Here is a 112,653-nt window from a genome sequence, read left to right as displayed (position 1 = left end):
CGGCGCGATCGCCGCCGGCGGGTTCGTCGCGGATGCCTCGCTGGCGCGGCACATTCCGCTCGGGCGTCTCGGCGAGGCCGATGATCTCGCGCCGATGGCGCTCACCGTCTTGTCGAACAAGCTCTCCGCTTATGTCACTGGCGCAGCCTTCGTCGTCGACGGCGGATTGTCGCTGACGAACTGGTTCGAACCGCCGGTGCTAGATTAGCCTAGCGTTGCCAGGCCGGCACGGGATCGAGCGGCGTGCGATAGACCTCGTTGTGATCGCGATCGGTGACGCGCACCGAGCAACCCTTCTGCTGGAGCTCCGGCTTCACCTGCGACAGCTCGCATGCCAATTGATCGGCGCGATCGGAGGCGACCTCGATGTCTTCGAGGATGATTCCGCCCTGGTTCCTGAACTCTTCACCAACCACAAGATCGAAGGAGTAGTATGGCATCCGACTTCCCCGGTGTGATGACCCAAGTTTGAAAAACAAGTCTTCAATGGAAATCTCGACACATCCGGGATGGTATCACGAGTCGATATTTATCGAATGATCCGGCCGCGCAATCTCTGTGCTTATGGCGCAGAAATGATGTGCAGCATGCGAGCTCATTAAGATTTTATTAAATATGCGGCGCGACCATGAAGCATGGAATCGCAACAGAACCGGGCTCCGGGAACCGGCAGTTGCAAGAGAAGGTCGCCGGCATAAATCCCGACGGCCTTTTCTCTTGAGCGGAAGACGATCGAAGCATCGCTTCCCGTAATCGCCCGGACTCAACGCATCACATCGACTCGGACAGCGTAGGCGACGTTGCGGCGCTGTGGTGCCGCATGGCGCTGCGTTAGCGCAGCGGCATTGGCGGACGCACGACAGGTCCATCGTCATCGGCAACGGCTTGCGTCGTCGCAGCCGGCGCAGCTGACGGCGGGACTGCGACAGCCTGCGATGGCGGCGGAGGTGGTGCAAGCGGCGCTGGGGTATAGGCCGGCATGTAGGTCTGCGTGACGGCCGGCTTGGGCTTGCGAACCGGCGGCGCAGGCCGCGGCGGAAGCGCAGAGGCGCGTGGGCGCGGATCGACCGGCTTGGTCTCGACAGCCACTGGCCTCGGCGCAGGCGGCTTCGCCATCTCGCGCGCCATCTGCTCCTGTCCGGCCTTCAGCTCGGCGATGTTGGCCTTGAGCTGCTCGATCTGCTGCGCCATCGCGGCGAGATCGTTCGTCATCGACTGCACCGTTTGCGCGGTGTCCGGCTGCGCCGTTGCGGGCGCGGCGGCAAGCTGGGGCGGAGGCGGCGTCGCGGGTTGATCGGCCGTTGGTTCGGTTGCCGCTGGTGCTGCGGGCGGGGCGGCTTCCGCTGCCGCGACGGGCGTCGTCTGCGACGTCGAAGACATCAGCGAGATCGAAGGCATCAACGACGTCACTACCGGCGTCCATTCGGCGAGCATTTGCTTCGCGGTATCGCCGTGCTTCTCCCAGGCAATCGCGGCAGCCGCGCTGCCGCCCGCGAACAGGAACGTGACGAACGCACCGCGCAGCCACTTGCCGACCGCGGATCGCTTGCGATGGCCCGGACCATCGCTGGCCGTCACACGGACCGCCCTGTCGACCGAAGGTGCCGCAGCGGGCTTGCCGTAAACGACGTTGATCGTGGGCTCCGGCGCACGCGCGGGATTCGGAGCGAACCTAGGCTCCGGACGGGGTGCGACCTCCGGCGCCAGCGCTGGCGCCGTGCTCCCCGGGCGCGAGACCAGCACGATCTCGGGAGAAATCTGAACCGCGTCGTGCGGGTCGTTGTCCTTGACCGTGTCCTTCACGATCTCATCGACGATTTGCTTGCTGTTCAGCGTCGCGAGCATCGCAGCTCCTTTTGAAGCCCAGATGTTTAAGTTTTGGTCCTCCGCATTGGCGCGGAGCCGATCTGTTGAGGAGGGCCCATCCCAAATCCCTGGGACACACGAGTCCAGCCGGGTTTGACCAAAGCAAGGCAAGGAGATGGAGATGATGCGACGCTCCTCTGCCGTTTGTGGTGATGGAACCCGTTTTGTCGAACACGCGCACGTGTTCCGGTTTGCCTTGTTTTCAGCACGATTTGGGCAGCATCTGGCGGGGCTGGGGGCGCTATCGGGGGGCCGGTGGTGCCAAGATCTCTTCTCTGTTTGTTCGTCGTCGCCTTGTTGCCGCTCGGCGGCTGCATGCAGACGACGCTTTCGCCATCGACGGATGCGAGCATGACGGCTCGCGACCGACAGTTGCTCGCGCACACGCCTTACGCAAAGGCCAACGTACCTGAGCAGTATCTACGCCACATCGTCGATTACCATCGCAAGGAGCAGCCCGGTACCATCCTGGTCGATACCGACGCGCGCTACCTGTATTTCGTGCTGCCCGAGGGCAAGGCGATCCGCTACGGCGTCGCGGTCGGCGAGGAAGCCATGGCGTTCTCAGGCGTCGCGCGGGTCGGCCGCTTGGCGGAATGGCCGGACTGGATTCCGACAGCGGACATCCAGGCGCGGCTCGGGCCGTATCCGGCACGCGTTCCCGGCGGCCCCGCCAATCCGCTGGGCGCGCGGGGGATTTATCTCTATGCCGGCAACAAGGACACGCTTTATCGCATCCACGGCACCAACCAGCCCGAATATATCGGGCAGGCGATCTCGTCGGGCTGCATCCGGATGCGCAACGAGGACGTCATCGATCTCTATGACCGGGTGAAGCTGGGCTCGACCGTGGTGGTGCTGCCGCCTGGGCAGAACGCGCAGGCCGTGACCGGCGCGTTCTGGCGCGGGTGAGGAAAGCTCACTCGGGCGTGATGTGTCCGGCATCTGCGGCACCGGAAGCACATCTGGTTCTCGCGCACGCGGGGGCGTTCTCGCCCTACTCGCCCGGCCTGGCGATCCGCCATTGCAGAGTCGTGGCATTGCCGTTGGCATCACCCGGCGCCTTGTCGGCGGGCGAGGTGTAGAGCGGGCGATAGCGGTATGCCCACATCTTGCTGCCGTCGTTGCGGTTGATCACGGTGAAATCGCCGACGGCTTTGGCGTCGGTCGTCGCGGCGAGCGGAACCCAGCTCTCGGTGCACTTGCCGTTGCAGTTCGACGTCCTGCCGGTGGTGTCGCGCTCGTAATAGTAGAGCGTCATGCCCTTGAGGTCGACGAGCTTGGGACCCTGCTTGGTCAGGACCACCTTCGCCGGTGCGGTCGTCGCCTCGGGTTTCGGCGGGGGCGGGGAGTCGCCGCCGCCATGGCCATTCGCGAGCGCATGACCGGTCGAGAGCGCGATCGCCGCGGCCACAACAATGCACCTGAACATCCGAAACTCCCGACCCGCAAAGTTAATCGCGCGTTAAGCGCCGAACGGGCCGACCGTAACAGCCGAACGTTAGTTCCAGGTTTCGCGGCGCTGCGACAATTACGTACAAAACGACGGGCCTACTATGCCTGCACATCGCGCAGCGGCGCGCGGCTGAGCTCGTTGCCGGCGGCAATCGCCTTGCGCAATAACCGCATCAATTCCTCGCCTTCCTTCGCGCTAAGGCCGCGCAGCATGACGCGCTGCGCAGATTCGACGGCGGGCGTGATCTTGCGCAGCGTGCGCCTGCCTTCATCGGTGATCTCGAGCTCCCGCGCGCGGCGGTCGCGGCTGGAGGCGCGGCGCTCGACGAGGCCCTTTTGCACCAGTCGATCGATCACGCCGGTGATGGTGGTGCGGTCGTAGGCGATCAATCCTGCGAGCGTCACCTGGTCGAGCCCCGGATTGGCCTTGATGGTCGCCAGCGCGGCATATTGTACCGGCGTAAGATCGAAGCCGGCATCTCCGACTTCAGCCAGGAATACCGCGACCGCGATCTGCTGGAACCGGCGCGCCAGATGCCCCGGCATGTCGTTGTTGTCTTTCACCGAGGTCTCCGTTTGGCAGGGACGATGCGGATCATTGACAAGTATACTGATAGTCAGCATACTGAGCAATATCCAAACAGAAATTTGGCGGGAGAGGTGCTCATGCAATTCCATCTGAATGGATTTCAGCCGGGCGATCCCGAGATTGCGGATCCCGCCGAGCGCGTTCAGGCCTCGGGTGCAGCGGGCGCCGTGCCCGAAGAGGTCGATGTCCTCATCGTCGGCTGCGGGCCCGCCGGCCTGACGCTGGCCGCCCAGCTCGCGCAATTCCCTGATATCAAGACCTGCATCGTCGAGCAGAAGCCGGGCCGCCTGCTGGTCGGCCAGGCCGACGGCATCGCCTGCCGCACCATGGAGATGTTTCATGCCTTTGGCTTTAGCGAGCGTGTGCTGAAGGAGGCCTATTGGGTCAACGAGACGACGTTCTGGAAGCCGGACGAGCGGCAGCCGGAGACCATCGTCCGCAGCGGCCGGGTGCAGGACGTCGAGGACGGACTGTCGGAATTCCCGCATGTCATCCTCAACCAGGCCCGCATCCATGACGGCTTTCTCGACGTGATGCGGAAATCGCCGGCCAAGCTGGAGCCGTATTACAGCCGGCGCGTGCTCGATCTCGATGTCGATCCGGCCACTGGTGCCGCCGATCATGCCGTGATGGTGCGCCTCGAGCGCGTCGATGCCGGAAACGAGGGTAAGGTCGAAACGATCAAGGCGCGCTATGGCGTTGGCTGCGACGGTGCGCGCAGCACGGTGCGGAAGGCGATCGGACGTGAGCTGCACGGTGATTCCGCCAATCACGCCTGGGGCGTGATGGACGTGCTGGCAGTGACAGACTTCCCGGACATCCGCTTCAAGTCGCTGATCCAATCGGCGAAGGACGGCAGCCTGCTGATCATTCCGCGCGAGGGCGGTTACATGGTCCGCCTCTATGTCGAACTCGCAAAGCTCGACATCGGCGAGCGCGTCGCCAATCGCAACATCACCGCCGATGACGTGATCGCCAAGGCGCAGCGGATTTTGAAGCCGCATACGCTCGAGGTGAAAGAGATCGCCTGGTGGTCGGTCTACGAGATCGGTCAGCGCCTCACCGACAAGTTCGACGACGTGCCGGAAGCCGACGTCGCCGCCCGCCTGCCACGCATCTTCATCGCCGGCGATGCCTGCCATACCCACAGCCCGAAGGCGGGGCAGGGCATGAACGTCTCGATGCAGGATGCCTTCAATCTCGGTTGGAAGCTTGCCGCCGTCCTGCGCGGGCAGTGCGCCCCAAGCCTGCTGCATTCCTATTCGGCCGAACGCCAGGCGGTTGCCAAGGAGCTGATCGATTTCGATCGTGAATGGGCGGGGATACTCGCCTCCGCCGCGAAGGCCGGCGGTGCCGATGCGGCGAAGACGCAGGACTATTTCGTCCGGCACGGCCGTTACACGGCAGGGACCGCGACGCATTACCGCCCGTCGCTTCTCACCGGCACGGCGGCGCATCAGCATCTTGCGCAAGGTCTCGTCATCGGCAAGCGCTTCCACTCCGCGCCGGTGATTCGGCTGGCGGACGCCAAGCCGGTGCATCTCGGACATGTGGCGCAGGCCGACGGCCGCTTCCGCATCTACGCGTTTTCGCCGGCGGAAAATCCCGCCGCCGGCGGCTCAGCCATTCGCGCGCTGTGCAATTTCCTCACCGATGCCAGGGAGTCGCCGATCAGGCGATACACGCCCGCGGGCGCCGATATCGACAGCGTGATCGACCTGCGCGCGGTCTTCCAGCAGGATCATCGCGAGCTTGCCGTCGAGGCGATGCCGTCGCAGCTGCTGCCGCGCAAAGGCCGCTACGGCTTGATCGATTACGAGAAGATGTTTTGTCCCGACCTCAAGAGCGGGCACGACGTCTTCGCTATGCGCGGCATCGACCGGAATGCGGGTTGCATGGTCGTGGTGCGGCCGGACCAGTATGTCGCGAACGTGCTGCCGCTCGACGGCTTTGCTGCGCTTGCGTCGTACTTTGACGCCGTCATGTTGCCAGCGAATTGACGGCCTGGCAGCGCGACCGGGCGCTGTGCCGATGAACGGGGAATGAATATTGAACCGCGCGCGGTGTGCATCTCGATCTTTCGACGGATGCGACCACCATACGCGGAACGCCCGTTCTGCTTGCGCGTTCCGACTGGCAGAGGAGGAACACGCCATGAGACTCAAAAGCGTTTTGCTTGCCGCATTGCTGCTCGCCCCGACGGCCGCGCTGGCCGCGCCGGGCATCGTCACCGTCTCGACCGGTCTGCGCGCCGGGCCGGGCACGGGCTTTCCCCTGGTCGACCGGATCCCCGGCGGCGCCCGCGTCAACATCCATGGTTGCCTGCGCGGCAATGCCTGGTGCGATGTGAGCTTCTCCGACGATCGCGGCTGGGTGTCGTCGCAATATCTCGAATATCTCTATCGCAACCACTACGTCTATCTCCCTGACTATGTCGACGAGATCGACGTGCCCGTCGTTCCGTTCGTGCTGACCTCGTACTGGTCGAGCTACTATGCGGGACGTCCCTGGTACCGTCGCCATGCCTATTGGAATAGTTACTGGACTTCGCATCAGCGCTTCGCGACGCGGATGACGCTTGATCCTCGTGCGGCCCGCATCGGTCGCGCGGCAACGCGCGATGCGGCGGTCGCACTCGAGCGCAGCGGCGTGCGTGCCAGGGGCAATGTCGCGGTCACCGGACGGGATGCTGCGGTCGCGCGGCCCAACGCCGCCATCGCCAAGCGCAACGCCGCGGTTACGATCGACCGCACCCGCGCCGCGCGGAGCGAGCGCATCGCGAATGAGCGAACCGCCGTGCAGAGCCGCAGTGCGCGCGAGGCGCAGGCGCGCATGATGCACGACCGTGCTGCGAGCCGTGCCGCCGTTCGCGCGCAGCCGATGACGCGCGCCCATGAAGCGCCGCGTGCGGCCGCGCCTGCAGCCCGGCCCGCAACGCCGCATGTCGCCCAGCCGAACGTCAGCCACGGTTCGCCGATGAATGCCCGTGCGCAGACGCCGGCGCCGCGAGCGGCTGCGCCCGCAATGTCGCACCCTGGCGGCGGCGGCGCTCCGCACATCAATGCGGCGCCGCGCGGCGGCAATGCGCCGGCCGGCGGTCCCGGCGGCGGCCATCAAAAGCACTAGGGTTGCCAAAAAAGCCCGGCCGCAGCGCCGGGCTTTTTCTTTGGCCATCGCAAGGCCCTTACAATTTAAGTCAGTTCTTCACCGGCAGATTTCATCGATCGTAATATCTCTACCGAAAGCTGTAAGCATCCACTCGGGGCAGCGGGGCACGGGAGGATGACGATGAGACAGAGCCAGGCGGAGGCGCGCCGCCAAAATGTCGCGAAGCGGTCGATGACCAAGGAGGCCAAGCAGCTGTCCGGCCTGATTGCCGGATTGCGCAAATCGCTCGAAGCGATCCACAAGGAACGGGCGAACGCAAAGCTTACCGGCGCCGAGATAGGCATGCTCGACGAGCGCCGCAACAATCTGCAGCTCACCATCGCAGCCCTCGACGATCGCCTCTCGGCGGTGCAGGGACTGATCAATCTCGGCCGGCCGCACGTGATCCGCGTCCACTAGCGGGGCTCGGACAGGCGCGATCGGTTTCCGTGACAGTCGTGACGGGGCCGGCGGCTGATTCAGCACGATATGTCGACGCGCCTGCGGCGCTCCGCGCCTGGCGGCAAGCAAGCCCGCGACAAGCAGGATCGCGTCCCGGACGCGGCGCGCGCTCATCCGGTTACCCGGCTGGAAGCGTGCCCGGCACAGTGCTGCCTGCGGATGGCACCAAATTGCCACGCTCCTGGCGAATTGCCGCCAAAGCCCGCTGCCACGAGAGGAGCGGGTGCAGGCAACGCCAGGGGATTTGCATTGGCCTACAAAATGGTCGCAGAACGCGACAACGAGAAGTACAGTTTCGCCCGCGAGAGCCGGTTGCTCATCGTGGCCAAGGCAAGGGTGTGGGCCAGTGAGGGATGGCAGGTCGTCATCACTGATCAGGATGGCAAGGCCTACGCGCCGCCCGAATTCGATCAGCTATTGGCGGCGTAACCGCAAGACGGGCTAGGGGACAACATTGATTTCGCTGTTTCGACCGGGGCGCGGCTTGATCGCGCCCTTGACGACTCTTGCTGCCGTCCTGACGGCGACGGTTGCCGCCGCGCAGAATCTCGACGCCGGCAAGTCGCCCGCAAAGCTCTTTGCCGACGGTTGCGCGACCTGTCACCGCACCCCTCGGGGCCTTGCCAAGGGACGCTTCAGCCTGACGCTGACCTGGTTCCTGAAGGACCACTACGCGACCAGTTCCGATTCCGCCAAGGCGCTTGCCGCCTATCTGGAGTCGGTCGATGAGCCGCCGCGTGCTGCGGCCAAGCCCGGCGCAAAACCGCCGCGATCATCGCCACGTCCGCCCAAAGCGGTGCAGGGCCAATAGCTGTCGCCCCGAATCCCGGCTAAGCGCGTCGATAGGTCTGAGCGATCAGGCGGTCGTGCACGGCGCGCAGGTCGGCGCTCATGCGTGTCTGTCCTGTCGTGACATAGGACAGCCAGGCGCCGTCGGCGGCGAGGCGGACGACGTGAAGATCGGGCGCGCTATCGGTGGCGCGATGGCGCTTCAGCCGGGCCTTGATCCAGTCATTCCAGAGCCGGCGCAGCGATGGATCTGTGACGACGACCATGCTCAGCGCCGCCCAGGGCGTTGCGAAGCCGAAGGCCTTGCCGGTGAACACCGCATTCACATAGGCGCGCGTGAAGCTGCCGCGCGGCTTGGGATCCGACTCGATGGCGCTGTCGATCTCGGCATCGACGCGGGCGAGGAGATCGGCGAACAGGCCCTCGATCAGCGCCTGCTTGCTGCCGAAATGATGAAACAGCCCGCCCTTGGTGACGCCGGCCGCGGCAGCGACCGCCTGCACCGTGACGCCGGAGACGCCATGGTCCATGGCAATGGCAGCAGCGTGGTCGAGCAGGGCGCGCCGCACCTGCTCGGGTTGCTTGGCGCGGGTGTAGCGGCTTTCCGGCATCAATGCACCATGGTCTCCGAGAACAGGTTGATGATCACGACCCCGGACACGATCAGCGTAATGCCGACGAAGCCGGCGGCGTCCAGCATCTGACGGAACAGCACGAAGGAGACCGTGGCGGTCAGGATAATGCCGACCCCGCCCCAGATCGCATAGGCGATGCTGAGGGGAATGACGCGGATCGCGACCGACAGCGCATAGAATGAGGCGACGTAGAACAGCACCATCGCCAGCGTTGGCCATGGCCGGGTGAACTGCGCCGATTGCTGCAGGAAGGCGGAGGCGGTGACCTCGAAGACGATGGCGAGGGCAAGCGCGGCGTAGGCATTGAAGGCGGATGTCATGAGAGCTCGAACGTAAGCGCGAAAGATACCGCGCGGTAGGTATGTTTAGCGCGCGGAACATGGCTTTTGCCAGGAGCAGGTATCACGTGTGGGTGACGGGGCTGCGACAGATGCGGAACGCACCAGGACCGGAGTTTCCAAGACAGGTCGCTGACAACACGAAGCCGCCGCGCGATGGATCGCGCGGCGGCCCGGGGCTGATGGTTCGATGCGGGCCTTAGTCGATCCGCATCGAGAGCTCGACGTCTTCGGCAAAGGCCGTCGACATATAGCCGCTTCCGGGCGCACGTACGCGCGCCAGATAGTCGGGGCTGTCGTCGGCGTTGTCGGCGACGATGATCGCGCCCGGCCTGAGATGGCCTTCGAGCAGATCCAGGATATCGGAGTAGAGCGCCTTGGCACCGTCGAGCAGCACGAGGTCGATCGTATCAGGCAGATCGGTACTGAGCGTCTTCAGCGCATCGCCCTCGCGGATTTCGACGAGATCGATCACTCCGCCGGCCGAGAGGTTGTCCCGCGCCCGTGCCGCCTTGGACGGCTCGAACTCGCTGGTGATGAGGCGGCCGCCGCCATTGTCGCGCAGAGCTGCGGCAAGGTGCAGGGTCGAGATGCCGAACGAGGTGCCGAACTCGACGATGGTCCTGGCGCGGGAGCTGCGCGCCAGCATGTAGAGCAACGTACCAGTCTCGCGCGAGACCGCGAGCGGGGCGTCCTTCAGGCGTCCATAGAGATCGCGGTAGGCGGTCTTGCTCCGCAACATCCGCGCCCGGTCGGCATCGGACAAATCGGCGACGGCGTCCAGCGTTGCGCCGCTTGCTGCTTCGGCCTCGTTGAACAGTCGATCCAGCAGCGGCGCAAGCAATGTGATGGTTGGGGTAGTCATTTGGTGTCTCCAGAGTTCGCGGCGAAGCGCGTGCTTGCGCGGAGATCGAAATACGACTAATTCGTCACATTTCCTATTCGCATTGCTCGCAGGCGCCATGGCCGACCGTCGAAGCCGTTCAATTTCCTCGCGAAAACAGCCTCAACAGGCCCGCTCCACCGGGCTGGTGGCGGCCATCCTGGATGCCGCTGTTCAGGTTCTGGCGAAGGAGGGGGCGCAGCGTTTCACGACGGCGCGGGTGGCGGAGCGGGCCGGGGTGAGCGTCGGATCGCTCTATCAATATTTTCCGAACAAGGCGGCGATCCTGTTCCGCCTCCAGAGCGACGAGTGGCGACGCACCAGCGAGATGCTCGCCGGCATCCTCGCGGACCGGGCGAGGCCGCCGCCGGCGCGGCTACGCGCGTTGGTCCATGCCTTCATTCGCTCCGAGTGCGAGGAGGCTGCGATCCGCATCGCGCTCAGTGATGCCGCACCGCTCTATCGCGACGCGCCCGAGGCGCATGAGGCACGGGCAGCCGGCGAGGGCATCGTCGCTTCCTTCATGCGGGAGGCGCTGCCCAAGGCCTCGGATGCGACGCGCAGCCTCGCCGGCGAGCTGATCACGACGACGCTCAGCGCGGTCGGCAAGAGTTTTTCGGAAGAGACGCGGAGCGAGGCGGAGATCGCAGGCTATGCCGATGCCATGGCCGACATGTTCTGCTCTTATCTTAGAAGGCTGGCGCGGCGCTGAGGCATTGCTGACATCGGCGTTTGCGCGCCGATTGTTCTTCGGAATTCGCCGCATCATGGGTTAGCCTCGTATCGTCCTTCATCCAATCACCGAGCGCCGCGCCATGCATGTCCTCCGTCCCCAGTTCCGCATCGAGGAGCAGCGCGCGCTGGAATTTGCCGGGCGACGCGGCTTCGGCGTGATCGTGGCGGCGGACGAGCGCGGGCCGCGGGCCTCGCACGTGCCGTTCGTGCTGGGCGAGCGCGGCGGGCGCGCCATCGTGCAGATCCATTTCACCGCCAAAAATCCGCTTGTGCCGCTCGCCGACGGCATCAGGCGATTCTTGCTGATCGTTGCTGGCGACGATGCCTACGTCTCCAACGACTGGTATGCCTCCCGCGACAACGTCTCGACCTGGCTCTACGAGGCGGTGCACCTATCGGGCGTGGCGCATCTGCGCGGGCTGGACGAAAATCGCCGACATGGCGATGCGCTGCTTGCCGTCTCCGAGGCGCGGTTGCCTAAGCAGCCTTGGGATCTCGCGCAGATGGAGCCAGGCAAGCGCGAGAGCATGCTGGCTGCGATCCGCGTCATCGATCTCGTGGTGGATCAGGTCGAGGGCCAAGCCAAGCTCAATCAGCACAAGAGCGATGCGGACCATGTCGCAGTCGCGGATCGATTGGCGCGGTCGGAGGAGACAGGGCACCGGCGGCTGGCGCGCAGGATGCAAGCGCTGCGACCGGAGCTCAAGTACGAGATCCCGTCAAACCTTGCCTCGTCTGACGTTTGACCTTACGGATCTCCTCCATGCTCGTCATCTCCATTCAAAGCCAGGTGGTCCACGGCCATGTCGGCAACAGCGCGGCTGCCTATGCCGTGCAGGCGGAGGGTGTGAATGTCGCGGCGGTGCCGACGACGCTGCTGTCGAACCATCCGCGCTATCCGAGTCTGCGCGGGCGGGTGCTGGAGACCGAGCTGGTCGCCGATCTCCTCAGGGGTGTTGAAGAGCGCGATCTCGTCGACGAGGCGGCCGTGCTCGTCACCGGCTATCTCGGCTCGCCCGGCAATGCCGCCGTCGTTGCCGACTTCGTCGAGCGGGCCTTGGTCCGCAATCCGAAGCTCGTCTATCTCTGCGATCCCGTGATCGGGGACGATGGCCGCGTCTATGTCGCCGAGGGAATCCTGGACGTGCTCCGGCATCGGCTGCTGCCGGCCGCGAAGCTGACCACGCCAAACCGGTTCGAGCTCGAGCTGCTTGCGGGCCTCACGATTGCCGATGCGCAGGGCCTGCGTGCGGCGTGCGGGGCGCTCGTGGGACAGGGCCGCATCGACGTCGTCGCCACCGGCTGCACGCTCGCGGACACACCCGAAGGACAGTTGGAGACGATCCTCTGCGCCGACGGCCGGTTGTCGCGCTTTGCGACGCCGCTTCTGCCGATCCGTCCCTTTGGCACCGGCGACCTCCTCACCGGTCTGATCGCGGCGCATCTGGCTAAGGGCGAGGCGACCGAGGTGGCGGTGCGGCGCGCGGTGGAGACCACCTTCGCGGTGCTGGTGCGCACGCAGGAGGCGGGCACAGCCGAGATGCGTCTCGTGCCGCTACCGCTGCCGGGCCGCGAGCCGTAACGGCTTCAGGTCGCGCGCTTGCCGGCCGATTGCGCCGCCTTATGCGGCTTTGCCGGGCCCCTCTGCTCGCGAGCGGCCTGTGCTTTGGGCGGCTTTGCATGGGCCGCAGCGCGCACCTTCCTGGGCTTCGCGTTGGCAGCTTCCTTGCGGTCCGCCGTGCCCCGGCGCGAGATGTATTCCTGGCCGTCGATCGGGCCGACATGCGGCGGATCGCGGTCGAGATAGGGGCGGCCGATGCCGAACGCCTTGCCGTTGGCGTCGACCCACTTCCACAGGATCTCGGTCGAGACCCAGCGCTGCGCGCGGTTGTTGCCCTGGGTGCTGACGATGTCGGCCGCCATGCCGTGGCCGTAGCCGCCGCGGGTGCTGCCGCCGTGATAGGAGCGGTCGGAGGCGGCCTTCAGGCCGCTTGCGATCGACTGGCGATAGTCGTCGCGGAATGCGCTGGTGATGCCCGGCGAGAGGCCGGCGGCCTCGGCTGCGAGCAGCGTGCGAAACAGTTTTCGCTTGAAGCTCTTGTCCATGCCGCCGATGACGTAATCCATCATCGACATGCCGGCGTGGTCGGCCGCTTTCGGATCCTTCCAGCCGAAATCCTCGTCGACCAGCTTGGTGAAGCTGCGCATCACAGTCACGGTCTTGCCCTTGCGCTTGACGGTGACGGGGCGGCGTTCCTCGACCTTGATCGAATCCTCCTTGGGCGTGCGCTGGTAGAGCGCCCAGAGATAGCGGTCGATGCAGGCGTCCACGACGAAGCATTCGTCGAGCACGGCGATGGTGTCCGCGGGCGGCGCCTTGCTTGCGGCCGGGGCGGGTCCGCTCGCGATCGCCGCCGGGGACAATGCGTCCGTGGCCACGATCTCGGTGGGATCGGCGGATGCGAGTTTGACGGGCTCTGGCGTTGGCGCAGGCGGATCCTCGCTGACGCTAGCAGCCTCGCTGACGCTAGCAGCCTCACTGACGCCGGGGGCCGGTTCAGGTGAAATCTGAGGCGCGGGCTGCTCCGCTGGCAATATTAGCGCGGGATCTGCCAACGCGAGCTGGACGACGGGGACGGGCACCTCCGGCGCGGCTGCCGTTTCAACGGTTGGCAGGCTCGCCGCCGCAGCAGCGATCTCGGCGGTCAAGGCGACGCCGTCCTCGATGGTCGCAGCGCGTGGGACGTCGGCGAGGTCGAGGCGATCGAGATCCTTCGCACGCGAGACAGCAGCCGCATTGGCGCCGCTGTTCTCGATGAGGGCCGGCGCGTAGGCAGACAGGGAGAGCACGAGCCAGCTGGCGAGAACGGCCGAGGGACATGAGACCGCCACCAGAAGAGACCGCCGATCATTCATGATCCCTGCCTCCAAACGGTTCTGTTCGAACCCGTTTTGTTCGAACAGTCAGTGATGCAAACAGTCTTGATGCGAACAGACTTGCACGGAAAGGCACGCAGCGCGTCGATTGTTCGGAAGACGGTGTGGCGGCGCAATGGCGTAATTGAACGAAAACAGGCTTTTCGAAGGGGTGTTGCGAAGTTGCAACGCGGGTTCCGTGGCGTTCCATGTGCGACTGCGCGGGCAAGCCCATTTTGTCGTCAAATTGAGCGATTCGAATTTACTCAATCGTAGATTGCTACGATGACACTACTCGCCCGCCGGCAACGTCCGGTAGAAATGGAAAGGACGCATCCGTGAAGTTGAAATGCAAATGGGCCGAATTCGTCGCCGATGAATCCGGCGCCACTGCGATCGAATACGGTCTGATCGCAGCCGGCATCGCACTCGCGATCATCGAGATCATCTACGCGCTCGGCACCAATCTCGTCGCAAAACTGCAGTCGCTCGCGACCGCGCTGAAATAGGCGATAACAAGGCTTTCGCGATGGGCTGTTGACAAGGTGCCTTGTGACAAGGTGTCTTGCCTGACGCCTCGCGGCAACTTTGCGCAGCGCCGTGCGTTGATCGGCCCATGAGCACGCATTCCTCGCTTCGTCCCATGGACGCCTTCGATCCGACCGAGCCCGCCATCCTGCATGATCGTCTGTCCGACACGATCATCACCTGGACCGCCGATCAGGCCGATGACTACCGGCAGTCCAGCCGGCCGCGCGAGGATGGAACCGTGGCCTGGAAGGGCTACCTCTTCGACGGCTGGGGCAACGTGCTCGGTGGCTGACCACCGCCCATAAAAGCGCTATGTCGCGGCCGGCATGATTCGGCCAAGGCTTTGTACGCGTTAAACATATCGCCATGCGCGACATGCGATGTTGCAATGCAACAGCGCATGTCGCAATGCAGCAAATCGCGCTTAAATGTGCTCCGAATCTTCCATCAGGAGCACCACCAATGAACAAGAAGACTTTGACGATCGCCGCCGCCGTCCTGACGATCGCGGGCGCTACTTCGGCTTTCGCCGCTGAGCTGCCGACCTATGAGGCCAATGGATTTCCGGTCTCCCCCGTCCAGGTTGGCGTGCTCGGGGCCGGCCATGTCGAGCAGCAGGTCGCGGCGCCCACGACGGTTGCTTCGGCGCACCAGGTGAAGGTGCTCAGCTCGCGCAAGGTCAAGACCGCGGACGTCACGACGGGCGCAGCCCGCTGAGCTGACATCGCATGAAGGGTAGGCGGGTCTCGCCGCGTGCGCGACCCGCCGCCTCATGCGATCATGAGCGATCGCCCGCATGCGCTGCGCGCGTGGGGACGCTACGATCTCTTCTCGTGCGCGATCATCGCGCGAACGAGAAAATTGCGCCACGACGCGCTGATCGAGAATCCGGCCGCGAACAAGTTCGCGTGAAGGCGCCGGTTATGTGTGCTCGTTCATAACGAGCCCAATCCTTTTAACAGTTGCTTGCCCTGCAACCATATGGGTTGAGCGGATTGGCCCGCTGACATAAGGCTTCTCCCATGGATCAGCGGACGAGCGGCGCTGACGCTCTCATTCAGAAGAACGACGCGGCGCCGGCGCTGCTCGGCGTCGTCTGCGGGCTGGCCGCAGCGCTATTCTGGGCGCTCGGCTTCGTCGGCACGCGGCACGGCCTCAAACTTGGCTTCACGCCGGTCGATCTGCTCGTGCATCGCTATGTTTGGTCAGGGATCGCGTTCCTGCCTTTGGTCTTCCGCGCCGGCATCTCCGATCTTTGCGGCATCGGCTGGGGCAGGGGCCTTGCGCTGATGGTGCTGGGTGGGCCGGTGATGGCGCTGATCTCCTACACCGGTTTCCTGTTCGTGCCGCTCGGACATGGCAGCGTGATCCAACCCTCCAGCGCGACGCTTGGCGGCCTGCTGCTCGCCGCATTGTTCCTGAAAGAGAAGATTTCCGCCTCGCGGCTTGCCGGCGCTCTCGTCATCGTCGGCGGCCTCGGTGTGATCGGCGCGGAATCGATCGGGCATATCGGCGCCGACGGCGTGCAGGGCGATCTGATCTTCGTGCTTACCGGATTCATGTTCGCGGGCTTCGGCGCGCTGCTGCGGCACTGGCGCGTCTCCGCCGTGTCGGCCGCGCTCGTCATCAACGTGCTGTCGCTGCTGCTCTTGCCGATCTATCTCGCGACCGGCGGGCTTGCCCGCATCGCCGCAATCGGCATTACCGAGAACGCGATTCAGGCGCTGGCGCAGGGCGTGCTCGCCGGTCCCGCCGCGCTCTATCTCTACGCGGTCTCCGTCCAGCGTCTCGGCGTCGCCCGGGCCGCGGTATTCCCCGCGATTGTGCCGGCGCTGACGCTCCTGGTCGGCTGGCTCTTGCTCGGGGAGCCGCCGACGGCACTCCAGGCCGCGGGCCTGGTGACGGTGCTGTGCGGGTTTTACCTGGCGCAGCGGCAAAGTTAGGCGCGAACTTACGCCTTCCGCACGAACTCCGATTTCAAATTCATCGCGCCGATGCCATCGATCTTGCAGGCGATGTTGTGGCCGTCGCTGGCGTCCTGGAGGCGGATGTTGCGGACCTTGGTACCGCCTTTGACGACCGACGAGGAGCCCTTGATCTTGAGGTCCTTGATCACGATGACGCTGTCGCCGTCAGCCAGCACATTGCCGTTGGCATCGCGCACGCCTGCCTCGGGCGCGGCTTCCGCGGCCGCATCGGCCGTGCCGCTCCATTCATGGCCGCATTCCGGGCAGACCCAGAGACCGCGGTCCTGATAGGCGTGCTCGGAGTTGCAGCTCGGACATTTCACGGCATCGTCCATCGTCGATTCATCCCCTGTTCGGCCCCCCGTGGGCGGGCGCACCGTAGGGGCGGGGACGCGGAAATCAAGGAAAATCCGGCCTCTGCTGCGGCCCGGCAAGCTCCCATCATCGTGACGCAGCAATTGACGGCTATGGCTTGTGCTTTGCCTCACCAGGCATAGCTGATCGGAAAGCGGATGTCCGCGTCACCCCCTTCCATGTAGCGTCACGGCATGAGCGAGATCGAAACCCTGTTCGGTGTCCTGCGCCAGTCGGCCGATGCGCCCGTCGTCGACATGCTCGAGCGCATGGTGCGGGAGGGGCCGGACCATGCCCTGTGCAAGATCAACGCGCTGCATCTGGCGAGGACGGCGGGTCTCGGCGAGGAGCAGGTGATCGCGGGGCTGCTGCATGCGGTCGGGCTCGGCATCCTCGAGATGACCTGGAACGTGATGTGCCCGAGCTGCGCCGGCGTGCTCTCGGCCAACAAGAGCCTGAAGACGGTCAACAGCCCGCAATATCATTGCGCCTTCTGCGCCGCCGGCTACGAGACGACGCTCGACAATCTGGTCGAGGTGACCTTCGCGGTCAGCCCGCGCGTGCGCAGGATCGCCGCGCATAATGCCGACGAGCTGCCGCTCGCAGAATATTACCGTCAGGTGTTCTGGAGCTCGGCGATCGAGCTTCCGCCCGACCTCGACGGCTTGCTTCGCGAGCTGACTCTGGAATCCGTCGACCTGCCGCCGGGCGAGCGCGCCATTCTCTCCCTGCAGGTGCAGCCGGGCATGCTGATCGTGTTCGATCCCGTGACGCATACGGCACAATACATCGAGGTGAAGGGCGAGGAGACGGCCGAGCGCCAAACGCTGTCGCTGATCTTCAACAAGTCCGAGGTTCCAGTCGACGCCGTAAGCCTGCGCCCGGGACCGCTGCGGCTGACGCTCGAGAACCGCACCGACGGCCGCGTGCTGCCCGCGGTGTGGGTGATGAACCAGCGGCTCGATGACCTCCTGACCCGGCGCAAGCCGAGCCTCACCGCAAAGCGCCTTCTCACCAACCAGACCTTTCGCGATCTCTACCGCACCGATACGCTCGCGATCGGCCAGCGCCTCAAGATCCTCAGCCTGACCTTCCTGTTCTCGGACCTGAAAGACTCCACCGGGCTCTACGAGCATGTCGGCGACCTCGTCGCCTTCGATCTCGTCAACGAGCATTTCCGCCTGCTGCAGGAGATCATCGCCTCCGAGCAGGGCGCGGTGGTCAAGACCATCGGCGATGCCGTGATGGCGACCTTCGAGACGCCCGACCGCGCCATTGCGGCCGCGATCCGCATGCGCGAGGCCATGAGCGAGCTCGGCGCCCAGCGCCAGCACCAGGGCCTCTTGCTCAAGATGGGCATCCACGAGGGCTCGTGCCTCGCCGTCACCCTCAACGGCCAGCAGGACTATTTCGGCCAGACCGTGAACATCGCCTCCCGCGTCCAGGGCTTGGCGGCCTCGCGCGCGATCGTGGTGACGGAGGCGGTGGTCGACAACGCGGAGACGCGGACGCTGCTGGACGCCAGCGGCCTCAACCCGACCCGCCGCAGCGTCGCGCTGAGCGGGATCGCGGACAAGGTGTCGGTGTACGAGATCCCGTGAGGCTTGCGTAGATCCCGTGAGGTTTTGGTAGCCCGGATGGAGCGTCAGCGAAATCCGAGGCGGGAGGTGCGGTGCCATCCCGGATTACGCTGACGCTCCATCCGGGCTACATTTCGCGCCATGACCTTCCTCCTCAACATCGACGTTCCCGACGTCGCGCGAGCGACGACCTTCTACACCGCCGCGTTCGGCCTGACGGTCGGCCGCCGTTTCGGCGCCGATTTTGTCGAGCTCTTGGGTTGGCCGGCGCCGGTGTATCTGCTCACCAAGCAGGCCGGCACGATGGGCGCCGGCGGCGATCGCCGCCGCTACGCGCGGCACTGGACGCCGGTGCATATCGACGTCGTCGTCGATGATGTCGATGCCGCCGTCGAACGCGCGCTGCGGGCCGGCGCGATCCTGGAGGTTGCCGCAAGCGATGCGCCGTATGGGCGGATCGCCATGCTGGCCGATCCGTTCGGGCACGGGTTCTGTCTGCTGGCGTTTAGCGCGCAGGGCTATGACGCGTTGCTCGGTGCGTAGCGACACCGTCATTGCGAGGAGCCCGCGACAAAATTGCGTAGCAATTTTGCGCTGGTGCGACGAAGCAATCCAGACCGCCTCCGCAGAACGACCCTGGATTGCTTCGCTACGCTCGCACTGACGGTGGAAGGACGGGAGTGCCCGTCAAAACAAAAGTGCGAAAACAACCCCATGCACAGTAGGCAACACCTTGAGATTTCACACTTCTGCGCGCCCGAAATGATGTGACCCGTCGGGCAAGGCGGGGACACGCAGGCGCGGGCCGATTTCGGTGATCCCGAAATAGAGTTTGACTCGTCGGGCAAAACAGGGGCACTATGCCAGGATGGCGCCGGTGCGATGGGGAGCTGATGCGTCGCCGGGCCGCGGGGCGACATGCCAAGAGAACCGAAAATCAAAGCGAAAAGAAAGCTGAAGACCTACCAGACCTCGCTCGGATTCTACGACCAGGCGGTCGCCGCGCCCTCGATGAAGGCGGCGCTGGAGGCCTGGGGCGCCAGCTCCAATCTGTTCCATCAGGGCGTCGCCAAGGAGACCGACGATCCCGATATCGTTGCGGCGACCATGGCAAGCCCCGGCGTCGTGCTCAGGCGTCCGGTCGGCTCGAACGGCCCGTTCACTGAAAGCGCCGAGCTGCCGACCGACCTTGCCGACGAAGGCAAGGCCAAGCCCAAACGTAAGCCCAAGCCGAGCAAGCGCGCGGAGAAGACCGCAAAGAAACCGTCCCGCAAGATCGACGATCGACAAGCCCGCCAGGCCGCCGCGGCTTTCGAGAGAGAAGAGCGGCGGCGCGAAGCCGAGCGCCGCAAGGAAGAGGCCACCCGCGCCAAGGAGCGCGCGCAGCGGGAGAAGGCGGTCGCGATTGCGCAGGCGACACTCGACAAGGCGAAGCGCGAGCACGAGGCGCGGGCGGAGGAGATCGAGGCAGAACGAACTGCGATCGATGAACGCGCCGAGGCGGAGCAGGGCCGGTGGGACAAGCAGAGGAGGAAGCTGGAGGAGGCGGTGCGTCGGGCGCGGGAGTAGGCGGTTTGGTGCGGGCAGCGGGCTATGCTCTACGCTCGCTGCGTTCTCCGTCATTGCGTTCTTCGTCATTGCGAGCGCAGCGAAGCAATCCTGAGCCTCCCCTAAATCGGTGGACACCTATAGCTTAGGCAGCGAGAGGTGTCAGATGGCGAAACGGCAGCGACGCTCGTATTCGGACGAGTACAAGCGGCAGGCAGTTGATCTGGTTTTGTCGAGCGGCCGTTCGGCGAAGTCGGTATCGAAGGAGCTCGGGCTGGACGGCTCCGTGCTCAGCCGATGGGTGAAGGAGCGGAGCACGGTAGCAGCCGGCGGCAGCGCCGCGGCGCCCACGTCGCAAGCGGCGGTGCCGTCGGCGGCCCAAGCTGACGTGATCGCCCGGTTGCAGCGGGAAAACGAACAGTTGCGCATGGAGCGCGACATTTTAAAAAAGTCGATCGCGATCTTTGCTGGACCCCGGACATGAAGTTCCGCTTCATCGAAGATCGCCGCGCCGACTATCCGGTTAAGATCATGTGCCGTGTCCTCGGCGTCTCGCCTGCGGGCTACTATGCTTGGCGGTCGCGCCCGGAAAGCCCCCGGGCCGCTGCCAATCGAGAGTTGCTGCAGGACATCAAGCGGGTTCATCGCGACAGTCATGGTCGCTATGGCAGCCCGCGCATTCATGTCGAACTCAAGGCCCAGGGACACCATGCAAGCCGTGGCCGAATCGAGCGGCAGATGCGCTGCCATGGCGTTCGAGCCATCTCGGCCGGGCCGCGACGATGCCGCACCACCGATAGCGGGCATGGCTTCCCGATCGCGCCCAACTTGCTCGGCCGGAACTTCTCGGCCGCCATGCGCAATCAGGTCTGGCTCGCCGACATCACCTATGTCTGGACCGGCCAAGGATGGTTGTACCTGGCCGCCATCATGGATCTGTACAGTCGCCGTATCGTGGGCTGGGCGATGGACGACCATCTGCGCGCCGAATTGCCGCTCGCCGCATTAAGGATGGCGATCAAGGGGCAAAAGCCCGGCGCCGGCCTGATCCATCACTCCGATCGCGGCATCCAATATGCTTCAACCGAGTACCGCCAAGCGCTGCAAGCCGCCGGCGTCCGGCCTTCGATGAGCCGCAGAGCCGACTGCTACGACAACGCCCCGATGGAAAGCTTCTTCCACACGCTCAAGTCCGAACTGATCCATCACCGTCAATATCCGACCCGCGATGAAGCTGAGCGCGACATCTTCGCCTACGTCGAGGGCTTCTACAATCAACACCGCAGACACTCGGCCATCGGCTATATCAGCCCAGTCGAGATGGAGCTAAAATCGGCTTGAACGCTGTCCACTTTTTTGGGGGAAGATCAATCCAGAGCTCCTCCGCCGAGACGGTCTGGATTGCTTCGTCGCAAGGGCTCCTCGCAATGACGGTGGAGAGTTGCGAGCCACCATCGGTCATTCCAGCAAAGTCGCGCGCGAATTGGCTTGCCTTGCTTTGCGTCCTTGAGCACTCTTATGGGAAGGAGGCCAACGCATGAAGAAAATGACCATCGCGTGTGCGCTCGGAACGGCCCTGGTGCTGAGCAGCCTTGGGATGTCAGGGGCTGAAGCCCGGGCGCGCAAGGCGCAAGTCGTTCGCGAACCCCAGCAGAGACTTATCGTCACGGCGCCCGTGCTCAGGCCAACGCCGTGGGATTATTATATCGTTCCACGATATCGTTATCGTCCTGAAGACGACCGGGTCGATCCCTACGGTCCGCCGCTGGTCTCGTCGTGGGTTCGCTATGAGGGGTGGCGGTGGCCATACTGGTGGTGAACAACCATCACGTTCTGCGGCATGTGGAGTTCGGCCAGCGACGGACGCAGAATTGACTGGCGCCTGTAGCCCGGATGAGGCGAAGCGCAATCCGGGACTGGCGCAGCATGAGGCAAGACCCCGGATTTCGCTTCGCTCCATCCGGGCCACGCTCGCTCAATCGAGCTCATTTTCGCTCGACAGCTCAAGCCCTTGCGCACCTCCCATTCTGGCCATCCGGAGAGGTTGAACGCTTCCAAGTCCAATATCGCTGCGTGCGACGTCAGCGGCTAGGAAAAAATGGCAAACCTGAGACTGTCAAGGACACATCGGGGTAGAATGGCATTTATCCCCGTAATACACCCAATACTGTTAAGGGGTACGGGCGCGTATTGAGAGGATCAATCATGGCAAGTGTTGAACAATTGCGCAGACGGGACGGCGTTAACCTGGTCCAACTCGAGGCGGACATATCGTCGGTACGCTCGGGAAGCTCTATTACTTCCATTGCTCTGCCTGATTACGTCGAGCACACCGCGGGCGTGACGCGCGTCGGCGCGCTGAGCGCAGAGGCGGTCATTCGCGACTATGAGTCCGCTGCGAAAGAAATCGAGGCCATGGGCACCGAGTTGATCGACGCTGCGCAAAAATGCGAGGCGCTGACAGCCCAGGTCCATGATGCGATCGCCTTCATGCGAGAAACGGCGGCGGGGTATCGTGAAGAGGGTCGGAAGATCTTCAAGCGCATCGAAGAATGCGCGCTGTTCACCGAAGACGTCCGCAAGACATGCGAACAGGTCAAGCGCAGAATGGTCGAAGTCTCGGTCGGTCCATCTTCCGATGAGGAGCTTGAGCCGCAAGAGCCCGAGCTGAGCGGGATCGCCGCCCAGGTGACGATGAGCGAGATACGGTGAGGCGGGCATAGAGCGTAGTTCGTAGGATGGGTTGAGCTCTTGCGAAACCCGTCGTCGCGCGCCAGCGTCGTTGGTATCGCTTCCGCTCGTCGAGCTACGGCGGACAAGTCGCTCCGCCCATCCTACGGTCTTGCGAAACGCATCATCTAATCGCCGTCACTCACGGCAAGCGCCCGTAGCCCGGATGGAGCGGAGCGCAATCCGGGCTACGCGCGCCGCTAATCGCCGTCATCCGCCGCAAGGCGCTGAAACTGCCGTTTCATCGCGTTGACCCTGGCAACGTAGGCCGCAACCAGATGATCGCCGCAGCGCTCGCCGGCGAGCATCTGAAACTTGCGGCGTGCGTAGGCTGTGGCAGGACCTGCGCCGCAGAGATGGATGAAGGCGGCCAGATCCTGCCTCTGCTGCGGGCTTGCCTTCACATCGCCGTTGCGGGCGAGAACGTCGGCCACCTGGCGGTCCAGATAGACCGATGCCAGCTCGACGGCATGGCTCGGGATCGTGCGGATATAGAGACTGGTGAACCCGCAACCGGTCTCCGTGACCGCGTTGCCACGAACACAGGACCGCGCGGCCTCGGCGTAAGCGGGATCGGTCATCTGGAAAAGACCCACGGCGCTGGAAGAAGGCCGGTAGATCGAAAGCGGATTGAAGCTCCATCGCCAGCGCCAATAGGTGCGTGCCACCGGGTTGCCTGAACTCTCGACCTGCGCCAGCGCGGCCAGCAATTCCGGCGTGATCGCAGCGGTGGAATGCCTGCGGAACAGCGGCCCGTATCTCGCCCAAGTCTCCGCTGGCTCCTTGTCGAGGGAATGGCCAACAAGGACAAACAGCTCGGTCGGCTTGCGGACCATTTGAGCGACGATGTTCAGAAGCGCGATGGCTGCAAGCAGCATCGCCACGCCGCCTGCGATCCGAACCATCCGCGGTGCGCGCGCGAAATTCTTCCGCGCCCACCGGGCGGCCCGCCGGACGCTGCGAAGGCGAGGGAGGAGGCTGTTGCTTTTCCTTGGCATGTGCGCTGTGGGCGTAAATTGCGGAGCCTGTGGACTTAGTTAACGCTGTCCGCCCGCCCTAAAATCTCGCTTCATTTCACGCGACCGTGCCTTTTCAAGTCCCGGCTCCGTGCTGCTACGGCCGCTCCAATCCTTGCGAGAAATAACCCCCGGTTGTACGTTGCGCCGCAGAACAGTTAATTTTGTGTAAATGGATCGGCTGAAATGACCGTCATTGAAGGCGTGGTGCCTGAGGCAGCTGCGGACCCGAAAATGCCACCGGGGGTGGTTGTCGAAGGCCCGTTGGTCGACGCCAAGTTTCTCGATTCCTACATCGCGTTCGGCTTCATGATCGGTGGTTCGATCGCGGCGCTGGTCTGGGCATTTTGGCAAGGCATCGGCTGGGTCGAGGTTTCGGTCTTCGTCGGCATGTTCTTGCTGACCACGGTCGGGATCGGCTTCATGCATCGCTACTTCGTGCACCGGAGCTTTCGCTGCGGTCCGGTGATGCGGACGATCCTCGCCGCGATCGCCACGCTGGCGGTGCAGGGCTCGATCCTGAAGTGGGTGAGCAACCACCGCCGGCACCATCTTCACTCCGACAAGCCCGGCGACGTCCACAGCCCTTACTATGACGGCTTCGGCAACCGCTATGCGAGCTTCCTCAAGGGGATGTCGCATGCGCAAGGCGGCTGGGTGTGGGACCAGGCCACCACCGATGGCGCATATTACGCCAGGGATATCCTGGCCGACCCGATCGCCATGTTCTTCACGAGGACTCGCTGGTACTGGTACGCGCTGTCGGCGGTGATCATTCCCGGCGCGATCGGCTACGCGTTCGGCGGCGTGCACAGCATGATCGGCTGCGTGTTGTTCTCCGGCCTGTTCCGCAGCTACATCATGACCATGGCCACCTCGCTGGTGAACTCGGTCTGCCACAGCGACGGCCGCTACGGCTACCGCCGTTTCGAAACCAATGATGGCACGACCAACGAATTCGTGACCACGATCCTCACCTTTGGTGAAGGGCTGCACAACAACCATCACCGCTTTCCGCGCGACGCCTACCTTTCGCACGCCTGGTACGAGATCGACATCAACGGCCTGATCATCCTGGGGCTGGGGAAGCTTGGGCTGGTGCACGACATTTTCGGGGTCGGCGCGCGCCGGCGGTCTGCAGTGCCAGATGCGCAGCAGGGTGGGGCCGTCGCGAGTCAGAGCGCATTCGACGGCGTCGCAGAAGACCTTCGCTCGGCTGGAAGGTAGACTTGCGCGCTATTCCCGGAAACCGAAGCGGAGCTCGTTTGCGACTTGCCGTAAACGTTGTCGCTCTGGTGCTGCTCGGGGTCCCGACGGTGGTCCTTGCGCAGTCGATGGACTGCAGCAAGATCAAGTCTACGACAGTCCCGGTTGAGCTCGTCGTCAGGTTCGACAGATTTGAGCAGGCCTATCAGGTCTACAGGGAAGCCGGGAAAACGGCGGTGCTCTGGACACGGCAGACCACACCGCATGGCATCAACATCAGCAAGGCGGAAACCATCAACGGATTCGGAATCGCATCCTCCCTGACATCCACGGTGGACAAGGTACCGGATCAGGAAGCGCAGCACAGGTACTCCGGCATCGTGATCGAGGACAACGATCACCGGCACAGCGTATCATACAAGGTCTCCTGGACCTTCAAGTATCGGAACGGCACGGCGCGGCAGGTCGAGCAGGGCGTCGACTACACGTTCGTTTCGGCCGGGGAAACGACGATCGGATCGTGTGCGCTTGCCGTGTACCGCGGCGAGGTCAAGTTCACGGATGTCACGAGTGGCCAGACCGATCGCATGTTTCACATTTACTTTCCCGAACTCAGAATTGGTGTCACCAGTTTGACTCCCGAGCCTGTGTTCGTCAGCCTGAGTACGTCGTTCGAGCCGCTTCGAATGCTTCGGTAGCTCGTAAGATGAGGTGTGCTCTAGCGAAACCCATCAACGCCGATCAGCGAATGATGGGTTTCGCAAGGCATCTACCCGCTTGCGGGCTTCAAATCCAATCGCGCCTTCGGGAAACAAGCCCGCGCCTTGCGGGCTCACCAATCCGGATAGCCGTAAGGGTCGGCCATATAGGGCGGAGGCATCCAGGGGCCTCGCGGCGGTCTGGGCCGCCGGGGTTCGGCCGCTGGTACGTGCGGCCGGGCATGCGCATCGTTGTTCATCACGCTCCGCGCGACGGGCTTCGCGGCTGCAGACGCGGATGAAGCGGTCAGTTGCGTTTGCAGCGCCTGGACCTGCGCGGCGAGGCGCGCATTGTCCGCCGCATCCTTCTCCTGCGCCGCCTTGAGCTGTTGAATGGTGTCGGCCTGCTCACGCAGGGTCTGGTCGTTGCGGCTTTTCAGTTGCTCGAGCTTCCCGTTGATGCTCGCAAGCTCGCTCGTGATGGCCTTGAGCGATTGCGCGAGATCAGACGATGACGGGTCAGGCGCTGGCGCTGCGGCGGCAGGCTTTGCGGCGCTTTCCGTGTCCTTGGCGACCGGCGGCGCGGGCACCGGGCTCGGCCCATCCGCAGCAGCCAGTTGCACGGCTGGCGGCTGCGCCGCACTTTCCGCCGCGGATGCTTGCGGGGGCGGGCTTACAGCCGGCGGAGCCCATCGCGCCATGATCGACGTGCCGATTGACTTGGCCTCATCGCGATATTGCGAAGCGAAGGCGGCACCGAGCAGGCCGATCGCCAGCACGAGGCCGACCAAAGCGCGCACCATGGTCCGATCTCCCTTCAAGCCTTGATCGCGAACTCCGGCATTCGGAACTTTGGCATCCGGCGTTGGCGCCTTGTTTCCGGAAGTTGCGGCTGCCGTCCTACCGGCGGTTGCGTGCGAGGTGCGCTGGCCTTCGCTGTCGCGTTCCATTCCGGAAACCAGCCGGTCCAGTCGCGCCAGGTCTTCCTCTGCGCTCTTGATCCGGTCGTAGGCCCGCGTCAGCCCGCCATCGGCGCGCGCCTCATCCGGCTTGGCAGCGTCAGGCTTGGGCGCATCCGGCTTGGCGGTATCAGGCTTGTCGCTATCAGGCTTGGGGTCGTTCGTTTCAGGCACCGATGCGCTCTCCATCCGGTCGGCCGTCAATGGGAGGCAGTCCGATCACTGGAAGGATAGGTCTCGCCGCTGTCCAACACAACGCGTGTGCAAAGGAAAAGTTATGGCGGGCGCGGGAGCGGGGCGGGCGTGAGCGCGTAGGGGCTAGTACTGCGACTGCGCAAAGCGCAGTTCGCAGTATGAGTCGAGCGGAGCGAAGCCGATCAACGTACCCATCGTACGGGCATCCTGTCCCCGCACCGTCGAAATACGCAGCTGTCGTTAGTGACGCGTCGCGCGGATTTCGAGCGTCGTCTGGGTGAGCTTGGCCACGAACCCCTCAAAATGCATGACCCTTTGTCTGGTCATTTGTTCATGCAACCCGGCGATCTTCTGGGACTCGGCGACGAACGATTCACACGCCTGTTTCGCGTACTCCATCTGAAGCTCGAAGGCCTCGACGGGTGAGCGCGCTGTCGCGAGCTTTCCCAGGAAGGCCCAGGCGTGCTCAACGGAGGTCCTGATATAGCCGCTATAGGCATCGGCAATCGCCTGCGGGCTGGCCTGGGAGGGTTCCACCGGTGCGACGGGCGCGCTGGCAACGATCTCCATCCCGGACGGCAAGGCGGCAGCCGAGGGTACCTCCGCACTGCTCTGTCGGCTCGCCTCTACCTCTTGCTTGGTCTCTTGCCTGTTCTCTTGGCTGATCCCCGCCGAGGCATCCGGCAATTGATGCGCTGCAGTTGCGTGTTGCTCGTCGGCCCCGGACCGTTGCCTGGCCTTCTTCTTCCCGCCGCGCCGGCCGGATTTGCCCGTTGGCTTGTTTTCTACCGCACTCAACATTGCAAATGGCTCCTGAATATCGCTGAAGCCGCGAGCCTCCGTCGCGTTTGCGCTGAAATCGCGATTGTGGGCTGTCGCTTACGTGGCGGCCATGTGGTGAGATTTTGCCGGGATACCGGCAGGTCCGTAGGATGGGTTGAGCCCTTGCGAAACCCATCACTTCTTGTTGATTAGTCGGTAATGGGTGTTGCTTCGCTCAACCATGCTACGAGCTTTATTCCAAAGCCGTACCGTTCCATTGCGGTGACGGTGCACTTAAATGACGGCGCCCATGAACGTGAACTGATGCGGCAGAGCGGCGACAGGTTTGATGCGCTGTCACCGTAATCCTGTGACCGTATTAGATTGTACGATGAGGCCTGTAGCGAGATACAGGTGATGAAAGAAAGCTCTTCGCGAGTTGGTCCCCATTCTGGTCAACGGCCGCTCGCGCTGCGGGAACAAGTTCCTCCAAGGACCGACGATAGTCATCAAGAGCGATTGGCTCGGCATTCGGCGGTGGATCGATGCGCCGTATGGCAGTTGGACTGAGCAGCAGGCGTGCTTGGTTGATAGCAGATAGTGATTGCAGCCGCATGGCTGCGAAAATCACATCTCTCCAAGCTAGTTTGCCGCCTGAATTCATTTGATCTTGCGACACGATGTATGGGTCTTCACCGCAACCTATGCTGAGAACATCGATCTGATCGCGTTTGATATCGAAGCAAACCATGGCTTCAACGACCGCCAGCATAATGGGATTATTAGCCCAGACGCCTCCATCCACGAGCGTATAGTCGTTGTGTTCGAGAGGACGGAAATAGGTGGGGGCGGCGGAGGTTGCCAAAGCCACCTTCACCATAGGCTCCAACCGATCTAGTTTATAGTCGGAGTGGTGTGGTGTTTTGAACATAAAGACTTCGCTGTGTTTGCCCTCGAAAGCCGGAATACACAGACGGACAATAGAGTCTCCAAGGAGCTTCGCGCCCAAAGCATCGAATAAAATGCTCTCTAAGACCTTTCTTTCATAGTTGTAGTGGAGGAGGTTCCGCGCAGCTTGCCAATTCTTGCGGAGGCGACCTCGCTCAGGAAAAATGTCTCCGCCACGACAGGCATAGAGTTCGGCGAGATCTCGCGCCTTTAGGCCGGCGCCAAGTCCGAGCGCAATGATCCCTCCAGTTGAGGTGCCCGTGACCAGATCGAAATATTCAGCGATCGATCCGCCACCGAGGTATCGCCGTTCGAACTCGGCCAGAACGGTCGCAGGGAATAGTCCCTTAATGCCGCCCCCATCCAGAGATAGGATCCGAAAACGCCGGTCCTTCGGCCAAGCCTGTGGAATTCGTCGTTGCGGAATCGCTCCCTTCGAACGTGGATCGCCGGGTCTGAAGTCTCGGGCGGGTTCGAACATGCGTTGCGCCTCCTCGGCGGGTGCCGGCCTGGCCCTAGGAATTCGCCGGATATCTGCCAGTATTCGAAGAACAGCAGCCACTCCGACGTCCACGGAATGATCGTCGTCGCGATCGACATCTCCGGGGTCCAGAGCATCTCTTTCGGATCCCAGAGGCACAGCGCCGGCCAGGCCGGGTTGCGGTCGTTCCAGTAGATGTGCGGCAGAAGCGTCTCGTTCGCCAGCATCTCCGCGCCGACGAGCGGGTCGACGACGTGGACGGTCACGTAGTCGTTCGCGAGCGTCCATCCCTCGAAGATAGTTCGCCGGAAGTGGACGATGCGGACGCGGTAGGTCTTCGACGCCGGCCTGAGGGGGCCTTCCCACACCGCGATCCAGTCGGCGTGAGCCGTTAGGCGAAAGTCAGGAAAGAGGCGCCGGATCTCGGCGTCCTGTTCATCGACGCTTCGGTAGGTCATCGGGATGATCGCCGAAGAACTTGTGCGACGGCGCCGACCTGACGCTGCTCGGCGCGGCCGCGGTACCGGCGATCGCCGCGGGGATTGCCGCCTTACCTGGCATGAAGCGGCTGCCCATGGAGCCCACGTCCTGCCCGACCCGCTGGACGTGGTCCTTCACCGCCGACCGCGCCGGCTTCTCGCCGAACAGATCTTCGAGGATCTGCTGCATCTCGGGCAGTGCGATCTCGCCGCTCAGCCGCCGGAGCTTGACGGCGAAGTCGGTGAGTTCGCGGATAAAGACCGCCTGGTCGCTGAAGTCCCCGGGCCAGCGATCCGTGAGGATATCGTCGTTGCACATCGGATTTCTGGCGAAGACCTTCTGCCCTCGGTCGTGGGCCTCTCCAATGATCGCCAGCATGCTGTCGACCTGGAAGCTGAGCTCCTCCGCTAGCGATTTCGTCTGGTTCGCATGCGTGGCCACGTAGAAGGCCAGCAGCACCGACGGCGGCAAGCGCCGGCTACCGTGCCTCTTGTCGTAGGCCAAGTTGCGCCAGCGCTTGATCAACTGCAGCGCGATGACTGCACGCGACTTTTGATAAGCCGGGCAATGCTCAGGCACCGGCGCGGCGTCCGCCTGCTTAGACAGGATCGCGCGTTGGCGGTCGTAGTCCAGCGACCGCCGCTCGAAGAAGGTGCCGAAGTCCTGGTCCGGCGGAGTCCGGGAGATGAACCACTGCGCGAAGCCGTGCGGGTTCGCGAATAGCGACTTCTTCGCCCACGGTTCCTCTGGCTTCGAGTGGAAGATCAAGCCCGTCTTCTCGATCGGGCCGGCGAGGCGGACGGTGGGCGTTACATCGAGGTGCATGCCGTCGTAATTGACGGTGCTGCAGCGGGTCTTCCGGTCGGTCTTGAGGTAGTAGCGCGAGCCGCGCTCGCCGCGGATGGCCTCGTGCAGAATCGCCAACGCATCTTCAGGATCCACGTCGACGCGATAGGCGATGTCGGCCATCACATCGATGTCGAACTCCTCGTCGCTCGAGTGGCGCGCGACGGTCGCGCCGATGGCGAAACCGCCCTGCGGATAGAAATCGCGGACGGCTCCCGCTAGCGGGCTGTCCTGCCGCTCCAGCCATTCGCTGATGGCGTGATAGTGCTCGACGGCGACCTGGTAGTCCGTCGGGCTGAGCTGAATCCGGATCGCTACGTCGGCCAGTAGCACGTCGACGATGGAGTAGCTCGCGATCTGACGCAGGTAGCGATCCGAATAGTTCATATCGACGCTCCTCTACAACTCTGGCTTCAATTCCCGTTTCGTTCCTTCCACCATTTCCCGGCGGTCGTTGGCGACCGCCGGGATTCGCTCTTACTATCTACTATCGAAGCGGGCGGCTTCAGTTTCTCTTAGACGTACTGGCCGAGACTCGGCCTATCGACGTCGAGTCTCATTCTGAGCTATCAGCTGCACCCCGTCGTGCTGCCGCAAGTATCGCACTTCATACACGTCCCATTCCGCACCAGCGTGAAGTTGCCGCACTCTGAGCACATCTCGCCCTCGTAGCCCTTGGCCTTGGCTTCGGCGCGGCGCTCGGCCTTGCTGGGGGCGGCGGTTGCGGCGGTGCCGGCCTTGCTCCACTGCAACTGCTCGAGCTTCTCCGTCGGGGAGAGGTCGTGGCTGGCTTCCTGCTTCAGGGCGACGGCGCCTTCGAGGGCGTCGCCGACGCGGGCTGAGGTGCCGTGCGAGGCCAGGGCGGTGACCTTGTTGCCGCCGGCAGGCGCGCTGTCGTTGCCTTGCGAGACCGCGGTCGAGCCGCCGCGCATCACGAACAGGTTGTCCGTGCGCGAGCGGGTGAGGCCGCGCGAGACCAGTTTTGTCGCGTGGTGGCCGCCGTCCTCGTCCGGCTCCTTGCCTTCCTCGACGCCCTTGCCGAGCGCGTCAAAGCCCGTCTCGTTGGGATCGACGTGGGCGAGGTCGAAGCGGGAGAGGTAGCTCACCGCCAGCTCGCGGAAGACGTAATCGAGGATCGAGGTCGCATACTTGATGCTGTCGTTGCCCTGCACGGGGCCCGCCGGCTCGAAGCGGGTGAAGGTGAAGGCGTCGACATATTCGTCCAGCGGCACGCCGTATTGCAGACCGAGCGACACCGCGATGGCGAAGTTGTTGATGAAGGAGCGGAGCGCCGCGCCTTCCTTGTGCATGTCGATGAAGATCTCGCCGAGACGGCCGTCGTCATACTCGCCGGTGCGAAGATAGACCTTGTGGCCGCCGACCACCGCCTTCTGGGTGTAGCCCTTGCGGCGATCCGGCATCTTCTCGCGCTCGCGCATCACGATGATGCGCTCGACCAGCTTCTCGACGATCTTCTCCGAGACCTGGGTCGCGCGTGCGGCCATCGGCTTCTCGTAGAGCTGCTCGACCGCCTCGTCCTCGTCCTCATCGTCGCTGATGAGCTGCGAGTTGAGCGGCTGGCTGAGCTTGGAGCCGTCGCGGTAGAGCGCGTTGGCCTTCAGCGCGAGCTTCCATGACAGCATGTAGGCGGACTTGCAGTCCTCCACCGTGGCGTCGTTCGGCATGTTGATGGTCTTGGAGATCGCGCCCGAGATGAAGGGCTGGCTAGCTGCCATCATGCGGATGTGGCTCTCGACCGACAAATAGCGCTTGCCGACCTTGCCGCAGGGGTTGGCGCAGTCGAACACCGGATAGTGCTCGGCCTTGAGGTGCGGGGCACCTTCCACCGTCATCGCGCCGCAGATGTGGACGTTGGCCGCCTCGATCTCGCGCTTGGTGAAGCCGACGGCCTGGAGCAGGTCGAAGCCCGGCGCGGCAATGGCTTCAGCGCCGATGCCGAGCTGGTCGCGGATGAAGTCTTCGCCAAAGGTCCACTTGTTGAAGGCGAACTTGATGTCGAAGGCGGTCGGCAGCGCTTTTTCGACCTTGGCGATGGCTTCATCGGTGAAGCCTTTGGCCTTGAGGGTCGAGGCGTTGATGCCCGGCGCATTGGAGAGCGAGCCGTGGCCGACGGCATAGGCCTCGATCTCCGCGATCTCGCTCTCGCGATAGCCGAGCGCGCGCAGCGCTGCGGGGACCGCGCGGTTGATGATCTTGAAGTAGCCGCCGCCGGCGAGCTTCTTGAACTTCACCAGGGCGAAGTCGGGCTCGATGCCGGTGGTGTCGCAATCCATGACTAGGCCGATCGTGCCGGTGGGCGCGATGACAGTGGTCTGAGCATTGCGATAGCCGTGCTGCTCGCCGAGCGCGAGCGCCGCATCCCAGGCCGCCCTGGCATGCGCGACCAGGTCAGCTTGCGGGCAGGAGGCGTGGTCGAGCGGCACCGGGTTGACGGAGAGGGCCTCGTAGCCGGAGGCCTCGCCATGCGCGGCGCGGCGGTGGTTGCGGATCACGCGCAGCATGTGCGCGGCGTTCTTCTTGTAGCCGGGGAAGGTGCCGAGCTCGGCCGCGATCTCGGCCGAGGTCTTGTAGGTGATGCCGGTCATCACGGCGGTCAGCGCGCCGCAGAGCGCGCGGCCTTCCTTGGAGTCGTAGGGCAGGCCCATGGTCATCAGGAGGCCGCCGATATTGGCGTAGCCGAGGCCGAGCGTGCGGAACTCGTAGGAGAGCTCGGCGATCGCCTTCGAAGGGAACTGGGCCATCATCACCGAGATTTCGAGCACGAGGGTCCAGAGCCGGCAGAGATGCTCATAGCCCGCGACGTCGAACAGCTTGGTTGTGGTGTTGTAGAACGTCAGCAGATTGGCGGAGGCGAGGTTGCACGCCGTGTCGTCCAGGAACATGTATTCCGAGCACGGATTGGACGCGCGGATGTCGCCGGACGCCTTGCAGGTGTGCCAGTCGTTCATCGTGGTATTGAAGTGCAGGCCCGGGTCGGCCGAGGCCCAGGCGGCGTAGCCGATCTTCTCCCAGAGGTCGCGCGCCTTCAGCGTCTTCGTCACCTTCTTGGAGGTGCGGGCGTTGAGATTCCAGTCACCGTCGGTCTCGACGGCGCGCAGGAAGTCGTCCTTCAGCGAGACCGAGTTGTTGGAGTTCTGGCCGGAGACGGTGAGATAGGCTTCGCTATCCCAGTCGGTGTCGTAGGTCTCGAACTGGATGTCCTTGTAGCCCTGCTTGGCGAACTGGATGACGCGCTTGATGTAATTGTCGGGCACGAGGCTGCGGCGCGCCAGCTTGATCTCGCGGCGGAGCGCCGGGTTCTTCTCGGGGTCGAAGCAATCGTCGCCCGAGCCTTCGCAGTTGACGCAGGCCTTCAGCACCGCCTTGAGGTGCTTCTGGTTGATCTTGGATCCGGTGACGAGGGCGGCGACCTTCTGCTCCTCCTTCACCTTCCAGTCGATATAGGTCTCGATGTCGGGGTGATCGACGTCGACGACGACCATCTTGGCGGCGCGGCGCGTGGTGCCGCCGCTCTTGATGGCGCCGGCCGCGCGGTCACCGATCTTGAGGAAGCTCATCAGGCCGGACGAGCGGCCGCCGCCGGAGAGCTTTTCGCCTTCGCCGCGCAGACGTGAGAAGTTGGAGCCGGTGCCGGAGCCGTATTTGAACAGGCGGGCTTCGCGGACCCAGAGGTCCATGATGCCGCCCTCGTTGACGAGGTCGTCACCGACGCCCTGGATGAAGCAGGCGTGCGGCTGCGGATGCTCATAGGCCGACTTGGACTTGGTCAGCTTGCCGGTGAAGGGGTCGACGTAATAGTGGCCCTGGCCGGGGCCGTCGATGCCATAGGCCCAGTGCAGGCCGGTGTTGAACCACTGCGGCGAGTTCGGCGCGACCATCTGCATGGCGAGCATGTAGCGGAGCTCGTCGTAGAAGGCCTGCGCGTCTCCATCCGTGGAGAAATAGCCGCCCTTCCAGCCCCAATAGGTCCAGCAGCCGGCGAGGCGGTCGAACACCTGTTTTGCGCTGAGCTCGCTGACATAGCGCTCTTTCTCGGGCAGGGCGGAAAGCGCCTCGGTGTCGGGCACGGAGCGCCACAGGAAGGAGGGGACGGATTCCTCTTCGACCTTCTTCAGGCGCGCGGCGACGCCGGCCTTGCGGAAGTATTTCTGGGCCAGCACGTCGGAGGCGACCTGCGACCATTCGGTCGGCACCTCGACATTGTCGAGCTTGAACACGACCGAGCCGTCGGGATTGCGAATCTCCGACGTGGTCAGCCGGAAATCGATTCCCGCATAAGGTGACTGTCCTACCGTGGTGTGGCGCCGCTCAATCCGCATGGTCTTGCCCCGTCCTTATCCTTGACCGAACCGCCTCCGTTCAGGCGTCCCGGTCGACATTTCGCTTCGCGAGTCCTTTTGGCCGCTCGGCCTCTGGGCATCGCAGTTCAGCCGGTGGACCCGGCCCTTGTTCTCCCGGCGCGATTGTTCGGTGCACGCACCTCACATCCGCCGGCATGACCAGACCCATCCGCCCCCAAGGGGATACGCCCGACATGCGTTCAACGCCCACACCGCCTCTACTTCTCTCACTTCACGCAGGTGCTACTTCGCACCACCGTGAAGTCTGCCTGCCTTGCGAGCCTGTTGCCGGCCCGTTCTGGCACCCGAAAAGTCCGCTATCCGAGGGCAGACAAGCCCTCATCCCGCTGCCTTTGGCTGGCCGGCGGAGCTGAGATTTGCGAGACCCTTTGGGGGAGTGCCGGCGGGACGCAAACTCACTCGCGCCGAACGGTCCGAAAGCTAGGACTCTCCGTTGCGCCCGTCAAGAACTAGTGCGAGTTCCTGAATCAAATACTAAATATGGTGGATTGTGGGGGATAACAGGGGTCTCGGCCGCGCCTGTCGTGGAGCCAAGTATCAGTGAGTCCTCAGGGATTCCCAACCGAAAAAATTTGCAGGCCGTAATGCAGCAGGCGCTTCATCCCGCTGTTCACAGGGCAGCTATATTTTTGGGCGATGGGATTGCGTCAACGGGACTCACGTAGCCCTACGGAAGGTGAGGGCAGGCATGCCCGCTGAGGCGGTGGTTTGCGCGGCGAATCCGCGCCAAGCTGAGCCCGATTTTGCCGGACTGCCCCCATGCATGATTCGACGAGGCCGGTGCAGCGACCGCGCGTCGCCCCCGCCGGCCTGATGTTCCTCGCGATCACCTCGATCGGTTGGGGCTTCAACTGGCCGGTGACGAAATTCCTGCTCGCCGAGCTGCCGCCGCTGACGCTACGCGGGGTGACCGGCGTGCTCGGCGCGGTGCTGCTGGCGCTGCTGGCGGTGATCCGCCAGCAGAGCCTGCGGGTGGAGGGCGCGATCTGGCCGCGCCTGCTGACCGCCGCCGTGCTCAACGTCACCGGCTGGATGGTGCTGATGGGCCTGGCGCTGCTCTGGCTGCCGGCGAGCGAGGCGGCGCTGATCGCCTACACCATGCCGGTCTGGGCCTCGATCATCGCCTGGCCGCTGCTGGGTGAGCGGCCCACGGTCTTGCGCACGCTGGGGCTGGTGATGGCCTTTGCCGGCCTTGCCTCGATCATGGGCGGTAACGGCATTGCTGCCAGCGCAGAAAAGCTGCCGGGCATCATCATGGCGCTGTGCGGCGCGCTCGGCTTTGCCGTCGGCACGGTGTTCTCGAAGAAGTACCCGATCCACCTGCCGCCGATCACTGCCGCGGCCTGGCAGATCGGGATCGGCTGCCTGCCGATCTCGATCATCGGCCTCCTGATCGAGACCACGCATCTTTCGCTGGTGACGCCCGTCGGCTGGTGGCTCTTGGTCTATTCGGTCGTCGGGCAGTTCTGTATCGCCTATGTCAGCTGGTTCGCCGCGCTGGCGCGCCTGCCGGCCTCGGTCGCCGCGATCGGCACCATGGCGGTGCCTGTCATCGGCGTCGTCACCTCGGCGATCGCGCTCGGCGAGCCGCTCGGGCCAGGGCAGATCGCGGCGCTGATCTTCACGCTTGGAGCCGTCGTGCTGGCGACGCGCTAGCTCGCCGCCACCCCGCCATTCAATGCCTTCCGGATCATCTCGGCGAGCTGGTTGCGGCGGTAGGGTTTGGTCAGCAGCATCACGCCGTCGTCGAGCTTGCCGTGGTGGACGATCGCATTGTCGGTGTAGCCAGAGGTATAGAGCACCTTCAGGCCCGGCCGGCGCTTGGCCACCTCCTCGGCGAGCTCGCGGCCGCTCATGCCGCCGGGAATAACGATGTCGGTGAAGAGCAGATCGAACGGCTGGCCGGCCTCGATCAATTGCAGCGCGGCCCGGCTGTCGGGCGCGGCCACCGTCTTGTAGCCGAGGCTCTGGAGCTGCGCGGTGACGAAGTTGCGCACCAGCGTGTCGTCCTCGACCACGAAAATGGTCTCGGCGCCGCCTTCGGCCTGCGGCGCGACGGGAGCGGCCATGTCCGCCGTGCCTTCGCCCGGCGGCAGATAGAGCTTGATCGTGGTGCCGTGGCCTTCCTCGCTGTAGATCTTGATGTGGCCGCCGGACTGCTTGACGAAGCCATAGACCATGGACAGGCCGAGGCCCGAGCCCTTGCCGACCTCCTTGGTGGTGAAGAACGGCTCGAACGCCTTCTGCTGGACTTCGGCCGGCATGCCCGTGCCGGTATCGCTAACGGCGAGCATCACGTAAGGGCCGGGTCGCACGTCCGGATTGTTCTGCGCGTAGGCCTCGTCGAGCACGACCCGATGGGCCTCGAACAGTAGCTTGCCGCCGTTCGGCATGGCGTCGCGGGCGTTGATCGCCATGTTGAGCACGGCATTGGTGAGCCGGGACGGATCGATGTGCGTCGTCATCGGCCCCTGTTCCAGCACGGTCTCGATCTGGATCTGCTCGCCGAGGGTAGGGCGAAGCAGTTTTGCGATGTCCGCGATCGCGGCGCTGATCTCGACGTTGCGCGGCTGGAGCGGCTGCCTGCGCGCGAACGCCAGCAAATGCTGGATCAGCTCGGCGCAGCGCTCGGCTGCATCGTCGATCAGCCGTGCCGTGCGCTGGAGCTCGGGCTGGCCGTTCAGGCTCTCCACCAGCGTCTCGGTATTGCCGGAGATCACGGTCAGCATGTTGTTGAAGTCGTGCGCGACGCCTCCGGTCAGCTTGCCGATCGCATCCAGCTTCTGCGACTGGTACAGCTGCCGCTCGGTCTCGCGCGAGGTGGTGGCATCATGATAGACCAGCACCGCGCCCGAGATTTCGCCTTGCCCGTCCAGCATCGGCCGGCCGCTGATCATGAGATGGCGGGGAGGATTGCCGCTGTGCGGCCGGACGATCATCTCCAGCTCTTCGAAGTGCTCGCCGCGCAGCACGCGCGTCGACGGCAGTTCGTCGGCCTTCAGCGGCGTGACGCCGTCGCCATGATAGACGTCGGACAGCGCGCGCAGATTGCGCAAATTCATGCCGGCGCGATGTAACAAGATGCGCTCGGCGGCCGGATTGGATAGCAGGACGGCGCCCTCGGTGTCGATGACCAGCACCGCTTCCGCCATGCTGCGAAAGGTGCTCTGGAGCACGTTGACCGACAGGCGCAGCTCGTCATGGGCTGCGACAAGATGCTCGGTGCGCTCGGCCACCGCCGCCTCGAGTGCCTCCTTGGCGGCCGTGGTCTCTGTCAGCGTGCTCTGGAGCTGTACCGTGGCGCGCTGGCTCTCGCGCATCACCAGCGCGACCAGGAGCAGGATCAGCACGGCGCCTGCAACGTCGATGCCGAGCAGCACGGTCCCCGTGCGGCGCGAATCCTGAGAGCGCGCTGTGAGCAGGCGCTCTTCCTCGGCGCTCAAATGGTCGAGATTGCCCATCACCGTGTCCATGAGGCCGCGACCCTCGGCCTTGCTGTTGAGCGCGGCAATGCCGGCCTGATCGTTCTCGGCACGCAGGCGCATCGCTGCGGCGGCGATCTCGACCCGGCGCAGCGCCAGCGGCTCGGTGCCCTCCAATAGCGCCACCTGATCCTGACTATCGCGCACGTCGCGCTTGAGGTCGGCGAGGGCCGGCGCGATCTGGGCACGTACCGCCTGAAACTCATCGTTGAAGCCCGGGCTGCGATAGAGCTCGTAGCCGCGCGCTGCGCTCTCGGCGCGGCGCATCAGCACGCGCAGATCGGAGATCTTCTTCTGCACCTGGACGGTGTGATTGACCCATGCCGCATCGGACCGCGACTTGACGTCGAGGGCGATCGAGGCTGCCGTAATGATCAGGAGGATGGCAAGTCCAGCACCGAGAATGACGCGCTGCGTTGGGATCAAGGGGCTTCTTTCTTGTCCTTCGGCTGTGCGCTCCCGCCCGCGCCGGTGAGGCATTCCCGGATCGTGGTCAGCAGCGCGTCCGGCGTGAACGGCTTGCGCAGGCAGCGGGTCGCGCCGAGCTCCAGCGCCATGCGGAGAAAGTCGGGGGAAGGCGAGGCGGACGAGGCGAAGGCGTAGCCGGACATCGCGATCAGCGGCGTGGCGGGCGCCCGCTCGTGAAAGATGCGGATGGACTCGAAGCCGCGCATGTGCGGCATGAAGATGTCGACCAGCATCACGTCGAAAGTCTGTGTTTCGAGCGCAGCCAATCCCGCTTCTCCGCCGTCGGTCAACGTGACGTCGAAGCCCTGACGTTGGAGGAGGACCTCGATGGTCGCGCCGACCATCGGATCGTCATCAACCACGAGAATACGCGGCATGACACTTCCCAGTAATCGAAGTCCCCACTGCGGTTTGTGATATCCGCGAATCGTGGGTCGGGTCAATTTTGGATTGGGTCAACGTAGATATGCACGGCGCAGTGCATAAAGGTCCGCCTGCGTCGTCGCATAGGGGCGTCACAGTCGGCGAGTAACGTTTCCGCAAAGCCCGTGAGGGTCGATCGACACGCGAAAGGCGCCGCATCGCTGCGACGCCTTTGCTTCAAATGTCATCGATCGGCTTAGGGGCAGGGATGACGCAGGCCGTCATAGCCGAGGTAGGTGCCCGAAGCCGGGTCGTACGATCTGTAGCGCTGCGCGCAATAGGCCGCGGAGTCGCCGCCGCTGTCCGGCACAACCGCCACTGACGGCTCATCATAATAGTAGCTGTCGCCGTAGTAGTAGGGGTCGTCGTAATAGCCATAGCCGCCGCCGTAATAGGCGTACGAGCCGAGGCCGCCGATCGCGGCGCCTGCCGCGAAGCCGGGCCAGAAGCCACCGCGATGATGATGGCGCCAGCCGCCGCTCCAAGTGCCGCCGCTCCAGGTGCCGGACGGGGCGGTTGCGACGCTGCGGGTGCCGCTGAAGGTCGGCGAGACCGCGGGTCGGCTCACCGTGCCGGCCGCGAAACTCCCGCTGCTTGGACGTACCGCGGTGCCGGCCGCGAAACTGCCACTGCTTGGACGCGCCGCGGGGCCAGCTGCGAAACTGCCACCGCTTGGACGCGCCACGGGGCCAGCCGCAAAACTGCCGCCGCCACCGCCACCCATGCGTGCGCCGCCTCCGCCGCCTCCACCGCCGCCGACATGGCCGCCACCGCCCACGGTAGGACGATTCTGAGCAAAGCTCGGGCTCGCCAGCGGAAGAACCAGCGCCATGGCCGCGGCGGCACTCAAAACTTTCAGACTTTTCATGATCGAGCTCCTTTCCCGGAAGCCAACCCTGCGAAATGGCAGTGGTTCCTGGATCACGCCGGTTTGCATGCGTGCAGGAAGCGTCTCACCTGAGCGCTGTACCCGGGATGAACAGATCGCGTCCGATTTGCGGCAGCGCCCGTGCCGGGGGCCCCGCATTTGCGGAGAGCGCGGCTGCTCCTGCCGAACTGGACATTTCTGCGCCCGGATGGCATCAGGACCCGACGAAGCAGGGCCCTTGCCGCATGAAACAATTCTTCCTCAAGTTCTTCACCTGGTGGAATGGCCAGACGTTTGGCACGCAACTTTGGACCAAGCGATACGGGGAGCTGGTCGGCCAGGACGAGCAGGGCAATCTCTATTATCGGACCCGCGGCGGGGCCATCGATCCGACGCTCGGCTTCGAGCGGCGCTGGGTGGTCTATAACGGCTATGCCGAGGCGAGTCGCATCCCGCCGTCCTGGCACGGCTGGATTCATCACGTCGTCGATGTGCCGCCGACCGAGGCCAACTACCAGCCGCGCGAGTGGGAAAAGCCGCACCAGCCGAATCTCACCGGCACGGCGAAGGCCTACCGTCCCTCGGGCTCGACGCTCGCCAGCGGCCGGCGGCCGAAGGCGACCGGCGACTATCAGCCCTGGACCCCTGCTAACTGAGGTCTGTCCACTCGCCACTGGATGCACACGCATCCGCCTCGCAACCGCTGTGGACAACGGGAACAGCGGGGATGCCGCATGCGCCGGCGTTGTGCTCACGCCAGCGATGCGGCTCAATGGTCCCATCTTACGGAGATGGGAGACCATCGCGTTCGGTTCGGGCAACAGTTCGCGACTGTCCCGAGATGCAGCGGCCGCCGAGTAAGGACTCGATCGGGAGATAGGCCCCCGGTCTGGAAGTTCCGAAATCGCCCGATGGAATGTGCAGCCGCCGTAAGACAGGAAAGGCCGCTTGGGAAACCGAGCGGCCTTTTTCTTTGAGGCACTTCGTCAGCCGGTTTGTGCGCCTCAGTCGTAGCGCACCTTCGGGAAGAAGTCGCCGCGGCCTTCAGGCGTCATGTCGAGCAGGCCCCAGAGCGGATCGACCAGATCACCGGCGCGATGATGCTGCTTCGGCGCGGGCGGCGCGAAACTCATCTCCGAGCCCCAGAAGTGCCTGATCTTGCCATTCGCCTTCCTGAAGACGTTGAAGATCGTCTCGTCCCAATTCTGCCCGTCGGGAACGTGGTGCTGCGCGCGCATACCCTTAGAGAACTTCGAGGTGTCGCCGAAGTAGTCCGCATCAAAGGTGTTGCCGGCCGTGGACAGCAGCGACAGATGTTCCCAACCTCGTTCGTGGGCCCAGGCTGCGAGACGCGCGATCGGCGATTTCGCAACGATGTGAAGCGCCGCACGCTCGCCGACATGCCGTGCGGCGCCGTCGAGCCCGTCAAGCAAATGGGTGCAGCCGGGGCAGGGCAGCTCGCGCTCCGGCCCATACATGAAGCTGTACAGAACCAGCGTTTCATGAGGGCCGAACAGCTCCGACATCCTGACCTGTTCTGGCATGCTCGTTTTGCCGATGCGTTCGAAGACGTAATCTTGGAGCACCTCGCCGCCGAGCGGTAGCGCGCGACGCCTGGCGGCAACGGCCTCAATCTGAGCTCGGAGGGCAATCTCCTCATCCAGCAGCGCATTTCGCGCGGCACGATACTCAGTGCTTTCATTGGGGTAGTGGAGATGCTCCATGATTACGCTCCGGATGCCGTGAGTTTCGTGCGGGTCTAACTCCTCCCCTAAAAACTCAGTTCCACCACCGAAGGCGGAACGTCTACATCACCCGCGCCGCCGCGCGTTCGACGGCCTCGATACGGCGGACCTGGTTCGGCGCGATGCGCTCGTTGACGCGAGCAAGGACCTCGGCGGGCGCGGTGTCGGGCGAGCCCGCATTGAACGGCGGCGCCGGGTTGTATTCGAGCCCGAGCTGGATCGCCTCCGCCGTGGTGCGGTCGATCAGGATCGACACCAGCGTCAGCGCGAAATCGATTCCTGCAGTGACACCGCCGCCCGTCACGCGATTGCGATCGACGCAGACGCGCGTCTTGATGGGCGTGGCGCCGAACCGGCCGAGCAGCTCCATCGCGCTCCAATGGGTGGCGGCGCGGTAGCCCTTCAACAGGCCGGCGGCGCCGAGCGCCAGCGATCCCGTGCAGACCGAGGTGACGTATTTGGCGCCTTCTGCCTGCCGGCGCAGGAATTCGAGCACCTCCTCGTCATTGAGCAGATCGTCGGTGCCGCGGCCGCCGGGTACGCAGATCACGTCGAGTTGCGGGCAATCGGCGAATGTCGTGGTCGGCGTCACGATGAGTGCGGAATCGCTCGGCACCGGCTCGATCCGTTTCCAGATCAAATGCAGCTTGGCGCCGGGGACGGCGGCGAACACCTGCAGCGGGCCGGTGAAGTCGAGCTGGGTGACACGCGGAAACACCAGCAGTCCGATCTGAAGCGGTAACGACATGGGAGCCTCCGAAAAATGAGCTTGACGCCGGCAGGATGGCATGATGCCCTTCTGTCCGGAATGGCATAATTCCCTCACTTTCGGACATGACCATGATCGGCATCCTGATCTTCCCGGATTTCCAGCTGCTCGATGCGGCGGGCCCGATCTCGGCATTCGAGGTCGCCGCGCGCTGCACCGGCAAGGCGCCTGGCATTCGCGTGCTGGCGGCGACGGCGGGACTCGTGCGCAGCTCGTCGGGCGTCGAGATGATGGCGCGGGATTTCAAGTCGGCGAACGCGATCACGACGCTGGTCGTGGCCGGCGGCGCGGGCGTTGCGGATGCCGCGCGCTGCGAGATCACGCGCGCCTTCGTGCAGCGCCTGGCAAAGCGTGGCGTGCGGGTCGCGAGTGTCTGCTCGGGCGCCTATGTGCTCGCCGAAGCGGGACTGCTCGACGGCCGCCGCGCCACCACCCATTGGGGGCGGACGCGCGATTTCGTCGCGCGCTATCCCAAGGTGAAGTTCGAGCCGGACCAGATTTTCACACGCGACGGCAATGTCTGGACCTCGGCGGGAATCTCCGCGGGCATCGATCTCGCGCTCGCGATGGTCACCGAGGACCATGGCGAGGAGATCGCGCAACAGACCGCGCGGCACCTCGTGCTCTATCACCGCCGCAGCGGCGGCCAGTCGCAATTCTCCTCGCTGCTGGAGCTGAAGACGCCGAACGGGCGCTTCGGCGCGCTGTTGTCCTGGGCGCGCGAAAATCTCGATGCGCCGCTGACGGTGGAGGACCTCGCTGATCGCGCCGGCATGAGCGCGCGGCACTTCGCCCGCGCCTTTGCCGCCGAGACCGGCACGACGCCGTCGAAGGCGATCGAGCGGCTCAGGCTCGAAGCGGCGCGGGAGCGCGTGCAGTCCTCGCGCGAGGCGATCGAGCTCGTTGCAGAAACGACCGGATTCGGCGACCCCGAGCGAATGCGGCGTGCCTTCATCCGCGCCTTCGGCCAGCCGCCTCAGGCCCTGCGGCGCGCAGCGCGGGCAGGCTAGGGCGTGCGCTCGTTTGTGCGGGATGGCTAGGTCCGCTTTGCCACAAAAGCGGATGTCAACGAGGCAAAGGCGAATGTCCGCCTTGGGTCCGGAAGCTGACGATCAGATCAGCTCGAATATGAGCGATCGCGATGACTGCGCAACTAGCGAGTCCGCCGCCGTCTTACCAGCCAGTACACGCCGTATCCGATCGCGAGCATAGGCAGGCCGGCACCTGCAATCGGTCCGGGGGCTCCACTGACATGGGCCGGCTTATTCTGGCCGGGCGCACTGGGACAATTCCCATTGCCGTTGCAAGCTGAGGCAGATGGCACGATCGTCATCGCCAGAGTGAACGCAAATGCTGCTGCGGAAAGAACGCCCCAAGGGATCTTCATGGGATACTCTCCTCTCCTAAGGTTGCGCTTAGGTTGCGCCCCGCCAAGCAGCCTGCGAATTAAAGATATAATATTTTATCTTCCATTTAAAATTAAAAAGGGTAACCGAAGTTAAGCGGCATTGTGTCTGAATGCCGCATGACTCTTCGGGTTCCATCGGCGACATTCCGAGTTGGAACCGCCCGTTCGATGACGCTCGGAAGCAGACATCCTGGACTATGAGTACTGCTTAGGTCGTGCTGTTTGCTGCCGCCCCGCTCGACGTCTCTGCGCGCGCGGTCAAGCGTCGGGCGATCGGCATCAGCAGGTACGGCGCAAGGTGAATCGGAAATTGCGTCAGCGCAAAATAGAGCCAAGTCGTCGCCGGCAGCGCACCGGCGGTTGCCGCCAGCATCAGGCCCAGATTGCGCTGTGACACCATCAGGCCGATCGCGAAGGCGCGCTCGACGCCGACGCGGCGGAAGATCAGCGTCGTCACGGCGAGCAGGGTGAAATAGACCGCAAAGGCCAGCAGCGCGACGGCGATCGTGAACAGGGGATCGGTGATGAGGTCGCTGGCGACGTCGCCCATCACCGCGGAGGCGAACACCAGGAGGATGACGATGTTGATGCCGTCGATCGGCCGCTTGTGACGCTGGATAGCTGCGGTGCCGAACAGGCGGCGGATGATCGTCGCGGCCAGCAGCGATGCGGCGAGGATGCCGAGCAGCTTCAGGCCGAGCGTCAGCGGCGCGATGCTGAGCATGCCGCCGAGAAAGAGGCTCGCGAACAGCGAGGCGGTGAAAGGCACGAGCGCGGTCGAGGTCACCAGCGTGACCAGCACCAAGGTGGCATCGAGGCCCATCAGCGCGGCAAGGGCCGGCGCGGCCATCATCGGCGAGGCCATGCCCTGGAGCATCAGCGCGAGAGCCAAGCCGGGTGAGCTCGTGGTGAGCCCGGTCGCGTAGGCGGCGAGGGCGACGGTCAGCGGCACGCCGATCGTGGTCCAGGCCGTGGCGGCCGCGACCAGCGCCGGCCGGCGCAGATGTCCGTACAGCGCGACGAGATCGACCCGCATGAAGGAGATGCAGAGCAGAAGGAAGATCGCCTCGGTGACATAGGGACGCAGCAGCGCACCAAGGGGCGGCACCGCGACCGCGATGAAGGCGATGGCCGCCACCGCGCGCGTGCCCTGACCGCCGAGCCATGTCAGCCCGCGCAGGGGGAGAGCGAAGACGGTTTGAGGAACGGAGGGCATGCGGAACGGCGTCAGCCCAGCGCCTTCAGCCACGCGCCGATCTCGCGCACGGCGACGTTGGCCTCTCGCAACAATTTTCCCATCGTGAAGAAGCCGTGGAACTGACCGGGATAGTGCTTGGTAGTCACGGGCACACCGGCCTGCTTCAGACGCTCGGCATATTCGTCGCCTTCGTCGCGGAGAGGATCGGCGCCGGCGGTCAGCACATAGGCCGGCGGCAGGCCAATGAGGCTCGCAGCGCGCGCGGGCGAGGCGCGCCAGTCGTGGATGTCGGCCGCGCCATTGAGATAGTGGTCGCGGAACCAGCGGATCACCGAATGGGTCAGCAGCACGCTGGTCTCGGGCTCGCTGTGGGAGCCGTGCGTCATCGCGAAATCGGTGGCCGGATAGATCAGGACTTGGCCCGCGAGCGCGAGACCGTTGCCGTCGCGCGCGGCGAGTGCCACGACCGCGGTGAGATTGCCGCCGGCGCTGTCGCCGCCGATCGAGAGGCGCGAAGCGTCGATGCCGAGCTGGTGCGCATTCGCGGCGACCCATTTGGTCGCGGCGATGGCGTCCTCGACGGCGGCGGGAAACTTGTGCTCGGGCGCAAGGCGATAGTCGACCGAGATCACGATCAGCGCGCCTTCGACCGCGAGCTGGCGGCAGACGACGTCGTGGGAGTCGAGATCGCCGATCACCCAGCCGCCGCCGTGGAAGAACACCAGCGCCGGCGACAGGCCGTCGTGCCGGCGCGGTTCCTTCGGAACGTAGAGGCGGGCAGGGATCACGCCGTGCGGCGCCGGGATCGCGAGCTGCGTGACGCGGGCGAGCTCCGGCGGCTCGGGGTTGGTGGCAAAGCGCGCCTGCGAGTAGTAGGCGCGCGCCTCCGGTGCGGTCAGGGTCTCGTAGGCGGGCCGGCCGGCCTCCTGGAACGCCTTGTAGACGGCAGCTGCATCGGGATCGAGCACGACGGGCATGGGGGGCGGCCTCAGGGTTTCCAGTTATGGTTGGACCGTCGTTTCGGGGGCGAAGCCCGCCGCGGCCCCGGGGAAGGGTCTTTGCGACTATCCCATCCGGGAGCCGGTCTGGCCAGTCGGCGCCGGGCGGGGCAGGGATGCCGCCCTTCCCCCGCCGTATTCGCCGTGTTAACCGGAGGGCCTGCGAGCGGCGGTATCCCCTGTAAAATGTCCAACAAGCCCGATTCGCTGTTGAAGCCGCGCGAGATGTTCAAAACCCTTTCCCTGACAGGCCTTGCGGCGCTGCTGGCCGCCACCGCGCTCACGGTTGTGACGCCGGCCCAGGCGCAGATCGGCACGATCTTCTCCGATCCGCCGCCGCTGCGGCCGCCCGGCAACATTCCGCGCGGCCAGCCGCAGCCGCAGCAGATTCCCGACGACGACGAAGAGGTGCCGGAGCTGCCGCCGCAGGGCCGGGTGCTGCCGTCGCGCCCGATGCCGCCGCCTCCGGGCCGGCAGGGCAATGTGATGCCCGGGCCGGTCGAGACCCAGCCCCTGGCGCCGCCGCCGGGCTCCAGCGTCGCGCCGCCAAACCAGCCGCCCTCCGCGGCGATCGCTCCGCCCAGTCCGCAAGGCGCGCCCGGTCAGCGCCAGCCCCAGCAGAAGGGCGCGCCTAGCACGGTCCCGCAGACGCCGGCGAGCCTCCAGCCGGGCGACGAGGTCGTGACCGAACCGCCGGCCCAGAAGATCGTGAACAAGAAGGCGACCTTCTCCGGCCTCGACAAGATCACCGGACGCATCATCAATTTCGACGAGGAGATCGGCGAGACCGTTCAGTTCGGCGCGCTGCGGGTCAAGACCGACGCCTGCTATACGCGGCCGGCAACGGAGGCCACCAACACCGACGCCTTCGTCGAGGTCGACGAGATCACCTTGCAGGGCGAGGTGAAGCGCATCTTTTCGGGCTGGATGTATGCCGCAAGCCCCGGCCTGCACGGCGTCGAGCATCCGATCTACGATATCTGGCTCACCGACTGCAAAGAGCCGCAGCAGACCATTGCCACCGCCGCGCCGGACCCCGCGGCCAAGCCGGCCCCGCCACCGCCGCCTGCGCAGAAGAAGGCCGCGCCCAAGCAGGTGCAGCAGCGTCCGCCGCAGCCTCTGCCACCAATCCAGCAGCAGCAACCGGCTCCGCCGCCGCCTCCGCCACCAGAGCAGCGGCCAGGTTTGTTCGGTATCCCCGGGTTCGGCCGCTAAGTCCGGCTATCGATCATTGCCGCGAAGAGATGATCTCGAGCGCGCGCGCGCCCGGAATCGCCTCACCGGCAGAGAGCCTCAGGAAATCGCCGGGCTCGCCCGCGAGCGCCCTGTCGAGCAGCGCGGTGTAGCGCCGCCGCGAGATCTCGACCGCGCCGAAGCTCTTCAAATGCTCGGTGACATATTGCGTGTCGAGCAGCTCGAAGCCGCCTTGGATGAGCCGCGCGACCAGGTGCACCAGCGCGACCTTCGAGGCATCGCGCGCGGTGTGGAACATGCTCTCGCCGAAGAAGGCGCGCCCCAAGCTGACGCCGTACAGCCCGCCGACGAGGTCGTCACCCTGCCAGGCCTCGACGCTGTGGCAATGGCCGAGCTCGTATAGGCCGCCATAGAGGTCGCGGATGCGCTTGTTGATCCAGGTATCCTCGCGCCCGGCTTGCGGCGCCGCGCAGCCGGCGATCGTCGCCTTGAACGCGGTGTTGACGGTGACGCGAAATGCATCCGAACGCACCGTGCGCGCGAGCCGCGAGGCCACGCGGAATCCGTCCAGCGGGATGACGCCGCGCAGCTCCGGCTCGACCCAGAACAGGGTCGGATCGTCGGCGCTTTCCGCCATCGGAAAGATGCCGCAGGCATAGGCACGCAGCAGCACGGCCGGCGTGATTTCAGAAGAGGCAGAGTCGCGAGACGTCATGGCGCGCGACAATAGCAGGATCGCAATGCGGTTGCGATGGGTGGCACAAAGCCTCGCGCCTGTCAGCTCGCGGCGGCGGCGTTGGTCTTGCCGGGGGCCGGAGGCACGCGGCGGAACCTGAGCACGATGCGGGTTCCACTATGGGCGGGGTCGCGCTCGACGGACGCGTCGAGCTTGGACGCCATGGCCGCGACGATGCGCTGGCCCATGCCGGTGGAGCGCGGATCGGCCTTGACGTTGTCGCCGACGCCGTTGTCGGTGATCGACAGCAGGAGATCCTCGCCCTGCGAGATCAGCTCGACATGGATCGGACCGGCGCCGTCGGGATAGGCATATTTCACCGCGTTCATCACCAGCTCGTTGACGATGATGCCGACGGCGACCGCACGGTCCGGATCGATCTCGATCGGCTCGGCCTTCAGCGTGAGGCGCGACATCCGGTTGCCTTCGGCCGAGCGCCTGAGATCCTCCAGCAGCGAGTCCAGATACTGATTCAGGACCACGCTCTTCAGGTCCTGCGAGGTATAGAGACGGCGGTGCACCTGCGCGACCGCGGCGACGCGGCCCATGGCATTGGTCAGCGCCGCCTTCACCTCCTCCTGCGCGGCGGAGCTCGCCTGAAGATGCAGCAGCGAGGCGATGATCTGGAGCGAATTGCCGACGCGGTGGTTGACCTCGCGCAGCAGCAGCTCGCGTTCGGCGGCGAGCGCGGCGTAGCGGTCGCGCGAGGCGTGGATCTCGGCTTCGGCTTCCTCGCGCGCCCTCTGCAACTCGGCCTGGCGCAGCGCGCCGTCGGCGGCGACGTGGAGGAGGGGGATGAAGTCGCCCTGGACGTCCTTGACCAGATAGTCGGCCGCCCCGGCCTTCAGCGCGGTGACCGCGATGCTGGAGTCCTGGGACGCGGTTACGAACACGACCGGCGGCGCGTCCGGGATCGCCATGATCTGCTCGAGCGTCTCCAGCCCGTCGAGGCCCGGCATGTACTGATCGAGTGCGACGACATCGATGCCACCCTCGGCGCCCGCGCGGCGGATCCGCTCGAGGCCTTCCTCGCCGCTCGCGGCATGAATGACCCTGTAGCCGCGTCGCGTCAGGCCGCGATCGACCAGGCGCGACAGCGCCTCGTCGTCGTCGATGTAGAGCAGTGTTGGCGTGTGCTGGTTCATGAGGCGGCGGGCGGGACCTGGATGACCGAGAAGAACAGGCCGAGCTGCCGGATGGCATTGGCGAAATTCTCGTAGTTGACGGGCTTGGTGATGTAAACGTTGCAGCCGAGCTCGTAGCAGCGCTTGATTTCCTGGGAGTCGTCGGTGGTGGTCAGCACCACCACGGGCGAAGCCTTCAGATATTTGTTCTCCTTGATCTGCTTCAGGATGTCGATCCCGGTCATGTCGGGGAGGTTGAGATCGAGCAGGATCAGCAGCGCATTGCCCTTCTGCACGAGCCCGCTGCCGTCGGCACCGAACAGGTGCTTCATCGCGTCCGTGCCGTTGGCAAAGGAGACGATCTCGTTGTTGACGCCGGACCTTCGGATGTTGCGCTCGATCAGGCGGGCGTGGCCCTCGTCGTCCTCGATCATGATGATGGTCACAGGCTTGGTCATCGATCTGCCTTCCGGTTACTCACGTTCCAGGCGATCGGCAGCGTGATCGTGAAGGTGCTGCCCGCGTTCAGTTCCGATGATACCGACATGGTGCCGCCGAGGCGACGCACAAGTGCACGTACATGCGCAAGACCGATGCCCTGGCCGGGCTTGTCCTGGGTTCCCGCGCGGCGGAACAGGTCGAATATCCGCTGGTGATCCTTCGGATCGATGCCGCGGCCGTTGTCGCTGATCTCGAAGATGGCATAGCCGAGCTTGGTGCGCCCGCGGATTCTGATCTCGCCGGGCACGCCGCTCTTCAGGTATTTGATCGCGTTGTCGATCAGGTTGGAGAAGATCTGCTCGAGCGCGAGGCGGTCGCTGATAAGGTTGGGCAGGGGCTCGACGTGAATCTCGGCCTGCGCTTCGGCGGCCTGGTGCGCCAGCGTCGACACGATGGCTCCGATCAGCTCGCTTGTGTCGATCTTCACCGGCTGGAATTCGCGTCGGCCCTCGCGGGTGAGGTTGAGGATGGCGGAGATCAGCCGATCCATCTTGGCGATCGACGTCTTGATGAAGCCGAGCGCTTCGGAGAAGTCATCCGAGAGCTGCTTGTCGGCGCCTTCGAGCACGATCTCGCCGGGGGCGCCGGGCGCCAGTGGCGGTCCGTCGGCCGGGACATGGGCGAGGCTGCCGATGCGGCGGAAGACGTCGCCGCCGAGCTCCTCGAGTTCGCTGGTGAAGCCCATGATGTTGACGAGCGGCGAGCGCAGATCGTGGCTCACGATATAGGCAAAGCGCTGGATCTCGTCGTTGGCTTCGCGCAGGTCAGCCGTGCGTTCATCGACGACGGTCTCCAGATTGACGTTGGCATCGCGCAGGCGCGCTTCGGCCTCGTCGCGGGCGCGCGCCGAGCGCCGCACCAGCCAGATCGAGATTAGCGCCAGCAGCACGACGAGGCCGGAGCCGATGCCGGTCATCGATGCAGCGAGGGTCTGGCTGCTGTCGGCATTCGCCGACCGGAGCCGGAACAGTCGCTCCTCTTCGCCGATCATTGCCTCCGCCACATTGCCGATCGTGGTGGTGGCGCCCTGGGCCGCCGCCTCCCGTGACAGTGCCGTCGCCATGTCCGGCTGGCCTTGCTTGATGGCAGCGATTTCGCGCGCGAATTGGCCCAGACGAGTCTCAATCGCCGCGCTTAGCTTCTCGATGTTCTCACGCTGCGCGGGGTTGTCGCGGGTCAGGCGCGTGACCCTGTCGAGCGCGGGAATGATCGCCGCAACGGACCTTTCGTAATCTGTCTGGAATTCGGGTCCCAGCGTCAGGAGGTAGCCGCGCAGGGCGCTTTCGGCGCGCCGGACCTCGAGCAGCAACGCGTTGATCTGGTTCTCCGCCTCGATGGTGTGGACCACCCATTTGCTGTCTCCCCGCGCCTTGTTGACGAGGTAGACCGAGCCGGCGCTGATCACGGTCAGCACCAAAAGGCCCGCCGAGAACAGCAGGATCTGCCAGAATGCGCGCCGTCGATGGCCTTCAGCCTTCACGACGGTTCACCTGTCTATTTCAGTGGAGTTCAAAAGCGCCCCCCTTGGAACTGGCCCCAACGCTCCTGAACGCAATTAGGGCCAAAGGGTTCCACGAGGAGGAAGATTATCGCGGGGCGGGTTCCGCCTGGCCGGCCAAATACTGTTCCAGCCAGTGGATGTGATAGTCGCCGTTGATGATGTCGGCTTCGCGCACCAGCGCGCGGAACAGCGGCAGCGTGGTCTCGATGCCCTCGACCACCATCTCGTCCAGCGCCCGGCGCAGCCGCATCAGGCATTCGGCGCGGGTCTTGCCATGCACGATCAGCTTGCCGACCAGGGAATCGTAATAGGGCGGGATCGTGTAGCCCTGATAGACGGCGGAATCGATGCGGACGCCGAGGCCGCCGGGCGAGTGGTATTGCAGGATCCGGCCGGGCGAGGGGCGGAAGGTTTGCGGATTCTCGGCATTGATGCGGCACTCGATCGCGTGGCCGATGACCTGGACTTCGTCCTGCCTGGCCGGCAGATCGCCGCCGGCGGCGATGCGAATCTGCTCCAGCACGAGATCGATGTCGGTGATGCTCTCGGTGACGGGATGCTCGACCTGGATGCGCGTGTTCATCTCGATGAAGTAGAACTCGCCGTCCTCGAACAGGAATTCGATGGTGCCGACGCCGAGATATTTCATCTCGCGCATTGCCTTGGCGCACGTCTCACCGATCTTGGCGCGCGCAGCCGCGGCGAGGACGGGCGAGGGGCCTTCTTCCCAGACCTTCTGGTGGCGGCGTTGCAGCGAGCAGTCGCGTTCGCCGAGATGGATGGCGCCGCCACGGCCGTCGCCAAGAATCTGGATCTCGATGTGGCGCGGCTTCTGGAGGTATTTTTCGAGGTAGACGGACGCATCGCCAAAGGCGGACTTGGCCTCGTTGGCCGCGGTCGACAGCGCCACCTGGAGGTCGGCCTCGCTGTGGGCGACCTTCATTCCACGGCCGCCACCGCCGGCCGCAGCCTTCACCAGCACGGGGAAGCCGATCTTCTTGGCGATCGCCATCGCATCGTCATCGGGACCGACGGCGCCGTCGGAGCCGGGCACCACGGGGATGCCGAGGCGCTTGGCGGTCTTCTTGGCCTCGATCTTGTCGCCCATCAGACGGATGTGCTCGGCCTTCGGGCCGATGAAATGCAGATTGTGCTCTGCGAGGATTTCCGCAAAGCGCGCGTTCTCGGACAGGAAGCCATAGCCGGGATGCACCGCATCCGCGCCGGTGATCTCGCAGGCGGCGAGCAGCGCGGGGACGTTGAGATAACTGTCCTTCGAAGGTGGCGGCCCGATGCAAACGCTCTCGTCCGACAGGCGCACATGCATGGCGTCGGCGTCGGCGGTGGAGTGCACGGCCACGGTCGCAATCCCGAGCTCCTTGCAGGCCCTGAGGATGCGAAGAGCGATCTCGCCGCGATTGGCTATGAGGATCTTGTCGAACATGGTGCCCTTAAGGGACGAATAGCGCGCAGGAAGCGGTGAGGGCGGCTGGCCGCCGGGGGCCGTTACTCAATGATGACGAGCGGCTCGCCGTACTCGACCGGCTGGCCATCCTCGACCAGGATCTGCGTCACCGTGCCGGCGCGCGGCGACGGAATCTGGTTCATCGTCTTCATGGCTTCGATGATCAGCAACGTCTGGCCGACCGAGACCTTGGTGCCGACGTCGATGAACGGCTTTGCGCCGGGCTCCGGCGCCCAATAGGCGGTACCGACCATCGGCGAGGTCACGGCGCCGGGATGTTTCGACAGGTCGGCCGCAGCAGTTGCCGGCGCGACCGCGGCTGCGGCCGCCGGCAGGGGGGCGGGAGCGGCTGCCACCGGCATCGGCATGGTCGCGGCAACGCTGACGTTGCGGGCGACGCGTAGGCGCAGGCCCGCACGTTCGATCTCGATCTCGGTGAGGCTGGTCTCATCGAGCAGCAAGGCCAGCTCGCGGACGAGCGCGGAATCCTCGCTGGAAAACTTTGCGGCTGCTTTGTCGTCTGGCTGGCGCGCCATGTTGTTTGATCCGAATGTTCTGTTGGAAGGGGGCGTCAGGCTTTGGGCTTGATGCCGAGCTTCGCGGCAAGGCCCTGGATGGCGAGGCGGTAGCCTTCGATGCCGAAACCGCACAGCGAGGCGAAGGCTGCGCGCGCGGTGTAGGAGTGATGACGGAAGCTCTCGCGGGCGTGGATGTTGGTCACGTGCACTTCGACCGTCGGGATCTGCACCGCGAGCAGCGCGTCGTGCAGCGCGATCGAGGTGTGGGAGTAGCCGCCGGCATTGATGATGATGCCCCTCATCTTGCGGGCGTGTGCCTCGTGGACGAAGTCGATCAGCTCGCCTTCGCGGTTAGACTGCCGGCAGTCGGCCTTGAGGCCGAAGGCCGCCGCCGTCTCCCGGCACAGCGCCTCGACGTCGGCCAGCGTCGCATGGCCATACTTTTCGGGCTCGCGCGTCCCCAGCATGTTGAGGTTCGGCCCGTTCAGGACGAGGATCGTGTCGGTTGCAGGTTCAGCCATTCCAATCCCGGAAGAGGTGCTTCGGCGTGGCGGGTTATAGGTAACAAAGCGCGTGAGGGGAAGCCTTGAAGGGCCTCCCGGGTGGCTTCAAGGACCTCATCCAGTGCGCAAAAACCTGTGTGGAAGCTGCGGAAATTGCTTGTTAACCGGTCCAAAGCATGGCTGCCGGCAAACGTAAAGGGGGCGGGCATCGCTGCCCGCCCCCTGAGGTTGCCGTGATCCGGCCTTAGGCGTTCAGGATCGCCACGATCTCATAGGTATCCGGATCGATGATCACGATTTCGTTGCGGATCAGGACGAACTTGTAGGTCCGCCACTCCGGATAGATCGTCACGACCTTCGACGGCAGGGCGTGGAGCGTAATGCCCTCACGCGGGATGCGGGTGCCGACCGAAATGTTGAAGTTCACATTGGTCACGGGCGCCACCTTCTCCTCGCGGATCACTGAGGTGATCTGCGTGCGCTGCTCGGTCGAGAGCTTGGCGGCCGCGCCAGCCTGGCCGGTCGTCGTCTGCGACCGCTCGGTCCCGGTCTGGGTCTGGGTCTGGGTCTGGGAACCCTGGTGGCCAGGCGCATTCATACCGCTGCGGTCTTCCTGACCTTGGGGCTTCATGTCCTTGCTGCCCTTGGTCTCGGTTTCCTTGCTCATGCTACCCTTGGACTTCTCCTCGCTCCGCGGGCTCTGGCCGACCGTCGACGACTTCTCCGACTGCGTTGACTTCTCACGCGTCGCACCCGGCTGGTCCTTGTTCATCTTGTCGGACTGAGTCGACTTGTCATGAGCGCTCGGCTGATCCTTCTGATCCTTCATGCCGCCGGCCTGACCGACCGTTCCCTTCTCATGCTTATCTTGCTTGTCCATGGACTCTTGCTTGCCCATGGAGCCGCTGCGCTCGCCAGAAGGCTGCGTGCTGTGCTGGGTCTGCTGGCCACTCCCGTAATCTTTGGTTCCAGTTCCTTGCGCATTGGCGAAACCGGTGCCGGCGATCAGCGCCAAGGCTGCAACCGAGACCAAAAAGCGATTAGTCATTTGAACCTCTCCTCACGTGATTTCTTTGCGTCATTGCCCGCGCCGACAACGAAAGGAGAGCGCGGTCGTTCCGAAATCCAGGAGGTTCCGACGAGCTTTGTTTGTTGAACGCCGGATGAACGATTTTGCAGAGGCGCGCCAAGATTGGGCACAGGAAAAAGGCCGGCTTTCCTGCCGGCCTTCTTCGCGTTTCCAGTATCGCAAAAAGTGGGATCAGCAGGTCGCTTTGCCGCAGCGGGCGATGCCGATCTTTTCCCTGAGGCCTTCGACGCCGACGGCGCCGATCACGATCTGCTTGCCGATCACGTAACTCGGCGTGCCGTTCATGCCCATCGCTTCGGCGAGCTTGAAGTTCTCCTCGATGGTGGCGCGCACTTCGGGGCTGGTGATGTCCTTCTCGATTCTCGCGGTGTCGAGACCAGCCTCCTTGGCGGCTTGAATCGCGCGCGCCTTGTCCGCTGCGCCACGACCGCCGAGCAGTCTCTGGTGGAAGTCGAGGTATTTCTTGCCGGAGGGATCCTGCATGCGCACGGCCACCGCAACCTGGGCCGCCTCGACCGAGCCCTGGCTCAGCACGGGAAATTCCTTCAGCACGACCTTCAGCTTCGGATCGCTCTTCATGAGATCGAGCATGTCGCCCATGGCGCGTTTGCAGTAGCCGCAATTGTAGTCGAAGAACTCGACGAAGGTGACATCGCCGTCCTTGTTGCCGAGCACAACCTGGCGCGGCGAGTTGAAGATCGCGTCGGCATTTTGCGCGATGCTGGCCTCGTGCTTCTGGGTTTCGGCCGCGGCCTGACGCTTGCTGAGCTCGGTCATGGCCTCCTCGAGCACCTCGGGATGGCTGACGAGATAGTTCTTGATGATCGCCTCGATGTCGGTGCGCTGACTATCGGAGAAGCTCTCGGCCGACACGGGCGCGGCTGCGCTGAACATGGCGAGCGCAAACAGCGCGGGAGCAAGCAGGCGCAGCGAAGGCATGGTCAAATCCTCTTATCCAAAGCAGGTTTCGGTAAAACGTCGCGGCGGACTTAAAGCTCGATGTCGTGACGTCGTGGTGTCGGGCGTCGTTTGCGTTGCGTCAGTTGCGCGGCGGCTTGGCCGCCACGATGTCGTCGGCCTTGACCCATCCGGGCGTGCCAACGGCGAAACGGGTTTTCGCGCGCGTGGCGAGCTCGCGGGCGGTCTTGTTGTCGCCGCGCAAGTAGGCGGCTTGCGCCGACGCGAGATCCGCCTCGGCATAGTCTCCCTTCCGGCCATAGGCCATCGCGAGCTGGGTATAGCCGAGAGCGGCCTCGGGCTCCCGTGCCACCGCGGCGCGGAGAATCCGAACGGCGTCGTCGGTGTAGGCCTTATTATCGGTTCCAACCAGAGCCTGCCCAAGTAACATCTCGATGAGGGGGGCATTGTTCGAAAGTGCGACAGCCTTGCGCAGGGGCGCGATCGCCTCGGCAGGCTTGCCGCTCTCCAGCAAGGCCTGGCCGCGCACCTCGTAGAAGTACGGGTTGTTCGGCTGGACCTGGATCAGCGCGTCGATCTGGGAGAGCGCGCTGCGCAAATCCCCATGCAGATAGGTGCTGATGGCGCGGGCATAGCGCGCCGGCAAGCTGTCGTTGGTCTGGGGATAGCGGCGGTACACCGTCTCCGGCCGCTCCATGAACGCGGAGATCTTGGCGCGCACCATGTCATGGCGGAGCTGGAGCGCGGGATCGTCCTTTTTGTCCCAATAGGGGCTGGAGCTTGCGAATTCCTGCAGCGCGGCGACGCGCTCGGCCGGCATCGGATGCGACTGGAGATAGGGATCGGCGCCGCGCGCGGCGAACAGGCTCTCGCTGGTGAAGCGCTTGAAGGTCTCGTACATCCCCTTCGGCGACTGCCCCGTCGCGGTCAGGAATTTCACGCCGGCACGGTCGGCGTTCTCCTCCTGCTGGCGCTGGTAGGACAACAGCGTACGGCGGATCATCTCCTGCGGGGCGGCGATGGCGGCTGCCCCCGCATTGGCAAGGCCGTTATTGCCGGCGCTGCTGCGCTGGGTGCTGCCCGCGGCGATTGCGCCGGCGCCGAGCAGCATCGCGATGATCATCTGGGTCTGCGCCGTGGCGAGCTGCTCGCGAAGCTTGGACAGGTGGCCGCCCGCCAGATGCCCGGTCTCGTGCGCGAGCACGCCGATGATCTGGTTTGGCGTCTCCGATTGGAGGATCGCGCCCCAATTGACGAAGATGCGGCGGCCGTCCGCGACGAACGCGTTGAACGAGCCGTCGTTGATGATCACCATCTGGATGTTCTGCTTCTCCAGACCGGCGACGCGCAGGATCGGGCGGGTATATTCGCGCAGAAGCTGCTCGGTTTCGGTGTCGCGCAGGACCGGCGGCCCCTTGGCCTGCGCGCGCGCAGCCGAGAACGGCGTCAGCGCGATCGCCGTGGCCGTAACGAGGGCGGTGAGGGCGGAAGCCTTCTTGCGCAATGCGATCTGGAGCAACATCAAGCGGTCTGGGTCAAACGTCTTGGTCAAGCAGTTTCGTGATTGGTTTTGGCGATTGGCGGCGGACCGGATACGCGATATGCCCTTGTAAGCCTTACCCCTTATGAGCCGTACAATGCGGCTAGTCTGGGGCGCAAGCGCCCCCGTGTTCCGGACCGGACGGACCGGTCTGCCAGCGAATAGCAGAAATCGATGCACGATGCGACATTGAGGAACCGGTTGGGACAGTGGCTCGAGCCCTCCCGCCGCAGCGATGTTCCCCCGTTCATGGTGATGGACGTCATGGCCGCGGCGGCCCGAATCGAGGCCGCCGGCGGCCATGTCATCCATATGGAGGTCGGCCAGCCCGCGGCCGGCGCGCCCAGCACCGCGATCGCAGCCGCCCATGCTGCGCTCGAGGCGGGGCGGATCGATTATACCTCTGCGCTCGGCATCCCCTCGCTGCGCGAGCGCATCGCGCGGCATTATCGCGATGTCTATGGCTGTGACGTCAGCCCCGAGCGGATCGTGGTGACGACCGGCTCCTCCGGCGGATTTATCCTGGCCTTCCTGTCGATGTTCGAGCCCGGCGATCGCGTCGCGGTGACCGTGCCGGGCTATCCACCATACCGTCATATCCTCACCGCGCTCGGCTGCGAGCCGGTGCTGATCGAGACCACCAACGAGACGCGCCACGCGCTCACCGGCGAGGCGCTGCTTGCTGCCCATCGCAAGGCGCCGCTGAAAGGCGTGCTGGTCGGCAGCCCCGCCAATCCGACGGGGACCATGATGTCCCGCGAGGCGCTCACTGGCCTGATCGCGGCCGCGCAGGACGCAGGTATCCGCTTCATTTCCGACGAGATCTATCACGGGCTGGATTATGCGTTTCCGGCGGTGACGGCGGCGGCGCTGTCGGACCAGACACTCGTGATCAACTCGTTCTCGAAGTATTTTTGCATGACGGGCTGGCGCGTCGGCTGGATGGTCGTGCCTGAGATCTTGGTGCGGCCGATCGAGCGGCTGCAGCAGAACCTCTCGATCTCGGTGCCGGCGCTGTCGCAGATCGCGGCCGAGGCCGCCTTCGAGGGCGCGGCCGAGATGGAGGAGATCAAGCACGGCTACCAGGAAAACCGGCGCATTCTGATCGAGGGACTTCCCAAGGCCGGCCTGACCAGGTTCCTGCCGGCCGACGGCGCCTTCTATCTTTATGCCGACGTCTCGGATTTCACCTCCGACAGTTTCGAGTTCGCCAAGCAGATGCTGGAACAGGCTCATGTTGCGGCTACGCCCGGCCTCGATTTCGATCCCATCCATGGACGCTCGTTCGTTCGTTTTTCCTATGCACGTTCGCCCGAGGAGATGCGCGAGGCAGTTGACCGGATCGCTGACTGGCTTAAATAGCCGCCAGTTTTCGATCCACTTCCGGAGTTCATCTTGTCTGACCGATCTGCCGCGCCCGTCGCCACATCGCATTCTCCTCTCGCCACATTGATGTGGCCGACCCGGCCGGGCGAAACCGTCGGCGCAGTGCGCGCCTTCGTGCTGATTGCGCTCGGCACCGCGTTGATGGCGCTATCAGCCAAGGTCAGCCTGCCGCTGCCCTATGTGCCCATGACGTTGCAAACGCTTGTGGTGCTGATGATCGGCGCTGCCTATGGCTGGCGCCTTGGCAGCGCAACCATGATCGCCTACCTCGCCGAGGGCGCGCTCGGCCTGCCGGTGTTTGCCGGTCCGTTGGGCGGCATTGCACCGCTAATTGGTCCGACTGCAGGCTATCTGTTTGGTTTCATTGCCGCGGCCTTCGTGACCGGCTGGCTCGCCGAGCGCGGCTGGGATCGCAGCGCGGTGCTGCTGTTTGCGGCGATGGCCGTTGGCCATATCGTCATTCTCGCTGCCGGGTTTGGCTGGTTGGCCTTTGGCCTTGGCCTCGGCGCTGCGAAGGCCTGGCAGGTCGGCATTGTGCCGTTTATTGCGGCTTCGCTGGTCAAGAACGCCCTCGGCGCGGCGTTGATGCCGGCAGCGCGCCGGATCGTCGATCGCCGCGGGTAAAACGCGCAGTAACGAGCAGTTCCAATTGACAGGGCCGGCCAAGTTGATCTTGGCTGGCCCGATAGTTTGAGGGGGAGTGAAACGATGACGACGACAACGATGGCGGAAGCGCCGGTCGCGCCGCCCGCCGCCAAGCCGTGGTACAAAATCCTCTACGTCCAGGTCCTGATCGCCATCGTGCTCGGCGCCATCGTCGGCTGGCTGTGGCCACAGCTCGCCACCAATGAGTGGATCAAGGCGCTCGGCGACGGCTTCATCAAGCTGATCAAGATGGTGATCGCGCCGATCATCTTCTGCACCGTCGTCTCGGGCATCGCCCATATCCAGGACGCCAAGAAGGTCGGCCGCATCGGCGTCAAGGCGCTGGTCTATTTCGAGGTCGTCTCGACCTTCGCGCTGGTGATCGGACTCATCATCGGCAACTTGGTCAAGCCCGGCGCGGGCTTCGGCAGTGGCGCGGCAAGCGAGGCGGCCGTCGCAAATTACGCCAAGCAGGCTGCCGGTCAGAAGTCGGTCGACTTCGTGCTGCACATCATTCCGGACACCGTGGTCGGCGCCTTCGCGCAAGGCGAGATCCTCCAGGTGTTGCTATTCTCGGTGCTGTTCGGCTTCGCGATCATGAGCCTCGGCGAGCGCGGCCACACCATCCGCAGCTTCATCGACGATGCCGCGCATGCGGTGTTCGGCGTCATCTCCATCGTCATGCGTGCAGCACCGATCGGCGCGTTCGGCGCGATGGCCTATACGATCGGCAAGTTCGGCACCGGCGCGATCCTCAACCTGGTCGGGCTGATCGCCACGTTCTACGTCACCGCGGCGCTGTTCGTGTTCGTCGTGCTCGGCATCATCGCGCGCGTGGCGGGGTTCTCGATCTTCAAGTTCCTGGCCTACATCAAGGATGAGCTGCTGATCGTGCTCGGCACTTCGTCGTCGGAAAGCGCGCTGCCATCCTTGATGGAAAAGCTGGAGCGGCTCGGCTGCTCCAAGTCGGTGGTCGGCCTCGTCGTGCCCACGGGTTACTCGTTCAACCTCGACGGCACCAACATCTACATGACGCTGGCGACACTCTTCATTGCGCAGGCACTCGGTTACGATCTCTCCTTCAGCCAGCAGCTCACGATCCTGGTTGTGGCGATGCTGACCTCGAAGGGCGCCTCCGGCATCACCGGTGCCGGCTTCATCACGCTGGCGGCAACGCTCGCCGTGGTCGATCCGCGTCTCGTGCCGGGCATGGCGATCGTACTCGGCATCGACAAGTTCATGAGCGAGTGCCGCGCGCTGACCAACCTGTGCGGCAACGGCGTCGCCTGCGTGATCGTCGCCTGGTGGGAGCGCGAGCTCGACCGCGACAAGCTCAACGCCAACCTCTCCAAGCAGATCGATCCGACCGACATGGAGACGGCGATCACGACCGACTGATCGGCGCGACGCACCGTCAGGCTTCGAACTGATAGGGCTGGTCGAGATCCTCGACCAGCCCTTTTTCTTTCGGCGACCATCCGCGCAAGGCGCGCGTCGTCGTGCTCAGATCGGAACGTCGACCGCTAAAATCGCTCCGGCCGGTAGGGCGCCGGATCGATCGCCGGCGTCTCATCGCTCATGATTTCGGCGAGCAGGCGGCCGGTCGCAGGCCCCAGCGTAAAACCCTGGTGGCCGTGACCGAAATTCATCCAAAGGCCCGGATGTCGCGGAGCTTGCCCGAGCACCGGAAGCATGTCGGGCGTGCAGGGCCTCGTGCCGAACCACGGATCCGGCTCGACCCGCTTGCCGAGATCGATCAGCTCGCGTGCGGAGGCCTCGGCGCTGGCGAGCTGCACCGGTGTTGCGAGCGCGTCCATGCCGGTCAATTCCGCGCCGGTGGTGATGCGGATGCCCTTGGCCATCGGGCCCATGGCGTAGCCGCCGCCCTTGTCGACGAGGGGGAGGTCGAGCGAGGCGCCGCCGCTGTAGTGCATGTGGTAGCCGCGCTTGCGTACCAGCGGAATGCGATAGCCGAACTTGTGCAACAGATCGGGCGACCACGGCCCGAGCGTCACGACCGCGTGGGGAGCGTCGAGACGTCCCTGGTCCGTATCGACCGACCAGCCGGTCGCGGTCTGCCGCAGGCTCTGGGCATCACCGAGAACAATGGTGCCGCCGAGGCGCTCGAACAGCTCGGCATAGGCCGTGACGAGCGCACCTGGATCGGACACGGTCCATGTGTCGAGCCAATGGATCGCGCCGGGGAGATCGTCGCGCAGGATCGGCTCGGCCTTGGCGAGCTCACTGCCGGAGAGCACGCGGAAATTCACGCCGAATTCGCGCTGGTCTTCCTCCGCGGTCTTGATCGCGAGATCGAATGACGCAGGGTCGCGATGCAGCATGCGATAGCCGGCGCGGCGGATGAGATTGTCGGCATGGGCTTCGCGAATGAGGATGTCGTGCTCCGCCGTCGCATAGGCGATCAGCCGTGCCCAGGCCTCGATCGCCTCGCGATGCCGCTTCGGCGCCGAATGCCACCAATAGCGGAGCAGGGGCTCGATATGGAGATGCAGCGACGACAGGCTGTAGCGCACGTCGTTGGTGCGGCCGGTCGCGATCTTCAGCAGCGTGGCGAGGTCGCGTGGCATCGGATAGGGGCGGACCGCTTCCGCCTGGATCATCCCGGCATTGCCGTAGCTGGTCTCGCGGCCCGGCTCCCTGCGGTCGATCAGCGTGACGGACCAGCCGCGTTGCCGCAGGTGCAGCGCCGCGCTGACGCCGATCATGCCGCCGCCGAGAACGATCGCGCTTTGCATTGGCAGAATTCTCCTGTCAGGCTGGTTGTGGGCGAGGTCGGGTCATTCCCAGGCGAGGAAGCCTGGTGCGGCCGACAGCGGCGGCGCCGCGGCGAGCCGCGCCAGATCGGGGACCGGCCGGCACAATTGCGCATCATCCGCGAACGCCGCTTCGATGCTCGCGGCGACCGAGAGCACGACGGCATCGCCACCGCGCGGGCCGACGATCTGGAGGCCGAAGGGCAGGCCGGCTTCATCGAGGCCGAGCGGAATGCTGATGGCGGGATGGCCGGGAAGCGTGACGGCATAAGCGAGCGCGAGCCAGTGGAAGTAGGATTTTGTCGGCGTGCCGTCGATCTCGGCGGGGTAGAGTTCCGACCACGGCCGCGGACTCAGGGTGATGGTCGGGCTGATCAGCACGTCGGTCGCTTCGAAGAAGCTCTGATAGGCGCGATAGATCCGCGTGTGTGTCGTTGCGGCGCGCGCATGGTCTTCGAGCGTGTAGCCGAGTCCTTCCTCGACATTGGCGCGGACATTGGGGCCGAGCATCTCGGGACGCTCCTTGTAGTTCTTGCCGTGCGTCGCCAGGAACATGCCCGCGCGCAGCACGGCGAAGGCGTCGTCTGCGCCGGCGCAATCCGGCGTCGCTTCGCGGCATGCGGCGAAGAGCGGTGCAAGCTTGCCAACGCGCTGCCGGAACACGCGCCGGATCGCCTGCTCGGTCGGGGCGAAGCCAAAGTCCTCGGTGAAGGCGAGGCGCAGCTTGCCGAGCTCGGCGGGACGCGGCGCGGCCCAGCGCTCGGCGCAGCCGCGCAACGGCTCGCCGGGCAGCGTATAGGCAAGCGGATCGCGCGCATCGTCACTCGCCATCACCGACAGCATCAGCGCGGTGTCGGCGACATTGCGCGCCATCGGCCCGTCGGTCGACAGATTGGACCAGCCGAACGCGCGCTTCTCGCTGGCCACGAGGCCGTAGGACGGACGCATGCCGACAATGCCGGCGTAGCCTGCCGGATTGCGCAAGGAGCCGCCCGTGTCCGAGCCGGAAGCGAGCGGAGCCATGCCGCAGGCGAGCGCCACCGCCGAGCCGCCGGATGAGCCGGCCGCCGAGCGCATGGGATCGAATGGATTGCCGGTTGCGCCGAACACGGGGTTGCGGGTGTTGCCGCCCGCGGCCCATTCCGGCGTGTTGGTCTTGCCGAAGATGATGGCGCCGGCTGCACGCAGCCGCGCGATCGAGCCCTGGTCGGCCGCCGGGACGTTATCTCTGAGCAGCGGGCTGCCATAGGTGCTGCGCAGCCCGGCCGTGTCCTGGGTGTCCTTGATGAGAACGGGGAGCCCATGCAGGGCGCCACGATCCTCGCCGCGCAGGATGGCCGCTTCGGCCTCCTTGGCCGCGGCGCGTGCGCCTGATACGTCCAGCGTCACGACGGCGTTAACGGCCGGATTGATGGCGGCGATCCGCGACAGACAGGACTCCAGCAGCTCGACGGGCGAGATCGCCCGGGCGGCCAGCAGGCGGCGCAGTTTGACCGCGCCGGAATCGCAAAGCTCTGACAAATGCCAATCCCCTTTCAAATCGTGAAGACGATCTAGCACAGCGGACACTCGGTTGGGCGCGCTGCCACCGAGTTTTTGCGTTTTGGAGATTCTCTCCAGCTCCGCCAGATCACGCCGCTTCGCTTGGTGACGACGAACTGCCGCCGTCGTGCGAGCAAGAGAGCGCCGAAACAAAAACGCCCGGCTGTGCCGGGCGTTTTGCATTCGATATTCGGCTTTATTCGCCGCCACCGAAGCGGCGCGACCACCAGCCGGCACGGCGCGGGGCGGCCGGAGGTTCGTTTGCGGCTTGCGGTGCGGGCTCAGCTGCTGGGGCGGGCGCAGCAACCGGTTCGGTCGGCTGCGCAACCGGTGTCGCGGGTTCGGGCTGGCTGTGCAGCAGGAAGCTCACCTTTTCCCGGACGGTGGAGCGGCGTCGCGCGGCCTTGTCGTCGACGGGCTCTTCGACCGGCGCTGCGGTCGCCGTGACGGGAGCCGGCTCCGGCCGGGCCGGCGCCTCACTCTGCTCGTCGGCGCGCGGTTCAGGCTGCGCCGCCTGTGGTTCGGCGATGTGTTCGCCCTGTGCAATCGAGGGCGCGGCCTCGTTGCCAAAGCTGTCGAAATCGGCGACTGCGTCGGTCGCTTCCGGCGGCGCATTGGCAGCGAGCTCGTCGCCGATGGAGCCGGCGAGACCTTCCTCGGCGCCACCGCGCCGCCGGCGTCCGCCGCGGCGACCACGCCGACGCCGGCGCTCACCGCCGCCCTGCTGCTCGCCGCGGGCGGCCTGTTCCTCGCCTTCCTCGCCATCCTGTTCGGACTCTGAATCCTCTTCGGCTTCGCCGGCTGCCATAGCGGCCTCCGGAAGCGTGGGGGCGTTATCCTCGCGCAACTCGCCGTCGCGTTGGCCGCCACGGCCGCGGCGGCGGCGGCGGCGCTTGCGGCGCTGGCCATCCTGCTCGGGGGCTGCCTCACCCGCGGCCTGCTCCTCGGCGAGCCCTTCGGTCTCCTCGGACTCGATCTCGGATTCCAGCTCTGCATCGAACTCCTCGTCCTCATAGGCGTCTTCGATCAGGGGCGGCGGGCTCGCAGCCGCCTGCGCCGCAAGCAGCGCCTTGGCAGCTTCCAGCGTATGCACCTGCTCGCCACGGTCGATAACGTAAGCCTGAGGTCCGCTGACGGACTGATCGGCGATGACCGACAGCGTGACCTTGAAGCCGTTCTCGAGATCACGCAGATGACCGCGCTTGTGGTTCAGCACGTAGAGCGCGACGTCGGTGCGGGTGCGGACCACGAGATTGTGGGTCGCGCCCTTCATCAGGATCTCTTCGAGGCCGCGCAGCAACTGGAGCGCCACCGAGGAGACCGAGCGGACATGACCGGTGCCGCCGCAATGCGGGCAGGGATCGGTCGAACTCTCCAGCACGCTGGCGCGAATGCGCTGGCGCGACATTTCCAGCAGGCCGAAATGCGAGATGCGTCCGACCTGGATGCGCGCGCGATCCTGCCTGAGGCAATCGGACAGCTTGCGCTCGACCGCACGGTTGTTGCGCTTCTCGTCCATGTCGATGAAGTCGATGACGATCAGGCCGGCGAGGTCGCGCAGGCGGAGCTGACGGGCGACCTCTTCGGCCGCTTCCAGATTGGTCTTGAGCGCCGTGTCCTCGATATGGTGCTCGCGGGTCGATCGTCCCGAGTTGACGTCGATCGAGACCAGCGCTTCGGTCTGGTTGATGACGATGTAGCCGCCGGAGCGAAGCTGCACGGTCGGCGAGAACATCGCATCGAGCTGGCTCTCGACACCCATCCGCGAGAATAGCGGCTGGCCGTCGCGATACTGCTTCACCGCGCTGACATTGGCGGGCATCAGCATCTTCATGAAGTCGCGCGCTTCGCGGTAGCCGGATTCGCCGGCCACCTGGATCTCGTCGATCTCCTTGTTGTAGAGGTCGCGCAGCGAGCGCTTGATCAGCGAGCCTTCCTCGTAGACGAGAGTCGGGGCCTGCGACTTCAGCGTCAGGTCGCGCACCGTCTCCCACATCCGGATCAGATATTCGAAGTCGCGCTTGATCTCGGGCTTGGTGCGGGCAGCTCCGGCGGTGCGCAGGATGATGCCCATGCCCTCGGGCACGTCGAGATCCTGCACCACTTCCTTCAGGCGCGACCGGTCCTGGGCGCTGGTGATCTTGCGGCTGATGCCGCCGCCGCGCGCGGTGTTGGGCATCAAGACGGCATAGCGGCCAGCGAGCGACAGATAGGTCGTCAGCGCGGCGCCCTTGTTGCCGCGCTCTTCCTTGACGACCTGCACCAGCATCACCTGGCGGCGCTTGATGACCTCCTGGATCTTGTACTGGCGGCGCGGGCGGAAGGTGCGCTCCGGCACTTCCTCCAGCACGTCGTCGCCGCCGACGGATTCGACGAGCTCCTCTTCGGCTTCCTCGCCGTCCTCGTCCTCGTCCTCTTCGTCAGCCGTCACTTCCGCGGCCTTGGCATGCGCCGCGTCGGCGGCGTAAACGGCATCGGCTGGTTCAGCGGCGACAGCTACCGCTTCGGCGAAAGCCTCGGCGTGGGCTTCGGGGGCAACGGCCTCCTGCGGCTCGGCAACGGTCTCGGCCGCAACCACGGGCTCGGCGCCGACGGCCGCGACAGGTGCGGGCGTCTCGTCGGCTTGATCATGGTCGTGATGATCGTGCTCGCCGTGATCACCCTGGTCGTCATCAGCGTGGGCGTGTTGGTGATCGTCATCATGGGGCTGATGATCGCCATGATCGTCTTCGTGATGATCGTGGCCGTCGTACTCGCCATGATGCTCGGCATCGGCGTGCAGGTGCTCGCCTTCGTGCGAAGCGCCTTCAGTCTGCGCCGGCAGGGCCTCGCCCTCGACCGGCTGGGCCGCGGGGTCGGCGCCGGCCTCGAGGCCTTCGACGATGTCGCTGCGGACGCGTTCGCCGTGGCCGCGGCGACGGGCGTTGCGGTGGCGCGAGCGGCGGCGGCCGTGGGAGCGGTTCTCGCTCTCTTCCTCGGCCTCGCGATGAGCCTGTTCCTCGGCCTCGATCAGCGCCTGCCGGTCGGCGACCGGGATCTGGTAGTAATCGGGATGGATTTCGCTGAATGCGAGGAAGCCGTGGCGGTTGCCGCCATATTCGACGAAAGCGGCTTGGAGCGAGGGTTCGACCCTGGTCACCTTGGCGAGGTAGATATTCCCGCGCAGTTGCTTGCGTTGTGCGGTCTCGAAGTCAAACTCTTCGACGCGATTGCCGCGGACCACGACGACCCGGGTCTCTTCCGGGTGGGTGGCATCGATCAACATCTTGTTGGGCATGTCTTAACTCTTGGCGGCGGCGGGCGCGATTCACCGTGGGCGCGTATCGCGCCGCCGGGTGACGCGACGGTCCACCTGATTCGGGGGTGAGGGGAAGGCCGAAACGCCGTCTCTCGCGCCTTGCCGAACCGGAAGCTTCAGGACCAATGTGGCGCGCGGAATTTTCAATCCGCAGCGTCGCGAATGGTCCTTTAGAATTCGTCGGCACAGTCTGGCGCATCAAGCGTCGGCCCGTATGAAACATTGGGCGGCGAGGCCGCCCCTCAATCAGTTGCTGCTGGCCAGGCATGGCGCGAGCGCGCTCGCCTTGGGGGATCACGAACCGGTCCCTTGGGATCAAGAGACCGGGTTAATGGGTTACGTCGCTGTCAGAACCGCCCGGGTAACGTGAGTGGTAACCCAGGACCGTCCGCCGCCGGGGCTTGACCCGCTCCATCTCGTTGCCGCGCACCGCGCTGGTCTTAGAGGGGAACGGAAAACGCTGGAATTCCCAAACCTTGAGAGTTCCGGCGCTGCACCGGGAGGCTGAATGCGACACAACCGGGAATATCGGCCGTCAGCAGTCCGTACATACGAGGAATGAGCCATCCGTGCAAGGGAGCGTCGCACGGCGGTCACAGTCAGCGAGTTTCGCACATCCGTCATTAAGGATCGTTTAACCCTGTGGTTCTATTGCGTTAAAGAGGCTCCTCGGAGGCACGGAATTCGGTGGCGAGCCGCACAAATCAAAGGGTTTTGCTGGGATGCGTGCTGCTGTGCGCCGCAGCATTGCCATATGCCGATTCCTCGCGCCTGAGCGCAGCGGAAAGCCAGTCACAACCCTCTGTTGCGGTCGCGAATTTTCCAACCGCTTCGGCAGCCCGTCTGGCTGGCGATGGCAAGCAGACCCGCTTCATTCTCGACATCGACCAGACCGTTACCTTTCGTGCCGTCACGCTCGCCGACCCCTACCGCGTGGTGGTGGACGTGCCGCAAGTCAATTTTCAGCTGCCCGCCGGTACCGGCAGCGCGGGGCGGGGGCTGGTCAAGGCCTTCCGCTACGGGCTCGTCATGCCCGGCGGCTCGCGAATCGTGTTCGACCTGACCGGGCCGGCGAAGATCGCCAATTCCTACGTGGTCGACGCTGCCAACGGCCAGCCGGCCCGGCTCGTGCTCGAGCTGGAGGAGGTCGACCGCGCCGCCTTCATGCCATCGCTCGCGCCCGAAAACCGTCCCGAGTTGCGGCCCGCGATCGCCGAGGCGCCGCCTGCCACGGTTCCCACTACGGCGACCCCGGATACCGCGCAGCAGAAGGCCGATGGCCGTCCGGTGGTCGTAATTGATCCCGGCCATGGCGGCATCGATAACGGTACGCAGTCGAGCGGCGAGAGCGAGAAGAACCTCGTCCTGGCCTTTGGGCTGGCGTTACGCGATAGACTGGAAAAGGCCGGCAAATACCGCGTGGTCATGACGCGGGACGACGATACCTTCATTCCCCTCAATGACCGGACCAAGATCGCCCGCAACCTCAAGGCCGCTTTGTTCGTCTCGATTCATGCCGATGCGCTGCCACGTGCCGAGGGCGATGCGCAGGGCGCGACCATCTACACGCTCTCCGATAAGGCCTCCGACGCCGAGGCCCAGCGGCTGGCGGACGCCGAGAACCGGGCGGACGCGATTGCTGGCTTCAATCTCGCGGAGGAGCCGACCGACGTCGCCGACATCTTGATCGACCTCACGCAGCGGGAAACCCGCACTTTTTCGAACCGTTTTGCCCGTCTGCTGATGGGGGAAATGAAGTCGACGGTGCGGATGCACAAGCATCCCCTGAAGTCGGCTGGGTTCCGGGTCCTGAAGGCGCCCGACGTGCCCTCGGTGCTGGTCGAGATCGGCTATGTCTCGAACAAGGGCGACCTCGAGCACCTGGTCTCCGAGGGCTGGCGGTCCCGCGCCGTGGGGTCCATGGCGCAGGCGATCGACGGGTTTTTGGCCAAGCGGATGGCCACGGCGGGATCGTCAAATTGACGACCCGGGGATCGTCAAATTGACGACCGGGGGGTCTTCGAACTGAAAGGGTTTTTCCGTCCCGCCGCAAAAGCCCTAGTTTGGCCACAGCGGGCGCTTTATAAAAATGCCGCAGGGGGTTCCGGAATCGGAGAGAATCCCGCTCGGCAAGCGTCTAAAATCCGGCACTGATGTGATTGCGTAAGCCGGTGAATTCGTGACGTAAGGGTTGGCCCCTGTTTGGGGTGCCAAGGGGCTGATACTGGGCTGATCCAGAGTTTGAACGGATAAACACATAATGCGCTTGCTGGTGCGGTTCATGGGCTTCCTGTTCGCCACGGGAACAGTGGTGTTCCTTGTCGGTGTCGGGGCCGTGGCAGGCCTGATCTGGCATTTCTCCAAGGACTTGCCGGACTACTCTCAGCTTCAGGATTACGAGCCCCCGGTGATGACCCGCGTGCACGCGGTCGACGGTTCGTTGCTCGGCGAATACGCCAAGGAGCGGCGGCTGTATCTGCCGATCCAGGCGGTACCCAAGCTCGTGATCAACGCGTTCCTGGCGGCCGAGGACAAGAATTTCTACGAGCATGGCGGCATCGACTACACCGGCATGGCGCGCGCCGGTCTGCTTTACATCCAGAACTACGGCTCGAACCGGCGTCCGCAGGGCGCCTCCACCATCACCCAGCAGGTCGCCAAGAACTTCCTTCTGACCAACGAGGTCTCCTTCGCGCGCAAGATCAAGGAAGCCTTGCTGGCGATGCGCATCGAGAAGACCTACTCGAAGGACAAGATCCTCGAGCTGTATCTGAACGAAATCTATCTCGGCCTCGGCGCCTACGGCATCGCGGCGGCGTCGCTGGTCTATTTCGATAAGTCAGTGAACGAGCTCACCGTTGCGGAAGCCGCTTATCTGGCTGCGCTGCCGAAGATGCCGGCGACTCTGCATCCAGTGCGTAACCGCGACCGCGCCATCGAGCGCCGCAACTATGTGATCGACCGTCTTCAGGAGAACGGCTGGATCAAGCAGGCCGACGCCGAGAAGGCGCGCAAGGAGCCGCTCGCCGTCACCAGCCGCTCCAACGGGGCCCACACTTTCGCCGGCGAATATTTCGCCGAGGAAGTCCGCCGCGACATCTTCGAGCGCTATGGCGAGAAGAAGCTGTATGAGGGTGGTCTCTCTGTCCGCACCACGCTCGATCCGAAGATCCAGGTCATGGCGCGCAAGACCATGGTCGCCGGCCTCGTGAACTATGACGAGCAGCAGGGCTATCGCGGTGCCATGAGCAAGCTCGATATTTCGGGCGACTGGGGCGTGAAGCTCGCCGAGATCAAATCGCTCTCCGACATCTCGCCATGGCGCATGGCGGTGGTGCTGGAAACCAGCGACCAGTCGGCGCGCATCGGCTTCCAGCCGAGCCGCGAGCTGGGCGGTGCCATCAGCAAGCAGCGCGAGACAGGCATCGTCACGGTCGACGGCGTGCGCTGGGCGCGGGCCACGCAGGGCGGCACAAGGGGCAAGACGCCGACGGCGGTGTCGCAGGTGCTCCAGCCCGGCGACGTCATTTATGCCGATCCGCTCTACAAGGACGGTCAGCCCGTCGAGGGCCAGTACCGGCTGCGTCAGATCCCCGAAGTGTCGGGCGCGATGGTGGTGATGGATCCCTGGACCGGCCGCGTGCTCGCGATGGTCGGCGGCTTCTCGTTCGACCAGAGCCAGTTCAATCGCGCCACGCAGGCCTATCGGCAGCCGGGTTCGTCGTTCAAGCCGATCGTCTATTCGGCCGCGCTCGACAACGGCTATACGCCGTCGACCGTGGTACTCGACGCGCCGATCGAAATCGATCAGGGCCAGGGCGCCGGCGTGTGGCGGCCTGAAAACTTCTCCTCGGGCAAGTTCCAGGGACCGGTGACGCTGCGCAACGCGCTGCGGCAGTCGCTGAACACCGTGACGGTGCGCCTCGCGCAGGACATCGGCATGCCCTTGATCGGCGAATATGCCCGCCGCTTCGGCGTCTATGACGAGCTGCCGAACTATCTGTCCTACGCGCTCGGCGCTGGCGAAACGACGGCGATGCGCATGGTCACGGCTTACTCGATGCTCGCCAATGGCGGCCGCCGGGTGAAGCCGACCTTGATCGACCGCATCCAGGATCGCTACGGCCGCACCATCTTCAAGCACGACCAGCGCGAATGCCGCGGCTGCGACGCGCCGGGCGGCTGGAAGAATCAGGCCGAGCCGCAGCTGATCGACCGCCGCGAGCAGGTGCTGGATTCCATGACCGCCTATCAGATCACAGAGCTGATGGAAGGCGTGGTGCAGGCCGGTACCGCGACCGTGGTCAAGGAAGTCGGCAAGCCGATCGCCGGTAAGACCGGCACCACCAACGAGGCCAAGGACGCCTGGTTCGTCGGCTTCTCGCCCGACGTCGCCGTCGCCATCTATATGGGCTACGACAAGCCGCGTCCGCTGGGCAAAGGCAACGCCGCGACGGGCGGCCATCTGGCAGCTCCGATCGCGCGCGATTTCCTCAAGCTTGCGCTCGCCGACAAGCCCGCCGTTCCGTTCAAGGTGCCGGCCGGCATCAAGCTCGTGCGCGTTGTCTCCAAGACCGGCATGCGCGCAGGTCCCGGCGAGACCGGCGGAACCATTCTCGAAGCCTTCAAGCCGGGCACGGCGCCGCCGGATAATTATTCGGTCATCGGCGTGGCCGATGCCGACGGGCGCATGCCGGCGTCGCAGCAGCAGCAGCCGGATTCCGGCTTCTTCATGCGGCCGGGCACCGGCGGGCTGTACTAAAGCGCGATGAGATTAGGATCGTCATCGCGCTTTAGGTTGTTGTTTGAGCATGATCTTTTCGGAAAGCCGCTGCGCACTTTTCCGGATCATGCTTTAGCGGATAACGCTGACGTTTGAGGGAGCGGGCGGTTGCGCTTTGGCGCCGCCGCCGTTACATCCCGTTGCAATCGAACCCGGAACAATTCCGCGACATCAGAGAACGACATGCGTGCCGAAATCGAGCGGTTGGTAGAAGAGATCAAGCAGTCAGTCGGGCTGCTGAGGAGGCATCTTTGACGTCGAGAAATCGACGGCGCGCCTCGCTGAGCTGAACAAGCTCGCAGAAGATCCCGATCTCTGGAACGATCCCCAGAAAGCCCAGAAACTGATGCAGGAGCGCACCTCGCTGGAGGATGCGCTGTCGGGCATCGGCAAGGTCGAGCAGGAGCTCGAAGACGATATCGGCATGATCGAGCTCGGCGAGGCCGAGGGCGATGACGGTGTCGTTGCCGAGGCCGAAGCCGCGCTGAAGAACCTCAAGAAGGAGGTGGCGCGGCGTGAACTCGAGGCGCTGCTGTCGGGCGAGGCCGACCGCTTCGATTCCTATCTCGAAGTCCATGCCGGCGCTGGCGGCACCGAAAGCCAGGACTGGGCGCAGATGCTCTTGCGCATGTACACGCGCTGGGCCGAAACCCACGGCTTCAAGGTCGAATTTCTGGAAGAATCCGAGGGTGAAGAGGCCGGCATCAAGTCGGCGACCATCCAGGTCTCCGGCCACAACGCCTATGGCTGGCTGAAGACCGAAGCGGGTGTGCATCGCCTGGTGCGCATCTCGCCGTTCGACTCCAACGCGCGGCGGCACACCTCGTTCTCGAGCGTGCAGGTATTCCCCGTCATCGACGACAGCATCAAGATCGACATCAAGGAGTCCGACGTCCGCACCGACACCATGCGTTCGGGCGGTGCCGGCGGTCAGCACGTCAACAAGACCGAATCCGCGGTGCGCCTGACGCATATTCCGACTGGTGTCGCGGTGGTCTGTCAGGCCGGCCGCTCCCAACACAAGAACCGGGCGCAGGCCTGGGACATGCTGCGTGCTCGCCTTTACGAGATCGAACTGAAGAAGCGCGAGGAGAAGGCGGCCGCCGACCAGGCTGCCAAGACCGATATCGGCTGGGGCCACCAGATCCGCTCGTACGTGCTGCAGCCCTACCAGATGGTGAAGGATTTGCGCACGGGAGTGCAGACCTCGGACACATCCGGCGTGCTCAATGGCGAGCTCGACGACTTCATGGCCGCGACGCTGGCGCAGCGCGCCTTCGGCACCACCAGCGGCGACATCGAGGACGTGGACTAGCCATGGCCCGCGTCGCCTTCATCGGGCTTGGACGGATGGGCCACGGCATGGCCGGCCGCTATCTTGATGCCGGCTTCACAGTGACGCTGTGGAATCGCAGCAAGGCCAAAGCGGAAGACCTGATCGCCCGCGGCGCGCATTGGGCGACGTCCCCTGAGGATGCCGCGATCGATGCCGATGCGGTCGTGACCATGGTCGCCGATGACGAGGCCTCGCGTGCGGTCTGGCTCGGGCCCAAGGGCGCGGCCAAGACCGCGAAGGCCGGCACCATCGCCATCGAATGCTCGACCGTCTCCTATGACCATGCCCGCGAGATGGGCCGCGAGCTGAACGCGCGCGGGCTCATTTACATCGACTGCCCCTTGACCGGATTGCCCGATGCGGCCGCTAGCGGAAAGCTGACGCTGCTGGTTGGTGCCAATGCGGCCGATCTCGAGCGCGCGCGGCCTTATCTCGACCCAATCGGCTCAACCATCCGCCATTTCGGCGCGGTCGGCACCGGAACGGTCTACAAGCTCATCAACAATCTGATGGGCGCGATCCAGATCGCCGGCCTTGCCGAGGGCCTTGCGATCGCCGAGCAGGCCGGGCTCGACATGAACCTCGTGCTGGAGTCGATCCAGGCGGGCGTCGCCGCAAGCCCACAGGTGCAGCGCCACTCCAAGCGCATGGTCGCCCGCGACTTCGGCGTCGCGACCTTCACGGCGGCGCTGCGGCACAAGGATGCCGCCTATGCAGTGGAGCTCGCCGAGAGTCTGCTGGCTGATAAGCCTCTGGTCGCGCGTGCCGCCGTCGAGGCCTACGCTCAGGCAAAGGCTGTGATGCCCGACGATGATGAGGGCAGGATGATCGAGCTGGTGTCGCGGCCGAAGAAATCCTCGTAGGCAGGTGTGTACCAACATGGGGCCGCCTTGGCCGCTCCATTGTTCCGAGCACCGGTTTTGTAAACCGGTGCTTCATTCGGAAATCGGGTGGCACTGTCCACCGCAGCGTTCTAGGCGATGAGCTCGGCCGCCGAGGTGAGACGCCATGCCACCCAACGATAACCGGATCGATGCGCGCGATTGGTCGCTCCTCGCCGTGCTGTCGGTGCTCTGGGGTGGCTCGTTCTTCTTCAACGGCGCAGGCTTACGGGAATTGCCGCCGCTGACGCTCGTATTCCTCCGCGTTGCGCTTGGCGCGGCCATTCTCCTGCCGTTGCTCCGCATGGAGGGGATCGGCTTCCCCACGGGCACGATGGGCTGGAGGCCGTTCATCGCGATCGGGCTGCTCAACAACGTCATTCCGTTCTCGCTCATAGTGATCGGCCAGACTTTCATTCCGAGCGGGCTGGCGTCGATCCTGAACGCGACCACGCCGCTGTTCACTGTGGTGGTGATGGCGGCGGCAGGCGACGAGACCTTGCAGATGCGTCGCATGGCCGGGGTGGCGCTGGGCCTTGCCGGCGTGATCATCCTGCGCGGATGGGGCTTCGAGACAAGGCCGGGGCAGGGGCTCGGCATCCTGCTCTGCCTCGGCGGCGCGTTGAGCTACGCCTTTGCGGCGCTGGCGGCGCGGCGATTGCTGAAGGACGCAGCTCCGCTGGGCACGGCGACGTTTCAACTGATGGCGTCGACAGTGATGATGGCGGCCGTCGCCGGTGTGGTGGAACAGCCGTGGCGCGTTCCGATGCCGAGCCTCACAACCTGGCTTGCGGTGCTTGGCCTTGCCGGCCTGTCGACGGCGTTCGCCTACATCGTCTTCTTTCAGATACTGCGGCGCTCGGGCGCGAGCAATGTCATGATGGTGACGCTGCTCATTCCCGTCACCGCCATTCTTCTGGGATGGCTGGTGCTGGGCGAGCCGATCTCGATGCGCGAGATCGCGGGCGCAATCGTCATCGGCAGCGCGTTGCTTGTGATTGACGGGCGCGTGCTCGGTTTGCTGTGTCGCGTCGCTTAAGTTCCCGATCCATCGTTTCACCTCGCGGAAAATCGCGACGCTTGCCAGCGGCAAGCCCGCTTGCGACACTTCCAGCAAAACAAGACTACAAAACATAGGGGAGAGACCAATGCCGGGTCGTCGCAAGAATCTCGCCGCCCTCGCCGTGCTTGTTGCCGGAGCGCTCGCCGCGGCACCGGCCTTGGCGCAGAAGAGATACGACCCCGGCGCTTCCGACACCGAAATCAAAATCGGCAACATCATGCCCTATAGCGGGCCGGCGTCATCCTATGGCGTGATCGGCAAAACCGAAGCGGCCTTCTTCCGGATGATCAACGACCAGGGCGGCATCAACGGCCGCAAGATCAACTTCATCAGCTATGACGATGCCTATTCGCCGCCGAAGGCGATCGAGCAGGCGCGCAAGCTGGTCGAGAGCGACGAGGTCCTCCTGATCTTCCAGCCGCTCGGCACGCCCTCGAACTCCGCGATCATGAAGTACATGAACGCGAAGAAGGTGCCGCAGCTCTTCGTCGCCTCGGGCGGCACCAAGTTCGGCGATCCCAAGAATTTCCCGTGGACCATGGGTTTCCAGCCGAACTACCAGAGCGAGGGTCGGATCTACGCAAAGTACATCCGCGACAACTTTCCGAATGGCAAGATCGCGGTGTTCTGGCAGAACGACGACGCCGGCAAAGACCAGTTCAAGGGCCTGAAGGACGGGCTCGGCGACAAGGCGAGCATGATCATCGCCGACAAATCCTATGAGGTCAGCGACCCCTCGATCGACTCGCAGATCGTGGCGCTGCATGATTCCGGCGCCGACATCTTCTTCTCCTGGGCCGCGCCGAAAGGCTCGGCGCAGGCGATCCGGAAAGTGGGTGAGCTCGGCTGGAAACCAAAGTTCTTCCTGGCCAACACCGCGACCTCGGTCGCCTCGGTGCTCAAGCCCGCCGGGCTCGACTATTCCAAGGACATCATCTCGACGATCTACTTGAAGGATCCAACCGATCCGACCTGGGATAAGGACCCGGCCGTGATTAGCTGGCGCGCGTTCATGGGCAAGTATTATCCTGACGGCGACAAGACCAACTCCAACAACGTCTATGGCTATGTTCAGGCCGAGGCGATGGCCCAGGTCCTGAAGCAGTGCGGCGACAATCTCACCCGCGAGAACGTCATGAAGCAGGCCGCCAACCTGAAGAACTTCCACACCGACCTGATGCTGCCGGGCATTATGGTCAACACCTCGCCCGACGACTATTTCCCGATCGAGCAGATGCAACTGATGCGGTTCAACGGGCAGGCCTGGGAGCTGTTCGGCGACGTCATCACCGGCGAGGTCGGCCACGAGCGCGGCCAGTAGTCGCGGCTGAAGATCGAGGCTTAGCCCGCGCTGAGCCGCACGCCCGCACGCAAAAATTTCTGCGGATCGACTGCTTCGCCCTCGATGCGGGTCTCATAGTGCAAATGCGGACCAGTGGAACGGCCGGTCGAGCCGACGAGACCGACCACCTGGCCGATCTTCACGACCTCGCCGACCCTGACGTTGATCTCGGAGAGATGGCCATAGCGGGTCGAAAGCCCGTTGCCGTGGTCGACCTCGACCATGCGGCCGTAGCCGCCAGACCAGCCGGCGGAAACCACCTTGCCGTTGGCGGTGACGCGAACGGGATCGCCGGTGGCGGCGCGGAAGTCGAGCCCGGTATGCATCGCGGGCCGGCCGAGGAACGGATCGCTGCGCACGCCGAAGCCGGAGGTGAATTCGACCTCGCCGATGACGGGCTTGCGATAGGGCACCAGCGCCAGCGTGCGATTGAGGCGGTCCAACTCGGTGCGCGTGGTGTTGAGGCGGTAGAGCTGCTTCTCGAACGGCCCGGCGTTGGGCGTCAATTTGACGGGTACGAAAGGCCCGCCCATCGCGGTGCGCGGTACGGCGGCTTCGAGACTGGCGAGGTTGAGGCCGAGATCGCTGACGACGCCGCGCATCCGGCGCATGCGTGAATCCATGCCTTCCTCGACGGCATTGAGCGCCGCCATCTGGCGCCGCTCGACCTGATCAAGCGAAGTCGTGAGCCGGACCAGGACGTTGTCGAAGCCCCAGTTCTTGGCGAATTGGCTGGTCGGCGGCGCCGCGACGGTGGGCGCGCGCGATTCGAGCCGCGCTTCGCGATCCGGCGGGGCCACGAAGATCACGGTGTCGCTGATCGGCGACGGCTTGGGCGTGCCCTGCGTTGCGTTCTGGCCGGCGTCACCACGCTGCGGTGTCGCGCGCGGGATCGATCCGGTCACGTCGGGCATGGCGCCGAGCGCCGTAGCCCGGGACTCCAGCGCCGTCTGGCGCTTCATGATCTGGTCGAGCTTCTGGTCGAACTGCTCCTGGTCGAGCAGCTGTCGGCTGGTGGTGCGGTCGACCTTGGCCCGCAGCTCGGCGATACGGTCCTCATAGGCGTACTGCATCTCGGCCTGGCGGGCGATCAGCCGGGTCAGAACGTCGTCGCGGAAGGCGAAATAGGTGGCGGTCGCGGCCGACCATAGCCCGAGCAGCACCACCGTGCCGACCACGATCCAGAACACCACGGGTCCGAAGCGGACCTGCTTGCCGGCATGGACGATGGTGTAGGCGTCGTCGGTGGTGGGGAGGGGAATCGCAACCGCCGTTGCGGCGGCGGTAGGACGGCGATGGAAGGCCCTTCCGTGGTCGTGAGGATGATGTTGGGGGTACTGCGAGTATTGGGCAGAACTTTTCGACATCGGCACTCCCGCGCCGGTCGGATGAGTCCGTAACGGCCTAATTGCCGCAGCAATCTGGGCCGGTCATGGTTAATTTTCCGGAAACGGGAACATTCGAATTTAAAGGACTGGTTAAAGACTTCTTGCCGCTGCCAGCACCTCATCGGCATGGCCGTCGACCCGGACATTGCGCCAGACCCTGGCCACTCTGCCATCGCCCCCGACCAGTACCGTGGTGCGAAGAATTCCAAGGAAGCGCTTGCCATACATGGACTTTTCGCCCCAGGCGCCATAGGCCTCCAGCATCTCGTGCGTCTCATCCGAGATGAGGGGCATGGCGAGCTTGTGCTTGTCGCGGAACTTCTCCTGGGCCTTTAACGGATCGGCGGAGATACCGAGCACGGCGGTGCCGGCAGCCGTAAAGGCGTCCGCCAGTCGGGTGAAATCGATGGCCTCCCTGGTACAACCGGGCGTGTCGGCCCGGGGATAGAAGAACAGCACGAGCTTTTGGCCGGCGTAGTCCGTAAGCGTGACCACGTCGCCGCCGTCGCGGGGCAGGCGGAAGGCGGGAGCCTTCTGACACTCGGTCAAGGCGGCCTTCGCCGCCCCCGGCGATTTGGAGGAATTTAACTGTTTCGATGGGGCCTTATGTGATCCTGCTTTTGCTACTGTCTTGGTTGATTTGCTCGCCGGTGTCCGCTGTGTTTTCGCGGACCTTGTTTGAGTCGTTGCCCGCGTTTTCACGGGCTTCTTTTTAGCCGTCGGACTGCCGGAGGGCGTTTTGGACGATTTCTTTTGGGATTTCTTGGACATACGCCTTCCTTTCGTCGCTTTCGGCAGGTCAACCAAAGCGGTATTGCAGCTCTCGTCCGGTGCCCCGGAATCGCGCCCTCGGCTGGGCAAGTCTGACGACGCCGGAGTATGGTTACAAGGAATTCCACGCACCACCCCACTGCTCGTTGAACGCGCTTCCGGGGCGAAATGACGAACAGCAGGAATATTCGAGGTATGGCGGCAGTGCCGGCGCGGGGGTCTTCGCTCCCCATCGACGGCTGCGGTCCCGGCGGCGCTCAATCCTATGATGGGCGCCTGTATCGAGAGGCAATGGCAAGGAATAAGTCGCCCCAGGACTACAACCGGGACTTCGATCGGCGCGGCGGTCAACCACAGCCGCAGGAATGGGACGACGCCGATTGGGATCCGGATCAGGAGGAGGCGGCGGGCCATCGCGCGCGCCGGCTGCTGTCGCGCTCCAATTCGGGCTTCCATCGTTTCGGTGACGGATTCAGGTCGTTGCACCGCTGGCTGGGCGGCGGTCGATGGCTGATGCGCTTTGCCATTGTCGTCAGTGCCCTCATCGTCATTTTCGTCGGCTGTTTCGGCGCGCTGTGGTGGCGGCTCGGCGCGGGTCCCATCAATCTCGACATTGCAACGCCATGGCTGGCAGCCGCCATCGAGGACAATATCGGCCACGGCAACACCGTGGAGGTGGGCGGCACGCAGATCGAGCGGGCGGGGCGGGTCCGTATCGCCGTCCGCATCCGTGACATCATCGTCCGCGACCGCGATCACGCCATTGTCGCCAGTGCGCCGAAGGCCGAGGTGAAGCTATCGGGTGCGGGTCTCCTGATGGGGCATCTGCGCGCCGAAAGCCTCAATCTCGTCGATGCCGAGCTCGCGATCCGCATCGCGCCTGACGGCACCGTCACGGTCTCGGCCGGCGACACCGCAAAGCCGCTGGCTACCGGCGTGGCCTCCAAGAAAGAGGCGGGCCTGCCGCCGACATTCCCGCGCAATGGCGTCCCACCGCCGCCATTCGCCACTCAGCCTGCGAGCCCGGACGCGTCCCAGGCCGCGCCTCAGGCGACCGCACAGAGCGGAATTCTGCAGGGCCTCGACTGGCTCGACAGTCTGAGCATGACCGGCCTCGACGGTCAGAACCTCAACGAGATCGGTCTGAAGAACGGCAATCTGATCGTCGACGACCAGCAGCGTGGTAGCAAATGGTCGTTCGAGAACATCACGCTGAGCCTGCGCCGGCCGAGCCGTGGCGGCGTTACGCTTAGCCTCGGCGAGGAGGGCGCGCGTCCGTGGATGCTGCGCGCCACGATCGGGCCGGTCGAGAACGGCGTGCGCTCGGTCGATATCCGCGCCGACAAGGTCTCGACCTCCAACATCCTGTTGGCGCTGCGGGTCAAGGATCTCACCTATACCGCTGACCTGCCGCTGACGGGCGAGCTGAAAGGCGAGCTCGGCCGCGACGGCGTGCCGACCTTCTTCCGTGGCAAGATCGCGGTCGGCGCCGGCAACATCATCGATACCGACACGCCCGATTATCCGATGGCGATCGATCAGGCCGAGATCAACGTCGAGTGGGACGCGAACCGGCGGGTGCTGGTCGCACCGTTGAAGGTTCTCTCTGGCGCCAACCGCCTGACGCTGCTGGGGCATCTCGAGCCACCGAACGGCGCTACCAATGATTGGCAGCTCGGCTTCAGTGGCGGCTCGATCCTGCTGGGTGGCATCGACAACGAGCCGCCGCTCGTCTTCAACCGGATTGCGATCGGCTTCCGTTTCGACACCGACCACAAGCGTCTCTTGCTGACGCAGGCCGATATCAGCAATGGCGAGATCGGCGTCGCCGGCACCGGTGCCATCGACTATTCCGGTGAGCCGCGGCTGACGCTCGGCTTTGCGGGAACGCCGATGTCGGCCTCCGCGCTGAAGCGGATGTGGCCCACATTGATCGTTCCCGAGCTGCGTGAATGGGTGATCGAGCGGATCGAGCGTGGCACGCTCCAGCGCATCGAGATCGGCATCAATTCGCCGACGAAGAACCTGCCGCGCAAGGGCCCGCCGATTCCCGACGACGGCCTGTCGGTCAACATCGTCGCCAGCGGCGTCGCAGTCCGTCCCGTGGACGGCATGCCGGTTGTGCACGATGCCGATCTGAAGGCGCGGGTGACCGGGCGTACCGCGACCGTGAATATCGCCCAGGGCATTGCCGATACCCCCGCCGGCCGCAAGATCACGATCTCCGACTTCACCTTCGAAGTGCCGGACATGGCGCCCAAGCCGTCGCCGTCGCGCACGAAGTTCCGCGTCGAGGGACCCGTTCCCGCTGCGGCCGAAATGCTCGCCAATGATCGCCTGAGCGATCTGTCGTCGACCGTCGTCGATCCCAACACCAGCAAGGGAACGTTCTCGGCGAACATCCAGCTCGGCATGCCGGTCAAGGGCGAGCTGACCAAGGCCGACACCACCTATGCCGTGACCGCCGACCTCAACGGCTTTGCCGCCGACAAGCTGGTGATGAACCAGAGGCTTGAGGCCAACAACCTCAAGATCGTCGCGAGCAACCAGGGCTATCAGGTCAAGGGCGACGTCAAGATCAACGGACAAGCTGCCTCGATCGATTATCGCAAGCCGACTGAAGGCGATGCGGACGTCAGATTGCAGGCGACGCTGGACGATGCCAGCCGCGCGCGTCTCGGATTCGATCTGAGCCCCGCCGTCAGCGGATCGTTGCCGATCAAGCTGTCGGGCAAGATCGCGAGCGCCGCGGACCAGACCACGAAGCTCGGCGTCGAGGCTGACCTGACCTCGGTCAAGCTCGACAACATCCTGCCCGGCTGGGTCAAGCTGCCGGGTAAGTCCGGCAAGGCCAGCTTCAAGGTGGTGCCGACGGCGCAATCGACGCGCCTGGAAGATATCGTCATCGAAGGCGGCGGCGCCTCGATCAAGGGCTCGCTCGAGGTCGACGCGAACGGCGACCTCATGAACGTGAATTTCCCAACCTATTCGCCCTCTGACGGCGACAAGACCTCATTGAAGGCCGAGCGCGGTCAGGACGGCGTGCTGCGCGGCACCATGCGCGGCGACGTCTTTGACGGCCGCGGCTTTCTGAAATCGGCGATCTCAGGCAATTCCAAGGACGACGGCAAGAACAAGATGAAGAACGTCGATTTCGACATCGACGTGAAGCTCGGCGCCGTCGCGGGCTTCAACGGCGAGGCGATGCGCAGCGTCGACGCGAAGATGTCGAAACGCAATGGCGCCATCAAAGCATTTACGCTGAGCGGCAAGATCGGTCGCGATACGCCTGTTGCGGCCGACCTGCGCGGCGGCCGCGCGCAAGGCAATCGCGAGGTGATCTACCTCCAGACCAACGACGCCGGCGCGCTGCTGCGCTTCACCGACACCTACACCAAGGCGGTTGGCGGCCAGATGGTGGTAGCGATGGAGCCGCCGACGTCCGAGCCGAACACGTCGCGCGAGGGTCTCATCAACGTGCGCGACTTCACGGTGAAGGGCGAGGCGCAGCTCGAACGCGTCGCTGCCGGCGCGCCCAACGGCACCGGCAACGGCGTCTCCTTCAGCGCGCTCCGCGCCGAGTTCACCCGGCAGAATGGCGCGCTCACGATCCGCGACGGCGTGGTCAAGGGACCGATGATCGGCGCCACTATCGAGGGCTCGATCGACTATCCCGGCAACCAGGTCTGCATGAGCGGCACCTTCGTGCCGATGTATGGCGTCAACAACATCTTCGGCCAGATCCCGCTGTTCGGCATCTTCCTCGGCGGCGGCAACAACGAAGGGCTGATCGGCGTGACCTACGAGGTTGTCGGCACGCCGGCCGCGCCCGTGATGCGCGTCAATCCGATCTCGGCGATGGCACCGGGCCTGTTCCGCAAGATCTTCGAATTCAACACCGGTAAGCAGAACTCGCCGTTCGACGAATTCCCGTCGCAGTCGAACGACGGCTCGACCGGATCGACGCGCCAGCTGTCGAGCGGCTGCAGCCTCGCGCGGCGATAGAAGCGGGGCTCGTTGTAGTTCGTAGCTGATCAGATTCGATTGTGGCCACGAAGTAAGGTGCGCTCCCTCTCCCGCTTGCGGGAGAGGGGTGGGGAGAGGGTGTCTCCGCAGCGAGATTCCCAATGAGGAGAAAGCCCTCACCCGGCGCTTCGCGCCGACCTCTCCCGCAAGCGGGAGAGGTGTAGGACCCGCGGCTCAATCGATCGCCTGCTCTGGACTACGCCCCGTCGCCTACGCCGCGCGCACGCCGGCCAGGAACGTGCCGACTTCGCCGGAGAGCTGTTCGGCCTGCTTGGAGAGGCCCGAGGCCGCCGCGAGCACCATGCCGGCGGCATTGCCGGTCTCGTTCGCAGCCGTGCTGACGCCACCGATATTGGTGGTGACCTCCTTGGTCGCCTCCGCGGTCTGCGAGACGCTACGGGCTATCTCGGCGGTGGCGGCGCCTTGCTCCTCGATGGCAGCGCCGATCGAGGTGGCGATGCGGCTGACCTCCTCGATGGTGGCGGTGATGCCGCCGATCGCGTCCACCGCTTCCTTGGTCGCGCCCTGGATCTGGGCGATCTTGTCGCCGATCTCGCGGGTGGCTTCTGCGGTCTGGCTCGCGAGCGACTTCACCTCGGATGCGACGACGGCGAAGCCGCGACCGGCTTCGCCCGCGCGTGCGGCCTCGATGGTGGCGTTGAGCGCGAGCAGATTGGTCTGTGCCGCGATGCTGGAGATCAGCTCGGCGACGTGCTCGATCTGCTGGGCACCATCGGACAGCGCGCGCACGATGGTGTCGGTGCGGCGGGCACTGTCCACCGCGCGTCCGGTGACCTCGGCAGACTGCGCGACCTGACGGCTGATCTCGGTGATGGAGGAGGAGAGCTCTTCGGCTGCAGCCGCAACCGTCTGGACGCGCTGGCTGGCCTCGGTGGCGGCCGAGCCGACCACGGCAGCGCGGCGGTTGGTGCCTTCGGCGGTGGACGACATCGACTTGGCGGTGGCCTCGAGTTCGCCAGAGCCCGAAGCCATCAGGCCGACGAGCTGGCCGACGGAGGCATCGAAGCGGTCGGCAAGCGCGATCAAGGCATCGCGCTTCTCCTGCTCGCTGCGGGCCTTGGTGGCGACCTGCTCAGCCTCCAGGGTGCGTGCCGTCAGCGCGGTTTGCCGCAGCACTTCGAGCGTCTCGGCCATGCGGCCGATCTCGTCGCCGCGGTCGGTCTCCTCGACCACCTTGTCGATGGCGCCTTCGGAAATCTCCTGCATGCGGTTCTTCTGGCGGTCGAGCGCGCCGAGCACGTCGCGGGCGATCAGCCAGGACAGCGTCGCCATCAGCAGCATCAGGCCGATGCCGACGGCGGCCAGCTCTAGCGTCAGTGCGCGCACGTCGGCGTCGATGTCGTCGACATAGAGTCCGTAGCTGATGGTCACGTTCCAGGGCGCGAATTTGCGCGCGAACACGGTCTTGCGGACCGGCTCGGTCTGGCCGGGGCGGGGATAGAGATACGAGGTCACACCGCCTTGCGCGGTCTCGCTGCCGGCCTTGATGATGGCGTCGGCGATCAGCACGCCGTTGGAATCCTTGGCGCCGGTGATCTTGCCTTCGAGCTGCTGATTGGCGCCGTTCACGACCAGGGAGGTGTCCTGATTATAGACCACCGGGTAGCCCTGGCCACCATTGAAGCTCATGCGTCGGCCGCGCTGGTGGAACGAGCTCTTGGCCTCGGCTTGCGTGAGCTTGCCGGCCGTCACCTCGTCCTGGAGCGATTGCGCGTAGTTATAGAGGAGCTCCACCGCGGTCCGCGTCTGCTGGACGCGGTCCTCCATCATGCGGCTCTTGCTGAGCACGGCCGATACCCCAATGATGGCCGTGACCGTAAGCGCCGCGAGGCAGACCATGCTGGCGAGCTTGGTGCGGATCTTGAGATGACTCAGCAGCTGCATCGCGGCCCCTATGGAATGGTTGTTATTGCACGCGTCGGTAGCATGAAGTTCTTACCAATCATGAACGGACGCGTGCGACGCGCTGCCGCGCACGCGGCCGCATGCGCAAATGTGCAGGCGCAACGCGCTTCGCCTGCGCATGGCGCGCCAGATCGCGGTGAGAAATGATGCTGGATTATGGTTATGACCGAGCCTGGCCGGGACGGCGATGAATCGATTCGTTCACCGCATCATCATGTCCGTGCTGCTCGTGGCGGCCCTCGTCCTGATCTGGAACGTGCTGGGCTCGCGGTAGATGACACCGGCGAAGCTGCCGGCGCCATCCGTTACTTGCACGCCAATTGCGCGGGTCAGCGCCGCGCGTAGGCGCCGCCGGTCGATTCGCTTTCCTTGCCCATCGCCGCATCGACGCTGACCGTGCCGCCGCCGGCTGCCGAGAGGTAGAGACAGGCGAAGCAGAACAGGATCGCGGCGGTGCCGCCGTTGAGCAGCGGCAGGAACACCGGCGCTTCGCCCTTGAACATGTGGCCCATGAAGTAGGCGAAGGCCATTTCACCCGAGAGAATGAAAGCCGAGAGGCGGGTAAACAGGCCGAGCATCAGGAGCGCTCCGAGCACAAGCTCGAGCGTACCGGCCGCGTAGATGATCGGCGGGATGTTCGCGAAGTACGGGAGCACCGGAAACTTGAACAGCTTGGCGATACCGTACTGGAACAGCAACAGGCCGGTGATGAAGCGGAACAGGCTCAGGAGAACCGGTTCAAAGCGGGTGAGATAAGGAAAGTTCATTGGTTTGCCCTCCATCCAATGCTGTGACCCAATGCTGAGACTTGGACCGCATTCGGTTCGGCCTCGCAAGCCACCCAGGATGAATTCCGCTCTGACATTTTCGTCATGTCAGACAAAACACCGCAGGCTCGCGTTCGATCCGAATTTTTTGCTCGTGTTTGCGTCATGCCCACCCGTAATTGTCCGGTGACGCCAATGAACTCAAGTTACCCCTGAGAAACCTACCGCCGCAAGGCGGGCACGACCAGGAACGGAATCATCCCGAGCACCACGCTCGCAAGTGCGAAGGCGAGCACTGCATTGTAGCCGTGGGTTGCATCATGAATCAGGCCGCCGCTCCAGGAGCCGAATGCCGAGCCGAGGCCGCTGCCGATCGAGATGGTACCGTAGATGGTGCCGACGCGTTTACCCTGGAAGATTCTCATCGCGGTGGCGCTGATCAGCGGGCCGCGCGAGCCCATCATGCTGCCGAAGCAGACGACGAAACCGCTGAGCAGGATGATGTTTGGATCATACTGCAAGAGCCAGAGCAGGAAGATGCCGAGGATCGAGATCGCGTAGCTCAGCAGCACCGACGGGCGGCGCCCGATCAGCCCGTCGAGGGCGGAGACTCCCAACATGCCGAACACCAGCACGACGCCGGAGAAGCCCCAGGCGGTCGCGGCCTGGAGCGGCGGAAAGCCGGCGTCGATCAGATAGGCCACGATCTGTGCGGCGATCGCATACATGCCGACCGCGGTGAAGAAGAAGGTCGAGAACAGCGCCCAGAATGCGTGGTGCCGCATGGCACCGAGAAGCGTCCAGCCGTTGTCCACGAAATCAGGATCGGTCTTCTTCACGACATGCGGCGAGCCGGCAGCGAACAGCCGCCACGGCAGCAGCATGAGCGGCACCAGCAGGCCCAGAGCCGCGAAGCCGAACAGCTGGTAGGTGCCGCGCCAGCCGATGTGATCGATCAGAAGCTGCGAGGCCGGCAGCAGTGCCAGCACGCCGCCGCCCATCGCCGAATAGACCACCGACATCGCAGTCGGCAGGCGGGGCCCGAACCAGCGGCCAAGCAGGATCGAGTTCGGTACGATGCCGATGAAGGCAATGCCGATACCGACGCAGAGGCCGACCGAGAGCTGGAATTGCCACAGGTGCTGTGCGTGCGCCGCGATTAGGAACGCAGCGCCGAGCAACAGCAGCCCGAGCGCATAGACGAGGCGCGGTCCGGAATGATCGAACAGGCGTCCGACGAAGGGCGCGGTGAGACCGCTGGCGAGCCAGGTCAGCGAATAGACCGAGACGATCTGCGCGCGGTCCCAGCCGAAGCTCTCGGAGATCGGCTTCAGGAACACCGTAAAACTGTCGCCGAGCCCGCGGCCCAGCACAGCCAGTGTGAAGCAGAGCGCGAGCACGGTGAGCGCGATTTGCACGGCGCCTTGCGGCGTTACCGCGACGCCATCCCTGTTCGTTTCCCTGTTGGTTTCCCTGGGCGTGTTCTGGTCCATTGCCGGTCAGGGAGCGCGCTTCGGCGCGCCCTGACAAGCAGCGAAAAGCTCATACGCCTATGCAGGCTTGATGAGGACGTGCTTCTTCTTGCCGAACGACAGCTTGATCACGCCCTCCGGCGTCAGATTTGCTCCTGACAGCGCCATCTTCTCGTCGGTGACCGGCGCGTCGTTGATGCGCAGGCCGCCGCCCTTGATCTGGCGCCGGGCTTCGCCGTTGGAGGCAACCAAGCCCGCCTTAACGAAGGCGTTGAGCACGCCGAAACCTGCATCGAGCTCGCCACGCGGAATTTCCACCGTCGGCAGGGTTTCGGCGAGCGCACCTTCCTCGAAGGTGCGGCGCGCAGTTTCGGCTGCCTCGTTGGCAGCGTCGCGACCGTGCAGCAGCGCGGTCGCTTCGGTCGCGAGCACCTTCTTGGCCTCGTTGATCTCGGAGCCGCCGAGCCCCTCGAGCTTCTTGATCTCAGCTATCGGCAGCGTCGTGAACAGCTTCAGGAATTTGCCGACGTCGGCATCCTCGGTGTTGCGCCAGTACTGCCAGAAATCATACGGCGAGAACTGGTCGGCGTTGAGCCAGACCGCGCCTTGCGCCGTCTTGCCCATCTTGGCGCCGGACGCCGTTGTCAGCAGCGGCGTCGTCAGCGCGAACAGCTGGTGCGTGCCCATGCGGCGGCCGAGATCGACGCCCATGATGATGTTGCCCCACTGGTCGGAGCCGCCCATCTGCAGGCGGCAGCCGGTGCGCTTGGCGAGCTCGACGAAATCGTAGGCCTGGCAGACCATGTAGTTGAACTCGATGAAGCTCATCTCCTGCTCGCGCTCGAGGCGCAGCCGCACGGAGTCCATGGTCAGCATGCGGTTGACCGAAAAATGCCGGCCGACGTCGCGCAGCATCTCGATCCAGTTCAGCTTGGTCAGCCACTCCGCATTGTCGAGCATGACCGCGTCGCTCTTGCCCTCGCCATAGCGCAGCACCTTTGCGAACACGCCGCGGATCGAGGCCTTGTTGGCCTCGATCTCGGCGACGGTGCGCATCGCGCGCGTCTCGTCCTTGCCGGAGGGATCGCCCACCATCGTGGTACCGCCGCCCATCAGCGTGATCGGCTTGTTGCCCGACTGCTGGAGCCAGTGCAGCATCATCATGGTCAGATAGTTGCCGATATGCAGCGAGGGGGCGGTGCAATCGTAGCCGACATAGGTGGTCGCCTCACCCTTGGCGGCGAGCGCGTCCAGCCCCTCGAAATCGGAGCACTGGTGGATGAATCCACGTTCCTGCAGGGTATTGAGGAAATCCGATTTAAATGCAGTCATCTGTCGGCGTGCCTGACAATTCTTGGTTTACTGTTTTGGGGGCAATTTAAGAGTCTTGCATGGGAACTCGATTGCCACCCGCCACTTGGCGCTGTGGCATTATAAGATGTGTCCCTCTGGCACAAGATCGGCATGCCAGGGCAGGTCTTTTGAGGACGCTGATCCATGATGTTGACGGCACTCGGTTTGATGAGCGGCACCTCGCTGGACGGTGTGGATGTCGCGCTGATCGAAACCGACGGTAAGCAGGTGAAGGCGTTCGGGCCGACCGGCTACCGGCCCTATAGTCCCGCTGAGCGCAACCTGCTGCGCCAGGCGCTGAGCGAGGCCGTGCACCTGTCCCAACGCGATGCTCGGCCGGGGATCCTGGCCGAGGCGGAGCGCGTGGTGACGCGGGCCCATGCCGAGGCGGTCGCCACTTTCGTCGCGCAGAACCGGATGAGGCCGGAGGACATCGACATTGTCGGCTTCCACGGCCAGACCGTGCTGCACAGGCCCGAAAAGCGGTTGACGGTGCAGATCGGCGATGGGCCGGCGCTGGCCAAGGCGATCCATATCCCAGTGGTGCATGATTTCCGCGCCGCCGACGTCGAGGCCGGCGGGCAGGGCGCGCCGTTCGTGCCGGTTTACCACCGGGCGCTGGCCAATTCGCTCGAGCGCGAGGGCCCGATTGTCGTGGTCAATATCGGCGGCGTCTCCAACATCACCTATATCGACGGCAACGACACGCTGATCGCCTGCGACACCGGACCCGGCAATGCGCTGCTCGACGACTTCATGTACCGCCGCATGAACCAGGCGTTCGATGCCGAAGGAAAATTCGCCGCGCTCGGCAAGGCTGATGAGGCCTGGATCGCGCGCGCACTGGAGCTGCCGTTCTTTGCAGCTCCGCCGCCAAAGTCGCTCGACCGCAATGATTTTGCTGCGCTGAAGCTCGGCGACATGCCGCCGGCCGACGGCGCCGCGACGCTGACCGCCTTTACCGCGGCGGCCATCGCCCGGGTCATTCCATTGCTGCCGCGGCGGCCGCGCAGCTGGATCGTCTGCGGCGGCGGGGCTCGCAACCTCACCATGCTGCGGATGCTGCGCGAGCGGGTCGGCTCGGCCACCGTCGAGGCCGCCGAAACGCTCGGCTGGGCCTCCGACGCCATCGAGGCGCAGGCCTTCGGCTTCCTCGCCGCCCGCGGACTGAAGGGCCTGCCGCTGTCCTATCCGGCGACCACGGGCGTGCCGATGCCGATGACGGGCGGGGTGATCGCACGGCCCTGAAGTCACAGGCAGTTGATGCAGACGCACCGACCTTGACGAGTTAATGCAATTGCATCTATATAGATGCAGTTGCATTTAACCGCCGAGATCGCCACCATGACCGCTTCGCTCAAACTGATCAGCCACAAGCTTTGTCCCTACGTGCAGCGTGCCGTCATCGCGCTCAAGGAGAAGGGCGTGCCGTTCGAGCGGATCGATATCGATCTGGCCAACAAGCCCGAATGGTTCCTGAAGCTATCGCCCCTCGGCAAGGTGCCGGTGCTGGTGGTTGCGACCGACAAGAGCGAGGTTGCGTTGTTCGAGAGCAACGTGATCTGCGAGTACATCGAAGACACGCAAACAGGCGCGAAGCTGCATCCGGCGGATGCGCTGAAACGTGCCGAGCACCGCGCCTGGATGGAGTTCGGCTCGGCGATCCTTGGCGACCTCTGGGGGCTGGAGACGACGACCGATCCGGCGACATTCGAGAGCAAGCGCCAGGCGCTCGCGGCCAAATTCGCGCGCGTGGAAGCCGCGCTTGGCGCAGGGCCGTATTTCGCGGGCGAGACATTCAGCCTCGTCGATGCGGTGTTCGCCCCGGTCTTCCGCTATTTCGACGTGTTCGATGAATTGACCGAGCTTCGCATCTTCAGCGATCTGCCCAAGGTCCGCGGGTGGCGGGCCGAGCTCGCGAAGCGTCCGAGCGTGCGCTCGGCGGTCGGCGCGGACTATCCGCAATTGCTGCGCGCCTTCCTGGTGCGGCACGATGCGCATCTCTTGAAGCTCGCGGCCTGAGGCGACGCCAATGTCGCAGTCCGCGGCCTGGCTCATGCTGGTGATCGCCGGCGCGCTCGATGTCGGCTGGGCGATCTCGATGAAATATGCGGAAGGTTACACGCGCGCAGGCTGGAGCCTCGCCTCGCTGGTGCTGCTCGCCGCCTTCGTCTTCCCGCTCGGGCGTGCCTTGAACGTGCTCGAGGTCGGCGTTGCCTATTCGGTGTGGACCGGCATTGGCGCGGCCGGCACGTTCCTGCTGGGTGTCGTTCTGTTCGGCGAAACCTTGAGCGCGGTGAAGCTTGCGGGCATCGCGCTTGTGCTGACGGGGATCGTCGCACTCAAGCTGGCTTGAGCGGCGAACTCAGTCCCGTAGCCCGGATGGAGCGGAAGCGCAATCCGGGGCCCTGTGTCTGCGGATGGAGTTTCCCGGATTTCGCTTCCGCTCCATCCGGGCTACAGGACCTTAGCGCTATAGGGCCTCAGCGCACGTTGGCGAGGCGCATGTCGAGATAAGCCGTGATGGTCTCCATCAGCGGCTCGAGCTTGGCGTCGAAGAAGTGATTGGCGCCGGGAATGACCTGTTGGTCGATCACGATGCCCTTCTGCGTCTTCAGCTTCTCGACCAGCGTGTTGACGTCCTTGGGCGGCACCACCGCATCCTTCTCGCCATGCACGATCAGGCCTGAGGACGGGCAGGGCGCAAGGAACGAGAAGTCGTAGAGATTGGCAGGCGGCGCGATCGAGATGAAGCCTTCGACCTCCGGGCGGCGCATCAGGAGCTGCATGCCGATCCAGGCGCCGAAGGAGAAGCCGGCGACCCAGCAGGCGCGCGCTTCGGGATTTATGGTCTGCGCCCAATCGAGCGCTGCGGCCGCATCCGACAACTCGCCGGTGCCATGGTCGAACGAGCCCTGGCTACGGCCGACGCCGCGGAAGTTGAAGCGCAGGACGGAGAAGCCGCGATGTGCAAAGGCGTAGTAGCACTGGTACACGATCTGATGGTTCATCGTGCCGTGGAACTGCGGATGCGGATGCAGGATCATCGCGATCGGCGCGTTCTTCTGCTTGGCCGGATGGTAGCGGCCTTCGAGACGGCCGGCAGGGCCGGTAAAAATGACTTCGGGCATCGATGATCTCTTGATTGATTTCCTGGAGGCAACCTCGGCAATCAACCGATTGTGGCTTCATCGGCAGATGCCGACGAAAGCGCAATGAAGAGTGAGAGGGCGCGTCGTGCGGTGATGCGCTGACGGCGCGCGGTGACTGACGGTGCGCGTTTTAACATAGGCACAGGGTCAAAAAGCAAGCATCTTGAACATCGCCCAACGGGTTCAAGACGTTAGCGTGTCATGGTCGCGTCACCGCGACCGCATCATTCGGAATCATGGTTGCCAAGTGCCTGTCCGCGGCCCATGTCGGGACGACGGAAATGCCCCTTTGATTTGAGGTAATATCTTACTCAATGCCGACCCGGGTCTATCTCGATTGGAACGCGACCACGCCGCTCCGCGCTCAGGCGAGGGCTGTGATGCTGGCTGCATACGACCTGATCGGCAATCCATCCTCGGTCCATGCCGAGGGCAGGGAGGCACGGCGCCTGGTCGAGGAGGCCCGTGCCACGCTGGCCACCGCCGTAGGTGCGCTACCGCGGAACATCATCTTCACCTCAGCCGGAACGGAAGCCAACGGGCTGGCGCTGTCGCCCGGCCTGCGGGGGCCGTCGGGCGGCCCCGTCGAGCGACTACTGGTCTCCGCAGTCGAGCATGCCTCGGTGCTGGCGGGCGGCCGGTTCCCGGCGGACAAGATCGGTCAGATTCGGGTGACGCATTCCGGCGTCATCGACCTCGAGGATCTGAGGGACCAGCTCGGTGGCGGTCCGCCGGCGCTGGCCTCCATCATGGCTGCCAATAACGAGACGGGCGCGCTCCAGCCGGTCGCGGAGGCGGCGCGGATCGTTCATGAGGCCGGCGGCCTCCTGCACGTCGATGCGATTCAGGCGCTCGGCAAAATTCCGTTCGATATCAAGACTGTGGGCGCAGACCTTGCGACCTTTTCTGCGCATAAGATCGGCGGCCCGAAGGGCGTTGGCGCGCTTGTGGTGGCGGAAGGGCTCGCCGGTCTGGAGCCGGTGCTGCGGGGTGGCGGGCAGGAGCTCAACCGCCGGGCGGGCACCGAGAATGTCGCTGGGATCGCCGGCTTTGGCGCGGCCATCAAGGCGGCGCTTCAGGCTCTGCCGGAGGATGCGAAGCGAATGGCAACCCTCAGGGATCATTTGGAAAATGGCCTTCGCGCAGTTGCCGGGGTAACGGTCTTTGCGGACGACGTCGAGCGGTTGCCAAATACCGTCCTTTTCACTGCGCCAGGCCTGAAGGCCGAGACCGCTGTGATCGGCTTTGACCTCGCAGGCGTCGCCGTGTCGTCAGGTTCGGCCTGTTCATCGGGAAAGGTCCAGCCGTCCCACGTGCTTTCGGCCATGGGGTACGATCCCGTTGTGGCCCAGGGAGCGGTGCGCCTCAGTCTTGGCTGGTCCACGGAACTCGAGGAGATCAATCGAGCGTTAGAGGCTTGGCGAAAGCTCGGTAATAACCTACTTAAGGGCTAGGCGACGAAACACGGCTTGAATGGTTCTAGGTGCGTGCTTTCCGCCAAAAAACATCGTAATAGACGGAATACTCGTCCGAGTTTGATCCACCGCGGTCCTTGAAACCGCGAGCGGAGGATGGAATGCCAGCCGTACAAGAGACGGTCGAGCGCGTGAAGCGCATCGACGTCGACCAGTATCGTTATGGGTTTGAAACCCTGATCGACTCCGAGAAGGCCCCAAAGGGGCTCTCGGAAGAGATCGTAAAGTTCATCTCGCAGAAAAAGAATGAACCCGCCTGGATGCTCCAGTGGCGGCTGGAAGCCTATCGGCGCTGGCTGACCATGACCGAGCCGACCTGGGCGCGCGTCGAATATCCCAAGATCGACTTCCAGGACATCTACTATTACGCGGCGCCGAAGCCGAAGAAGACGGTCACCTCGCTCGACGAGATCGATCCGGAGATCCTGAAGACCTACGAGAAGCTCGGAATTCCCTTGCGGGAAGTCGCCATGCTCGAAGGCGTCGAGCCCAAGGTGGGCGAGGAAGACCCGGCCCGCCGCAAGATCGCGGTCGATGCGGTGTTCGATTCGGTCTCGGTTGCGACCACCTTCAAGGAGGAGCTGAAGAAGGCCGGCGTGATCTTCATGCCGATCTCGGAGGCGATCCGCGAGCACCCTGAACTGGTGCAGAAATATCTCGGCTCCGTGGTGCCGACGTCGGATAATTTCTACGCGACGCTGAACTCGGCGGTGTTCTCCGACGGCTCGTTCGTCTACGTGCCGCCGGGCGTGCGCTGCCCGATGGAGCTGTCGACCTATTTCCGCATCAATGAGCGCAACACCGGCCAGTTCGAGCGCACGCTGATCATCGCGGACAAGGGCTCCTACGTCTCCTATCTCGAGGGCTGCACCGCGCCGCAGCGCGACGAGAATCAGCTGCATGCCGCCGTGGTCGAGCTGGTCGCGCTCGATGACGCCGAGATCAAATATTCGACCGTGCAGAACTGGTATCCCGGCAATTCGGAAGGCAAGGGCGGCATCTACAATTTCGTCACCAAGCGTGGCGACTGCCGCGGCGCCCATTCCAAGATCTCCTGGACCCAGGTCGAGACCGGTTCGGCGATCACCTGGAAGTATCCGAGCTGCATTCTCCGCGGCGACAACTCGCGTGGTGAGTTCTACTCGATCGCGATCTCGAACGGCTTCCAGCAGGTCGATTCCGGTACCAAGATGATTCATCTCGGCAAGAACACGTCGAGCCGCATCATCTCCAAGGGCATCGCCGCCGGCAAATCGCAGAACACCTATCGCGGCCTCGTCACCGCGCACCGCAAAGCGCTAGGGGCGCGCAACTTCACCGCCTGCGACTCGCTGCTGATCGGCGACAAATGCGGCGCGCACACCGTGCCGTACATCGAGGCGAAGAACTCGTCCGCGACGTTCGAGCACGAGGCGACGACGTCGAAGATCTCCGAGGACGTGCTGTTCTACTGCATCCAGCGCGGCCTCTCGCAGGAAGAGGCCGTCGGCCTCGTCGTCAACGGCTTCGTCAAGGACGTGCTGCAGCAGCTGCCGATGGAGTTCGCGGTGGAAGCGCAGAAGCTGATCTCGATCTCGCTTGAAGGGTCGGTCGGTTAACACCGGCCCTCGCGGTGCGCTTCGGCGCTCCATGCCTCATTTGAATAGACTGGACACCAAAATGGCTTTGCTTGAAGTGAAAGACCTCAAGGTTCGCGTCGAGGAGCGTGAGATCCTCCACGGGCTGACGCTGACCGTGAACGAGGGCGAGGTGCACGCGATCATGGGGCCGAACGGCTCCGGCAAGTCGACGCTCTCTCATGTCATCGCCGGCAAGCCCGGCTATGAGGTCACCGACGGCCAAATCCTGTTTAGGGGCGAGGACCTCCTGGAGATGGATCCCGACGAGCGCGCCGCCAAGGGCGTGTTCCTGGCTTTCCAGTATCCGGTCGAGATTCCCGGTGTCACCACCATGAACTTCCTCCGCACCGCACTGAATGCCCAGCGTAAGGCGCGCGGCGAGAGCGAACTGATGGTGCCGGAATTTCTGAAGAAGGTCCGCGAGGTCTCGAAGTCGCTGAACATCCCGCAGGACATGCTCAAGCGTGGCGTCAATGTCGGCTTCTCCGGCGGCGAGAAGAAGCGCAACGAGGTGCTCCAGATGGCGCTGTTCGAGCCCAGCCTGTGCATCCTCGACGAGATGGATTCCGGCCTCGACATCGACGCGCTGCGCATCGCGGCCGACGGCGTCAACGCGCTGCGCTCGCCGGGGCGCGCGATGGTCGTCATCACCCATTATCAGCGGCTGCTCAACTACATCGTGCCCGATTTCGTGCACGTGATGTCGAAGGGCCGTGTCGTGAAGAGCGGTGACAAGGAACTGGCGCTGGAGCTGGAAGCTTCCGGCTACACCCAGTTCGAGGATGCCGCGTAAGGAATTTTGGAGATGAACGTTGCTGTGGCAAAGACCGGGAACGGCCGCGCGGTGAGCGATCTCTTCGCCAGCGCTGAAGGCCGCTTGCCGGGTTCGCCGGCTGTGATCGCGGCGCGCCGCGAGGCGTTCGAGACTTATGAGCGTCTCGGCCTGCCGCACCGCCGGATCGAGGAATGGAAGTACACCGATCTGCGTGCGCTGGTCGGTGAGGTGCTGCCGCTGGCAGCGGCGCCCGATTCGGCCGCGTTGAAGCGCGCCGCGGACGCGGTGAAGGCGCATGCGATCGCGGGCGCCCGCAAGCTGGTGCTGGTCGACGGCGTGTTTGCGGCGGATCTGTCCGACGTGAAGGCGCTCGGCTCCGAGGCGAGCCTCAAGACGCTGCGGGAGACGCTGGAGAAGGATGCCGGCCTCCTCAATACCACGTCCACCGATGCCGTGATCGCGCTGAACGCCGCCATGACAACCGACGGCGTCGTGCTGTCGATCGCTGATGGCGCGCAGCTGTCCGCGCCGATCCAGATCATCCACATCGCAACCGCAGCTTCCACGTCGACCTTCACCCGTTCGCAGGTCGCGATCGGGAAGGGCGTTCGCGCCACCATCGTCGAGAGTTTCGTTGCGGCCGGCGCCAAGGCCTACCAGGTCAACGATGCCGTGCTCGTGACGGTTGGCGACGGCGCCGATGTTGCACATATTCGCCTGATGGACGATGCGGCGGACGCGGTCAACGTCACCTCGCAGTTCGTCACGGTCGGCGCCAATGTGAAGCTCAACTTCTTCAACATGACCACTGGCGCTGCCGTCAGCCGCTTGCAGGGCTTCATCACGCTGGCGGGCGAGGGCAGCGAGCTCTCGGCTAACGGCGTAAACCTGTTGCAGAAGACCGAGCATGGCGACACCACGTTGCTGGTCGACCATGCCGTGCCAAACTGCGTCAGCCGCGAGACTTTCCGCGCCGTGATCGACGACCGGGGTCATTCGGTGTTCCAGGGCCGCATCATCGTTCGTCCCGACGCGCAGAAGACCGACGGCAAGATGATGACCCGCGCGCTGCTGCTCTCGGATGAAGCCGAGGCCGACAACAAGCCAGAGCTCGAGATTTTTGCCGACGACGTCTCCTGCGGCCACGGCGCAACCGCCGGCGCGCTGGACGAGAGCCTGTTGTTCTATCTGAAGGCGCGCGGCCTGCCGGAGAAGCAGGCCCAGGCGCTGCTGATCCAGGCCTTCGTCGGCGAGGCGATCGAGCAGATCGCCGACGACGGCCTACGCGAGTACGTGATCGGCATCGCCGAGCGCTGGTTGGAGCGGCGGTCATGAGCACGCATCCGGCCCTCAAGAACGGCGCCTACGACGTTGCGCGCGTTCGCCAGGATTTTCCGGCGCTCGCCATGCAGGTCTACGGCAAGCCGCTGGTCTATCTCGACAACGCCGCCTCGGCGCAGAAGCCCAGCGCGGTGCTCGACCGCATGACGCAGGCCTATACCAGCGAATACGCTAACGTGCATCGCGGCCTGCATTACCTCGCCAATGCGGCGACGGAAGCCTATGAGGGCGCGCGAGCAAAAGTCGCGCAGTTCGTCAACGCCCGCCGCACAGAGGAGATCATCTTCACCCGCAACGTCACCGAGGCCATCAACCTCGTGGCGTCGTCCTGGGGCGAGCCGAACATCAAGCAGGGCGACGAGATCGTCCTCTCGATCATGGAGCACCATTCCAACATCGTGCCCTGGCATTTCCTCAGGGAACGCCACGGCGCGGTGATCAAATGGGCGCCCGTCGATGACGAGGGCAATTTCCTGATCGACGAGTTCGAGAAGCTGCTGACGCCGAAGACCAAGCTTGTCGCCATCACCCAGATGTCGAACGCGCTCGGAACATTCGTTCCGATCAAGGAGGTCGTGCGGCTGGCCCACGATCGCGGCATTCCCGTGCTGGTCGATGGTGCGCAGGGCGCGGTGCATCTGCCCGTCGACGTGCAGGATCTCGACTGCGATTTCTACGCGTTCACCGGCCACAAGATTTATGGCCCGACCGGCATCGGCGCGCTCTATGCCAAGCACGAGCACCTTGTCGCGATGCGGCCGTTCAACGGCGGCGGCGAGATGATCCGCGAGGTTGCGAAGGACTGGGTCACCTATGGCGATCCGCCGCACAAGTTCGAAGCCGGCACCCCGCCCATCGTCGAAGCGATCGGCCTCGGTGCCGCCATCGATTACGTCAATTCGATCGGCAAGGAGCGCATCGCCGCGCACGAGCACGATCTCGTCACCTACGCCCAGGACCGGCTCCGCGAGATCAACGCGCTGCGGCTGATCGGTACCGCGCGCGGCAAGGGGCCGGTGATCTCCTTCGAGCTCAAGGGCGCGCATCCCCACGATGTCGCCACCGTGATCGATCGCCAGGGCATCGCGGTGCGCGCCGGCACCCATTGCGTGATGCCGCTTTTAGAGCGGTTCAACGTCACCGCCACCTGCCGGGCCTCGTTCGGCATGTATAATACGCGGGAAGAAGTCGATCATCTGGCACAGGCGCTTCTGAAAGCGCGGGATTTGTTCGCATGAGTGACATGGCCGACGTCAAAGCCAATCCGATGGAGACCCATTCGGCGCTGCCGCCGGAGGAGACCGAGCGCTTGACCACCGAGATCATCGCGGGCCTCAAGACCGTGTTCGATCCGGAAATCCCGGCCGACATTTATGAGCTCGGGCTCATCTATAAGGTCGAGATCAAGGACGACCGCTCGGTCGACGTGCTGATGACGCTGACGACGCCGAACTGTCCGGCCGCCGGCGAACTGCCGACCATGGTCGAGAACGCGGTCGCCAGCGTTCCCGGCGTCGGCGTTGTCGACGTCAAGGTCGTCTGGGAACCGCCGTGGTCGCCTGAGCGCATGAGCGACGAGGCGCGCCTCGTGCTGAACATGTGGTGACGGCTCGCATTGAATTCGCTTCGCAACGGACCACATAGATAACATGACCCAGGCGACACCAGCTTCGACACCAAAGCCCCGGCGGCCGCGCCCGCAGGTGATGCGGCTGACGGATGCCGCCGCGCAGCGGATCACCGAGCTGACCCAGCGCGCGGACTCCGAGATCGTCGGCCTGCGCGTCGGCGTGAAGAACGGCGGCTGCGCCGGCCAGTCCTACACCGTCGAATACGCCCACGAGATCCGCCCGACCGACGAGGTGGTCGAGGACAAGGGCGTCAAGATCCTGGTCGATCCCAAGGCCGTGCTGTTCCTGCTCGGCACCGAGATGGACTACAAGGCCGACAAGATGCAGGCCCAGTTCGTCTTCAACAACCCCAACCAGGTCTCCGCCTGCGGCTGCGGCGAGTCGGTCGAGCTGCGGCCGGCGAAGGTTGAGGGGTAAGCCCGGCTTTCGCAACCCCCACCGCTGTCGTCCTGGCGGAAGCCAGGACCCATACCGCGTGATGCCTCGATCGTGGGAGGTATCCGTACCGCGTGGCGTAACTTTTACTCTTCGCTAAACTACTCCCTGGGGTAATGGGTCCTGGCTTTCGCCAGGACGACGGTGGAGAGAGAGTTGGGCCATGGACCGCGAATTCCTGATCGACCTGTTCGCCGATTTCGGCCCCGTCACCATCCGAAAAATGTTTTCCGGCTACGGCATCTCCGCCGACGGGATCAACTTCGCGCTGTCCTTGCGCGCCGGGCTGTTCTTCCGCGCTGACGAGGTCACGATCCCGAATTTCGAGGCGGAAGGCTCAAAGCCGTTTCAATATTCGACCCGCGCAAAGACCGTGCTGGTGAACTCCTATTGGGAGCTGCCGGCGCGGCTGTTCGACGATTCCGAGGAGCTGGCGCAATGGGCGAGGGCAGCACTCGCCGCCGCCCAGCGCGCCAAGGTGAAGAAGCGGCCGAAGGGGAAGAAGGCCGCGCCGAAGAAGCCAGTTGCCAAGAAGCAGCCGGCCAAGAAGGCAGCGCGTAGTGTGGGCAAAGCGAAGCGTGCCCGCCGTTAGGCTGCTGCTCGTGGAGAGATGGTGGGCACGGCGCTGTGCGCCTTTACCCACCCTACAGTCGCCATCTGAAGGACGCGCTTTCCTCACGCCACCCGGTTGTGCGTCTCGACCGCGTATTCCGGATCGACTTCGCAGATCACGCGGTTGCGGCCGTTGCGCTTGGCGGCGTAGAGGCAGGCATCGGCGCGCTCGATCAGCGCGTCGGGGTCGTCGCCCTGCTTGAGCAGGGAGACGCCGACGGAGATGGTAACGCGGCCGAGGATCTCGCCGGTCGACTTCTTCTTCAATTCCTTCGCCATCACCGCGCGGCGGATGTGATCGGCCACCGTGAGCGCCTGGCGCAGCGCGGTGTTGGGCAGCACGACCGCGAATTCCTCGCCGCCATAGCGCGCCGTGATGTCCTGGCCCTTGATAGTCTGCTTCAGCGACAAGCCGACCAGCCGCAGCACCTGGTCGCCGGTGAGATGGCCGTAGGAATCGTTGAACGACTTGAAATGATCGATGTCGAACAGCAGCAGCGACAGCGGCTCGCCGGAGGCGAGCGCGCTCTGCACGGCCATGCCGATCATGCGGTCGAAATATTTGCGGTTGCCGAGGCCGGTGAGCGGATCGGTCAGGCTCTCGGCTCGGATCGCCTCCAGGCTCTGCTGGAGATTGCTGATCTCGTTCTTTGACAGCGTCAGGCGGCCTTCCAGCGCCTTGTTGGCCTCGCGCATCTCGCTGGTCGAACGCAGCAGCGTCTCCACGATCGCCTTGATCTGGTCGCGGCTCTTGGCTGACGACAGTTTCTCGGTCGCACCCGACAGGCTGGCGTCGTAGGCGCCACTCATCCCGAGCGCATCGCCGAGGACCTTCATCACGTCGTCGATCTCGCCGATGACGCGCGCGCCGACTTTGTCGATGCGGTCGGTGGTCTTGATGTGGGAGAGATAGGTCTCGTAGATCTGCTCGAGATCGGCTTCGGTCAGCTTGCCGTTGCGCGCCAGCGTCTCGTTGATGATCTTGTTGATCGGTGCGTTGTAGCCGGTGGCGTAGACGTACCAGATCTCGTAGTTGCGGGGAATTGCCGTCTGCCGAAGCGATCGGATCTGACCGAGCGCTACCTCGGCGAACGCCATCGTGCGTTCGTGTTCGTCGAGAACCTTGACCACGGAACATACCCCACAGCGGTCCGTGCGCCCGCGACCGCAGCAATGCTTAAATTATGTTCGTAGGCTAACGGACGATCGTGAACGCCCCGTAAATATACGCTCACGAACCGCCTAAAAAGTGTGGGGCAGTATTTTTGCAACCGAAACCTGGAGCGCGTCCGCGCTTCAGGCGCCGGCGGGGGAGCGGACCGGCCGCAGCAGAAATGCCGGCAGGTGTGAGTGATCGCCCGGCTCGGTGTCGACCTCGCGCTGCCGGCGCGGCTCGGGACGGCCGATCGACGGCACGTGCGACGCATTGGCCTGCGGACGTGCACCGTGACGCGGCTCGGATCCGCGCTTCTCTTCGGGACGATGCCTTGCTTCGGACGGCTGTCGCGCCTCGCGCGGCTCGTGGCTGCGCTCACGGTCGTGATCGCGCCGCTCGCCGCGCTGCGGCTTGCCGCGTCCGCCGCGTGAACGTTCACGGCCGCGCTGCTCGCGCGGACGCTCGGTCCCGTCGGCGCCCTCAGCGTGGACTTCGTAGTCGCCCTCGGCGCGCGGAATGCTCTGGCCGATCAGCTTCTCGATCGCCGCCATCGATTTCTGGTCGAGCGGCGTCACGATCGAGATCGCGGTGCCGGTGCGGCCGGCGCGGCCGGTGCGGCCGATGCGGTGAACGTAGTCGTCGGCGTGATGGGGAACGTCGAAATTGAAGACGTGGCTGACCTCGGGAATGTCGAGGCCGCGGGCGGCGACGTCGGAGGCCACCAGCAGCGGCAGCTCGCCCTTGCGGAACTGATCCAGCGCGGCCATGCGGGCCGGCTGGTCCATGTCGCCGTGCAGGGCGCCGACGCTGAAGCCGTGCTTCTGAAGCGATTTGTGGACGATGGCGACTTCACGCTTGCGGTTGCAGAAGATGATCGCGTTCTTGAGGTCCTTGGCCTCGCGCAGCAGGCGGCGGAGCAGCTCGCGCTTCTCGTGCGCCTCGCGTCCGGCGGGCACCTGGGCCTGGGTGACAGTCACGGCGGTGGTGGCGGGCCGGGAGACTTCGACCTTCTGCGGATTGTGCAGGAAGGCCTCGGTGATGCGCCGGATCTCCGGCGGCATGGTGGCGGTGAAGAACAGCGTCTGCCGCGTGAAGGGGACGAGCTTGCAGATGCGCTCGATGTCAGGGATGAAGCCCATGTCCAGCATGCGGTCGGCTTCGTCGATGACGAGCAGCTCGACGCCGGTGAGCAGGAGGCCGCCGCGCTCGGTGTGGTCGAGCAGGCGGCCCGGCGTTGCGATCAGCACGTCGACGCCGCGCATCAGCTTGGCATCCTGGTCGCCGAAGGAGACGCCGCCGATCAGGAGGGCGACGTTGAGTTTCTGGCCGGCGCCGTAGCGGTCGAAGTTTTCCTTCACCTGCGCCGCGAGCTCGCGGGTCGGCTCGAGGATCAGCGTGCGCGGCATGCGCGCCCGGGCTCGGCCCTTTTCGAGAATGGTGAGCATCGGCAGCACGAAGGCGGCGGTCTTGCCGGTGCCCGTCTGGGCGATGCCGAGCACGTCCTTGCGTGCGAGGACGTGCGGGATCGCCTGTTCCTGAATGGGGGTGGGGTTGGTGTAACCGGTGGCCGCCACTGCGGCTAGGACTTTTTCGGACAGTCCGAGATTTGAAAAGGACATTGAGCCTCTGGTCGAAACCGCCGTTCGGAATCGAGGGTAATAAGGCTGTCGCGTTCCACCCCGAAACGGCGCGCTCTCAAAGAAGCTGGGGGTGCTGACTCACGCGAACAAAGCGCCAAGCTCGGGAATCGATCTTCGATCTGAGCCGCGTCGCCCCGGAACATAGGCGGGAATCCGCCAAAGTCAATGGAGCGGGCGCGGGAAGACCCTAAAAAACCTGAGGTTTTTGCCCAAATAGCGGGCGCGGTTGAGGTTTTCCGCCGAACCCGGCGGGCTTGGCGGAGCCGGCAAACGGCGGCTAATGCCCCTCCCGATCCTGGGCCCGGAAGTCGCCGGGCGCCATGCGATAGGCGGCGTTGAACACGCGGTAGTAGGTTGCCAGGCTCTCGAAGCCGCAGGAGGTCGCGATGTCGGCGATCAGCCGCTCCGGGGCCTCGCGCATCAGGCGGCGGCTCTGTTTCAGGCGCTCGTCGGTCACGGTCTGCGAGAAGCTCTTCTCCGCCGTCTCGAACAGCATGTGCAGGTGGCGCACGGAAATGCCGAGCAGGTCGGCCACCGTGGTCGGCGCGAGCTTGGGGTCTTGCAGGTGGCGCGCGATCAGGCGCCGGGCCTGCGAGTGGCGGGCGATCCGCAGCGCGGCCTGTCCGCGGCGGCTGCCGGGCCGCAGGATGCCGCGCTCGATCAGCGCCAGATGGGCGAGTGCCTGGACCAGGGAGGTCGCATCGGCAGCGCCGCCATCCGCCGCGGCCTCACCGAGATCGGCGAAGCAGGCGCCGAGCAGCGGCGCCAGGGTGGGATCGTCAAAGGTCCGCGGTGCAAGCTCGCGCAAGCGTTTGTCCTGGGCCGGGATGCTGCTCACCGGGATCTTCAGGATCCGCAAATGGAAGCCGCCTGCGCCCAGCGGCGCGGTGCGATAGGGCAGGTCGGTATGGCTGGTGGCGAAGCTGCCGTTTGCGATCGCGAAGTCGCTGCCGCGCATGCCGCCGAACCAACCGCCGCTGCCGAGCTGCTGGTAGACGCAGATAGCGTCGCCCGGCGCGGAGGCGATGTCGGATGCACTGCGCTCGACGGTGTAGGGTGAGGCCCTCAGCTCGACGAGGCCGGCGCCGCCAAGCTGGCGCAGCGAGAATTCGCCGAAGAAGTCGGCGCGGCGTTCGCGCGCGAGCTCGGCGGTGACGCCGAACAATCCCTTGGCGCGTACCTCGCGCCAATAGTCGAAGCGGTCGTGCGGCTCGACCTCGTCGGTGCACCAGCGATACACGGCAGCCCCCTTCAACGGAATGCCCAAGAAAAAGCAGATTCCGACGGAGTCTGCCATAGGACCGATGATGGAATCGGGGACCAAGGCCCTTGAACCGTCGATATGGCTGGGCCGACTATCACATCAACGGCCGGGTTTGCCATGAACGACCGTTCGAGGGGACCGGCGTGGGGCCGTTCTGCAACGGGAATATTTCAATGACGCGTCGGCTTTTCAGAATTCTGGCGGCACTTGGCCTGGCAGTGGGCCTGAGCGGCCTCGCGCTTCCCGCGCATGCCGAGAAGCGCGTCGCGCTCGTCATCGGCAATAACGACTACAGCAACGTGCCGAGGCTGCTCAAGGCGGTCAACGACGCCCGCACCATGGGCGATACGCTGAAGCAGCTCGGCTTCTCGGTGATGCTCGCCGAGAACCAGAACCGGCAGCAATTCTCCGAGACGCTGCTCGCCTTCGACAGGGCGATCGAGCCCGGCGACACCGCGTTCTTCTTCTATGCCGGCCACGGTTTCGAGATCGCCGGCCAGAACTATCTGCTGCCGACCGACGTTCCGGCGGCGACGGAAGGGCAGGAAGAGCTCGTGCGCGATGCCTCCATCCTGGCCGACCGCATCGTCGAGCGCCTTCAGAACAAGAAGGCGCGGACCTCGATCCTGGTGTTCGACGCTTGCCGCAACAATCCGTTCGAGCGCAAAGGAACCCGCGCGGTCGCCGGCGGCGGCGGACTCGCGCCGATGACGCAACTGCCGGAAGGCGTGTTCTCGGTGTTTTCGGCAGGTCCGCGCCAGACCGCGCTCGATCGCCTCTCCAACGACGACGCCAATCCCAATTCGGTGTTCACGCGCACCTTCGCCAGGGAGCTGCTCAAGCCTGGCGAGAACCTCGTGCAGGTGGCGCAGCGCACCCGCCGTGCCGTCAGTGAGATGGCCGATACCGTGAAGCACAAGCAGGTGCCGGTCTATTTCGACCAGATGGTCGACGACGTGTTCCTCAGCGGCCTCGCCAAGGATGCCGCCGCGCGCGCGGACGATCCGCCGCCGCAGAAGCTCGCGGCGCTGCCGCCGGTGTCGGTGCCGCGCCAGCCGAAGGAGGAGACCACCAACGCGCCGATCGCGAGCTTCTCGCGGCACAATGGCGGCTGGAGCGTGGTGTTCTCCTTCGCCGACCCGACGCTCGGCATTTCCTGGCGCATGGCCGGTAAGGGCGATTTCCGCGAGACCGGCTTCATCGACACCCTCGATCCGCGCACGCGCAAGCGGATGCCGAACCCGTCGATCGAATTGCCGTCGGATGCGCAAGCCGGCACCATCGAGGTCCGCTATGTCGATCAGTCCGGCGACATGCAGGGGCCGTTCCCGATCAGGTTCGATCCCGAGGCCGCGCTGATCCGCGACCAGCGCAAGATCCTCGACATGACCTCGACGAGCTGGCTGTCGTTCCGCGAGTTCAATGGGCTGCTGGTCTACTACACGCACCTCGTGTCCTACCGCTGCGCCATCCGCGAGGTGCGCATCGGCATCGACACCGCCGTGCCCAACCAGGTGCTGAAGATGCCCGCTTGCGACATGCGCGATCCCAGCGCGATCAGCGCCGGCATGCCGCTCTACATGAAACTCGCCCCGGCTACGCAGTTCGTCTCGGTGGAGCTGACCTATCGCGACGGCAGCGTTTCGGAGATCAAGAGCTTTCGCAGCGCGAACCGCAGCAACAATTGAGGTCTTCGTCGGCCGCGGCGCGATGAGCAGAAGACGGAACAACTCCTGCTGACCTGACTTGGATTGTCTGTCAAACCAGGGAGACGATTCATGATCCGCAGATCCATCTTCGTAACAATCGCTTGCGTTGCACTGTCGACGGCCGCCTTCGCTCAAGGGGGAGGTGGTGCTGGCGGCGCAGGTGCGGGTGCAGGCGCAGCGGCCGGCACAGGTACCGGCGGCGCCAGCGCGGGATCTGCGGCCAACTCGGGTGTCGGAGCGGGCTCGTCATCCAGCAGCGCCAACTCCGGGCCGTCGGCTCCCTCAGGGATGGGAACGCATGACGCCACCACGGGGGCCAACATCAACACCAACATCGGCCAACCCAATCCGAATGTTCAGCCCCCGACCGCGAATGCCAAGACGCCGGCAGCAGCGCAAGCCGAGCGAAACATGGGCGTCGGTCACGCACCCAACGGGTTGCCGATCGGCAGTCCGGGCACCGGGACCAGCAACGAGGACCAGAAATAGTCAGATCCCGTTTCAGGAGAGGCCCGCGTTCTGCAGGCCTTTCTCGTCGGACGCTTGTTTGCTGCTGGAAACCGCGTTGGGCCTTTCCCTGCAAATTGAGACTGCCTTCGGCCTGAATCGCGCTAGTATCGTCCGGCATAGCTTGATCGATACTCACATCGCGGATCGCGGCGGCAATGACCTCCGATCAACAACAAAACCGGACCATGAAAGTCCGCTGCTGCATCGTCGGCGGCGGCCCAGCGGGCATGATGCTGGGCTATCTCCTGGGGCGCGCCGGCATCGACGTCGTGGTGCTGGAGAAGCATGCGGATTTCTTCCGCGACTTCCGCGGCGACACCGTGCATCCCTCGACGCTTCAGGTGATGGACGAGCTCGGCCTGATCGACGGCTTCCTGAAGCTACCGCATCAGCGCTTGCAGAAGATGGATGGCCTGTTCGGCGGCACGCCGGTGCGCGTCGCCGATCTCAGCCGGCTTCATACCAAGTACCCCTTCATCGCCTTCATGCCGCAATGGGACTTCCTGAATTTTCTGCGCGAGGCCGGCAAGCGCTTTACCTCGCTCAAGGTGATGATGAGCACGGAGGCCGTCGATCTGATCCGCCGCGGTGAGACGGTGACCGGCGTGCGGGCGAACACGCCCGAGGGCACCATCGACATCGCGGCCGATCTCACCATTGCCTGCGACGGCCGGCATTCGACGGTGCGCGAGCGCGCCGGCCTTAAGGTCGAGGAGATCGGCGCGCCAATGGACGTGCTGTGGTTCCGCGCTGGCCGCAGACCCGACGAGACGGAGAGTGTGTTCGCGCGGATCGAGCCCGGCAAGATGATGATCACCTTCGACCGCGGCGATTATTGGCAATGCGCCTATGTCATCGCCAAGGGGCAATTTGATGCAGTGAAGGCGAGGGGACTGCAGGCGCTGCTCGACGACGTCGTGCGCATGGCGCCGATCCTTCGATCCGGCATCGCTGAAGTGAAGAGCTTTGACGACATCAAGCTGCTCACCGTCGCGATCAACCGCCTGACGCGCTGGACATTGCCAGGCCTGCTTCTCATTGGCGATGCCGCGCACGCGATGTCGCCAGTCGGCGGCGTCGGCGTCAATCTCGCCGTGCAGGACGCGGTCGCGACCGCAAACCTGCTGGCCGACAAGATGCAGCACGGTTGTCCATCGGAGAACGAGCTCGATGCGGTGCGACGCCGGCGCGAGTTCCCGGTGAAGATGACGCAGCGAATGCAGGTCATCATGCAGAACAACATCATCAGCGGCGCCTTGCAGCCGGGCGATCAGCCGCTGAAGGTGCCCTTGATCTTGCGCCTCATCACCGCGCTGCCCTGGCTCCAGGGCATTCCGGCGCGCCTGCTTGCGCTCGGCGTTCGGCCCGAGCACGTGCAGTCGAAGGCCGCGCCGACAGCTTAGCGCAAGACATCGCTAGGGATAACGCTGCGTTAAAGCGCGCGCGGCGCGTTGCGCACGTGCAACAGCACAAACGGATTCTCGGGCCACCGCGTGTCGATCTTGTCACGTTAACCGTGTTGATTTCAATTTTAGTAAGAGCCGTCTGTGACCGTGCGGCCATCAAAGGACACGGGGTGTACCATGCGTAATAAATTGATTGCCGCCTTCGCCTGCACGACGGCTCTGGTTTCGACCGGCGCGGCTTCCGCCGCCGATCTCGCTGCGCGCTACACGAAGGCGCCCGCCTATGTCGAGCCGCTGTTCAACTGGACCGGCTTCTATGTCGGCGGCCACATCGGTGGCGCATGGACCAACGAGCAGTTCATCAACAACGGGACCGGCGCGGCGTTCGGCGATTTGCTACCGGGAGAAGGCTATCGTCAACGCAACTCGGGCGTCATGGGGGGCGCGCAGATCGGCTACAACTGGCAGGCCAACAACTTTGTGTTCGGCATGGAAGGCACGATCTCCGGCCTCGACAACAAGGGTACGGTCGTGAACACCGCGTTCCCCCCGGCGAACGACGTGTTCTCCTGGCGGGCCAATGTGCTGGCGACGGTCGTCGGTCGTGCCGGCTTTGCCGTGCAGAACAACCTCTTCTACATCAAGGGCGGCTATGCGGGGGTCAACAACCGACTCTCGGTCACCGACCCGGTCGTAGCGGGTACGGGCGGACAGACTCACTGGGCCAATGGCTGGACCGTCGGCGCCGGCTGGGAATACGGCATCACCCGCAACTGGATCGTCGGCCTCGAATACAACTACGCGGCCTTCGGCAGCCAGACCTATCAGCTCGGCGGCACGGCAGGCAATTACACCTTCGATGCCAAGCCGCGTGACATTCAGTGGGCCGTCGTGCGCGCGAGCTACAAGTTCGACGCGCCGGTCATCGGTCGCTACTGAGCAGCGAACGACCAAGCACATACAAAAAAATCACTGCCAAACTCAAAAGCCCCGGGTACCGAGCCCGGGGCTTCTCTTATTCACGATTCACGCGAACGACGGCGTGAAGCGAGCCGCTCAAAGCTATTCCGACATCAGAATTATGATGCGTATCCTTCCTACATTAGGGAAGTACATCTTACATATGTGTGTGGCCCACGTGCAACTTGCGCGTGAAAAGTGAATGCGTATCCATATCCCACGGCTTTTCCATCTGGCCGCGCCCCGCTTTTTCGCTACGTTCATGACCAATTGTTTCTATGCATTGGGGATTGGGTCATGAGACGATTTTTCGGGTGGGCATTTACCACCGCTTCGCTCCTGTCACTTGCCAGCGTGGGCGCTGCCTCTGCGGCTGATATGGCTGTGAAGGCAAGGCCGGCTTTGCCGGCTCCAGCACCGGTCTACAACTGGACCGGCTGGTATGCTGGCGTGAATGGCGGCTGGGCATTTGACGCTTCGTCTACCGGAAGCCTGGTGGCGTCTACTCCGGGCTTCGCAGGCGCGATTGCCGCCGGAGGCACGCCGACCTTCTTCGGTGCCAAGCATGAAGGCGGATTTGGCGGTGGCCAGGTTGGTTACAATTGGCAGATGGCCAACTGGCTGGTTGGTGTGGAAGCCGACATCCAGGGAGCGGATATCGGTCGCACCTCAACCATCATCTTCCCGGGCGGGGCGGTATTTCCGAGCGTTTCGACCGGTCGGGATCACATCGACTGGTTCGGGACTCTCCGCGGCCGTGTCGGCGTTACGGCCGGTCCGGCGTTGTTCTACGCGACAGGCGGTCTTGCCTATGGTGGCGTCAGGACAAACATCAGCAATGTCTTTACGCCCGCCGCTGCGGGTAGTTTTTTCGGCAGCGACAGCAGCACGCGGATCGGATGGGCTGCCGGCGCCGGCGTCGAATGGGGCTTCGCGCCCAACTGGACGGTGCGGGGCGAATATCTGCATGTCGATCTTGGCCGTTCGAATGTGACCATGTTCGACCCTGTGAATTTCCCAGCCGAGTCCGCGACGTACCGCTTCAATCATGTCGTCGATGCCGTTCGCGTGGGCGTGAATTACCGCTTCGGCGGACCGGTGGTCGCGAGATACTGATCTCTTCGCGTGGACTGCATCAAAAGCCCCAGCTCTCACGCTGGGGCTTTTTCGATGAGCTGCAGCGTATCAGGCCATCACCGAGAAGCCGCCGTCGACGGGAATCGCGGTGCCCGTGACGAAGTTCGAGGCGGGTGAGGCAAGGAATACGGCGATGCCGGCGAAGTCGTCGATGTCGCCCCAACGTCCCGCAGGCGTGCGCGCCAGCACGCGCTCGTGCAGCCCCGAGACTTGCTGCCGTGCGCCGCGGGTGAGGTCGGTGTCGATCCAACCCGGCAGGATGGCGTTGACCTGGATGTTGTCGGGCGCCCAGGCGTTGGCGCAGGCGCGGGTGTACTGCACGATGCCGCCCTTGCTCGCCGCATAGGCGGTGGCGAAGCTCGCGCCGAAGATCGACATCATCGAACCGATATTGATCACCTTGCCGTTGCCGGATGCCTTCAGCGCCGGATAGGCCAGCTTCGAGCACACGAAGGCGCTGGTGAGGTTGGTGTCGATCACCTTATTCCATTCATCGAGCTCGAGCTCGTGCGGCGGCTTGCGGATGCTCATCCCCGCATTGTTGATGAGGACGTCGATGCGGCCGAGCTCCCTGATGACGCGGTCGACCATGGCCGCGACGGCGGCCTTGTCAGTCACGTCGGTGGTGATGGCGATTGTCTTTACGCCACGCTGGCTGAGATCGGCCACGGCGGCGGCGGACTTGGCTTCGTTGCGTCCGACCACGGCGATGTCGGCGCCGGCGTCGGCAAGGCCGCGGGCCATGCCGAGCCCGATGCCGCCATTGCCTCCTGTTACGACGGCGACCTTGCCGCGAAGATCGAACCGGCTGGATGTCATGCTTTTATTCCTTGGTTTCTTCTATTGGTTGCTTTGCCAGATCAGCACCAGCCCGAAGCCGGCCATGGCTGCGCCATAGCCGGCCCATTGCAGCTGGTTGACCATGAAGCTCGATCGCGGCCAGGCAAGCGTTCCCGTGCCCTGTCCGATCCAGAGCAGCCCGACGGCAGTCGCAAACAAGCCTGCGATCAGCAGAAATCTGCGCATGCATTCCTCCCATCAGTCCGCTTCTGTCGCGACACGACGACGAAGGATCGCCGCCGCCGCGAAGGCTTGAGCGCACACTAACCGTAGCTTCGGTTCGGATACAATGGCAGCGCCGGGACAAGCCGGCGTGCGGGGGAGGAGGCTATGCTTCTGGACAAGCACTCGAGCCGAAGGCGATCAGGGATGCCGATCGGCGGTGGTGGAAGCGCGGCCTCGTCGATGCATACACCTGAGGCGTGCGTCGGCCGTTGACAGGCCCACAACGAAAAAGCCCCGGACGATGCCGGGGCTTTGACGTCTGAACGGGAGGTCAGATCAGTACTTCGCGACGACCGGACCGGTCCAGTTGAAGCGGTAGACCAGCGAGGTGCTGATGGTCTGCACCAGGGGCTTGAAGCTGATGGAGTCGGTGGTCACGACGTTGCCGACGTCGGTGCGGACGGCAATGTCCTTACGATCGTAGTAGGCAGCACGATATTCGGTCTTCATGAACCAGCCCGGCGCCGTGATGCCGAAAATGTTCAGATTGTTCTCGACGCCACCGCCGACGAACCAGCCATTGCGGTTGAACGAGTCGGTGTGGAAGCCCGAAGCCGTCCCGGCGAGATTCGTCAAGCCAGCGCCCGACCAGTGCGATCCAGTGTAACCGCCATTGACGTAGGAGAGAACGTTCGGAGCAACCAGATAGCCGAGGCGAACACCCGCGGCCCAAGCGTCCTGCATCTTGATGCGGCCGGTCAGCGCAGCAAACTCATCGTTGATGCTGCCGCGCAGGCTGCCGAACTGACCATCGGCGAACACGCCAGCCACCCAGGTGCCGGAGAACTGCCAGTCGTAGCCGGCACCGACCGTTCCAAACCAGCCATCGCCGCCAACACGCTGATCGATCGTCACGGGAACGCCAACGAAGTTGGTGTGGGAGTCCGCATCCCAGACGCCGCCGCCGGCGCCACCGAAGATGTAGAAGCCGGTCCAGTTGGCGACCGGCGCGGGCACCGGAGCCTTCACGTAGGGACGGGCAGCAAGGTCAGCGGCCGAGGCCGAACCGGTCATTGCCGCAACCGCGGTCAGAGCGAGCAGAGTCTTCTTCATGTTAAAATCCCCAACCTTGGTCTGTCGTAGCCGGCGCGAGCGCGCTGTAAGTTCGTGTGATCTGATACCCGGACTATAGACGTTTCCGGCCGAAATGCTGTTGCTGGGCAGGCACACTCGCCGGAAAACGCCGATCGGCAGGGATCTGATTTGAGAGGACCATTTCATAAAATAACTACATCCTATCAATAGGTTGGATGCTGATGGTGTAAGCTTGGAGTCTGCAACCTCTCGTTAACGAAATCGGCTTCGTGCGGAATGGAGGCAATCCTGCCTCAGCTTTGGTTCCCGTGAGTCGTTGGCCGAGTCGCAGCGCGAAGGGTGGGAATCAGCCGCGTCCTGGCGGACCACCGGTAAGGTTGTCGGGGAGGCAGTGTCGTCCTCACAAACGAAAGGGCCCCGGCGGTCAAACCGGGGCTCTTGATGGGACGCGGCAGCGTGAGGCTGGCGGGTCAGACGTCCAGCAGTTCCTCGCTGGCAAACTCGGCCTTGTCCGAGATGAACGCGAAGCGCGCCTCGGCCTTGGTGCCCATCAGGCGTTCCACCGAATCCGCCGTGGTGTCGCGATCGTCGGCAAGCAGCACCACCTTGAGCAGCGTTCGCTTGCTCGGATCCATGGTGGTTTCCTTGAGCTGCGCCGGCATCATCTCGCCGAGGCCCTTGAAGCGGTTCACCTCGACCTTGGCGTTGGCGTTGAACGCGCTCTTGATCAGCTCTTCCTTGTGCTTGTCGTCGCGGGCATAGACCGATTTGGTGCCGTGGGTCAGCTTGTAGAGCGGCGGCACCGCGAGGAAGAGGTGCCCTTCGTCGATCAGCCGCGGCATCTGCCGGTAGAAGAAAGTGATCAGCAGCGAAGCGATATGCGCGCCGTCGACGTCGGCGTCGGTCATGATGATGATGCGCTGGTAGCGCAAATCCTCTTCGCGATAATGCAAGAGCTGGCCGCAGCCGATCGCCTGCACGAGATCGGAGAGCTGGGCATTCGCCGTCAGCTTGTCCTTGCCGGCGGAGGCGACGTTGAGGATCTTGCCGCGCAACGGCAGCACCGCCTGGGTCTTGCGATCGCGCGCCTGCTTGGCGCTACCGCCGGCCGAGTCGCCCTCGACGATGAAGAGCTCGGAGCCTTCGGTGCCGGCATCGGTGCAGTCGGCGAGCTTGCCAGGCAGACGCAGCTTCTTGCCCGCACTCTTGCGCGCAGTCTCCTTTTCCTGGCGCCGGCGCAACCGCTCCTCGGCGCGATCGATCACGAAGTCGAGCAGCCTGTTGGCCATGTTCGGATTGCCCGACAGCCAATGGTCGAACGGATCCTTCATCGCCTGTTCGACGATGCGCTGCGCTTCTGCCGTGGCGAGGCGGTCCTTGGTCTGGCCCTGGAATTCAGGCTCGCGCACGAACACCGAGAGCATCACGGCGGCGCCGACCATCACGTCTTCGGAGGTGACGGACGCGGCGCGCTTGCCCTGACCGACGCGCTCGGCGTGATCCTTCAGGCCGCGCAGCAGCGCGCTGCGCAAACCCGATTCATGTGTGCCGCCATCGGGCGTCGGCACGGTGTTGGTGTAGGAGGAGAGAAAACCGTCGGCATCGGCGGTCCACGCCACCGCCCACTCGCAGGCGCCATGGGCACCGTTGCGGCCGGACTTGCCGGAGAAGATGTCGGGATGCACCAGCGTGTCGGCGTGGATCGCCGCAGCGAGGTAGTCCTTGAGACCGCCGGGGAAGTGGAACGTCGCCTCCGCCGGCACGTCCTCGACGCCCTTGAGCAGCTCGGGCGCGCAGTTCCAGCGGATTTCGACGCCGCCGAACAGATACGCCTTCGAGCGCGTCATCTTGAACAGGCGCTGCGGCTTGAACGAGGCCTTGGCGCCGAAAATGTCGGTGTCGGGCTTGAAGCGCACGCGCGTGCCGCGGCGGTTATTGACCTTCCCGAGATCCTCGAGCTTGCCCTTGGGGTGCCCGCGCTCGAACGTCATGCGGTAGAGCTTTTGGCTGCGCGCGACCTCGACCTCGAGG

The 112,653-nt window shown here is 64.5% G+C and carries 103 protein-coding genes (2 of these 103 only partly in view); 53 read left to right on the top strand and 50 right to left on the bottom strand.

The window, feature by feature from the left end:
- A protein-coding gene (locus tag ACNJX8_RS23055; RefSeq protein WP_439356852.1) for an SDR family NAD(P)-dependent oxidoreductase crosses the window boundary here: on the top strand, nt 1-208 show its 3' portion. 575 nt of this gene lie to the left of the window's left edge; the window shows 208 of its 783 coding nt (coding positions 576-783); the start codon falls outside the window, past its left edge; its stop codon occupies nt 206-208.
- Nucleotide 209: 1 nt separating this feature from the next.
- Here the strand turns inward: ACNJX8_RS23055 and ACNJX8_RS23050 are convergent, their stop codons facing one another.
- Nucleotides 210-440, bottom strand: coding sequence for a DUF6894 family protein (locus ACNJX8_RS23050; protein WP_091888123.1), 231 nt, complete (start codon nt 438-440; stop codon nt 210-212).
- A 391-nt stretch (nt 441-831) separates the two neighbouring features.
- Nucleotides 832-1,845 (bottom strand): hypothetical protein, encoded by a 1,014-nt coding sequence (locus ACNJX8_RS23045; protein WP_439356851.1) that lies wholly within the window; start codon nt 1,843-1,845, stop codon nt 832-834.
- A gap of 336 nt (nt 1,846-2,181) precedes the next feature.
- Between ACNJX8_RS23045 and ACNJX8_RS23040 the strand changes: the two genes are divergently transcribed.
- On the top strand, nt 2,182-2,778 hold the full coding sequence (locus ACNJX8_RS23040) for a L,D-transpeptidase (RefSeq protein WP_164939878.1): 597 nt from the start codon (nt 2,182-2,184) through the stop codon (nt 2,776-2,778).
- 85 nt (nt 2,779-2,863) lie between these two features.
- Here ACNJX8_RS23040 and ACNJX8_RS23035 read toward each other — a convergent pair whose 3' ends face one another.
- Together ACNJX8_RS23035 and ACNJX8_RS23030 are read right to left on the bottom strand one after the other, a co-directional pair.
- Nucleotides 2,864-3,298: a COG4315 family predicted lipoprotein gene (locus tag ACNJX8_RS23035; protein WP_439356850.1), complete on the bottom strand. Its 435-nt coding sequence runs from the start codon at nt 3,296-3,298 to the stop codon at nt 2,864-2,866.
- A gap of 122 nt (nt 3,299-3,420) precedes the next feature.
- Complete coding sequence (locus ACNJX8_RS23030; protein ID WP_128941946.1) at nt 3,421-3,885, bottom strand: MarR family winged helix-turn-helix transcriptional regulator; 465 nt, start codon at nt 3,883-3,885, stop codon at nt 3,421-3,423.
- 102 nt (nt 3,886-3,987) lie between these two features.
- On the opposite strand from ACNJX8_RS23030, the gene ACNJX8_RS23025 reads away from it, so the two are divergent.
- The 5 genes from ACNJX8_RS23025 to ACNJX8_RS23005 all read left to right on the top strand — a co-directional run bounded on the left by ACNJX8_RS23025 (nt 3,988) and on the right by ACNJX8_RS23005 (nt 8,330).
- Entirely contained in the window at nt 3,988-5,910 is a 1,923-nt protein-coding gene (locus ACNJX8_RS23025; RefSeq protein WP_439356849.1) for an FAD-binding monooxygenase, read from the top strand.
- Between the two features lie 154 nt (nt 5,911-6,064).
- Nucleotides 6,065-7,036 carry an SH3 domain-containing protein gene (locus tag ACNJX8_RS23020; protein WP_249761301.1) on the top strand — a complete coding sequence of 324 codons (972 nt, stop codon included), beginning with the start codon at nt 6,065-6,067 and terminating at the stop codon, nt 7,034-7,036.
- A 162-nt stretch (nt 7,037-7,198) separates the two neighbouring features.
- Nucleotides 7,199-7,477, top strand: coding sequence for a hypothetical protein (locus ACNJX8_RS23015; RefSeq protein WP_164935072.1), 279 nt, complete (start codon nt 7,199-7,201; stop codon nt 7,475-7,477).
- A 69-nt stretch (nt 7,478-7,546) separates the two neighbouring features.
- Entirely contained in the window at nt 7,547-7,948 is a 402-nt protein-coding gene (locus ACNJX8_RS23010; RefSeq protein WP_128934151.1) for a hypothetical protein, read from the top strand.
- A 67-nt stretch (nt 7,949-8,015) separates the two neighbouring features.
- The gene (locus ACNJX8_RS23005; RefSeq protein WP_128934150.1) at nt 8,016-8,330 is read left to right on the top strand and encodes a hypothetical protein; all 315 of its coding nucleotides are present in this window, start codon (nt 8,016-8,018) and stop codon (nt 8,328-8,330) included.
- A 19-nt stretch (nt 8,331-8,349) separates the two neighbouring features.
- Here the strand turns inward: ACNJX8_RS23005 and ACNJX8_RS23000 are convergent, their stop codons facing one another.
- The 3 genes from ACNJX8_RS23000 to ACNJX8_RS22990 all read right to left on the bottom strand — a co-directional run bounded on the left by ACNJX8_RS23000 (nt 8,350) and on the right by ACNJX8_RS22990 (nt 10,146).
- Nucleotides 8,350-8,919, bottom strand: coding sequence for a TetR/AcrR family transcriptional regulator (locus tag ACNJX8_RS23000; RefSeq protein WP_128944296.1), 570 nt, complete (start codon nt 8,917-8,919; stop codon nt 8,350-8,352).
- A complete protein-coding gene (locus ACNJX8_RS22995) occupies nt 8,919-9,263 on the bottom strand; it encodes a DMT family transporter (RefSeq protein WP_091888105.1) in 345 nt (114 codons plus the stop codon). The genes ACNJX8_RS23000 and ACNJX8_RS22995 overlap by 1 nt, the downstream gene beginning before the upstream one ends.
- A gap of 217 nt (nt 9,264-9,480) precedes the next feature.
- Nucleotides 9,481-10,146, bottom strand: coding sequence for an O-methyltransferase (locus ACNJX8_RS22990; protein ID WP_439356848.1), 666 nt, complete (start codon nt 10,144-10,146; stop codon nt 9,481-9,483).
- 97 nt (nt 10,147-10,243) lie between these two features.
- On the opposite strand from ACNJX8_RS22990, the gene ACNJX8_RS22985 reads away from it, so the two are divergent.
- The 3 genes from ACNJX8_RS22985 to pdxY all read left to right on the top strand — a co-directional run bounded on the left by ACNJX8_RS22985 (nt 10,244) and on the right by pdxY (nt 12,481).
- Nucleotides 10,244-10,876 carry a TetR family transcriptional regulator gene (locus tag ACNJX8_RS22985; RefSeq protein ID WP_249761308.1) on the top strand — a complete coding sequence of 211 codons (633 nt, stop codon included), beginning with the start codon at nt 10,244-10,246 and terminating at the stop codon, nt 10,874-10,876.
- A 103-nt stretch (nt 10,877-10,979) separates the two neighbouring features.
- Nucleotides 10,980-11,645: an FMN-binding negative transcriptional regulator gene (locus tag ACNJX8_RS22980; protein ID WP_439356847.1), complete on the top strand. Its 666-nt coding sequence runs from the start codon at nt 10,980-10,982 to the stop codon at nt 11,643-11,645.
- Between the two features lie 17 nt (nt 11,646-11,662).
- Nucleotides 11,663-12,481 (top strand): pyridoxal kinase, encoded by an 819-nt coding sequence (pdxY, locus tag ACNJX8_RS22975; RefSeq protein ID WP_439356846.1) that lies wholly within the window; start codon nt 11,663-11,665, stop codon nt 12,479-12,481.
- A gap of 5 nt (nt 12,482-12,486) precedes the next feature.
- Here the strand turns inward: pdxY and ACNJX8_RS22970 are convergent, their stop codons facing one another.
- Nucleotides 12,487-13,815 (bottom strand): hypothetical protein, encoded by a 1,329-nt coding sequence (locus tag ACNJX8_RS22970; RefSeq protein ID WP_439356845.1) that lies wholly within the window; start codon nt 13,813-13,815, stop codon nt 12,487-12,489.
- A gap of 344 nt (nt 13,816-14,159) precedes the next feature.
- Between ACNJX8_RS22970 and ACNJX8_RS22965 the strand changes: the two genes are divergently transcribed.
- The 5 genes from ACNJX8_RS22965 to ACNJX8_RS22945 all read left to right on the top strand — a co-directional run bounded on the left by ACNJX8_RS22965 (nt 14,160) and on the right by ACNJX8_RS22945 (nt 16,289).
- Nucleotides 14,160-14,324 (top strand): Flp family type IVb pilin, encoded by a 165-nt coding sequence (locus ACNJX8_RS22965; RefSeq protein WP_208024939.1) that lies wholly within the window; start codon nt 14,160-14,162, stop codon nt 14,322-14,324.
- A gap of 107 nt (nt 14,325-14,431) precedes the next feature.
- The gene (locus ACNJX8_RS22960) at nt 14,432-14,638 is read left to right on the top strand and encodes a hypothetical protein (protein WP_439356844.1); all 207 of its coding nucleotides are present in this window, start codon (nt 14,432-14,434) and stop codon (nt 14,636-14,638) included.
- A gap of 170 nt (nt 14,639-14,808) precedes the next feature.
- Entirely contained in the window at nt 14,809-15,063 is a 255-nt protein-coding gene (locus tag ACNJX8_RS22955) for a hypothetical protein (protein ID WP_091888091.1), read from the top strand.
- Nucleotides 15,064-15,099: 36 nt separating this feature from the next.
- Nucleotides 15,100-15,258: a hypothetical protein gene (locus tag ACNJX8_RS22950; protein ID WP_439356843.1), complete on the top strand. Its 159-nt coding sequence runs from the start codon at nt 15,100-15,102 to the stop codon at nt 15,256-15,258.
- 110 nt (nt 15,259-15,368) lie between these two features.
- The gene (locus ACNJX8_RS22945) at nt 15,369-16,289 is read left to right on the top strand and encodes a DMT family transporter (RefSeq protein WP_128934141.1); all 921 of its coding nucleotides are present in this window, start codon (nt 15,369-15,371) and stop codon (nt 16,287-16,289) included.
- Between the two features lie 8 nt (nt 16,290-16,297).
- On the opposite strand, the gene ACNJX8_RS22940 is transcribed toward ACNJX8_RS22945, so the two are convergent.
- A complete protein-coding gene (locus ACNJX8_RS22940; RefSeq protein ID WP_091888087.1) occupies nt 16,298-16,648 on the bottom strand; it encodes a zinc ribbon domain-containing protein YjdM in 351 nt (116 codons plus the stop codon).
- Between the two features lie 213 nt (nt 16,649-16,861).
- On the opposite strand from ACNJX8_RS22940, the gene ACNJX8_RS22935 reads away from it, so the two are divergent.
- The 6 genes from ACNJX8_RS22935 (at nt 16,862) to ACNJX8_RS22910 (ending at nt 22,507) form a co-directional block, all read left to right on the top strand.
- Nucleotides 16,862-18,268: an adenylate/guanylate cyclase domain-containing protein gene (locus ACNJX8_RS22935; protein ID WP_439356842.1), complete on the top strand. Its 1,407-nt coding sequence runs from the start codon at nt 16,862-16,864 to the stop codon at nt 18,266-18,268.
- Between the two features lie 120 nt (nt 18,269-18,388).
- A complete protein-coding gene (locus ACNJX8_RS22930) occupies nt 18,389-18,790 on the top strand; it encodes a VOC family protein (protein ID WP_439356841.1) in 402 nt (133 codons plus the stop codon).
- Nucleotides 18,791-19,165: 375 nt separating this feature from the next.
- Entirely contained in the window at nt 19,166-19,816 is a 651-nt protein-coding gene (locus ACNJX8_RS22925; RefSeq protein WP_439356840.1) for a cell envelope biogenesis protein TolA, read from the top strand.
- Nucleotides 19,817-19,961: 145 nt separating this feature from the next.
- A protein-coding gene (locus ACNJX8_RS22920) for an IS3 family transposase (protein ID WP_439356839.1) occupies nt 19,962-21,136 on the top strand; the annotation gives its coding sequence in 2 pieces (ribosomal slippage) (nt 19,962-20,271 and nt 20,271-21,136; 1,176 coding nt in all).
- A 196-nt stretch (nt 21,137-21,332) separates the two neighbouring features.
- Entirely contained in the window at nt 21,333-21,614 is a 282-nt protein-coding gene (locus tag ACNJX8_RS22915) for a hypothetical protein (protein ID WP_128941963.1), read from the top strand.
- 386 nt (nt 21,615-22,000) lie between these two features.
- Nucleotides 22,001-22,507 (top strand): hypothetical protein, encoded by a 507-nt coding sequence (locus ACNJX8_RS22910; protein ID WP_130220813.1) that lies wholly within the window; start codon nt 22,001-22,003, stop codon nt 22,505-22,507.
- A 218-nt stretch (nt 22,508-22,725) separates the two neighbouring features.
- On the opposite strand, the gene ACNJX8_RS22905 is transcribed toward ACNJX8_RS22910, so the two are convergent.
- Entirely contained in the window at nt 22,726-23,523 is a 798-nt protein-coding gene (locus tag ACNJX8_RS22905; protein WP_439356838.1) for a transglycosylase SLT domain-containing protein, read from the bottom strand.
- A gap of 204 nt (nt 23,524-23,727) precedes the next feature.
- Here ACNJX8_RS22905 and ACNJX8_RS22900 point away from each other — a divergent pair, with 204 nt between their 5' ends.
- Together ACNJX8_RS22900 and ACNJX8_RS22895 are read left to right on the top strand one after the other, a co-directional pair.
- Nucleotides 23,728-24,768 (top strand): acyl-CoA desaturase, encoded by a 1,041-nt coding sequence (locus ACNJX8_RS22900; RefSeq protein ID WP_439356837.1) that lies wholly within the window; start codon nt 23,728-23,730, stop codon nt 24,766-24,768.
- A gap of 2 nt (nt 24,769-24,770) precedes the next feature.
- Complete coding sequence (locus tag ACNJX8_RS22895) at nt 24,771-25,445, top strand: hypothetical protein (RefSeq protein WP_439356836.1); 675 nt, start codon at nt 24,771-24,773, stop codon at nt 25,443-25,445.
- Nucleotides 25,446-25,579: 134 nt separating this feature from the next.
- Here the strand turns inward: ACNJX8_RS22895 and ACNJX8_RS22890 are convergent, their stop codons facing one another.
- The 6 genes from ACNJX8_RS22890 to ACNJX8_RS22865 form a co-directional block, all read right to left on the bottom strand.
- Nucleotides 25,580-26,593 carry a hypothetical protein gene (locus ACNJX8_RS22890; RefSeq protein ID WP_439361959.1) on the bottom strand — a complete coding sequence of 338 codons (1,014 nt, stop codon included), beginning with the start codon at nt 26,591-26,593 and terminating at the stop codon, nt 25,580-25,582.
- 246 nt (nt 26,594-26,839) lie between these two features.
- Nucleotides 26,840-27,400 (bottom strand): phasin family protein, encoded by a 561-nt coding sequence (locus ACNJX8_RS22885; RefSeq protein ID WP_439356835.1) that lies wholly within the window; start codon nt 27,398-27,400, stop codon nt 26,840-26,842.
- A gap of 340 nt (nt 27,401-27,740) precedes the next feature.
- Complete coding sequence (locus tag ACNJX8_RS22880; protein ID WP_439361958.1) at nt 27,741-28,634, bottom strand: CBASS cGAMP-activated phospholipase; 894 nt, start codon at nt 28,632-28,634, stop codon at nt 27,741-27,743.
- A complete protein-coding gene (locus tag ACNJX8_RS22875; RefSeq protein ID WP_439362062.1) occupies nt 28,520-29,248 on the bottom strand; it encodes a hypothetical protein in 729 nt (242 codons plus the stop codon). Before ACNJX8_RS22875 ends, ACNJX8_RS22880 begins: the two co-directional genes overlap by 115 nt.
- Nucleotides 29,226-30,503, bottom strand: coding sequence for a nucleotidyltransferase domain-containing protein (locus ACNJX8_RS22870; protein ID WP_439356834.1), 1,278 nt, complete (start codon nt 30,501-30,503; stop codon nt 29,226-29,228). The genes ACNJX8_RS22875 and ACNJX8_RS22870 overlap by 23 nt, the downstream gene beginning before the upstream one ends.
- 182 nt (nt 30,504-30,685) lie before the next feature.
- Nucleotides 30,686-34,456 carry a vitamin B12-dependent ribonucleotide reductase gene (locus ACNJX8_RS22865; protein ID WP_439356833.1) on the bottom strand — a complete coding sequence of 1,257 codons (3,771 nt, stop codon included), beginning with the start codon at nt 34,454-34,456 and terminating at the stop codon, nt 30,686-30,688.
- Between the two features lie 801 nt (nt 34,457-35,257).
- Between ACNJX8_RS22865 and ACNJX8_RS22860 the strand changes: the two genes are divergently transcribed.
- Nucleotides 35,258-36,154 carry a DMT family transporter gene (locus ACNJX8_RS22860; RefSeq protein WP_439356832.1) on the top strand — a complete coding sequence of 299 codons (897 nt, stop codon included), beginning with the start codon at nt 35,258-35,260 and terminating at the stop codon, nt 36,152-36,154.
- Here ACNJX8_RS22860 and ACNJX8_RS22855 read toward each other — a convergent pair.
- From ACNJX8_RS22855 to ACNJX8_RS22845, 3 genes are all read right to left on the bottom strand, one after another.
- Nucleotides 36,151-38,406 (bottom strand): CHASE3 domain-containing protein, encoded by a 2,256-nt coding sequence (locus ACNJX8_RS22855; protein WP_439356831.1) that lies wholly within the window; start codon nt 38,404-38,406, stop codon nt 36,151-36,153. The two genes, ACNJX8_RS22860 and ACNJX8_RS22855, sit on opposite strands and share 4 nt — an antisense overlap.
- Nucleotides 38,403-38,825 (bottom strand): response regulator, encoded by a 423-nt coding sequence (locus ACNJX8_RS22850; RefSeq protein ID WP_091888060.1) that lies wholly within the window; start codon nt 38,823-38,825, stop codon nt 38,403-38,405. The genes ACNJX8_RS22855 and ACNJX8_RS22850 overlap by 4 nt, the downstream gene beginning before the upstream one ends.
- Before the next feature lie 242 nt (nt 38,826-39,067).
- Nucleotides 39,068-39,739, bottom strand: coding sequence for a BA14K family protein (locus ACNJX8_RS22845; protein WP_439356830.1), 672 nt, complete (start codon nt 39,737-39,739; stop codon nt 39,068-39,070).
- A 245-nt stretch (nt 39,740-39,984) separates the two neighbouring features.
- Between ACNJX8_RS22845 and ACNJX8_RS22840 the strand changes: the two genes are divergently transcribed.
- Complete coding sequence (locus ACNJX8_RS22840; RefSeq protein WP_128934126.1) at nt 39,985-40,395, top strand: NADH:ubiquinone oxidoreductase subunit NDUFA12; 411 nt, start codon at nt 39,985-39,987, stop codon at nt 40,393-40,395.
- A gap of 348 nt (nt 40,396-40,743) precedes the next feature.
- Here the strand turns inward: ACNJX8_RS22840 and ACNJX8_RS22835 are convergent, their stop codons facing one another.
- Both ACNJX8_RS22835 and ACNJX8_RS22830 read right to left on the bottom strand, forming a co-directional pair.
- A complete protein-coding gene (locus tag ACNJX8_RS22835; protein WP_091888168.1) occupies nt 40,744-41,463 on the bottom strand; it encodes a DUF899 family protein in 720 nt (239 codons plus the stop codon).
- Between the two features lie 82 nt (nt 41,464-41,545).
- Entirely contained in the window at nt 41,546-42,232 is a 687-nt protein-coding gene (locus tag ACNJX8_RS22830; RefSeq protein WP_128934125.1) for a DJ-1/PfpI family protein, read from the bottom strand.
- Between the two features lie 92 nt (nt 42,233-42,324).
- Between ACNJX8_RS22830 and ACNJX8_RS22825 the strand changes: the two genes are divergently transcribed.
- Complete coding sequence (locus tag ACNJX8_RS22825; protein WP_439356829.1) at nt 42,325-43,263, top strand: GlxA family transcriptional regulator; 939 nt, start codon at nt 42,325-42,327, stop codon at nt 43,261-43,263.
- Between the two features lie 606 nt (nt 43,264-43,869).
- Here ACNJX8_RS22825 and ACNJX8_RS22820 read toward each other — a convergent pair.
- Together ACNJX8_RS22820 and ACNJX8_RS22815 are read right to left on the bottom strand one after the other, a co-directional pair.
- Complete coding sequence (locus ACNJX8_RS22820) at nt 43,870-44,877, bottom strand: Na+-dependent transporter (RefSeq protein WP_439361957.1); 1,008 nt, start codon at nt 44,875-44,877, stop codon at nt 43,870-43,872.
- Nucleotides 44,878-44,888: 11 nt separating this feature from the next.
- Nucleotides 44,889-45,836, bottom strand: coding sequence for an alpha/beta hydrolase (locus ACNJX8_RS22815; RefSeq protein WP_439356828.1), 948 nt, complete (start codon nt 45,834-45,836; stop codon nt 44,889-44,891).
- Nucleotides 45,837-46,043: 207 nt separating this feature from the next.
- Here ACNJX8_RS22815 and ACNJX8_RS22810 point away from each other — a divergent pair, with 207 nt between their 5' ends.
- Nucleotides 46,044-47,072: a DUF2155 domain-containing protein gene (locus ACNJX8_RS22810; RefSeq protein ID WP_439356827.1), complete on the top strand. Its 1,029-nt coding sequence runs from the start codon at nt 46,044-46,046 to the stop codon at nt 47,070-47,072.
- Between the two features lie 13 nt (nt 47,073-47,085).
- On the opposite strand, the gene aat is transcribed toward ACNJX8_RS22810, so the two are convergent.
- From aat to ACNJX8_RS22760, 10 genes are all read right to left on the bottom strand, one after another.
- Complete coding sequence (gene aat, locus ACNJX8_RS22805; protein ID WP_249761331.1) at nt 47,086-47,766, bottom strand: leucyl/phenylalanyl-tRNA--protein transferase; 681 nt, start codon at nt 47,764-47,766, stop codon at nt 47,086-47,088.
- A gap of 62 nt (nt 47,767-47,828) precedes the next feature.
- Nucleotides 47,829-48,932 carry a sensor histidine kinase gene (locus tag ACNJX8_RS22800; protein ID WP_439356826.1) on the bottom strand — a complete coding sequence of 368 codons (1,104 nt, stop codon included), beginning with the start codon at nt 48,930-48,932 and terminating at the stop codon, nt 47,829-47,831.
- Nucleotides 48,929-49,369 carry a response regulator gene (locus ACNJX8_RS22795; RefSeq protein WP_091888040.1) on the bottom strand — a complete coding sequence of 147 codons (441 nt, stop codon included), beginning with the start codon at nt 49,367-49,369 and terminating at the stop codon, nt 48,929-48,931. Before ACNJX8_RS22795 ends, ACNJX8_RS22800 begins: the two co-directional genes overlap by 4 nt.
- Nucleotides 49,366-50,892, bottom strand: coding sequence for a sensor histidine kinase (locus tag ACNJX8_RS22790; RefSeq protein ID WP_439356825.1), 1,527 nt, complete (start codon nt 50,890-50,892; stop codon nt 49,366-49,368). The genes ACNJX8_RS22795 and ACNJX8_RS22790 overlap by 4 nt, the downstream gene beginning before the upstream one ends.
- Before the next feature lie 106 nt (nt 50,893-50,998).
- A complete protein-coding gene (accC, locus tag ACNJX8_RS22785) occupies nt 50,999-52,357 on the bottom strand; it encodes an acetyl-CoA carboxylase biotin carboxylase subunit (protein WP_091888036.1) in 1,359 nt (452 codons plus the stop codon).
- A gap of 62 nt (nt 52,358-52,419) precedes the next feature.
- The gene (gene accB, locus ACNJX8_RS22780; protein ID WP_439356824.1) at nt 52,420-52,914 is read right to left on the bottom strand and encodes an acetyl-CoA carboxylase biotin carboxyl carrier protein; all 495 of its coding nucleotides are present in this window, start codon (nt 52,912-52,914) and stop codon (nt 52,420-52,422) included.
- A 35-nt stretch (nt 52,915-52,949) separates the two neighbouring features.
- Complete coding sequence (aroQ, locus tag ACNJX8_RS22775) at nt 52,950-53,417, bottom strand: type II 3-dehydroquinate dehydratase (protein WP_128944269.1); 468 nt, start codon at nt 53,415-53,417, stop codon at nt 52,950-52,952.
- Nucleotides 53,418-53,643: 226 nt separating this feature from the next.
- A complete protein-coding gene (locus tag ACNJX8_RS22770; RefSeq protein WP_439356823.1) occupies nt 53,644-54,447 on the bottom strand; it encodes a DUF1236 domain-containing protein in 804 nt (267 codons plus the stop codon).
- A 213-nt stretch (nt 54,448-54,660) separates the two neighbouring features.
- Entirely contained in the window at nt 54,661-55,428 is a 768-nt protein-coding gene (locus ACNJX8_RS22765; protein ID WP_439356822.1) for a DsbA family protein, read from the bottom strand.
- A 100-nt stretch (nt 55,429-55,528) separates the two neighbouring features.
- Nucleotides 55,529-56,929: a M48 family metalloprotease gene (locus ACNJX8_RS22760; protein WP_128937428.1), complete on the bottom strand. Its 1,401-nt coding sequence runs from the start codon at nt 56,927-56,929 to the stop codon at nt 55,529-55,531.
- A 192-nt stretch (nt 56,930-57,121) separates the two neighbouring features.
- Here ACNJX8_RS22760 and ACNJX8_RS22755 point away from each other — a divergent pair, with 192 nt between their 5' ends.
- The 3 genes from ACNJX8_RS22755 (at nt 57,122) to ACNJX8_RS22745 (ending at nt 60,376) form a co-directional block, all read left to right on the top strand.
- Nucleotides 57,122-58,309, top strand: a complete 1,188-nt coding sequence (locus ACNJX8_RS22755; protein WP_439356821.1) for a pyridoxal phosphate-dependent aminotransferase — start codon at nt 57,122-57,124, stop codon at nt 58,307-58,309.
- 90 nt (nt 58,310-58,399) lie between these two features.
- A complete protein-coding gene (locus ACNJX8_RS22750; protein WP_439361956.1) occupies nt 58,400-58,957 on the top strand; it encodes a biotin transporter BioY in 558 nt (185 codons plus the stop codon).
- 84 nt (nt 58,958-59,041) lie between these two features.
- Nucleotides 59,042-60,376: a dicarboxylate/amino acid:cation symporter gene (locus ACNJX8_RS22745; protein ID WP_128934113.1), complete on the top strand. Its 1,335-nt coding sequence runs from the start codon at nt 59,042-59,044 to the stop codon at nt 60,374-60,376.
- A gap of 125 nt (nt 60,377-60,501) precedes the next feature.
- Here ACNJX8_RS22745 and ACNJX8_RS22740 read toward each other — a convergent pair whose 3' ends face one another.
- From ACNJX8_RS22740 to ACNJX8_RS22730, 3 genes are all read right to left on the bottom strand, one after another.
- Nucleotides 60,502-61,734, bottom strand: coding sequence for an NAD(P)/FAD-dependent oxidoreductase (locus ACNJX8_RS22740; protein ID WP_439356820.1), 1,233 nt, complete (start codon nt 61,732-61,734; stop codon nt 60,502-60,504).
- A 42-nt stretch (nt 61,735-61,776) separates the two neighbouring features.
- Nucleotides 61,777-63,273, bottom strand: a complete 1,497-nt coding sequence (locus ACNJX8_RS22735; RefSeq protein WP_439356819.1) for an amidase — start codon at nt 63,271-63,273, stop codon at nt 61,777-61,779.
- Between the two features lie 217 nt (nt 63,274-63,490).
- A complete protein-coding gene (locus ACNJX8_RS22730; RefSeq protein WP_439356818.1) occupies nt 63,491-66,571 on the bottom strand; it encodes an Rne/Rng family ribonuclease in 3,081 nt (1,026 codons plus the stop codon).
- Nucleotides 66,572-67,279: 708 nt separating this feature from the next.
- Here ACNJX8_RS22730 and ACNJX8_RS22725 point away from each other — a divergent pair.
- From ACNJX8_RS22725 to ACNJX8_RS22700, 6 genes are all read left to right on the top strand, one after another.
- The gene (locus ACNJX8_RS22725; RefSeq protein WP_439356817.1) at nt 67,280-68,575 is read left to right on the top strand and encodes an N-acetylmuramoyl-L-alanine amidase; all 1,296 of its coding nucleotides are present in this window, start codon (nt 67,280-67,282) and stop codon (nt 68,573-68,575) included.
- 277 nt (nt 68,576-68,852) lie between these two features.
- The gene (locus ACNJX8_RS22720; RefSeq protein WP_439356816.1) at nt 68,853-71,354 is read left to right on the top strand and encodes a penicillin-binding protein 1A; all 2,502 of its coding nucleotides are present in this window, start codon (nt 68,853-68,855) and stop codon (nt 71,352-71,354) included.
- A gap of 204 nt (nt 71,355-71,558) precedes the next feature.
- A protein-coding gene (gene prfB, locus ACNJX8_RS22715) for a peptide chain release factor 2 (RefSeq protein ID WP_128934108.1) occupies nt 71,559-72,690 on the top strand; the annotation gives its coding sequence in 2 pieces (ribosomal slippage) (nt 71,559-71,627 and nt 71,629-72,690; 1,131 coding nt in all).
- Entirely contained in the window at nt 72,591-73,574 is a 984-nt protein-coding gene (locus ACNJX8_RS22710) for an NAD(P)-dependent oxidoreductase (protein WP_439361955.1), read from the top strand. The genes prfB and ACNJX8_RS22710 overlap by 100 nt, the downstream gene beginning before the upstream one ends.
- 145 nt (nt 73,575-73,719) lie before the next feature.
- Complete coding sequence (locus tag ACNJX8_RS22705) at nt 73,720-74,631, top strand: DMT family transporter (RefSeq protein ID WP_439356815.1); 912 nt, start codon at nt 73,720-73,722, stop codon at nt 74,629-74,631.
- Nucleotides 74,632-74,740: 109 nt separating this feature from the next.
- Nucleotides 74,741-75,976, top strand: coding sequence for an ABC transporter substrate-binding protein (locus ACNJX8_RS22700; RefSeq protein ID WP_439356814.1), 1,236 nt, complete (start codon nt 74,741-74,743; stop codon nt 75,974-75,976).
- 20 nt (nt 75,977-75,996) lie between these two features.
- Here ACNJX8_RS22700 and ACNJX8_RS22695 read toward each other — a convergent pair whose 3' ends face one another.
- Nucleotides 75,997-77,364: a peptidoglycan DD-metalloendopeptidase family protein gene (locus ACNJX8_RS22695; RefSeq protein ID WP_439356813.1), complete on the bottom strand. Its 1,368-nt coding sequence runs from the start codon at nt 77,362-77,364 to the stop codon at nt 75,997-75,999.
- 111 nt (nt 77,365-77,475) lie between these two features.
- Nucleotides 77,476-78,156: a peroxiredoxin gene (locus tag ACNJX8_RS22690; RefSeq protein WP_439356812.1), complete on the bottom strand. Its 681-nt coding sequence runs from the start codon at nt 78,154-78,156 to the stop codon at nt 77,476-77,478.
- 195 nt (nt 78,157-78,351) lie between these two features.
- Between ACNJX8_RS22690 and ACNJX8_RS22685 the strand changes: the two genes are divergently transcribed.
- Nucleotides 78,352-82,161 (top strand): YhdP family protein, encoded by a 3,810-nt coding sequence (locus tag ACNJX8_RS22685; protein ID WP_439356811.1) that lies wholly within the window; start codon nt 78,352-78,354, stop codon nt 82,159-82,161.
- A gap of 231 nt (nt 82,162-82,392) precedes the next feature.
- Here ACNJX8_RS22685 and ACNJX8_RS22680 read toward each other — a convergent pair whose 3' ends face one another.
- The 4 genes from ACNJX8_RS22680 to tyrS form a co-directional block, all read right to left on the bottom strand.
- Complete coding sequence (locus tag ACNJX8_RS22680; protein ID WP_439356810.1) at nt 82,393-84,087, bottom strand: methyl-accepting chemotaxis protein; 1,695 nt, start codon at nt 84,085-84,087, stop codon at nt 82,393-82,395.
- Nucleotides 84,088-84,437: 350 nt separating this feature from the next.
- The gene (locus tag ACNJX8_RS22675; RefSeq protein ID WP_164940400.1) at nt 84,438-84,875 is read right to left on the bottom strand and encodes a DoxX family protein; all 438 of its coding nucleotides are present in this window, start codon (nt 84,873-84,875) and stop codon (nt 84,438-84,440) included.
- Nucleotides 84,876-85,096: 221 nt separating this feature from the next.
- The gene (locus tag ACNJX8_RS22670) at nt 85,097-86,368 is read right to left on the bottom strand and encodes an MFS transporter (RefSeq protein ID WP_439356809.1); all 1,272 of its coding nucleotides are present in this window, start codon (nt 86,366-86,368) and stop codon (nt 85,097-85,099) included.
- Between the two features lie 57 nt (nt 86,369-86,425).
- Nucleotides 86,426-87,679, bottom strand: a complete 1,254-nt coding sequence (gene tyrS / locus ACNJX8_RS22665) for a tyrosine--tRNA ligase (protein WP_128943526.1) — start codon at nt 87,677-87,679, stop codon at nt 86,426-86,428.
- 165 nt (nt 87,680-87,844) lie between these two features.
- Here tyrS and ACNJX8_RS22660 point away from each other — a divergent pair, with 165 nt between their 5' ends.
- The 3 genes from ACNJX8_RS22660 to ACNJX8_RS22650 all read left to right on the top strand — a co-directional run bounded on the left by ACNJX8_RS22660 (nt 87,845) and on the right by ACNJX8_RS22650 (nt 90,056).
- Nucleotides 87,845-88,948 (top strand): anhydro-N-acetylmuramic acid kinase, encoded by a 1,104-nt coding sequence (locus ACNJX8_RS22660; RefSeq protein WP_249761350.1) that lies wholly within the window; start codon nt 87,845-87,847, stop codon nt 88,946-88,948.
- Between the two features lie 96 nt (nt 88,949-89,044).
- Complete coding sequence (locus tag ACNJX8_RS22655; RefSeq protein ID WP_128934097.1) at nt 89,045-89,722, top strand: glutathione S-transferase family protein; 678 nt, start codon at nt 89,045-89,047, stop codon at nt 89,720-89,722.
- A gap of 10 nt (nt 89,723-89,732) precedes the next feature.
- Nucleotides 89,733-90,056 carry a DMT family transporter gene (locus ACNJX8_RS22650; RefSeq protein WP_439356808.1) on the top strand — a complete coding sequence of 108 codons (324 nt, stop codon included), beginning with the start codon at nt 89,733-89,735 and terminating at the stop codon, nt 90,054-90,056.
- 127 nt (nt 90,057-90,183) lie between these two features.
- On the opposite strand, the gene ACNJX8_RS22645 is transcribed toward ACNJX8_RS22650, so the two are convergent.
- Nucleotides 90,184-90,831, bottom strand: a complete 648-nt coding sequence (locus tag ACNJX8_RS22645) for an alpha/beta hydrolase (RefSeq protein ID WP_014495555.1) — start codon at nt 90,829-90,831, stop codon at nt 90,184-90,186.
- A gap of 335 nt (nt 90,832-91,166) precedes the next feature.
- Here ACNJX8_RS22645 and ACNJX8_RS22640 point away from each other — a divergent pair, with 335 nt between their 5' ends.
- The 8 genes from ACNJX8_RS22640 (at nt 91,167) to ACNJX8_RS22605 (ending at nt 98,720) form a co-directional block, all read left to right on the top strand.
- Nucleotides 91,167-92,306 (top strand): cysteine desulfurase family protein, encoded by a 1,140-nt coding sequence (locus tag ACNJX8_RS22640; protein WP_439356807.1) that lies wholly within the window; start codon nt 91,167-91,169, stop codon nt 92,304-92,306.
- A 122-nt stretch (nt 92,307-92,428) separates the two neighbouring features.
- On the top strand, nt 92,429-93,925 hold the full coding sequence (gene sufB / locus ACNJX8_RS22635) for a Fe-S cluster assembly protein SufB (protein ID WP_439356806.1): 1,497 nt from the start codon (nt 92,429-92,431) through the stop codon (nt 93,923-93,925).
- 61 nt (nt 93,926-93,986) lie between these two features.
- Nucleotides 93,987-94,739, top strand: coding sequence for a Fe-S cluster assembly ATPase SufC (gene sufC / locus ACNJX8_RS22630; protein WP_164935130.1), 753 nt, complete (start codon nt 93,987-93,989; stop codon nt 94,737-94,739).
- A 12-nt stretch (nt 94,740-94,751) separates the two neighbouring features.
- Complete coding sequence (sufD, locus tag ACNJX8_RS22625; RefSeq protein WP_439356805.1) at nt 94,752-96,056, top strand: Fe-S cluster assembly protein SufD; 1,305 nt, start codon at nt 94,752-94,754, stop codon at nt 96,054-96,056.
- Nucleotides 96,053-97,300: a cysteine desulfurase gene (locus ACNJX8_RS22620; RefSeq protein ID WP_439356804.1), complete on the top strand. Its 1,248-nt coding sequence runs from the start codon at nt 96,053-96,055 to the stop codon at nt 97,298-97,300. The genes sufD and ACNJX8_RS22620 overlap by 4 nt, the downstream gene beginning before the upstream one ends.
- A complete protein-coding gene (locus tag ACNJX8_RS22615; RefSeq protein WP_091887959.1) occupies nt 97,297-97,668 on the top strand; it encodes an SUF system Fe-S cluster assembly protein in 372 nt (123 codons plus the stop codon). Before ACNJX8_RS22620 ends, ACNJX8_RS22615 begins: the two co-directional genes overlap by 4 nt.
- 43 nt (nt 97,669-97,711) lie before the next feature.
- Complete coding sequence (locus ACNJX8_RS22610; RefSeq protein WP_091887957.1) at nt 97,712-98,110, top strand: HesB/IscA family protein; 399 nt, start codon at nt 97,712-97,714, stop codon at nt 98,108-98,110.
- 181 nt (nt 98,111-98,291) lie between these two features.
- Nucleotides 98,292-98,720, top strand: a complete 429-nt coding sequence (locus ACNJX8_RS22605; protein WP_439356803.1) for a TfoX/Sxy family protein — start codon at nt 98,292-98,294, stop codon at nt 98,718-98,720.
- Nucleotides 98,721-98,803: 83 nt separating this feature from the next.
- On the opposite strand, the gene ACNJX8_RS22600 is transcribed toward ACNJX8_RS22605, so the two are convergent.
- From ACNJX8_RS22600 to ACNJX8_RS22590, 3 genes are all read right to left on the bottom strand, one after another.
- The gene (locus ACNJX8_RS22600) at nt 98,804-99,871 is read right to left on the bottom strand and encodes a GGDEF domain-containing protein (protein ID WP_439356802.1); all 1,068 of its coding nucleotides are present in this window, start codon (nt 99,869-99,871) and stop codon (nt 98,804-98,806) included.
- Between the two features lie 165 nt (nt 99,872-100,036).
- On the bottom strand, nt 100,037-101,515 hold the full coding sequence (locus ACNJX8_RS22595; RefSeq protein ID WP_439356801.1) for a DEAD/DEAH box helicase: 1,479 nt from the start codon (nt 101,513-101,515) through the stop codon (nt 100,037-100,039).
- Between the two features lie 298 nt (nt 101,516-101,813).
- Entirely contained in the window at nt 101,814-102,776 is a 963-nt protein-coding gene (locus tag ACNJX8_RS22590; protein WP_439361954.1) for a helix-turn-helix transcriptional regulator, read from the bottom strand.
- 197 nt (nt 102,777-102,973) lie between these two features.
- On the opposite strand from ACNJX8_RS22590, the gene ACNJX8_RS22585 reads away from it, so the two are divergent.
- From ACNJX8_RS22585 to ACNJX8_RS22565, 5 genes are all read left to right on the top strand, one after another.
- Nucleotides 102,974-104,488: a caspase family protein gene (locus ACNJX8_RS22585; RefSeq protein ID WP_439356800.1), complete on the top strand. Its 1,515-nt coding sequence runs from the start codon at nt 102,974-102,976 to the stop codon at nt 104,486-104,488.
- Between the two features lie 90 nt (nt 104,489-104,578).
- Nucleotides 104,579-104,998, top strand: coding sequence for a hypothetical protein (locus tag ACNJX8_RS22580; protein WP_439356799.1), 420 nt, complete (start codon nt 104,579-104,581; stop codon nt 104,996-104,998).
- A 176-nt stretch (nt 104,999-105,174) separates the two neighbouring features.
- Entirely contained in the window at nt 105,175-106,422 is a 1,248-nt protein-coding gene (locus ACNJX8_RS22575; RefSeq protein WP_439356798.1) for an FAD-dependent oxidoreductase, read from the top strand.
- A 180-nt stretch (nt 106,423-106,602) separates the two neighbouring features.
- Nucleotides 106,603-107,364 (top strand): outer membrane protein, encoded by a 762-nt coding sequence (locus ACNJX8_RS22570; RefSeq protein WP_249761362.1) that lies wholly within the window; start codon nt 106,603-106,605, stop codon nt 107,362-107,364.
- Nucleotides 107,365-107,682: 318 nt separating this feature from the next.
- Nucleotides 107,683-108,501 carry an outer membrane protein gene (locus tag ACNJX8_RS22565; protein WP_128942253.1) on the top strand — a complete coding sequence of 273 codons (819 nt, stop codon included), beginning with the start codon at nt 107,683-107,685 and terminating at the stop codon, nt 108,499-108,501.
- A 69-nt stretch (nt 108,502-108,570) separates the two neighbouring features.
- Here the strand turns inward: ACNJX8_RS22565 and ACNJX8_RS22560 are convergent, their stop codons facing one another.
- From ACNJX8_RS22560 to parE, 4 genes are all read right to left on the bottom strand, one after another.
- Nucleotides 108,571-109,341, bottom strand: a complete 771-nt coding sequence (locus ACNJX8_RS22560; RefSeq protein WP_439356797.1) for an SDR family NAD(P)-dependent oxidoreductase — start codon at nt 109,339-109,341, stop codon at nt 108,571-108,573.
- Between the two features lie 21 nt (nt 109,342-109,362).
- Entirely contained in the window at nt 109,363-109,548 is a 186-nt protein-coding gene (locus tag ACNJX8_RS22555) for a hypothetical protein (RefSeq protein WP_091888160.1), read from the bottom strand.
- A 315-nt stretch (nt 109,549-109,863) separates the two neighbouring features.
- Nucleotides 109,864-110,640, bottom strand: coding sequence for an outer membrane protein (locus tag ACNJX8_RS22550; RefSeq protein WP_128934080.1), 777 nt, complete (start codon nt 110,638-110,640; stop codon nt 109,864-109,866).
- 452 nt (nt 110,641-111,092) lie between these two features.
- Nucleotides 111,093-112,653: the 3' portion of a DNA topoisomerase IV subunit B gene (parE, locus tag ACNJX8_RS22545; RefSeq protein WP_439356796.1), read on the bottom strand. It continues 488 nt past the right edge of the window; only the last 1,561 of its 2,049 coding nucleotides appear in the window; its start codon lies off the right edge, out of view; the stop codon is at nt 111,093-111,095.

This window comes from Bradyrhizobium sp. SPXBL-04 (assembly GCF_051853035.1).
In the GTDB taxonomy this organism is placed as follows: domain Bacteria; phylum Pseudomonadota; class Alphaproteobacteria; order Rhizobiales; family Xanthobacteraceae; genus Bradyrhizobium; species Bradyrhizobium zhanjiangense.
Note: the sequence above shows the minus strand (reverse complement) of the source record. Positions and strands in the feature narration are given on the sequence as shown.

Bases quoted from the DNA above. Each gene is read 5' to 3' on its own strand.
- ACNJX8_RS22695 (WP_439356813.1), bottom strand. From the start codon at position 77,364: ATGTCGAAAAGTTCTGCCCAATACTCGCAGTACCCCCAACATCATCCT.
- aroQ (WP_128944269.1), bottom strand. From the start codon at position 53,417: ATGGCTGAACCTGCAACCGACACGATCCTCGTCCTGAACGGGCCGAAC.
- ACNJX8_RS22810 (WP_439356827.1), top strand. From the start codon at position 46,044: ATGTCCAACAAGCCCGATTCGCTGTTGAAGCCGCGCGAGATGTTCAAA.
- ACNJX8_RS22565 (WP_128942253.1), top strand. From the start codon at position 107,683: ATGAGACGATTTTTCGGGTGGGCATTTACCACCGCTTCGCTCCTGTCA.
- accB (WP_439356824.1), bottom strand. From the start codon at position 52,914: ATGGCGCGCCAGCCAGACGACAAAGCAGCCGCAAAGTTTTCCAGCGAG.
- ACNJX8_RS22730 (WP_439356818.1), bottom strand. From the start codon at position 66,571: ATGCCCAACAAGATGTTGATCGATGCCACCCACCCGGAAGAGACCCGG.
- ACNJX8_RS23025 (WP_439356849.1), top strand. From the start codon at position 3,988: ATGCAATTCCATCTGAATGGATTTCAGCCGGGCGATCCCGAGATTGCG.
- ACNJX8_RS22850 (WP_091888060.1), bottom strand. From the start codon at position 38,825: ATGCCGCGTATTCTCGTGGTTGATGACGATCCGATGGTCGGCGCGACC.
- ACNJX8_RS22865 (WP_439356833.1), bottom strand. From the start codon at position 34,456: ATGCGGATTGAGCGGCGCCACACCACGGTAGGACAGTCACCTTATGCG.
- ACNJX8_RS22655 (WP_128934097.1), top strand. From the start codon at position 89,045: ATGACCGCTTCGCTCAAACTGATCAGCCACAAGCTTTGTCCCTACGTG.
- ACNJX8_RS22970 (WP_439356845.1), bottom strand. From the start codon at position 13,815: ATGAATGATCGGCGGTCTCTTCTGGTGGCGGTCTCATGTCCCTCGGCC.
- ACNJX8_RS22750 (WP_439361956.1), top strand. From the start codon at position 58,400: ATGTGGCCGACCCGGCCGGGCGAAACCGTCGGCGCAGTGCGCGCCTTC.
- ACNJX8_RS22800 (WP_439356826.1), bottom strand. From the start codon at position 48,932: ATGAACCAGCACACGCCAACACTGCTCTACATCGACGACGACGAGGCG.
- ACNJX8_RS22670 (WP_439356809.1), bottom strand. From the start codon at position 86,368: ATGGACCAGAACACGCCCAGGGAAACCAACAGGGAAACGAACAGGGAT.
- ACNJX8_RS22820 (WP_439361957.1), bottom strand. From the start codon at position 44,877: ATGCCCTCCGTTCCTCAAACCGTCTTCGCTCTCCCCCTGCGCGGGCTG.
- ACNJX8_RS22705 (WP_439356815.1), top strand. From the start codon at position 73,720: ATGCCACCCAACGATAACCGGATCGATGCGCGCGATTGGTCGCTCCTC.
- ACNJX8_RS22760 (WP_128937428.1), bottom strand. From the start codon at position 56,929: ATGTTGCTCCAGATCGCATTGCGCAAGAAGGCTTCCGCCCTCACCGCC.
- ACNJX8_RS22560 (WP_439356797.1), bottom strand. From the start codon at position 109,341: ATGACATCCAGCCGGTTCGATCTTCGCGGCAAGGTCGCCGTCGTAACA.
- ACNJX8_RS22815 (WP_439356828.1), bottom strand. From the start codon at position 45,836: ATGCCCGTCGTGCTCGATCCCGATGCAGCTGCCGTCTACAAGGCGTTC.
- ACNJX8_RS23020 (WP_249761301.1), top strand. From the start codon at position 6,065: ATGAGACTCAAAAGCGTTTTGCTTGCCGCATTGCTGCTCGCCCCGACG.
- ACNJX8_RS22610 (WP_091887957.1), top strand. From the start codon at position 97,712: ATGACCCAGGCGACACCAGCTTCGACACCAAAGCCCCGGCGGCCGCGC.
- accC (WP_091888036.1), bottom strand. From the start codon at position 52,357: ATGTTCGACAAGATCCTCATAGCCAATCGCGGCGAGATCGCTCTTCGC.
- ACNJX8_RS22845 (WP_439356830.1), bottom strand. From the start codon at position 39,739: ATGAAAAGTCTGAAAGTTTTGAGTGCCGCCGCGGCCATGGCGCTGGTT.
- ACNJX8_RS22890 (WP_439361959.1), bottom strand. From the start codon at position 26,593: ATGGAGAGCGCATCGGTGCCTGAAACGAACGACCCCAAGCCTGATAGC.
- ACNJX8_RS22910 (WP_130220813.1), top strand. From the start codon at position 22,001: ATGGCAAGTGTTGAACAATTGCGCAGACGGGACGGCGTTAACCTGGTC.
- ACNJX8_RS22675 (WP_164940400.1), bottom strand. From the start codon at position 84,875: ATGAACTTTCCTTATCTCACCCGCTTTGAACCGGTTCTCCTGAGCCTG.
- ACNJX8_RS22720 (WP_439356816.1), top strand. From the start codon at position 68,853: ATGCGCTTGCTGGTGCGGTTCATGGGCTTCCTGTTCGCCACGGGAACA.
- ACNJX8_RS22900 (WP_439356837.1), top strand. From the start codon at position 23,728: ATGACCGTCATTGAAGGCGTGGTGCCTGAGGCAGCTGCGGACCCGAAA.
- ACNJX8_RS22870 (WP_439356834.1), bottom strand. From the start codon at position 30,503: ATGAACTATTCGGATCGCTACCTGCGTCAGATCGCGAGCTACTCCATC.
- ACNJX8_RS22690 (WP_439356812.1), bottom strand. From the start codon at position 78,156: ATGTCCAAGAAATCCCAAAAGAAATCGTCCAAAACGCCCTCCGGCAGT.
- ACNJX8_RS22945 (WP_128934141.1), top strand. From the start codon at position 15,369: ATGGATCAGCGGACGAGCGGCGCTGACGCTCTCATTCAGAAGAACGAC.
- ACNJX8_RS22765 (WP_439356822.1), bottom strand. From the start codon at position 55,428: ATGCCTTCGCTGCGCCTGCTTGCTCCCGCGCTGTTTGCGCTCGCCATG.
- ACNJX8_RS22680 (WP_439356810.1), bottom strand. From the start codon at position 84,087: ATGCAGCTGCTGAGTCATCTCAAGATCCGCACCAAGCTCGCCAGCATG.
- ACNJX8_RS22830 (WP_128934125.1), bottom strand. From the start codon at position 42,232: ATGTCGTTACCGCTTCAGATCGGACTGCTGGTGTTTCCGCGTGTCACC.
- ACNJX8_RS22990 (WP_439356848.1), bottom strand. From the start codon at position 10,146: ATGACTACCCCAACCATCACATTGCTTGCGCCGCTGCTGGATCGACTG.
- ACNJX8_RS22645 (WP_014495555.1), bottom strand. From the start codon at position 90,831: ATGCCCGAAGTCATTTTTACCGGCCCTGCCGGCCGTCTCGAAGGCCGC.
- ACNJX8_RS22935 (WP_439356842.1), top strand. From the start codon at position 16,862: ATGAGCGAGATCGAAACCCTGTTCGGTGTCCTGCGCCAGTCGGCCGAT.
- ACNJX8_RS22640 (WP_439356807.1), top strand. From the start codon at position 91,167: ATGCCGACCCGGGTCTATCTCGATTGGAACGCGACCACGCCGCTCCGC.
- ACNJX8_RS22960 (WP_439356844.1), top strand. From the start codon at position 14,432: ATGAGCACGCATTCCTCGCTTCGTCCCATGGACGCCTTCGATCCGACC.
- ACNJX8_RS22755 (WP_439356821.1), top strand. From the start codon at position 57,122: ATGCACGATGCGACATTGAGGAACCGGTTGGGACAGTGGCTCGAGCCC.
- tyrS (WP_128943526.1), bottom strand. From the start codon at position 87,679: ATGACTGCATTTAAATCGGATTTCCTCAATACCCTGCAGGAACGTGGA.
- ACNJX8_RS23000 (WP_128944296.1), bottom strand. From the start codon at position 8,919: ATGCCGGAAAGCCGCTACACCCGCGCCAAGCAACCCGAGCAGGTGCGG.
- ACNJX8_RS23040 (WP_164939878.1), top strand. From the start codon at position 2,182: ATGCAGACGACGCTTTCGCCATCGACGGATGCGAGCATGACGGCTCGC.
- ACNJX8_RS22980 (WP_439356847.1), top strand. From the start codon at position 10,980: ATGCATGTCCTCCGTCCCCAGTTCCGCATCGAGGAGCAGCGCGCGCTG.
- sufC (WP_164935130.1), top strand. From the start codon at position 93,987: ATGGCTTTGCTTGAAGTGAAAGACCTCAAGGTTCGCGTCGAGGAGCGT.
- ACNJX8_RS22740 (WP_439356820.1), bottom strand. From the start codon at position 61,734: ATGCAAAGCGCGATCGTTCTCGGCGGCGGCATGATCGGCGTCAGCGCG.
- ACNJX8_RS22650 (WP_439356808.1), top strand. From the start codon at position 89,733: ATGTCGCAGTCCGCGGCCTGGCTCATGCTGGTGATCGCCGGCGCGCTC.
- ACNJX8_RS22985 (WP_249761308.1), top strand. From the start codon at position 10,244: ATGGCCGACCGTCGAAGCCGTTCAATTTCCTCGCGAAAACAGCCTCAA.
- ACNJX8_RS22955 (WP_091888091.1), top strand. From the start codon at position 14,809: ATGAACAAGAAGACTTTGACGATCGCCGCCGCCGTCCTGACGATCGCG.
- sufD (WP_439356805.1), top strand. From the start codon at position 94,752: ATGAACGTTGCTGTGGCAAAGACCGGGAACGGCCGCGCGGTGAGCGAT.
- ACNJX8_RS22885 (WP_439356835.1), bottom strand. From the start codon at position 27,400: ATGTTGAGTGCGGTAGAAAACAAGCCAACGGGCAAATCCGGCCGGCGC.
- ACNJX8_RS22620 (WP_439356804.1), top strand. From the start codon at position 96,053: ATGAGCACGCATCCGGCCCTCAAGAACGGCGCCTACGACGTTGCGCGC.
- ACNJX8_RS22925 (WP_439356840.1), top strand. From the start codon at position 19,166: ATGCCAAGAGAACCGAAAATCAAAGCGAAAAGAAAGCTGAAGACCTAC.
- ACNJX8_RS22770 (WP_439356823.1), bottom strand. From the start codon at position 54,447: ATGACTAATCGCTTTTTGGTCTCGGTTGCAGCCTTGGCGCTGATCGCC.
- ACNJX8_RS22660 (WP_249761350.1), top strand. From the start codon at position 87,845: ATGATGTTGACGGCACTCGGTTTGATGAGCGGCACCTCGCTGGACGGT.
- ACNJX8_RS22745 (WP_128934113.1), top strand. From the start codon at position 59,042: ATGACGACGACAACGATGGCGGAAGCGCCGGTCGCGCCGCCCGCCGCC.
- aat (WP_249761331.1), bottom strand. From the start codon at position 47,766: ATGACGTCTCGCGACTCTGCCTCTTCTGAAATCACGCCGGCCGTGCTG.
- ACNJX8_RS23045 (WP_439356851.1), bottom strand. From the start codon at position 1,845: ATGCTCGCGACGCTGAACAGCAAGCAAATCGTCGATGAGATCGTGAAG.
- pdxY (WP_439356846.1), top strand. From the start codon at position 11,663: ATGCTCGTCATCTCCATTCAAAGCCAGGTGGTCCACGGCCATGTCGGC.
- ACNJX8_RS22585 (WP_439356800.1), top strand. From the start codon at position 102,974: ATGACGCGTCGGCTTTTCAGAATTCTGGCGGCACTTGGCCTGGCAGTG.
- ACNJX8_RS22930 (WP_439356841.1), top strand. From the start codon at position 18,389: ATGACCTTCCTCCTCAACATCGACGTTCCCGACGTCGCGCGAGCGACG.
- ACNJX8_RS22905 (WP_439356838.1), bottom strand. From the start codon at position 23,523: ATGCCAAGGAAAAGCAACAGCCTCCTCCCTCGCCTTCGCAGCGTCCGG.
- ACNJX8_RS23015 (WP_164935072.1), top strand. From the start codon at position 7,199: ATGAGACAGAGCCAGGCGGAGGCGCGCCGCCAAAATGTCGCGAAGCGG.
- ACNJX8_RS22595 (WP_439356801.1), bottom strand. From the start codon at position 101,515: ATGTCCTTTTCAAATCTCGGACTGTCCGAAAAAGTCCTAGCCGCAGTG.
- ACNJX8_RS22550 (WP_128934080.1), bottom strand. From the start codon at position 110,640: ATGAAGAAGACTCTGCTCGCTCTGACCGCGGTTGCGGCAATGACCGGT.
- ACNJX8_RS22825 (WP_439356829.1), top strand. From the start codon at position 42,325: ATGATCGGCATCCTGATCTTCCCGGATTTCCAGCTGCTCGATGCGGCG.
- ACNJX8_RS22835 (WP_091888168.1), bottom strand. From the start codon at position 41,463: ATGGAGCATCTCCACTACCCCAATGAAAGCACTGAGTATCGTGCCGCG.
- ACNJX8_RS22995 (WP_091888105.1), bottom strand. From the start codon at position 9,263: ATGACATCCGCCTTCAATGCCTACGCCGCGCTTGCCCTCGCCATCGTC.
- ACNJX8_RS23035 (WP_439356850.1), bottom strand. From the start codon at position 3,298: ATGTTCAGGTGCATTGTTGTGGCCGCGGCGATCGCGCTCTCGACCGGT.
- ACNJX8_RS23010 (WP_128934151.1), top strand. From the start codon at position 7,547: ATGTCGACGCGCCTGCGGCGCTCCGCGCCTGGCGGCAAGCAAGCCCGC.
- ACNJX8_RS22580 (WP_439356799.1), top strand. From the start codon at position 104,579: ATGATCCGCAGATCCATCTTCGTAACAATCGCTTGCGTTGCACTGTCG.
- ACNJX8_RS22570 (WP_249761362.1), top strand. From the start codon at position 106,603: ATGCGTAATAAATTGATTGCCGCCTTCGCCTGCACGACGGCTCTGGTT.
- ACNJX8_RS22575 (WP_439356798.1), top strand. From the start codon at position 105,175: ATGACCTCCGATCAACAACAAAACCGGACCATGAAAGTCCGCTGCTGC.
- sufB (WP_439356806.1), top strand. From the start codon at position 92,429: ATGCCAGCCGTACAAGAGACGGTCGAGCGCGTGAAGCGCATCGACGTC.
- ACNJX8_RS22615 (WP_091887959.1), top strand. From the start codon at position 97,297: ATGAGTGACATGGCCGACGTCAAAGCCAATCCGATGGAGACCCATTCG.
- ACNJX8_RS22555 (WP_091888160.1), bottom strand. From the start codon at position 109,548: ATGCGCAGATTTCTGCTGATCGCAGGCTTGTTTGCGACTGCCGTCGGG.
- ACNJX8_RS22915 (WP_128941963.1), top strand. From the start codon at position 21,333: ATGAAGAAAATGACCATCGCGTGTGCGCTCGGAACGGCCCTGGTGCTG.
- ACNJX8_RS22700 (WP_439356814.1), top strand. From the start codon at position 74,741: ATGCCGGGTCGTCGCAAGAATCTCGCCGCCCTCGCCGTGCTTGTTGCC.
- ACNJX8_RS22605 (WP_439356803.1), top strand. From the start codon at position 98,292: ATGGACCGCGAATTCCTGATCGACCTGTTCGCCGATTTCGGCCCCGTC.
- ACNJX8_RS22840 (WP_128934126.1), top strand. From the start codon at position 39,985: ATGAAACAATTCTTCCTCAAGTTCTTCACCTGGTGGAATGGCCAGACG.
- ACNJX8_RS22940 (WP_091888087.1), bottom strand. From the start codon at position 16,648: ATGGACGATGCCGTGAAATGTCCGAGCTGCAACTCCGAGCACGCCTAT.
- ACNJX8_RS22685 (WP_439356811.1), top strand. From the start codon at position 78,352: ATGGCGGCAGTGCCGGCGCGGGGGTCTTCGCTCCCCATCGACGGCTGC.
- ACNJX8_RS23050 (WP_091888123.1), bottom strand. From the start codon at position 440: ATGCCATACTACTCCTTCGATCTTGTGGTTGGTGAAGAGTTCAGGAAC.
- ACNJX8_RS22860 (WP_439356832.1), top strand. From the start codon at position 35,258: ATGCATGATTCGACGAGGCCGGTGCAGCGACCGCGCGTCGCCCCCGCC.
- ACNJX8_RS22795 (WP_091888040.1), bottom strand. From the start codon at position 49,369: ATGACCAAGCCTGTGACCATCATCATGATCGAGGACGACGAGGGCCAC.
- ACNJX8_RS22875 (WP_439362062.1), bottom strand. From the start codon at position 29,248: ATGACCTACCGAAGCGTCGATGAACAGGACGCCGAGATCCGGCGCCTC.